This window comes from Pseudomonas capeferrum, from assembly GCF_000731675.1.
Taxonomy (GTDB): domain Bacteria; phylum Pseudomonadota; class Gammaproteobacteria; order Pseudomonadales; family Pseudomonadaceae; genus Aquipseudomonas; species Aquipseudomonas capeferrum.
This window is the reverse complement of record NZ_JMIT01000001.1, coordinates 332,998-448,340: the sequence shown is the minus strand read 5'-3', so window position 1 is coordinate 448,340 and position 115,343 is coordinate 332,998. Positions and strand designations below refer to the sequence as shown.

The window sequence follows — 115,343 nt, the reverse complement described above, 5'->3', positions numbered from 1 at the left end:
AACAATTTCGGCTCCACCATCAACGCCTACGACCTCACCCTCGACCCGACCCTGAAAAACCCGGGCGACCTGCTTGGCCTGGCCGGGCGCAACCCCGCAGGCGGCAACGGCGCCTGGATCGGCCAACCCGGCGTGCCGCAGCTGTCCAGCTATTACGGCTGGCTCAACCTGCCGGCCATGTACCCGGCGGGGCACGGCCTGTACGCCGAATCGGTGGCGCCCTACACCGCCGACAGCACCTGGACCACCAAGACCCTGTTCAGCCAGCACAACCTGCGCCTGGGCGAGCGCGTGGGGTTGAATGTGGGGGCCAGCCGCAGCTGGATCGATGCCCGCATCGAAAACCCCTTCGTGCTCGCTGGCGGCAACCCGCGCAAGGACTCGGACAACTACCGGCTGTTCTCGGTACAGGTAAGCCCCTACTTCAAGCCCACCGACAACAGCACCCTGTACTACACCTTCGACCGCTCGCTGGCCGTCAATACCGGCTTCTTCACCAATGGCCTGGGCTGGGGCAGTGGCACCGGGGCCAACCAGCTCAACCCGCTGGCGTTCGAGAGCCTGAGCGTGCTGCACGAAGTAGGGTTGAAGGTGGAGGCCGTGCCCGACCAGCTGTTCTTCACCCTGGCCGCCTACAAGCAGGCGCGCGACCAGGCGCCGGACAGCAACAACAATATCGCCCGGCTGATCGTCAAAGGCTGGGAAGCGACCCTGCGTTACCAGGACGAGCACCTGCGCGGGGGCCTCAACCTCAGCCGCATCAGTGCCTACAACGAGTTCACCAGCCAGGCCGGGTTTGCCTCGGCCGGTTTCGTCGCCGACAACGGCACCGTGTTCGGCGACAACAACAGCCTCAACCAGCGCCCGTCCGGCAAGTTCGATGCGGTGCAGATCCCCGAGTACAACGCCGGCGGCTATGTCGACTACCGCTTCGATTCCGGCTTCGGCGTGGAGCTTTCCGGCTGGTGGACCAGCAGTTGGTACCTGAACCTGAGCAAGACGGTGAAGGTGCCCGACGAATACAACCTCGACCTTGCCGTGTACTACCGCCAGCCCCAATGGGGCGTCACGGTGCGCATGCTCAACGTTACCGACGAGCTGAATTTCGTCAGTGGCCTGGCAGGTTCGACCAACACCTTCCTGCAACCGATGCCCGGGCGCACCTTGCTGGCCCAGGTCGATTACCAATTCTGACCCCATCCTCACCGTAAAAGGCTTAAGCCATGTCCATTGAATTCGTCGGTATGATCTTCCCCCGCCAGTGGTCCGAGACGCGCGGCGTACGCTCACCCGACTTCGACCTGCCGTTCATCCGCCACCATGCCCGCGCCCATGAGCAGGCCGGTTTCGACCGCGTGCTGATCGCCAGCGGCCCCGGTAGCGCCGACAGCCTGCAGATTGCCGCCTATGCGGCCGCGCACACCGAACGCCTAGGCTTCATGATCGCCCACCGCCCGGCGCTCACCGCGCCGACGGTGGCTGCGCGGGCATTCGCCACCCTCGACCACACCACCGGCGGCGGGCGCATCCGCTTGCACGCGATCACCGGCATCACCGCCGAGCCGCAGGAAGGTGACACCCTGCTGGACAAGACCGAGCGCTACCGGCGTGCCGACGAGTACCTGGAGATTGTCCGGCGCACCTGGACGGCCGAGGAGCCGTTCGACTTCGAAGGCCGCTTCTTCAACATCCAAGGGGCCTTCTCGCCGGTCAAGCCGCTGCAGCAGCCGCATATCCCGATCTCCTTCGGTGGCTCGTCCGATATCGCTTACCAGATCGCCGTCAAACATGCGGACCTGTATGCCCTGTGGGGTGAACCGCTGGCCGGTGTGGCCGAGCAGATCGCCAAGCTCAAGGCTGCAGCGAGTGCCGCAGGCGTGGCGGCACCCCGGGTGAGTTTGTCGGTGCGGTTGATTCTGGGGGCCACAGAGGAGCTGGCCTGGCAGCGTGCCGAGCAGATCCTCGCGCAGATCAAGGCCAACCCGCAGTTTGCAGCGGACAGCCCATGGCAGAAGCGCATCAAGGGCACCGGCTCCGAGCGGCTGCTTGCCGCCGCCGCCCGCGCTGACCGGCATGACCGGGCGTTGTGGATGCCGACGGCGACGGCGGTGGGGGCTTATGGTGATACCACGGCGCTGGTGGGCACGCCCGAAACGGTGGCGCAGGCCTTGCTGGATTATGTTGATCTAGGCGTGAGTACGTTTCTCAACCGTGGGTATGACCCGCTGTATGACACGGTGGATTACGGGCGCTGGGTGATCCCGGCGGTACGCGAGGAAGTGCGCCGGCGCCAGGCTCGATTCGCCGGGTAACTGCAGTTTCCAGGGTGCTGTGGGAAAGGGGCGCACAGCGCCCCCAACGGTCACAACGAAAACGGATAACTCACGATCAACCGCGTCTGGTCGAAGTCACCACTGAAGCTGCGCCGGTTGCTGGCGTTGTTCAACCGAATGTTGAGGTTCTTCAAGGTGCCACTCTGGAAGGTGTAGTTCACCTCGGTGTCACGCTCCCACTCCTTGCCATTGCTGCCCGCCCCCGTGGTGGCATTCTCGCCGTGCCCATAGCGCACCATCGCCAACAACCCTGGCACGCCCATCGCGGCAAAGTTGTAGTCATAACGCACCTGCCAGGATCGCTCGTCGGCGTTGCTGAAGTTGCCATTGAACATATCGTTGCCCAAGGTCCGGCCACTGCTGCCATACACCGACATCCACTGGCTGTCGCCGCTGACCTTCTGCAACCCAAGGTACACCGTGTGCCCGCTGTGCGAAGCCGACACCAAGCCATACGCCGTGCGGCTCTGGATATCGCCAATGCGCGCCTGACCGTCTTCCTTGTCGATGAAATAACCCAGGTTGGCCGCCAGCGTCCAGTTACCCAGCGGCTGCGTGTGCAGCAGGTTGAAGTAGCTTTGCTGGTAGATGTCTTCGAGCTGCGAATGCCAGGCACCGACCAGCGTGCGCTGCTGGTTGAAACGGTACTCGGCACCGGCGTAATTGAAGCCGTCAGCCATCACCCCCGGCGCCGCCCAGGCCGACAAGTCCTGCATGTTGGACGAGTTGCGCAGGCTCACCTCACGGTACTGGCCAGCCTGCAGGCTCAGGCCTTCTATCTCGCGCGAGTCGAGCATCGCCCCGCGAAAGGTCTGCGGCAGCAAGCGGCCATCGTCGTAGCGCAACAGCGGGATGTCGGGCATCAGCTCGCCCACCTTCAGCTCAGTTGCCGAAATGCGCAGCTTGGCCGCCAGCCCAGCCCGCCCATAGTTGTCTGCCGCACGCCCGTCATCGTGCACCGGCAGCAACTCGGAGCCACTGGCATCGCGGCTGCTGTCCAGCTTCATGCCGAACAGGGCAATGCCATCCAGGCCGACGCCGACCAGGCCAGGGGTATAGCCGGAGGTGAACTTCAGAATGAAGCCCTGGGCCCACTCGTCGACCTTGCTCTTGGCCGCACCCGAATCGCGAAAATCCCGGTTGAAGTAGTAGTTGCGCAGCGTCAGCCCAGCCTTGGCATCTTCGAAGAAGCCGCCCTCCTCGGCCCAGGCAGGCAGGCTCAGGCCTGACACCAGCGAAACGGCAACGGCCGTACGGGCCAGGGTGCAAGACGTGTCGATCATTATTATTGTTCTCCGCTTTTCATGGACGCAGCCGGCCCCTGCGGGCGGCTCGGCGCCCGTCATCGGGTGGCTGCTGGGGTGCCCGGCCGGGCCGGGCAGCACTCAGGGGTTCAGTGCATCAGAAGGGGTACGCGCGCGGCGTGTGCTGCACGCTGACCCAGTGATCGCGGGTGAACTCGTCGATCGCCCAGTCACCGTTGAAGCGCCCGAGCCCCGAGTTTTTCTCGCCACCGAACGGCGCATTGGCCTCATCGTTCACCGGGATATCGTTGATGTGCGTCATGCCCGCACGCACCTGGCGCGCAAAGCGCACGGCACGCTCCAGGTTGCGGCTGAACACCGCGCTGGAAAGCCCGAACTCGCTGGCGTTGGCCAGCGCCAAGGCATGGGCTTCATCGCGCGCACGCAACAGGCCGACCAGGGGGCCGAAGATTTCATTGCGGGCCAGGTCCATGTCGACCGTGACTTCGCCATACACATGCGGCGCCAGCAGGTTGCCGGTCACCCCACCCTCGTACAACGGCTCGGCGCCCTCAGCCCGGGCCAGGCTGATTTTCTCTTGCAGGCCCTGCAGTTGCCGGGCGTTGATCACCGGGCCGATCACCGTTGCCGGCAAATTCGGGTCCCCCACCACCAACGCTTTGACGCGTGCGACGAAGCGCTCGGCAAACGCGTCGTAAAGGCTGTCATCGATAATGATCCGGTTCACCGCCATGCAGATCTGCCCCTGATGCAGGAACTTACCGAACACGGCAGCGTTCACCGCCTGGTCGAGATCGGCATCGTCCAGCACCACAAACGGGCTATTGCCGCCCAGCTCCAGCGCAACATGCTTGAGGTGCTGGCCACCGCTGGCGATACGGCCGATGCCGCGCCCCACCGGGGTGGAACCGGTAAAGGTGATCAACGAGGGCAGCTCATGCTCGACAAAGGCATCGCCGATTTCACTGCCTGCACCGACCACCACGCTGAGTACGCCCGCCGGCAGCCCGGCTTCTTCGAAGATGCGCGCCAGCAGCAAACCGCCGCACACCGGCGTATCGCTGGCGGGCTTGACCACCACGGCATTGCCCAGCGCCAGGGCGGGGGCAATCGAGCGTTGGGTCAGGTGCAAAGGGAAGTTCCACGGGCTGATGACCCCGACCACGCCCAAGGCGCTGCGGTACACGCGGCTTTCCTTGCCCGGCACGTTGGAGTCGACGATACGCCCGTGCACCCGCGATGGAAACGACGCAGCCTCCAGCGCAATCGCCCGCGCCGCGCCCCATTCCAGTTGCGCCTTGAGCCGGGTGCTGCCGGACTCGCGAATGATCCACTCGACAATTTCTTCGCGGCGACGTTCAAACACCGCCACCACCTCATGCAGCACCGCCGCCCGCGCCGCTGGCCCCAGGCCCGCCCATTGCGGCTGGGCCTGGGCGGCAGCGCGGTAGGCCGCATCGAGGTCATCACGGTTGGCCTGTGGAATCTGCAGCAACAAGGCGTCGTCGAACGGGTTGTGCACGTTCAGGGTCTTGCCGGCAGCGCCGGCGCGCCATTGGCCGGCAATCGGCTGCAGGTGAAGGTCACGGTAACGCGGGCAGGTATCAGACATGAAAGGCTCCTTGGTCAAAACGTAGGTTTGTTGGCCGCTTCCGGCGCGTCGGCCGGTTGCGGTGCACGCACGTGGATGCAGACGATGGCCAGCGCACCGATCACCCCCGGCAAGGCGAAAGCCAGGAAGTTCTGCTGCAACGGCAACTGCATGGACAGCAGGCTGCCACCGAGCATCGGCCCTGCAATCGCACCCAGGCGGCCGATGCCGGCGGCCCAGCCGACGCCGGTGGAGCGGATGTGCGCGGGGTAGGCAATCGAGGCATAGGCGTGGATGACTGCCAGGGTGCCGATGGTGGTGGCCCCGGCAACCAGCAACAGCAGGTTCAGCAGCACAGGGCCAGGCTGCAGGCCCAATGCCGCCAGCGACAGGGCGGCCAGCACGAAGAACAGCGCCAGGGTGCGCTGCACCCCAAGCCGGTCGGCCAGCCAGCCGCCGAACAGCGCGCCCAGCGTGGCGCCGATGTTCAGCGTCACCAGAAACGCAAGGCTCGAGCCCAGCGGATAGCCCCCCTGCGCCATCAACTTGGGCAGCCAAGTGTTGAGGCCGTAGCTCATCAGCATGCACATGGCGAAGGCCACCCACAGCAGCAAGGTTGCCAATGCCTGGCCCTTGCCGAACAACTGCGCCACGCGCGCCGTGCGCACCGGCTGGCCGGCGCCCTGCAGGCGCAGCTCGGTGCCTGGGCGGAACGTCGGGTCGACCTTGACCAGCAGCCGATCAAGCTCGTCACGGCGGCCCTTGAGCTCAAGAAACGCCGCCGACTCAGGCAAGTACCGCAGCATGAACGGCACCGCCAGCACTGGCAGCACGGCCACGTAGAACACCGCCTGCCAGCCCCACTGCGGGATCACCACGATCGCCAGCAGGGCCGACAGCACCGCACCCACCGAGTAGAAGCTGGACATTATCGTGATCATGGTGCTGCGCCGCCCCTGGGGGGCGAATTCGCTGATCAGGTTCACTGCGCTCGGCACCAGCGCCCCCAGCGCCAACCCCGTCACCAGGCGGCATGCACCGAGCTGCAGCGGGGTGCTCGCATGCCCGGTCATGAAGGCGGCGCAACTGGCCAGCAAGGTGGTCAGGATAATCAGCTTGCGCCGCCCGTAACGGTCAGCCAGCGGCGCCAGCAAGGTGCCGCCGAACAACATGCCGAACAGTGCACAACTGCCCAGGGTGCCGGCTTCGATTGCACTGAGTTGCCACTCTTGCATCAGGCGCGGCACCACCGAGCCGTAGATCACCATGTCATAGCCGTCGAACAGCATGATGAAACAGCCCCACAGCAGTATCAGCAGGTGGGTGCGATTAAAGGGTGCAGCATCGATCACTTCACTGACGGAAGTCGTCTTCATAGCCACCTCGGTTTTTTATTGTTGTTGTGTTTCGCGCCACGCGCGGCGGTTGCCCGATGCTTCAGGGAGCAATGGTCTGGGTCGGTACCTCGATCAGCACGGGGCGGTTACCCGCCAGGGCCGCGCTGAACGCACGGGCGAACTCGGCGCCGGTTTGCGCCTGCACAGCCTGTACGCCGTACCCCTGGGCGATGGCGCAAAAGTCCAGGCCTGGCACGTCCAACCCTGGCGCATCGCTCACGTTCAGCACATCGGCGAACCAGCGCAGCGCCCCATAAGTGCCGTTCTTCAGAATGATGAACACTACCGGGATGTTGTACTGCGCAGCCGTCCACAGCGCGGTGATGCCGTAGTTCGCCGAGCCGTCGCCGATGATGCCGATGACGCGCCGCTCGGGGGATGCCAGCTGCACGCCGACCGCCGCTGGCAGGCCGAAACCCAAGCCCCCTGCGGCCGGGAAGAAGTAGCTGCCCGGCTCACGCATTGCAATACGCCGCCAGAAGGCACCGACCGTGGAGGTGGACTCCTTGACGTAGATCGCGTTGGCGGGGGCCAGGCGGTCGATCAGCTCAAAGACCGTTTCCGGGTGCAGCAGCCCGCCGTCGTCGGCCACCGGCTCCGGCTGCGGCAAGGCCACCGGCATGGGCCGCTCGCTCGGCGTCACCCCCGCCACCAGGGCTTCAAGTGTCAGCGCGATATCCGCGACCAGGGCATCACCCATCGGAGCGCGCGCGGCCTCGCCAGGGTCGCAGGTCAGGTGCAGCAGCTGGCAGTCGGCAGGCAGGTAGTCGCCCGGTGCATATTGGTGATAGCGAAACACCGGTGCCCCCACCACCAGGATGAGGTCGTGCTCCGCCAGGCAGCGGCTGATGCCCGCGATCGAGGCCGGCAGTACTCCACGGAAACACGCATGCCGCGTCGGGAACGGGCAACGTGAGGCCGACGGCGCCACCCAGGCGGTCATGCGCAGCTTTTCCGCCAGTTGCACCGCCAGGCCGTTGGCCCCGCAGCCATCGACATCCGGCCCCAGTACCAGCACGGGGTTGCGCGCCGCCGACAAGCGCTCGCACAGCCCCTGCACCTGTGCCGGCGAAGCCAGCCCGGCACTGGCCACCTGTCGACGGGCCAGATGCTCGACGCCCTTCGGTGCTTCGCAGGCCCAGTCGTCATAAGGGATCGATACATACACAGGGCCGCGTGGCGGCAGGCTGGCAGCATGGATCGCCTGGCTGAGGGCACGCGGCACATCCTGCGCCGAGGCCGGTTCGTGGCTCCACTTGACCAGCGGCTTGGGCAACTGCGCCGCGTCCACATTGGCCAGCATGGCCTCCACGCCGATCATGCTGCGTACCTGCTGGCCGGCGGTGATCACCAGCGGGCTGTGGGAGTACCAGGCGTTGGTCAGTGCGCCCATGCCATTGCCGGTGCCGGCCGCGGCATGCAGGTTGACGAACGTCGGCTGGCCGCTGGCAAGCGCATAGCCGTCGGCCATGCCCACTACCGCCCCTTCATGCAGGCCCAGGACATAGCGAAAGTCTTCTGGGAAGCCCTTGAGAAACGGCAGCTCGTTGGAGCCAGGGTTACCAAAGATGGTGGTCAGGCCATGCTGGCGGAGGATGTCGTAGGCGGCGCTGTGAACAGTTTTCATAAAGACCCTTGCAGCTCGTTTTTAGAATTTGGGTTACTTTTGCAGCCGCTACCAAATTGATCAAATCGATACTATCTTTGGCAAAAATAAAACTGATCTATATGACCATGCACGACGCGAGTGCCCATGAGCCACATTGACCTGAACCTGATCCGCACCTTCGTCACCCTTTACGAAGCCCGCAGCGTCACCCTCGCTGCCGAGCGTTTGTTCGTCACCCAGCCTTCGGTGAGCTATGGCCTGGCGCGCCTGCGCGAGCTGTTCGACGACGCCCTGTTCAGCCGCACCCGTGACGGCATCCAGCCGACGTTCGTTGCCGACCAGCTGTACGCGACGCTGCGCGACGCACTGACGCGCATCGAAAGCGCCGTGCAGAGCACCCGCCAGTTCGACCCTGCCAGCACCGAGCGCAGGTTTCGCATCGCCCTCTCCGACCTTGGCGAAATGGGCTTTTTGCCGCTGATTCTGGCGCGCCTGAACCGCGAGGCACCGCAGGCCGAGGTCGAAGTGCTGCCCTTGCAGGTCGACCAGGTGGGCGACTGGCTGGCCAGTGGCAAGATCGACGCTGCGATTTGCCGCCCACCCGTGCCCGGCACCCGCAGCCAGGTGCTGATGCACGAGCGCTACGTCTGCCTGCTGAGCAGCGCCCACCCGCGCATCGGCGACAGCCTCAGCCTTGAGCAGTTCGTTGCCGAGCGCCACATCACCGTCACCCGCACCACCGGCCACGGCAGCGTCGAGGATGTGCTGAACAGCATGCAGGTGCAGCGCCGCATCAGCCTGCACGTGCCGCACTTCTCGGTGCTGCCCAAGATCATCCCCGGCACCGACCTGCTGGCGGTATTGCCAGCCCAGATCGCCAGGCTGTTCATGCAGGACGGCGGCTTGAAGATGCTTGAGTTGCCCTTCCAGGTGGCCGCGTTCGATGTCTCGCTGAACTGGCACCCCAACAGCGACAACTCTGCCGCCCTGCAATGGTTTTGCGCGACGGTCGCCGAGGCGATCATCGATGGCCAGGCCTAGGCGTCGACCATGGCGGGCTGCGCCGGCCTTGCCGCTGGCCTGAGCAACAGCAGGCAACCTGCGGCCAGTACGAAGACAATGGCGAACACCCCGTACAGGTGCAGCGGTTGCCAGCCACCATCGAGCAACACGCCGGCCACGGTCGGCGACAGGATGGCGCCGATCCGGCCGATGCCGATGCCCCAGCCCACCCCGGTGGCGCGCACTGAAGCGTCATAAACCACCGGCGACAGGGCATACAGCCCCGCCACGCAGCCGTTGGAGAACAGCCCGATCAGCAGCCCCAACGCCAGCGCTGCGCTGACCGATGAACCGCTCGCCACGAACAGCACCAGCAGCCCGGCGGTGATCAGCATGAACATCGACAACACGCGGCTCAGTGGCCAGCGCGACGACAAGCCACCAATCAGCGCCGCCCCGAGGATGCCGCCAACGCTCAGCAGCACCCCGCCGGTGATGCCCTGCTGCGCCGACAGGCCTGCGGCAACCAGCAGTTTTGGCGTCCAGCTCATGACGAAATAGAACCCGAACATCACCAGGAAGAACAGCAACCAGATCACCAGGGTGGTGCGGCGCATGTCGGGTGTCAGCAACTGCCTGAACCCGGTGGCAGCGCCTGGCACCTTGAGCTGTGGCGCCGGCAATGCTGACAGTGCCGGCTGCCCCAGTTTGGCCGCCAGGCGGTTGACCCGCGCCAGGGCATTACGCGGGCGACGCGCCAACAAGAAGTCCAGCGATTCCGGCAGCCACAACAGCACCAGGGGGATCACCAGCACGGTGACGATGCCACCGAACAGAAACACCGAGCGCCAGCCCCAATGGCCCAGCAACCATACCGCCAGCAAGCCGCCAAGCGTGGCGCCCAAGGCATAACCGGTGGACTGCAGGCTCACCGCCAGGCCGCGCCAGCGTTTGCTGGCATATTCGCTGGCAATCACATTGCTGCTCGCCAGAATGCCGCCAATGCCAAGCCCGGTCAGGCCGCGCAGCAGCGCCAGTTGCAACGGGCTCTGGCTCAAGGCCGAGAGCAGCATGCCAATACCGGAGAGCGCAAGGCAAAACAGTATCAGCGGGCGCCGGCCGAAACGGTCGGCCCACGGCGCGATGAACAGCGACCCGGCCGCCATGCCGAACAGGCCGGCGCTGAGCAACAGGCCCACCTGCGCCCCGCTCAGGCCCCACTCTGCAGAAACCGAAGCCGCCGTGAAGGCCATCACCAGCACATCGAAGCCATCGATCATGTTCAGCACGATGCAGATACCAATGGCCAGGCACTGGAATCGGCCCATCGGGTCATTGTCCAGACGCTGCTTGAGGTCGGTGTTCATGGGGTCACCTGCCGGCCGATGCTGACCACAGACGAGAGAGAAGACGTGCACACGCAAGGCGAGCAGCAGAAACCGTGACGGTTCCACGCCCGTGATAAGCCATTCATGACTGGACCCTTCTTGTAATTGTTGTCGCGCACGGCCGGAGGGCTCTGGCCGTCGTCAGGCGCTAATCAACCAGATAATGGATCCATAGACAATATGGTGAATTTTGGCTAAACCACCACACGGCACAGAAATTGGCAGTCACCCAAAAATATCTATTATTTTTACCAGTATTTTCAATTACTTATGAATTTAGCAATTTTTAGTTTTTCCGTTCGTTTACCGCACACCTGTTTTTATGGATCCACAAAGTACCTTTCTGCGAGCCATTCATCACGCCAACGAGCGCAGCCATGAACAAATCTTCATGTTGCCCGTAAGCACCCTGATCACGGGGGCCAACGGCCGATCGCCAGCCCCCGCCAACGCCTGCCTGCCTTGAGGGAAAAGGACGCGTTGCGTAGCATCGCCGGCCCTGGGGCCGCTGCCCGGCCACACCGCTACCCCTCAGAGTTCCCCATGCCCCAACCCATCCCCCTCAAGGACCACGAAAAGGAAAAGCACCTGGTCAATCGCCGGCTACTGGCCTGCGCTGCCCTGGTCTTCAGCCTGGTCGCCGTCCTGGTGGGCCGCCTCTATGTGCTTCAGGTCGTGCAGCATGACCAGCAAAGCGCCGTGTCGGAAAACAACCGCGTGCACGTGCTGCCCATCGCCCCCGAGCGCGGCCTGATCTACGACCGCAACGGCGTGGTGCTGGCAGACAACAAACCCAGTTTCGACCTGACCATGACCCGTGAACGGGCAGGCGATTCGGCCAAAGTGCTCGATACCCTGGCGCAGGTCTTGAGCCTGACCGAGGATGACCGTAAACAGTTTGACAAGGACCTGCGCCGCGGCCGCAAACCGTTCGAGCCGGTCACCCTGCTGGTCGGCTTGAACGAAGAACAGATCGCCCTGATTGCGGTCAACCAGTTCCGCCTGCCAGGCCTTGATGTAGAGCCGCAGTTCATCCGCGAATACCCCCTGGCCGAGCATTTCGCCCATTCGGTGGGGTATGTCGGGCGCATCAACGAAAGAGAAGCCAAGACCCTCGACAGCACCGAGTACCGGGGCACCCAGTCGATCGGCAAGACCGGCATCGAGCACTTTTACGAAAGCCAGCTGCACGGCCAGGTGGGCTACGAAGAAGTCGAGACCAACGCCCAGGGCCGGGTCATGCGTGTGCTCAACCACAAGGCACCGACCCCCGGCAAGGACATCACCCTGAGCCTGGATGCCCACCTGCAACTGGCCGCCGAAAAAGCCCTGGGCGATCGACGCGGCTCGGTAGTGGTACTGGACCCGGCCAACGGCGACGTGCTGGCGATGGTCAGCAACCCAAGCTTCGACCCCAACCTGTTCGTCAAGGGCATCAGCTTCAAGCAGTACGCCGCCCTGCGCGACTCGATCGACCGCCCGCTGTTCAACCGCGTATTGCGCGGCCTGTATGCGCCGGGTTCGACGGTAAAACCGGAAGTGGCCATCGCCGGCCTCGACAGCGGCGTGATCACACCTGGCAGCCGGGTATTCGACCCGGGCTACTACGAACTGCCCAACTACGCGCACAAGTACCGCAACTGGAACCGCAGCGGCGACGGCTGGGTGGACATGTACACCGCGATCATGCGGTCCAACGACACCTACTTCTATGACCTGGCGCACAAGCTGGGGATCGAGCGCCTGCACGATTACATGGCCGAGTTCGGCCTGGGGCAGAAGGTGTCGCTGGACATGTTCGAAGAAGCGTCCGGGCTGATGCCGTCCGCCGAGTGGAAGCGTGCCACACGGCGCCAGGCCTGGTTCCCCGGCGAGACGTTGATTTTGGGTATCGGCCAGGGCTACATGCAGGTCACCCCGCTGCAGTTGGCCCAGGCCACCAGCCTGCTGGCGAGCAAGGGCGTGTGGCACCGCCCGCACCTGGCCATGACCGTGGGCGGCGAGACGCCGGTCGACCCCAACCCCATGCCCGACATCGTGCTGCACGACAAGCACGCCTGGGACCAGGTCAGCCAGGGCATGCAGATGGTCATGCACGACCCACGCGGCATCGCCCGCGCTTCGGCAGCCGGCGCCCAGTACCGCATCGCCGGCAAGAGCGGCACGGCGCAGGTGGTGGCGATCAAGCAGGGCGAGCGCTACAACCGCAACAAGACCCTGGAGCGGCACCGCGACAACGCCCTGTTCGTCGGCTTTGCACCGGCTGATCACCCGAGTGTGGTGGTGGCGGTGATGATCGAGAATGGTGAAGCGGGCGGGCGCGTGGCGGGGCCTGTGGTGCGTGAGGTGATGGATGCCTACCTGCTGGATGAGCAGGGGCATCTGAAACCGGAGTATGCGGGGAATGTGGCGAGCAAGGCGGTGCCACATAGTTAGAGGGGGTTGTCGCGCAACATCACACGAACCCGGCTGATTGCGATTGGGGAATTGATGGTGAACAAGCGGCGTGACCAGGCGCAGCAGGCGCTGGATAACCGGGTGGTGCGGCTGTCGATCTGAGAGGTGCGTTGCCAGTACCCGCGAAGAGGCCAGTACTGGCAACTCAAAATCTACGTGCGGTCACCTCCATGATCGTCTCCGACATCATGATCGGGACCGTCGTCCGCGCCGTGCCCTACACCGTGGGCCTCTCCCACATTGTGGTTGGCCTCATGGTTGGCACCATCATCGGCCCCGTTACGTCCGCTGTCACCCCGACCTGAGCTGGCATGTCCGCCGCCGTCGCCACTGTGTCCGCTGCCACTGCCGCCATGGCCACCGCCACCGCCGCCACTGCCGCCGCCACCACCGTGACCACCGCCACCGCCGTGGCCTCCACCTCCACCTCCGCCGCCATGGCCACCACCACCGCCACCATGACCGCCACCTCCACCGCCGCCATCCTTCGCATACGCACTGGACGCACCGCCCATGGAGTCAGGCACCAAAACTGCCGACGCTGACAAAACCGCGCCGATCGCCAAAGCCAACAAGTATTTCTTGAGCATGATGTGCCTCCGCTTGGAGTAGCACGGGGTTGCACAGGGCACCCCATGAGTTCCGGCACCCCGTGGGGCGACCTGCAACCAGTGCGGCCTTCCATCTGCAGCGAGTGAACGAGGTCCTTCAGGGCCAGCTGGCCAGTTATTGCAAAATGTTTCTTACGTCCTGAGCGTAGTCATGCCGCCCGGCTTGTCGCCGACCAGTCATCCGAATGGCGCCTAAACGGTCGCTGTGCGCGGCATCAGGTCGTACGGGTGCTTCCAACCGGGTGTGCCCTTGATACGCGCTTTCCAGGCCTCGATATGGGTGAATTCGGCCAGCGCGATACCGGTGTCTTCAGGCATGAACACATACCCCGCCAGCGATAGGTCGGCGATGGTCAACCGCCCGCCGACCATGAAGGGGGTTTTGGCCAAGTGCGCATCGACGATGCGATAGGCCGCCGTGGCGCGGTCACGCAAGAACTTGGTCACCTCCGTTTCGCCCATCTTTTTCAGGCAGTAGATGAACCGCAGCGCCGCGTAGTAGCTGGTGAACTTGTGGTTGTCGAACAGCATCCAGCGCCAGATTTCACGTTTCTCGTCCTCATCGCGCGGGCCAAACTGGCCGGTCTGTTCGGCCAGGTATTCGAGGATCAGCGCGGATTGGGTGAGCGACTTGCCAGCGTGCTCCAACACCGGCACCTCGCCCTGCTCGTTCACGTCATCGCGCCAGGATTGCTCGCGGGTCTGGCCGTTGAAGAAGTCGACGAACACCGGCTGCCAGGCCTGGCCGGTGAGTTCAAGCATGAGGGCGACTTTGTAGGCATTACCGGATTCTGCGAAGCAGTGAAGTTTGTATTCGGACATGGCAGACCTTCAGTTTCCTTTGAATGATCGTTGGCTGCTGGGGGCCGTTGCATGGGCCAATCACCGGCCAACCGAGCAAATCACGAGCAACTCGCAAAGGTCAATTCAAAACCTCCCACGACCCGTCACTCCCGTTATATGCCCGCCGCGTGCGTCGTGCGACAGTGAGGAAAACAACACGGATAAACCCCATGTACAGAAACACCTCTACCCCTGCGGACGACAACGGTTGCGGCTGGTTCCACCTCAGCCCCCGGCGCCAGCCCTGCGCCGCGCATCGGGGGCGGAGCGAAGCGCGCTGGGTGGTGCTCGGTGCCGGCTTCACCGGCCTTGCGGCAGCACGGCAACTGGCGCTGCATCACCCCGACGACGAGATCATCCTGGTGGAAGCCCAGGAAGTCGGCTTCGGCGCCTCGGGGCGCAATTCGGGCTTTGCCATCGACCTGCCCCACGACATCGGTGCGCCTGACTACATCGGTGAGCTGGCCACTGCGCGAATGAACCTCAAGTTGAACCTGCGCGCGCAGTCGATACTGCACAAGCTGATCGGCCAACACGGCATCGACTGCCAGTTACGCCCGGACGGCAAGTACCAGGCCGCCGTCGAAGACAAGGGCTTGGCCGTACTGGAAGCCTACCGCAGCGGCCTGGAAAAACTCGGCCAGCCCTACCAGATGATCGATGCCCATGACCTGCCGGCACACCTCGGCACGTCGTTCTACCGCAAGGCGCTGTACACGCCCGGCACCCAGTTGCTGCAGCCGGCCGCCCTGGCCAAAGGCCTGGCGCAAAGCCTGCCCGGCAACGTGACGCTGTACGAACACACCACCATCACCCGCCTTGAACAGGGCTCGCGCATCACCCTCAAGCACGCCCACGGCGAAATCGTTGCCGACCAATTGCTGCTGACCAACAACGCCTTCGCCTCATACTTCGGCTTTTTGCCGGGCCGGCTGCTGCCGATCTTCACCTACGCCAGCATGACCCGCCCCCTGAGCGAAGACGAACAGGCACGCCTGGGCGGCAAGGCAAGCTGGGGCATCATCCCCGCCGACCCGTTCGGCAGCACCCTGCGGCGCACCCCGGACCAGCGCCTGCTGGTGCGCAACAGCTTCAGCTTCAACGCCGACGGCCGTGCCAATCAGCGCCACTTGCAGCGGGCCGTTCGGCAGCACCGGGCGTCGTTCGAACGGCGCTTCCCGATGCTCTTGGGTACGCCGTTCGAGTTCACCTGGGGCGGCGCGATGTGCCTGTCGCGCAACCACCTGTCGCACTTCGGCACACTGGCACCCAATGTCCATGCCGCGCTGTGCTGCAACGGCCTGGGGATTACCCGGGGCACCGCTACCGGTACCTTGCTGGCCGATTGGCTGAGCGGTGAACGCGACGAACTGATCGACTTCCTGCTGAGCTCGGCGGGGCCTAACCGCAACCCACCGGAGCCGCTGCTGAGCATGGGCGTGAACCTGAACCTGCACTGGGGCCAGCGCCGTGCCGGCCTGGAAAGCTGACAAGGAGGCATCATGCATAGTCTGGGTATTCTCGGGGTCGGCGAGCTGACCGAAAAAGTGGTGATGGGCCTGCGCAGCAGTGGTTTCGACGGCGCGATCCTGCTGTCGCCACGCAACGCCCAGCGCGCCGAAGCGCTGGCCCACACGCAAGGTTGCCAGGTACTGCCGAGCAACCAGGCGGTGGTCGATCAGGCCGAGCTGGTGATGCTGGGCGTGCGCCCGGCAGCGCTGGCACAACTCGCCAGCGAGGTGCGCCTGCGCCCCGGGCAACGCTTGCTGTCGTTGGCGGCGGGTGTGGGCCTGGCACAGTTGCAAGCGGCCTTCCCTGCGGCCCACTGCGTGCGCGTGATGCTGTCTTACGCGGCGCAACACAATCAGGCCACCGTGGTGGTCTGCCCGCCGGACGTGCCTACCGAGCAGGGCCTGGGCGCGCTGGGCAACCTGGTGGTGCTGCAGGATGAAGCCGCGTTCGAGCTGGCCACGGTTGCCGCGTGCATGAACGGCTGGTTCTACTTCCTGTTGCACGATTTGCAGCAATGGCTGACCGACAAGGGTCTGCCGGCTGCCGAAGCGCGTGCTCTGGTGCTGGGCAACCTGCACGACTGTGTGACCAGTGCCCAGCGTCAGCCCGAGCACACGCTGAAGGCGTTGGGGCAGGCGATTGCCACGCCAGGCACCTTTACCGCCGATGGGCTGGCGGTACTGATGCATCAGCCAGTGAGTGCCAGCTGGGGCGCGGCCTGCGAGGTGGTGCTGGATGGGCTGTTGACGCGGTCCAGGTAACGTCCTCTTACGTACCGTCCGCTTGCCCGGCCAGTGCAACCTTGGGTGGCAGCTGCAACAAGCCACGCGGCAAGCGGAAGCCTTTGAAAGGCTGTTGGGTAATCGGGTTGAAGGCTTTTTCAGCATTCAGCCGATAGCGCATCACGCCGTCTCCGGTCCTGAAGCTCAGGTCCACGCTGGTTGCGGTGCGCCCATTGAGCGAGCCGCGGCTAAGCAAGCGGAACATCGACCAAGGCCCGCGGTACTCCAGGCTGCTGCTATTGCCGTTCTGCCGGAGCAACGTAAGGTTGCTGCGCACTTTGCGCCCCAGGGTATTGGGCCAGACAACCCCGCTGATCTGGCTTGGACCATGGGTGTAAGCAATCAACTGGCCATCCAGGTCCAGCAGACTGGTACGCTGATTGGCGCTGAGCCCCAACGGCTCGATGCTGAATTGCACACTCAGGTTGCCGCGCTGGTCGAAGAAGGTCTCGCGGATGCGGTCTGCCAGCGCCAACTGTTCGATCACGTCGCTGCGGATCAAGGACTGCCCCTGACCTGACTGCAGGGCTTCGAGGTTGTCGTTCAGGAACACCTTCAGGTACTGATCATTGAACTGTTGCAGGCGACCCTTCGGCCCAAAGAACGCCTCGAAGTCTTCCAGAGAGGCATCGGGCGCTTTCACCACGAAGGGGTAGCGCCCCGCCAGGCGTTGCTGGAAGAAGCTGTACACTTCAACGTCCCAGCGTCGCTCCAGTTCACGCAACGCTTCCACGTTCAACACCCGCGCGGTTTGATCCGCGACTTTTCTTACCTGGAAGTTGAGGGGTTCCGGCAACCCCGTCGCAACACGCTGCAAGGTACCGATCGGGTCGTGCCCCGTCATCGAGAAGCGCTGATGCACCGCTTGCAGGGCTGCCTTACCTCGGTCGGGGCTGTCCTGCACCGCCTTGGCATAGTCGTGGACGGCGGCAATGGCGGCGAGCGTTTCATCGTAGTAACTCGGTTTATCGCCTGTTGCCTGCAACATGGCACTGAGGCCCGCGAATGCCCGCTGAATCGCTAACGTCTGTTGTTGCGCGGGTGGGCGACTTGCAGGCTGCAGCGCAGCAGCCTCACTCGGCGCTTCAATGCCTGCTGCCGAGGACAGCGACGTGTTTTCGCGCACGGTATCCAGCAGCCGCTGCAGCGGCGCCGCAGGCCCCGTCAGCTGTTGCAGGATCACGACAGCATGATCCAGGTCGCGAAAGTCAGCCACCGCAAACGCATTCAGGGCACGCCGCCAGCTATCGATGTAGTCGGTGCTGTACAGATTGCGCAAGCGTTCGCTCAGCGCCTCCCGGTCGGCGTCCGAATAGTCAAGTTGAGCGCGTTCGCCGAGGGCCCACTGGTCGATCATCGCCATCTCGGCGAACCGCTGGCTGCGCGGTTCAAAATACGCCGTGTAGCCTTTGGCGGTCAGCATGGGGGCCAGCAGAAGGTTATCCTCCCGTCCGGCCCCTGCAGACGGTTGGTAAACCACATCGAACGCCGGGCCCACCTGGTGACGCAGGTCCAAGCCGATGTGTAGCTGCTCCTGGGCCTGTTGCTTGAGGCCTGCATACACCCGCTGTGGCAACGGCACCTTGCGCAATGCCTGCTGCACTTCACTGACCCGCTGGCGGAACTGCGGCAGATCTGCATCGGCATACGCCAAGGCATATTCTAGGTGCTGCATGAGGTCGCGCTGCAGCTGCCCCTGGCCTGGAAACGCCTGTTGCCACTGCCGTGCCATCCACTCCTCGACCCATTCAGGCCGGCGGCTCTTGCGGTCTTCGAGCATACGGTAAACCCTGAGCGCCGCCATTTGCTGCTCACTGCCGGGGGGCGCCGCGTTCATGGCATCGATCACTCCGCTGGCCAAGGCCGGCAAGAAGCGCTTGGAGAGCAAGCTCAGGTAGGCTTCGTCCACCCGGGGCCCGATGGCGCGGCCCTGATACAGGCCCAAATCCGCCACACCAGGCCACGCAGCACGGTAATCGCCAAACACCGATACCGCATCACGGATCTGGTCCAGTGGCTCCAGCAAATTGCGGCCGGTCGGGTCCAGGCGCTGATCCACTTCGTGATGGCTGTACTCCCGGCTCTTGGCAAGCACCCCGGCGGCCTTGGTGCCATTGATATCGAAGTAGCGTTGCCAACTGGCAATGGCGATGCAGAACGCAAGCAGGCCTACGCCAGACCCCACCCACAGCAATTGGCGCTTGCTGCGAGCCACCTTGACATTGTCCCCGGCAAGGCCGGCCTCCTGGTAGATCACCCGCGCAAAAGCCCGTTGGACGAAGTAGACCAGCGCCTTGCCTGGCGCCTTACCTTCACGCAAGGGAAGCTTCGTTTTATAGGGCTGAGCCGCTTCTCGGATGAATGCATTACGCATTTCGCCTTGCTGCGTGACGGATGACCAATACACACCACGGACCAAGGCCGGGGTGGTGAAACGGTCACTCGCCAAGGCCTCGCGTAGAAACCCTAGCAATATCGGCCGCAGCCCGATCAACTGCGCATGCAAGGAAAACAGCCGTGCGCGCAGGGGTGCACTGCCCACTGAATCGATACGGTCCACGACCTGCTCGAACAGCTGGCAAATCAAGCGATCGTAGTGTTCAGCGTATTCGTCCAGCCAGGCGTCGAATGCTTCGACCGCATCCAGCTTGAACGTGAACCCCAGCATGTTTGCGCGGCTGGCCGCTGAGAGCTTGCTGTAGAAAGGATCAAAACCATCGAGCAGATCGAATTTGCTGAGCACCACATACAGTGGCAAGCGCGAACCCAGCTGACTGCTTACCTCGTGCAAGCGTGTGCGCAACACATGGGCCAATGCCGTGCGTTGCTCAGGTGACCCATGCAACAGCCCGGGCAGGTCGACAACCAGCAACAAGCCATTGAGCGCTCTCTGGCTTCTATTGCGCAGCAACCAGCCCAACAGATGGCTCCACAACTTGCCCTGGGTGCCTTCAGATACCGCGGGCTCACTGTTCGGCGAGCTTGCCAGCGCGCCCTGACTGATGAAGGCGCCGGGTGGGTCGATGATCACTGCATCATTGCTGATCCACCACCCCACCGGGTAAGCAAGCGTTTCGGCCTGCCGGCCGCGTGCCTGGGCCTTGTCGATACGCGTCAGGGAAAAACTCTGATCGGTGCAATCGATGAAGCTGCTCTTGCCGGCATGCTCATCACCCAGTACCAGATACCACGGCAACCGATACAAAGCCCGTCGACCGCCTGCATTGTCCAGAAACCGCGCAAGGCCCTGGTTCAACGCCTTCTCTTGGGCGTGGACGAAGGGCAGCGCAGGGTCCGACTCGGCAGCCATTGCCAGAGCCTGCTCAGCTTGCAGGCGGCGAAAGCGCGCACGCAGTATGACCAGCCAGCACACCAAGGGCACCAGCACGAGCACCAGGCTCGCCAGACTTCGATGGGCCACGCTCGCCAGTGGCTGTTGTTCACGCCATGTCCAGTGCGGGCCAAGCCACCAGATGGCAACCAACATCAGCGCAGCGCCAATAGCCAACAGCAGCGGCAGTGCCAGGCCAATGCGCGTAGCCACCGGCAAGCCCCAGCGTTTGAGTTGCTTCCATAGTTGATTCATGAGGGCTCTTGGTCCTTGTTCTGGTTGGCCAACGCTGGGGCTGTGGCGTATTGCTGGAGCCGCTGGAACACCTCAGGCTCCCAGGCGTCGGCGGTGGTTTGCTGCATCGTGCGGGCCACACCGGCGCACAGGTCCTGGGCCAGCCAGGACACGCCCCGCGCCGCCAGCAAGTCAGCAGCAATCACGGTGGTATGGCAGCGATCACGAGGGGCACGAAAATCCGCCTGCAGCGCTTGCAAGCGGAGCAGAACCGGCTCTACGCCGCCGCTTTCCAGTTGGCTGACCAACTCCTCGCGCAAGCCGCTGAACTCATGAGTGGGGGCACCCTGCTCGCCCTGCCCCTGACCGCCCTTGAGCCAAGCCAGGCATTGGTCATCGACAAACACCCTGCCGTCGCTGAAGCCCAACTGCTGCAGGGCGGGCATACGCTGTACGAACCGCGCCGTAGTCGCGCGGATCGCCTCAGCGACCTCGCCCATCGCCAGCCGCGAAGCGGTAGTCGCGGCCAGAAAACTGCCGCGAATCCAGAAGGGGCATGCCGCCACACTCTTTTCGATCCGCTGCAGCAACCCCGGGTCAATCACCGTGCCGGCGATAGCGTCTTCGTAGGCCCCTGCTATATCCAACGGAACCGCCATCAGTTCCGTACGGTTGCCGCCCTGCCTGGCTTGGGGTGCTGCCTGGAGGTGCGCCCACAAGCCAAAACGACGTAACTGATAGCCGGTCGGGTCGTACGGGTCCTGTTGATTGATGAGCTCGGCCATGGTCAACACGGACCGCCGTGTCTCTCGCTCGTTGCCCATTGATACACGTGGCATGGGTGTGGCGATGACCTCGGCCAGCGGCGCAACATCAATGCTTGCCGCAGGCGCCTTGGGTGCAGCAGGCTCGCCGACGCCGTCGGCAACCGCCGTGTGTTTACTAAGCAAGCGCTGCAGTTCGCCCAGCAGGCCCGCGTCCAGTTGGGCGATGCCCTGCTGCTGTTGCAGGCACGTCAACGCTTGCTGCGCCGCCGCCGCAAGCGCCGGCGTATAGGTGAAGCGGTCAAGGCGCGGCAACGCTTCGATCAAGCGGTTGAGCATCAAGGCCGCCAGCTTGCGTTTGCCCAGGAAACCTTTAGGGCCGGGCTTTGGATGAGCGGGTTCCCAGTAGTGTTCGACCATGCCGGCCAACAACGCCAACGTGTAGCCCCAGCGCTCCCAGCAGCCACTGCGCAACCACGCAACACTGAGGTGAGAGACGATGCGCAGGTGCTTGCATTGCTGGCTCAGGTAAAGCCGGGACGCCTCTTCAATGTAAACCCAGTCGATCGAGGCTTCCTGCAGCCCGCCCAGCTTGACCATCTCCTGGTCAATGGCCTGGTAGGTTTCGTCCTCCACATCGAACAGCCCAGCAGGGACCGCCGGATCAATCGGTGCAAGCAACCCAGTGATGTGCTGCGCAGGCACTTGCGCTACCACCGGCATGTGCTTCGCACCTGGCGGATCAAAGGGTCCAGACCTTGCGCATCAAAAATCAGCCCATCGACTTCGTTGTGATCACTCACAACTTCGATGCGCTGCGCCCCTATCAGCTGCTTGATCTGCTCGATCGCCGGCAAACCTCGCCCCGCGTCGAGCACTTGCCCGTTCTCCATCACCTGCCAGCGCGTCGCATTCGTAGACCCGCCTTCCCCCTTCAGGCGCACAGTCACCCAGCTGGCGCCGATGGGCTGCCTGGCAATCAACTGCAGGCGGGAGATGTTCTGTATGCAACTGATGGCCAGATAGGAAGGGTCATCGCCTGAGGCAATGGCGGGGGCCGAAATGACCCATTCAGGTGCGCGTTCACTGCCCTCGCTTTGGCTGCCAATGCGAAACGTCAGGTCATCTGCCGTACGTGTGGCCTCATTTGCCATCACCCGTAACACGCTGGTTGCCTCCAGCTCCGGTGCTGACCACTGTTTTTTCGCCTTGTGCGCAGGTGTGCCGGCCGCCTGGTCGAAACAGGCCAACCGCTCGATGTTAGACACGATCGCGGGGCAGTCCTGAATAGGGCTTGCCAGCACCGGCTGCAGGAAAAACACCAACGAAAGACCGGCGCCATAGGCACAGCGCATATTCATTCCCCTCCACTCTCTGCAAATATTCTTATGACCACGGCCACTTGTTAAATGTAAAAACTTCGCAAGCGCACACACGCACACCACCAACTAAATCGAAGTGATCACGAGCCTAGTACACAGTACCAACCGCACACAAACAAATATTTTCTTACACTTTCTCACTCGACCAAAAGACACACCTGCATGCATGTTTTTATAAAGAGCGCATCAACCGCCGCGAAAAATAACAATATGTAGGAAGCCTCCTACACAACAACTAATAACATTAAACACATGATAAACATTGCCTTGCATGGACCCATAAAAAAACAATCAAGGAGTTGAGTTTCGATGTCAAAAAACACAGGTTCCGTTGCGCCTAAAGAGCGCATAAACATCAAGTATGTTCCTGCCACCGGTGACGAACAGGCCGAAGTAGAGCTGCCCCACAAGATGCTCGTCCTGGGCGATTTCGGCTTGGATGACAGCCGGGCGCTAGAAGACCGCGCGGTCATGCGCATTGATAAACACAGCTTCAACAACGTCCTGAGCGACGCCGATGTGCGCTTGGACATGTCAGTGCCCTCCCTGCTCAGCACCGCCCCCGACGCCGAGCTGGCGGTCAGCCTGCAGTTCAAGTCCATCCATGACTTCGGGCCGGACCAGATCGCTCGACAGGTACCCGAACTGAACAAACTGTTGGAGCTGCGCGAGGCGCTGGTCGCCCTGAAGGGCCCGCTGGGCAACGTGCCGACATTCCGCAAGCAACTGCAACACCTGTTGAGCAATGAGCAGACCCGCAAGCAGCTCGCCAAAGAACTGGACCTGGTGCTTGAGGCGCCGAAAGAAGACTGAGACAACGGAGCGAACCCATGCCAAAGCAAAACAGCACTACTGTCGCCGTTGATACCCCTGCAGAAACATTGAGCCCTACCACGCTGCTCGACCAGATCATGGCGCAAACCAAACTGGTGCCTGCGCAAGAGGGCTATCAGGTCGCCCGGCAGGGTGTATCTGCCTTTATTGCCGACATCCTCAAAAACCATGACCCAGAGCAACTTATCAATAAGCACCGCGTCGACCAGATGATTGCGGAACTGGACCGGGTGCTCAGCAAGCAGATGGACGCCATCGTGCATCAGCCCGCGTTCCAGCAGCTTGAGTCTTCATGGCGCGGCCTGAAACTTCTGGTCGACCGCACGGACTTCCGCGAAAACATCAAGCTCGAAGTGTTGCATGTCAGCAAAGCCGATTTGCTCGATGACTTCGAACATGCGGCTGATATCACATCCAGCGGCATGTACAAACACGTTTACACCGCCGGTTACGGCCAATTCGGTGGCGAACCGGTTGCGGCCATGGTGAGTGACTATAACTTCGGCCCGTCCTCACCGGACATCAAACTGCTGAGCTACATGGCCTCGGTGGGCGCCATGGCGCATGCGCCCTTTCTCGCAGCGCCGTCCCCCGAATTCTTTAACTTGAGCAGTTTCGAAGAGCTGCCCAATCTCAAGGAAATCAAAGACATTTTTGCAGGGCCTCGGCATGCCAAGTGGCGGGCTTTCCGTGAAAGCGAGGACGCCCGTCACGTGGCCCTGACCGGGCCGCGGTTCATGCTTCGCTCCGTCTACCACCATCAGGACCAGCCGATCAGCAGCTTCAACTACGACGAGAACATCGACGGCCGGCATGATAACTATCTCTGGGGCAGTTCCGCGTTCCTGCTGGCCAGTTGCATCAACGACAGCTTTGCCCGCTACCGCTGGTGCCCGAATATCATCGGCCCACAGTCGGGTGGCGCCGTCGAAGACCTGCCGGTTCATTTGTACGAATCCTTGGGCCAGTTGCAGGCCAAGATCCCGACCGAAGTGCTGATCTCCGATCGCAAGGAATTCGAGCTGGCTGAAGAAGGCTTCATCGCCCTGACCATGCGCAAAGACAGCGATAACGCGGCGTTCTTCTCCGCCAACTCGGTGCAGAAACCCAAGCACTTCCCGAAAACCGCTGAGGGCTTGCAGGCCCAGACCAACTACAAGCTTGGCACCCAGTTGCCCTACCTGTTCATCGTCAACCGGCTTGCCCACTACATCAAGGTGCTGCAGCGCGAACAGATCGGCAGCTGGAAGGAACGGCGGGACCTTGAATCCGAGCTCAACAAATGGATCAAGCAATACGTCGCCGACCAGGAAAACCCTTCCGCCGATGTTCGCAGCCGCCGCCCGCTGCGTGCAGCCAGGGTTGAAGTCTCGGACGTTACCGGTGACCCGGGTTGGTACCAGGTTTCACTCGCCGTGCGCCCACACTTCAAATACATGGGTGCCAACTTCGAGATCTCCCTGGTCGGGCGGCTCGACACGCAATGAGTGGTCTTTTCAGCCGTTTGAAGGTGGATCAGTCAGTTAGCCGCGAACCCTCCCTGCAGGAGAACGCTTCCCAGAAGTTCGCCGCCATCAAGTGCCACCTGGAAACGTTGCTCAACGCTCGCCAGGGTTGCTCACAAAGCAGCCCTGAGCTGGGCCTGCGTGACTTCAACGGGCACGACGTCAGCAGTGGCGACCTCCTGAAGCAAGTGGGCGCAGACATCCGCCGCACCCTTCAGCGCTTTGAGCCGCGTGTGCACGTGCGAACGCTCAAGGCCATGCCCGATTGTCATGCCCCGCTGGAACTGCATTTCAGGCTGGACTGCCTCGTGCAGGTCAACAACCACACGGAGCAGCTGCAGCTGGAGCTGCTGGTCAACGGCCACACCCGCCACACCCGCGTGAGGTGAACCATGTCACTCAAGGATCGATTCAGCGAAGAGTTGCGTTACCTGCATGAATTGGGGAACGACTTCGCGCAGGACAACCCACAGCTTGCCCGGCTGCTCGGCAAGGGTGGCAGCGACCCGGATGTCGAACGCCTGATGGAAGCCTTTGCGTTCCTCACGGCCAAACTGCGGCTCAAGCTGGAAGACGATCTGCCGGAGCTGACGCACCCGATGCTGCAGCTACTCTGGCCCAATTACCTGCGGCCTCTGCCAAGCGCCACGATCATTCAGTTTACGCCGCGCAAGCAGTCGCTCAGCCAGTCGCATCGTATCCCACGGGGTTCACGGCTCTTTTCCAAACCCGTGGACGGAGTGCCCTGCGAGTTTCGCACCTGCACGGCGGTGGACATCCATCCATTCGAGATCGACGCGGTGGGTGCAACCCAGACACTGGACAGTTCGGTGGTTCGGCTCGACTTGCGAACCTTGGTCGAGCGCCCATTGAACACCCTGGGCTGCGCGAGCCTTGAGTTTCATCTGAGCGGTGATATCCAGACTGCCCGCACGCTGTACCTGTGGATCGCTCAATACCTCAAGCATGTAGCAGTGACAGTCAATGGCGAGGTCCGCCGGCTGCCGGCCGACAGCATCGTCTTCCCCGGCTTCAATCCAGACGAAGCGCTGCTGCCTTACCCACAGAACGTCTTCGACGGCTACCGAATTCTGCAGGAGTACTTCATATTTCCCGAGCGTTTCCACTTCTTCAACGTAACCGGGCTGGAGAAGGTCTGGCCCGACCAGGCGACTCAGCAGGTCGTCCTCGAATTTCACTTCACCCGCCAGTTACCTGATTCACTGCGTGTCGACAGCACCGACTTCAGCCTGTTCTGCACCCCTGCGGTAAACCTGTTCAGCCACAGCGCAGAGCCTATCGACCTGTCCAGCCGGCACGCCCAGGTCGAGCTTATGCCCCGAGGCGAGCAGCCGCACGCCTATGAAATCTTCAGTGTCGATCAGGTCATCAGCACCCGCACCACGACCGACGGCAGCACCGGCCAGCACCTGCGAACCTTCCGCCCGTTCGAGTCGTTCGCCCATGAAATCGAGCATGTGCAAGGTCGCACCGCGCTGTACTACCGCTACAGCATCGAAGACTCATTGCGGGGCGATAGCGTCACGCACCGCATCGCATTTGTACGTGCCGACGCCAATGCCTACATCGGCGAGCTGGAAACTGCGTCCATCGACCTGACCTGTACTAACCGCGACCTGCCGCTGGCGTTAACCGTCGACGACATCAATGTGACTTCCGAGGTCACGCCGCCCTTGGCCACCTACACCAACCTCTGTCCTCCCACCCGCCCCTACCGGCCGGTACTGGACGGCCAGTTGCAGTGGGCCCTGATTTCCAACATGTCGCTCAACTACCTGTCGCTGCTCTCGGCCGAGCCGCTGAAAGCGGTCATCAACGCCTATGACTTCGCTGCCCTGCATGACATTCAGCAAACCCGCACCACCCGCAAACGCCTCGATGGCATCCGCGATGTTCAAACAGAACCCCTGGATTGGCTGATCAAGGGCCAGCCCATTCGCGGCTTGCGCACACGGCTGAAGCTGGATCAAAGCGCATTCCTCTGCGAAGGCGACCTGTACCTGTTCGGTTGCGTGCTCGCACACTTTTTTGCCCTGTACGCCAGCATCAACTCCTTCCACCAACTGGAAGTGATCAACACCACCAATAACGAGCACTACACATGGCCCATCCAGACCGGCAAACAACCGCTGATCTAGCCGACAAGCTGCTCGCCGAGGCGCACCAGTACAACTTCTTCCAGTTGCTGGAACGCCTGCACGGCTTGCACGGGGATGACCTGGAACCGCGTTGGCCAGCCCCCACCGTACGCCGGCGCGTGCGGCTTGCCAGCGACCCGCGGCTGACCTTTCCCGTGTCCGACGTGTACAAGGCCGAACGCATGCCTGGAGCAGAAGATCGCTACCGCGTGTGCACCACGTTCATGGGGCTGCACGGCACAGACTCGCCCTTGCCAACCTATTACCTGGAAGAAGTGTCGTACGAGCATGCCCACGGCATCGGTGTGCGGCCAGCCTTCTTCGACTTCTTCAACCACTACCTGCTGAGCCTGTTGCACCGCATCTGGCGCAAGTACCGCTATTACATCCGCTTCCAGCCGGGCGCGACCGATGGCTTCTCGCAGTACATTTTTGCCCTGCTCGGCTTGAACGACAAACAGCTGCGCGGCGACACCCCGCTACCCTGGAGCCGGCTGCTCAGTTTCGCCGGGGTCATCGCCAGCCGCAGCCGTGCACCGGGCACGGTCGCCGGCATCATTGCCCACTGTTTCGACTTGAAGCAGGTGCACATCCGCGAGTTCGAAACACGCTCCGTCCCTACCATGGCCACGCAACGGGTGAGCCTTGGCCGCAGCAACGGCGAACTGGGCAGCTCGTTCATGGTCGGTAGCCGCACGCGAACCCGCAGCAGCAAGTTCACCATCGTGATCAGCGAGCTTGATCAGGAACAGTTGCGTGACCTGTTGCCCAGCGGCATCAACTTCAATCGCTTGCGTGCTCTGATCGACTTCCTATTGCGTGATGGTCTGGCCTACGACCTGGAACTGCGCCTGAAGCAGAACGCATTGTCGCCCTTCTGCCTGCACCCTACCAAAGGCGCCTACTTGGGCTGGACCAGCTTTGTCGATGATCGCCACGGCCAGATCAGCCCTGTCGTGCGATTCCGGGGGCGCTCATGAGCACATTGACCTTGAGCATCACCAACCTTGATCAGTTGCAACACAACGTCACTGGGCGACACCAGTTCGATTGCACAGGCGGCACCATCGGCAGCGCCAGCGCCACTTGGCGGATCAACGATCGGGAGCAGACCGTTGCACCGATTCACTGCGAGATTCGCTGGATCGAGGGCAGCTTCTGCGTCATTGACCGCTGTCAGCGGACCTACCTGAACGACAGCCACGACAGCTTGGGAGCGCTCGCCCCCAGACGACTGCTGGAGGGTGACCAACTGCGCGTTGGCGCCTATCGACTACAGGTTCAACTTGCGCAGGCCGATGCACGCTCTCTGGAGGACCTGTTCAGTCCTGAACAGCGAACCCTTGATCACTGGCTAGTAGAGGTTCCAGCCAACGCCCGGCAACCCACTTCAAGCGCCACGCAGGTTGTCGCAGACATCTGCTCGGCCTTCGCGCCAGGTATCGGCAACGATCCCTTGGCGGCACTGAACACAGTGACAGGACCTGCCCAGGAAGACCCGCTGGAACAGCTGATTGCAGGAGAACGCCCATGATGCGTCATTCATTCGTGGTCGTTCTACTGACGGCACTGATCGGACTCTCGGGCTGCACTGCTCTGAGCAAAATCGGCCAAGTGATCAAGGATCCCTCGGTGCCCGTCGGGGCGACCAAAGAGCATCCCACCCAAGTCGCGTTCAGCATCAACGCCAGCCCGACGCTCAACGGCAACCCTCACAGCGTCGAAGTGCCAGTTGAGCAGCCTGGCGTTCTGGAACCCAGTCCCTACGCCGTCAGCTTAAGCGCTGGCGACCCTTACGCTTTGACCGAGAAAGTCGGGACGCTGCTCGAATACCTCCAGGAACAGTTCCCGGCAATGTCGCCCGTCGCAATGCCAGTGGACGAGGACACTGAGCTGGCGCGTTCGCCCATAGAGGAAAGTACGCCCGGCCGCTACGAAGACCCGACCGTGGTGTTGACCCTACCCCATACCACCACTGTAGCCAGCGAGCCTGTCGCTACGCCCATGGCCATCAAGATCCTGCAGCTGCGCGACGACTCCCTGCTGCGCAACAGCGTCTACGCACTGCTGGACAAGGACCCGGCGAAGGCGCTGCGCAGCACCTACATCCGCGATGACGACTACCTGCTGCGGCCTGGCCAGTTCAAGTTCATCCCCTTTGCGCCCATCGAGCCCGAAACGCGCTTCGTTGCGGTGATCGCCGACTACCGCAACCAGGAAAACGCCACCTGGAGCCAGGTGCTGCGCATACCGCCGCGCGGCCACCAGATCATCCTGTCGGTGTTGCTCAACGACACGCAGGTCCTGCTCAAGGAAGAAGACTGATGGCACCCAGTCCTTCTCACTTACTCACGCTGACACGGAGCGCTCATGAGTTCACGTAATCCCGTTTTGTGGCCTGAAGGCCTGTTCGTCAAACCGCAGCATTTCCAACAAGCAGCCAGAGCCAGCGAAGCGGCCCTGCACCAACGCCTCGGTAGCCTGAATGCCGCCTTTTACGGTTTCAGCGAACTGCAGTTGAATGACGAGTACCTGAGCCTGGGCAAGATCGCCATCACCCGTGCGCGGGGCATCATGCCGGACGGCACGGTGTTTGATATTCCTGCTGACCTGCCGCCCCCTCCACCGCTGGAAATCGAGGACGACGGCGCCAAAGACAGCGAGATTTTCCTGTGCCTGCCGCTGCGTACCGAGGGTGGCCGCGAGGTGAGCTGGCCCGACAATGCCGCCAACTTCCGTTACCGCGCACACGCAGAGGAAATCAAGGACACTCACAGCGCCGACGGCGACCTGGTGCAGGTTGACTTGGCAGTGGCCAACCTGCAGCTCAAACGCAAGGCTGACGATAGCAGCGCTTACACACGGCTGGCCATGGCACGCATATTGGAGCGCCGCCCCGATGGCAGCTTGCAGCTGGACGAAGGGTTTTATCCCACCAGTGTTTCGGTGCATGCCGTGCCGGCGCTGCAACGCCTCCTGGAGGAGATCACCAACTCCCTGCGCGAACGGGCACGCAACCTAGCAGCCCGTATCGGCGCCTCAGGGCAATCCGGCATCGCGGACATCCGCGACTTCAACCTGCTGCAAGCCATGAACCGCTGGTGGCCGTGCTTCCAGCACCTGGCCAGGCAGGGGCAAACGCACCCCGAGCAGCTTTATCTGTGCATGAGTCAAGCCTGTGGCGAGTTCGTGACGTTTACCGACGAAAGCCGGCTGCCGCAGGAATACCCTGCCTATCACCACACAGCGTTGCGCACGTCGTTCAAGCCGTTGGAAGACACCCTGCGCCGGGCACTGAGCACGGTCCTGCAACCCCGCGCCGTTTCGCTGCCACTGGAGACGCTGGAGTACGGGGTGATGACGACCACACTGGAAGACCGTCGCCTGATCGACCAAGCCGATTTCATCCTGGCCGTGCGCGCCAATCTGCCACCGAAAACGTTGCGCCAGATGTTCGTGCAGAAGGCCAAAGTCGTTTCGCTGGAATCGTTGAACGAGGTCGTGCCGCTGCAACTGCCGGGTATTCCACTGGTGCCGCTGCCCGTGGCACCACGGGACCTGCCTTTCCATGCAGGCTTCATCTACTTCGAGCTGGACCGTCGCGACCCGACCTGGGCAGGCATGAAGACCTCCAATGGCTTCGGTATCCATGTTGCGGGTGAATTCCCTGGGCTTGAGCTGCAGTTCTGGGCAATCAGGAGTGAATGACGTGACAGACAACAACCCCACTGATGCTGCACAGATTGAAAGTAAAAAACTGCAGACGATGCTGGAGGAGTCATTGTCCGGCGACTCACCCGCAGAAGCTGAAGGTTCCGAACAAAAACCCAAACCAGATCCTGTGTATGCAGGTTACGCAGCCGACCCAGACTTCCAACTGCGAGGCGGCTTCGCAAACCTGATGCTGGACGCTGCCGCGCCCTTGTTCGGCCTGGTCATGCGTCTGCGCACTTTGGATGAACTACCCAACATCCGGGACGTGCACCGACAGGTGCGCAATCAGGTTGAGAACATCAGGGAAGAGATGCGTCAGCACGGCTATGAGCACACGCAGCTGCTGGCCTACTCATACGCTTTGTGTCTGTACATCGATGAAGCGGTCATGGAAACACCCTGGGGCCAGACCAGCTGCTGGAGCCAGGAACCGCTGCTCAGCATCTTCCACGACGACACCTGGGGTGGGGAGAAGATCTTCACCGTGCTCTCGCGCCTGATGCAGGAGCCCGAACGCTACCCGGACGTGCTTGAGTTCATGTACTTCGCGCTGTGCCTGGGCTTGAAGGGCAAGTACGCCATCGCGCCGAAAGGCGAAGAGTCACTGAATGGGCTTATTCACCAGCTTCACGGGATCATTCGCGAACTGCGCGGCCCCGTGCCGGAATCGGTCGGCGATCCCTACACCAACGTGGCCCCGCGCAATTTCCGCATGACCCGGCAATGGCCGTGGTGGAGCCCGCTGGTGATTTCCGCCCTCGCCATGGCGGTGGCCTACGGCATCTACAGCTACCGCCTGCACCTGATTACCACCGAGGTGCTGGAGTCGCTCAACGGCATTTTGCAGCAGTAAACAGCCGGCAACCGATGCAATTGAATTCAACGAATTGACGAGGCATTTGCTTCGTTGACAAGCCCATCGTTCCCGATGGCCACGCCACTCCGAGTGCGCGTGATTTATCCACATGGACGCAGGAGAGACTGCCATGCCAACACCCGCTTACATCAAGATCACTGGAGAGAAACAAGGCAACATTACCGCAGGCGCATTCACTGCGGACTCCGTTGGTAATGTTTACCAACAAGGCCATGAAGATGAAATCCTTGTGCAGGAAATCAATCATGAGGTCACTACGCCTACTGATCCACAAAGCGGCCAACCCAGCGGTCAGCGCGTACACAAGCCGTTCAAGTTCACCAGTTCGCTCAACAAAGCCACGCCACTGATGTATCAAGCGCTGGCCAACGGCGAAATGCTGCCGACCGTCGAAGTCAATTGGTACCGCACCTCGACGGAAGGCAAACAAGAGCACTTTTTCACGACAAAGCTTGAGGATGCAACCATCGTTAGCATCAATACCGTCCTGCCCCACGCTCAAGACAAGGAGAACGAAAACTATACGCAGCTGATCGAGGTGGCACTGGCCTACAGGAAGATCATGTGGGAACACGGTGTAGCCGGTACCGCTGGCTCGGATGACTGGCGCGCACCAGCCGCCTGACAGTTGCGAATGCTCCGGGCGGGTTTACCTGCCCGGACTTTGTGTCACCTCAGACGGCGGACAAGGACTTCTCATGCCTAGCCAATCTGACTTGCGTTACAGCTTCCAACCCCTGGTTGGCCAAGCTGAATTCGAAGTGGTGTCATTCGAACTCCGTGAGGGGATCAGCATGCCCTTCGAATTGGAGCTGACACTGATCAGCTTCGAAAATGATATCGACTTCGGTCATCTGCTCGACAAGCCCGTGCTGTTCACCATCTGGGATGGCGAACGCCCAGTGCGTTACGTGCACGGTCTGGTCAGTCGTTTCAGCCAGGCGGAAAGTGGCTTCTACCGCACCTACTACCACGCGCTGGTCGAGCCACAGCTGGCCCGTGCCGGCCTGCGCTCGAACTGGCGCATCTTCCAGCAGAAGACCGTGCCGCAGATTCTTGAGCTGATGCTCAAGCGACAAGGCATCAACCAGTACGAACTGCGCGCCAGCATGGACCATCAGGTCCGCGAGTTCTGCGTCCAGGCCGGTGAGACGGACCTGGCGTTCATCGCCCGCCTGGCTGCTGAAGAAGGCTTCGTCTACCGCTTTGCGCACAGTGAAAAGCTGCACAAGCTGATCATTACCGATCGGCTGCAATCATTCGGGCTGATCAGCCATGGGACCATCAAGGGCGAGGAGGAAGACGAGGGCTTCTTTGATGGCGACGAGCCTGTAGACCCAAATAGCGTGCTCTACCAAGCCAACAGCGGTGGCGATCAAGCCAAACCCTGCCTTCGCCGCTTGCGCTACAGCGAGCAGGTGCGTACCGCTCGCCAGGTTCAACGCGACTACACCTTTACCAACCCGGCCTACCGCCAAGAGCACAGAGCCGCCGGCCCCTTTCTGGAGCATCAGTCCAAAGAGTACGAGCGTTTCGACTATCCCGGCCGTTACAAACGCGATGCGGTCGGCAAGCCGTTCACCGAAAACCGTATCACCGCGCTCCGCCATGATGTCCGTATTGCCGAGGTCCAAGGTGACGATGTTCGCCTGCAACCAGGCCTGAGCTTCACTCTGGCAGGCCACCCACGTGATGACCTCAACGCGCATTGGCGGGTGAACACGGTTACCCACAAAGGCAAACAGTTCACCAGCCTGCAGGAAGAAGCCGCCGGCGCAGATGTAAGCACGCGCTACGAGCAGACTGCCGTGCTGGTGCCCGGCCGGGCCGAATGGCGCCCTGCCCCATTGGCAAAACCACGCGTTGACGGCCCGCACATGGCAACCGTGGTCGGTCCGAAGGGAGAAGAGATCTATTGCGATGAGTGGGGCCGGGTCAAGGTCAGCTTTCCCTGGGACCGTGAAAGCCAGAACAACGAGTTCAGCTCTTGCTGGGTGAGGGTTTCACAAGCCTGGGCCGGCGGCAGCTGGGGCGCGATGGCGATCCCGCGGATCGGCCAGGACGTGATCATCCAGTACGTCAGCGGTGACCCCGATCAGCCGATGATCACCGGCCGTACCTACTGCGGTGACCAACTGCCGCCCTACGACCTGCCCGACCACAAGACCCGGATGACCATCAAGAGCCAGACCCACAAGGGTGATGGCTTCAACGAGTTGCGTTTCGAGGATGAGCTGGGCAAGGAAGAAGTGTTCGTCCACGCCCAGAAGGACCAGAACACCCAGGTCAACAACAACCAGTCTCTCACCGTCGGTGTTGATCGGACCCAGAGCATTGGCCAGGACGAGTCCATTGCCATCGGCCGCAATCGCCTGCGCGTGGTGAAAGCCAATGACACCTTGAAAGTCGGCGGCGGCAAAAACGACCTCATCGCCGGCGACTACGAGATCGAAGCAGGCAACACCCTGCGCCTCAAGTGCGGCAAGACACTGATCGAGATGCAGGCCAACGGCACGCTCAATATCACCTGCGAGACCTTCAACCTCACCGGGCAACAGACCGGACAGATCAACACGCCCGCAGCGAAGCTCGACCTCAACCCTGACGGGGGAGTGGCAGGTGCCACAGCGGATGGACGCGATAGCAGTGCACTGAAAGCCGATGTGGATGGGCACTTCAAGTAGCTGCTTGCACTTGCCCGTACGTAAAGACCTCCTGAAAGGACTCCCACAATGACGGAATACCTGACTCACGACCTGATCCTCAATCTAGGCGAGGAAGCACCTGAAGACCTGACGCTCAACATCCTGCGCTTTCGTGCCCGAGACACCACATTGGTGATGGCCCGCAGCCCTGTCGCCAATGACAAAACGTTGGACGAGGCCATCGACGACCAGCTACGAATACTGCGTGAAAAGTCCAAGGCAATAGCCATCACGCCTGCAAAGATCGCGCATTTGGGTACTGATGAACACCCGATTGAAGCTCGCGAGATGGCCATTGAATTAATGGTGGGTGACAAGACTCAGTTCCAGCTCCAAGTAGCCTGCCTGATCCCAGGTCAGCACCGCCTGTTAGTGCTGAATTACAGCAAGCCAGGCCCACTGAGCACCGATGACATTGAGCACTGGCGCGCAATAAAGCAAAAGCTTCGATTCAACTAAGGCCCTCGCCTGCGCAAACGACATCTAACCCATCGCTTGGAGCTAACACCCCATGGCGCAGATCGTTCACGCCGCCCGCATGGGCGACGAAATACTTCATCCCTCCCTGCTTGCCGAAGTGGTCAGTGCGGTCGCCGAGGCGGTCATCTATGCTGCCGCTACCGCAGCAGCCGCTGCCGCAATAAGCCTGGCTGTGTTGGGCACTGTCGCCACTGCCGGCACAGGAGGCATCGTCATCGGTATCGTCGCAGGGGCGGCGATCGGTGCGTTGAGCACTCTCTCCGTTGATGACAACCAATCTATCGGCGATGCCATCTCCAGTTTTTGCGACGATCTAGGTAACAGCGTGCAAGGACCCACGCCCTTCGGAAAGATCGAGAGCGGATCAGATAAGGTATTGATCAACAGTAAGCCCGCTGCGCGGGCTGCTGGAATCACTGGGCCACCTGGCGGAGGAGCGGCCGATGCCGAGCAGGTCGAACCCACAATTCTGGAGAACGTGGGTTCCATGGCCATGGCAGCGGTGCCGTACCTAGTCCCGTTTGTGGGTTTAGGCATGGCGATCCGCGATATCTTCTATCCACCCGTCACCACCCGAAAGGACGCTGGCGCGCAAGACAGAAGCAAGGATCAGATCTCCTGCAGTCGCCACCCGCCCATGCCCGAAACCTATATTGCACAAGGGTCGGACAAGGTCTTCATCGACAGTCAACCTGCAGCGCGCTCGGGTGACAAAACCACCTGTGATGCCAAGATCGATGTAAACGCAAATGTCTCACCGAATGTGCGCATTGGTGGCGGCACAGCAACGGTACGGGATATTCGCAATGGCAAGAGCAAGATTGCGATGTTTACGGGGATCATCGCAGGCATAATCATTTCACGACGATTTGGGCGTATTAAAGGCTGCAAGGCTGGCAACCCTGTTGCTGTAGCCACGGGCAGCAAATTCCAGGGCGGTCCCGAAGACACTGACTTCAGCCTCCCTGGCCTGCTCAGTATCGAATGGGCTCGCCGCTACGATAGCAGGGACACTCGCAATGGCGGCTTGTTTGGCAAGGGCTGGAGCGTTCCTTATGAGGTGGAACTTGTCCGAGTCCCCCATCCTGAGGGTGGCGAGCTGTTGGTCTACATCGATGATGAAGGTAATCGGCTGGAACTAGGCCGCATGAAGGCCGGCGATGCCTTTGTCAGTGTCCTGGATGGCTTGGCTTTCTTCCAGCTGGAGGATGGCCAAACAGTTGTCGAGGACATTTACGAGGGGCGCTACAAAGTCTTTGATATCGACCCTCACCAGCCCAGCCGTTCAAGACTCATCAGGCTGGGCGACCGCAATCTCAACTACGTTGATGTGCTTTACGACAAACAAGGTCGCCTGCAAGCGCTCTATGACAAGTACGGCCAAACGGTTGTCCAGCTTCACTATGAGGCTGCGCATACAAATCGTGTATCCAAGGTCTCGCGGATCTTCCTGTCGAACAACGGTGCCCCCGCTATCGAGCGGAACGAGCTACTGGTCAGCTACAGCTATACCGACAGAGGGCAGCTGCAGGAAGTCCAGGATGCGACAGGTCAGGTGGTGCGCCGCTTCAGCTATACCGAAGAGGGCTATCTGAAGCGCCACCAATTGGCTAGCGGCGCCGTTCGCGAGTACGAGTGGGAGTGCTACACCATTCCTGAAAAACGCCCTTTGCCTGTAAGAGCAGATGGCACACCCTATCGCCTGCCACCTTTGCTTGAGCCACAACCTGACCACGAATGGCGGGTCGTTCGCCACTGGGGTAGCGATGGTGAGGAATACAGGTTCAAGTACAACCTCGAAGAAGGCGAAACCCTCGTAACAGACGGACTGGGACGCACGGACCGTTATCTCTGGGGCCCACTGTACGACGTTTACAAGCATGTCGACGCACTGGGGAACTGCTGGCAAGCAGAGATCATCGCTGGGCAGTTGATCAAACGAACTGATCCACAGGGCGGCGAGTGGCAATACAGCTATGACGATATCGGCCGTCTGATCGAAACGCGCGATCCCCTTGGGCGAAGCGAACGCATCAGCTATCTGCGCCACTGGGCGCTACCCGTTCAGGTCACCGACGGAGCCGGGCGTACCCGACGCTACGGATACGATGCTCATGGCAATCTGCTATGGGAGCAGGATCCACTGGGCCGCAGCACCCACTATCAATACAACCCGGAAGGTCGCGTTACCCGCGTCACCGATGCCCTCGAAAAAGCCAAGCACCTAAGTTGGAACACCCGTGGCCAGTTGCTCAGCTATCGCGACTGCAGCAACAACCAGACGCTTTACCACTACGACTTGCAGGGTCGCTTGAGCGAAAGCATTAACGCGCGCGGTGAGCACACCCGCTTCCGATATGACGCTCGTGGCTACCTGATAGAAAGCGAAAGGCCCGATGGTCGTATTGACCGCTACGAAGTCGATACTGCTGGCCAGTTGACGCGCTACATCGACCCTGCGCAAAAAAACCTGCAATTTCGCTACGACCTCAGTGGGCGCATGGTCGAGCGCCTGGACGCCATGGGTCATAGCGTCAGATTTCGCTATGACGCCTATGGCCGACTGCTACACCTCACCAACGAAAACGACGAATCATATCGCTTTGGCTGGGACAAGCTTGACCGCCTGATTGCGCAGGAAGACCTGGATGGCAGTGGTCGCATTTATGAATACGACGTGTTGGATGGGGTCACCAGCCTTACTCACGTACCCTCTCCCCATGAACAAGCACCATTGTCCGAGAACGCCCCAGCAACGCGGACAACGCCGATTCGCCAAGATTTCGAACGCGATGCAGTCGGCCGCCTGCTGAGCAAGCGCACCGAGGATGGCATCACCGACTACAGCTACGACACCGCCGACAATCTGTTGTCCATCACCTTCACCAATAATCAGGGTGAAAAACAGCAGCTTGAATACACCTACGACCCCGCAGGGCAACTGTTGAGCGAAACTAACAGCGCCGGGCTGTTGCAGTACCGCTACGACGAGTTGGGCAACCTGCAGACGCTCACCCTCCCCGATCAACGCAATCTCAATTACCTCTACTACGGCAGTGGGCACCTGCACCAGATCAACCTGGACGGCCGGGTCATCAGCGACTTTGAGCGTGATGCCGTGCATGACGAAGTCATGCGCACCCAAGGCAACCTGATCACACGCACACGCTATGACAAAAGCGGGCGCTTGAGTGGCAAGGCAATCCACTATCGAGATGCCGCCGCTGAAGTCCTACCACTATTGGACAAGACCTATCGATATGACGCAGGCGACAACCTCATCGCCGAAGTGCTGACTCAGACCCAGCGCAAAGGCATGTCCAGCGCTGCAAACGATGAACATGCCGACCTCGAAAAAATAATTGGCCGATTCCACAGCCTGCCCCACACAGGCAGAAGCTATTCGGGCAGCAATCGATATGGCTACGATCCCAACGAACAACTTCAAACCGTCCAGCACTACCGTCCCGATTGGCAGGCTTCACAGGTAGAGGATTTCAAGTACGACAAGGCCGGTAATCTGTTTGACGGGCCCAAGCTCAATGGATTCATCAAGCACAACCGTGTACTGGTTTACCAGGACAAGCGCTACCGCTACGACCGCTTTGGCCGCTTGTGCGAGAAGCGAATCGGTAGCCATCGGGTTCAGCGCTTCGAGTATGACGCCGAACGGAGGCTGGTGTGCGTAGAGCAGGAGCGGTATGGTGAGATAGAGCGCATTGTGTTCGGCTACGACCCGCTGGGACGACGGATCAGCAAGGCGATCTACAAGCCAGGCGAAGCCGAGCCGATATACCGGACGCTGTTTCACTGGCAGGGATTGCGCTTGCTGCAGGAAGTTCAGAGCGGGCTGCCCAGCCTGTATGTCTATACGAGCCCGAACAGCTATGATCCGCTGGCACGGATAGACGGGAAACCGGGTCAGGAAGACATACAGTATTTCCACACCAATCTGGCCGGACTGCCCGAACAGTTGACGGATCAACACGGTCATACACTCTGGTGCAGCAATTATCACGGCTGGGGCACCACACGGGATGAGTGGCGTACTCAACGGCAAGAGCGTGAGCAGAACTTACGGCACCAAGGACAGTATCTCGACCAAGAGACGGAGCTACACTACAACACATTTAGATATTACGATCCTGACATAGGTTGTTTCATTCAAATTGATCCGATAGGGCTAAACGGCGGATTAAACCTTTACCAGTACGCACCGAATCCGCTGAACTGGATCGACCCGCTGGGTCTTACTAAATGTTCGCCTGGGAAAGATGATAGTGCTCACAACGATGACAGTGCTCACAACGCAGCGGACTACCAGAAGCTTAAAGATTATTATACTCAGCATGAAAAATATGGTTCTGGCGGCGTAAGAGAATTACAGAATGGCCGTTACCGTTTTTATGACGAAATTAAACCGTCTCGAAATCCAGGCGAAATGAAAGGTGCCAGATTAGTTAGAGAATGGGATCCTTCTACCGGCAATAAACGTACATGGTATGAAACAATAGACCATACTGGAAATATAAGAAGCGTGGCTCCAAAGCCCGTTACCCATGAAAAGAACCATCATATATTTGATATTGATGGTAGTTACAAAGGAAGGAGATAGCACTTTGAGCACTCAACTTCAACGTATTGATATAATTCATAAAATATCAGACATATTAGCAGGTAACGCAAAGAGAGACGATGTTTCCGAATGGGCATTTAATATATTTGATGATGACTCATTAAGACTGGAAGATCCCGTAGTTTTAAAATATCTAAAATTGCTAGGAGCTGTTGATTTACCTTCTTCAGATCGAGATTTTTTATATACGGATGATGATCTTCGCCACTGGATAACTGAAATCGAGAGTCAATAATAAAAGCCGGAAGCGATCTCTACGATTCTTCCGGCTTTTTACCTTCAGCCGCTGACCTGAGCCAGCAACGTCGGTCGCGGTAGGAATGGCAGTCACCTGCCACCCCCCGCACAGATCCGTACGTGCAGAATTACCGCATACGGCTCCTGCCTTGGGTTTTGACGCCGAAGCGGGTTATGGGATAAAGATGCATTGTTAGCTCACGCGGATACGGGATGAACAGCCTTGCCAGCGCAGTCATGCGCTCCCAATTCAGTCGGTGTCGCTGACTCCTTCATTTGAGGGCCTACCTCCATGCTCCGATAACTTCACGGCGAAAAGCATCCAGCCGTTTTGTATTACCGGGCACATGGTAGTAATTGCAGTAACCCGTGAACAGTCGATTCAGCCACTTTCCGATCACGGGAACCGGTTCGTGCCTACGCTTATGCAGTTGTCTGCGTATCTCTTTGAGTGTTGCTCTCATACGCTTGGCGATGGTCTCCCGCCCGACCTCGAACATCCCATTCTTGGCTTGACTACAGAAATGCGTGAACCCGAGGAAGTCGAATGTTTCTGGTTTTCCTTCCCCACGCCTCTTGCGATCTTCCACCGCGAACCAGCCAAACCGCAGCAAACGTGTTTTCTCTGGATGTAGCGTCAAGTTGAATTGAGCGAGTCGAACGTCCAATGCACGGCGAAAACTCCATGCATCTTCACGCTTTTCAAACCCGATTACACTGTCGTCTGCATACCGCACGGCAATCATCTGCCCCCCTGCAGTACGCTCGCGCCATTGCCTGACCCATAAGTCCATCACGTAGTGCAGGTAGATATTGGCCAATAACGGTGAAATGGGCGCACCTCGTGGTGTGCCCTGCTTCGCAGAAATTCGCTTCCCGTTTTCGAGAACACTTGTGCGCAGCCATCGTGCTATCAGTGCTCACTCTCGTCTATCCGCAATTCGGTGTTGCAGGAAACACATCATCCACTCGTGATCAATGGTGTCAAAGAACGCACGAATATCCACGTCCAATATCCACTGAACTCGACGACCAGGGCGAAACCCATACGAGAGTCCAAGGAAGCTCTGCTCATAGATGGCGTTGAGCACTTGTACGACGGCGGCTTGGACGATCTTGTCCTCCAACACCGTTACGCCCAGCGGACGCTCGCTGCCATCTGCCTTTGGGATAAATACCCGCCGAACAGGTTTGGCTCGATAGCGGCCACTGTGCACGTTGTCATGCAAAGCTTTCAGCTTCTCCTGAAGATCTTGCTCGTAATCTCGCCACGATATTCCGTCTACACCACAGGCCGAGTCTCGCTTGAGAGTATAAAAACTCTCGCGCAACAGCTCGACCGTTACGTGGTGCAGCAGGTTCGTGAACTTGACTCGGTAATCCCGCCGAGCTGCTTGACGTACAGCGAGCAACCCTGACAACACACTTGTCCGGCTCTGCGTCCGAGATGCGGAAGTCTGTTCACTGTTCCCCTTGGCTAACTCCCTTTCCTCCATCACCTCCGCCGGGACAAGCCCGTTGTTCGGCAACTTCTCAGGTACTACGGAGTTATCCGACTTCTCGCTCGCGTAGGCGGCAGGCTTTTGGCTTGTGGCCTTTCCTGCCCCGTCTGGACTGTCACGACCAGACACGAGCGAGATCTCCCAGCTTCCGTGAAGTTGACTTCCCAGCATGCTCAGGGTCTACGACCGCGCAGGGCGTGAAACATGACTTGCGATTATCGTCATGCACACTGTGGCCTTCCGCTTCGCATAACAGTGTCGGCGCCATGGACTCATGATTTCGCGGATCAATGGCTGGCCTGCTGGTTTCCCCTGCCAACGCTTCGCCGTATACCTCACGGTGCACAACGTATGGCTCGGGGTCGAGGTGTTTCGCCATAACTTCTCTCGTAGGGACTTTCACCCTTTATCACCTGCCGGCTTGGCTGGCGCACTAAGCGCTCCATGAACCCCACATTCAAAGCGCCTACTTGATCCCTGATGCTGTGCTCCCGATTTTTTCTGGAGCTCGCCCACATGATGCGACCTGACGCCAAAGTCGAAAAAGTGTACCTCTACCCCAAGCCCGGGCTCGCTCGATCAGCGCCTTCTTGAACGCCGCAGAGGCCTCTTCGATGGCTTCTGCAGTCATCAGCGTGTCGGGTAATTGATCAAGCAGTTCCTTCGGGAGCTTCGGCAGCTCACGCGCCGGTTGGCGCTCAGATTTCTTTTTGGTTGGCATACCTGCACCTCTTCCTCATCTTATGCCCGAACACAAAATTTCTGACACCCCCGGCCAGTGAGGCCTGTGGCATTTGCGCGCGACCGCCTTGTTTATACGACACGATATTAAGGCGGGCGCCAATGCCCCCCAGGAACGAAACAAATGTAGGAGCGAGCTTCGCTCGCGATGCGCCGCGCGGGCGGCGCTCGATTTCACAGGCGCAAAAGCCCTCAAGCCCCCCCAAACTCACGCTAAATCCCCCCTAATACCCCGTCATCTCCAGATACCCCCGCCCCCCCACACGCCCCTGCAAGCGCACCGGCCCTTCCCAATATGCAAACCGTGTCCGCATCCACGCACGCGGTTCCACGGCATCAGCCCGCACATCAACCCCATACTCCACCACCCGCACCCGCCAACGCGTCGGTACCGCCCTCCCGTCCTCCTGCCGATTCCAGGCCAACGCCTCCAACTGAATCTGATCCCCCCGCAGCGCCACCACCTCCCCCTGCGGGCTGACCCACGTCCCCGCCCGGTACGGCAATCCCCCGGTGTCGCGCACCTGGAACAGCATCAGCTTCGCACCACTGTCCAGGTGCAGTGAAAACCAGTCCCACCCCGTCTGCCCGGCAGCCAGCGGCTGGCTGCTCCATTCCCGGTCAAGCCAGGCCTGGCCGGTCACCGCAATGCACTGGCCATCACGCTCTACCTCACCACTGACCCGATAAAACGGCTGACTGTAGTAATACGAAGCTTGCCCCTTGCCCGACTTTTCGCTGTAGCCCTGGCTGCCATGCAACACCAGCGGCCTGTCACTGCGCAGGCTCAGGTCGTAGCGAAAGCCTTCACCAGCTGCCTTCATCTGCAACCCCGCGATACCCTCGTGCCCCTGCAATGACCAGTCATTGATCCAAGCCCGGAACGGCTCGGCCACCACGCCTGCCTGGCCGACACCGCCGCGCGCCAAGGTCTCGCCAGAACGATGCCCACCTGGCCCGGTCAGGGCCGCGTGCCCCATCCACAGGTTTGGGCTGTTCCAGTCGCGGGTCTCGGCCCCTGGGCGCAGCGCCGAACGGAACAGCGTCCACTGCGCCCCCCAGTCACGGCCCTGGCTATCCTTGAGGTTCGCGGTGACGTACCACCACTCGATGCGAAAACCATCGTGGGCCCCGTGATCACGCGGGAACACCAAGGGGTGATCACGCGTCACCTGGCTGAACCCGCTAACCTGCTGCCCCAGCCCAGCAAAGCTCTCGGGCGCAGGCTCATCACACCCGCACAGCAACAGGCACAACAGCACAGACGCGCTACTTTTCATCGGCAAACTGCCTCAACAAATCGCTTGGCTGGCGCCGCGCCAGTTGCCACAACGGCCAGGCGCTGGCCAGCAGGCTGGTCAGGATGCCCAGCACGGCCAGTTGCATCAGTTGCGCAGGGAAGACATACAGCGGCAATCGCCAGCCGAACGCCTGCACGTTCACCACCGCCACCAGGCACCACGCCAGCAAAACCCCTACCGGGATCGCCAGCAGCACGGTGAGGCTGCTCAGCATCAGCGTCTGGCCCAAGCTCAGCCAGACCAGTTGCCTGCGGCGCACCCCCAGCGCCCAAAGCGGCGCCAGCTGGCCCAAGCGGCTCTGGCCCAGGGTCAGCAGGTTGATGAACATGGCCACGCCAGCAACACCCAGCGTGAGGCTGTTGAGGGCAGCGGTGGCGGCGAAGGTGCGGTTGAACACGTCAGTCGACCAACCCTTCAAGCGCGACTGCTCGACCACGCGGCTGTCGTCCAGGGCAAAACGCTGCTGCAGCGCGGCCTTGAGGGCCGGCACGTTCGCGGGGGCGCTATCCAGGCTCAGGCCGGTCAGCGTTGCCTGCGGCCAGTGCTTGCGCAGCCAGTCGGCATTGACCAGCACATGCCCCTTGGGGTTGCCGTAATCGGCATACACCCCCACCACCGTCATGGGCGGCGCGCCATCGGTTGCCAGTGCCAGGGTATCGCCCACGCCCAGGCCGAGGCGGCGGGCCAACTGCTCGCTGAGCATTACTCCCTTGCCCTGTGCCAATTGCTGCCAGGCCTGCGCGTGCTGCTCCAGCAAGGGCCAGCGGCTGCGGTAGGCCGGGTGGTCGACACCCCCCTGCACCTGCACCGGCCAACCCTGCAGGCGCGTTTCCACACGCCAGCCTGGCAGTACCACCTTGGCCGCAGGTTGCTGCTGGAGCCATTGGTACATCTGCTCACCTTGCGCAGTATCCCGGGGCGTCACGTAGAGATCGGCGGCCAAGCGCAGGTCAAGCCAGCCAACAAAGGTCTTGCGAAAGCCCTCGGTCATGCTGCCCACGCCAACACTGGCGGCCAGCGCAAGCAGCAAGGCCATCAACGCCAGGCTCAACGCGGGCAACTGTTGGCGGCTATCGGCGATGAACCACTGCGACAGGGGCCGACGGCGCCCGCGCGCGGCCCAGGCCAATACACCGTCTAGCAAGGCTGGCAACACCAGTGCCGAAGCCAGCAGCAGTGCCGCCACCGTGACAAATGCACTGACCAGGCCCTGGCCCAGTTGCCAACCGCCCAGCATCACCAGCAGCAAAAACACCGCCAGCCAGCGCTGGCGCCTCAACCAACGGCCTTGTGCCAGCCGCCAGGCCTGGGGTTGCGCAAGCGCCAGCAACGGCAGGCGGGCGGCCTGCAGCACACTGCCGACCCCGGCCAGCAGCGCCCCCAGCACACTCACCAGCACCCCCGCCAACCACCACCACGCTGGCAGGTGCAACGCTGCGCCAACTTGAGCGCCATACAGGCCACGCAAGCTGGCTGCGAAGTCCGGCAGCAGCAGCGCCGCCAGCCCATAGCCGCTGGCCACCCCGGCCAGACCACCCAACACGGCGAACAGCCCCAGCTCCAAGGCCAACCCAAACAACAGGCTGTGCAAGCTGACGCCACAGGCACGCAGGCTTCTGATCAGGTTGCGGCGTTGCTCCAGTGCCAGGCCAATGGCGGCATGCGCGATAAACAGCCCGACCACGAACGCCAACAGGCCGAGGGCCGTCAGGTTCAGGTGAAAGCTTTCGGTCAGCCGCTGCAAGCCACCGTCGTCACTGGGGGGTTGCAGTTCGAGCTGCGCGGCAATATCTGCAGGCAGTGGCTCGACAGGCCCCGTCAGCAACAGCCGCGACAGCCGCCCAGGCGCCTGCAGCAAGGCTTGGGCATGGCCGATGTCGACCACGATCACGCCTGGCGCCAGCTCCGGCTTGAGCACAAAAGGCGGCAGCACCTGCCCCTCACTGCTCACGGCCTGGTCGGTAACGGCCTTGCCCAACTGGCGCAAGGTATCCGGCCCTACCCAGGCTTGCCCCGGCGTACCGATAAAGGCCTGCAGATCGAAGTCTGCCGCCCGCACACCGGCAACGGCGGTGGTCGATGGCAGGCTCAGCGGCTCGATGCCCACCAGCCGAACACTCACGGGCTGCTCCCCGGCAAACCGCAACCGCCCTTCCAGCACCGGGGCAACCGGCCAGCCCAACTGGCGCAATTGCAGGTACAGCGCCTGATCGAACCGCTCCCCCTCACGCGGCACCAACTGCGCTTGCAGCGGCCCCGCCAACACCGCACTGGCGCGCGCATAGTCGCTGCGCGCCTGGGTGTTGAGCGCCTGGACACCGGTCCATAGCGCAGTGGCCAGCCACAAGCCGGTAAAAATGCTGAAGCACTGCACGCGATGACGCTGCCAATGGCTCAACAGCGCCCGCAAGGTGAGCATCAGCGGGTTCATGGGCCGTGCTCGTCGCGCACACGGCCAGCTTGCAAGTAGCAGCAATGCGCCAACCGCGCTGCCAGGCGCTGGCTGTGGGTCACCATCAAGACACTGCTGCCGGCCTCGGCCACCAGTTGCAGGAACAGGCCCAGCACCTCGTCGCTGCTGGCTTCGTCCAGGCTGCCGGTGGGCTCGTCGGCCAGCACCCATGCGGGGCGAGCCGCCAGGGCGCGGCCGATGGCAACCCGCTGCTGCTGGCCGCCGGACAACTGCTCGGGGTAACGCGTCAACAGCTCGGCCAGGCCCAGACGCGCAGCCAGGTACCCCAGCCAAGGCCGATCATGCCGGCCGGCAAGCCGTGCCTGAAAAGCAAGGTTCGCCCCCACATCCAGGCTGCTGATCAGGTTGTACTGCTGAAACACCAGGCCGATGCCTTCGCGTCGCCAGCGCGCCAGGGACGATTCCGAGCGGCTATCGAGCGGTTCACCGTCAATCAGGATGCGCCCACTGTCGGCACGGTCCAGCCCGGCAATCAGGTGCAGCAACGTGCTCTTGCCACTGCCGGACTCCCCCATCAGCGCCAGGCTGCTGCCGCGCGCCAGGCACAGGTCGATGCCCTGCAGCACCGGCAGCGGGCCTTGGGGCGTGATGAACGACTTGTGCAGTTGCTCGACCACCAGCATCGGGAGTGTTCCTCGTGGCGCCACCTCGCAAGCGGTGGCTGAGTGCCCCCTTAGGAATAGCACAGCCAGGCACTACAACAGCCAGGCAACGAGCTAATGGATCCATAAAAAACAAGCCAAGCCCATCAAGGTTCGATAATCGCCCAAAAGACGGCGAATTACGGACTTATTAATTTGACCAAACCATCAGGCGCCCTGTTTAATGGATCCATTAAATAAAAACAATCGCTACTCCGGAGAGCCTCATGTACCCGAGAAACACTTGGTATGTCGCCTGCACCCCTGACGAAATCGCCGACAAGCCGTTGGGCCGGCAAATCTGCGGGGAAAAGATCGTGTTCTACAGAGGCCACGAGAACCGGGTGGCGGCGGTGGAAGATTTTTGCCCGCACCGCGGCGCGCCACTGTCGTTGGGCTATGTCGAAAACGGCAACCTGGTGTGTGGCTACCACGGTTTGGTAATGGGCTGCGACGGCAAGACTGTCGAGATGCCAGGCCAACGGGTCAGGGGCTTCCCCTGCAACAAGACTTTCGCCGTGGTCGAGCGCTATGGCTTCATCTGGGTCTGGCCGGGCGACCAGGCACAGGCAGACCCAAGCCTGATCCCCCATCTGGAATGGGCGGTAAACGATGACTGGGCCTATGGCGGCGGGTTGTTCCACATCGGCTGCGACTACCGCCTGATGATCGACAACCTCATGGACCTGACCCATGAAACCTACGTGCACGCCTCCAGCATCGGCCAGAAGGAAATCGATGAAGCACCGCCCGTGACCACCGTCACCGGCGATGAAGTGGTGACTGCACGGCACATGGAAAACATCATGGCACCGCCGTTCTGGCGCATGGCCCTGCGCGGCAACGGGCTGGCCGACGATGTACCGGTGGACCGCTGGCAGATCTGCCGCTTCACCCCGCCCAGCCATGTGCTGATCGAAGTCGGCGTGGCCCACGCGGGCAAAGGTGGCTATCACGCCGACGCGCAGCACAAGGCATCCAGCATCGTGGTCGACTTCATCACCCCCGAAACCGACACCTCGATCTGGTACTTCTGGGGCATGGCCCGCAACTTCGCTGCGCAGGACCAAGCGCTGACTGCAAACATCCGCGAGGGCCAGGGCAAGATCTTCAGTGAAGACCTGGAAATGCTCGAACGCCAGCAGCAGAACCTGCTCGCCTACCCCCAGCGCAACCTGCTCAAGCTCAACATCGATGCCGGTGGCGTGCAGTCGCGCAAGATCCTCGAGCGCCTGATCGCCAACGAGCGCATGCCCCAAGCCGAACTGATCGCGACCAGCGCAAGCCCAGCCTGACGAGGAACGGACATGATCGATGCCGTAGTGGTTTCCCGTAACGACGAAGCACAAGACATCTGCAGCTTCGAACTGGCCGCCGTCGATGGCAGCCTGCTGCCGCCCTTCAGCGCCGGGGCACACATTGATGTGCACCTGCCTGAAGGGCAGGTTCGCCAGTACTCGCTGTGCAACCACCCCGAAGAACGCCACCGCTACCTGATCGGCGTGCTCAAAGACCCCGCCTCACGCGGCGGTTCGCGCAGCTTGCACGAGCAGATCCACAACGGCGCCCGCCTGCGTATCAGCGCACCGCGCAACCTGTTCCCACTGGCCCAGGGCGCCCGCCGCAGCCTGTTGTTCGCAGGCGGTATCGGCATCACCCCGATCCTGTGCATGGCTGAGCAGCTGGCCGCCAGCGGCGCGGATTTCGAACTGCATTACTGCGCCCGCTCCAGCGAACGCGCAGCCTTCATCGAGCGTATGCGCGGCGCCGCCTTTGCCGATCGCCTGTTCGTGCATTTCGACGAGCAACCCGAGACCGCGCTGGACATCGCCCAGGTGTTGGCCAACCCGCAAGCCGATGTGCACCTGTATGTGTGCGGCCCGGGCGGGTTCATGCAGCACGTGCTGGAAAGCGCCAAGGCGCAGGGCTGGCAGGAGGCGTGCCTGCACCGCGAATACTTTGCCGCCGCGCCGGTCGATACCCAGGGCGATGGCAGCTTCTCGGTCCAGCTGAACAGCACCGGCCAGGTGTTCGAGGTGCCCGCCGACCAGAGCGTGGTGCACGTGCTTGAACAGCACGGCATCGCCATCGCCATGTCATGCGAGCAAGGCATCTGCGGCACCTGCCTGACACGCGTCCTGTCCGGCACGCCCGAGCATCGCGACCTGTTCCTCACGGAGCAGGAGCAGGCCCTGAACGATCAGTTCACGCCCTGCTGCTCGCGGTCGAAAACCCCGCTGCTGGTGCTTGACCTCTGAGGGGCCTCACGCCGAGGGCAGGATGACCTTCATGCGCGCGTCGGCCGTTGCCGCGCCGAAGGTCTCGGCATAACGCAAGGTGGCATTGGCGTGCTCGCGCATGATGGCTTCGGCGCGGGCACCCTGCCTGCTGACCAGGGCATCGAACACCGAATGGTGCTGCATGTGGGCGTAGTTGAAGCGCCGGTATTCACGCGCCAGGTCATGGCGGTCCACTGCCAGGGCGGTGACCGAGGCGAACGGCAGGTGGTCATTGCGCGCCAGGGCATCGGCGATCGCCGGGTTGTGGCTGGCTTCGACGATCACCTGGTGGAAGCGCATGTTGAGGTCATGGTAGGCCTGCAGGTCCTCTTCGGTGACGAAGCCTTTGCCGAACAGCTGGTCGCCTTCGACCAGGCAGCGCTGCAGCGCCTCTTGTGCTTCGTGCGACAGGCCACGCTCTGCCGCCTGGCGGGCGGCCAGGCCTTCGAGCACACCGCGAACCTCGACTGCGCCGGCGATGTCGTCTGCGCTGACCGAACGCACCTGAAACCCACGCCCGCCAAAGCGCACCAGCAAACCTTCCTGCTCAAGGGTGCGGAATGCCATGCGCACCGGCATGCGCGAAACACCGAAGCGTTCGGCGGTGGGGATTTCCATCAGACGCTCGCCGGCGGCCAGCTCGCCGGAGGCGATCATCTTGCGTAGCGTAACCAGCACCAATTGACCGGGCTTGCTCATCCAGGCAGTTTCCAGAGACGTGGGCGGCCATCTTAGCGTAATGGGAAAGCTTGTGGACCGCCTGGGGTGTGGCTGAGGGCGCAGAGGTGCTCGCCTTGATGCATTGGGTGGTTTTGAGATCGAGCGCCGCCCGCGCGGCGCTTCGCGGCGCAAGGCCGCTCCCACATTTGTTTCGGGCCAGTGAGTCCTGTTATATAGGCGCGCGCCCCCTTGTCTGTACGACGCTATATCGAGGCGGGCGCCAAGGGGCCGCGCGCCAATGCTTCAGACATAACTGGCCCGAAACAAATGTGGGAGCGGCCTTGCGCCGCGAAGCGCCGCGCGGGCGGCGCTCGATCTCACAGGCGCCAAAAGCACCAAGCCATGCCCCTACCCCCCCAAATGCAACCGAGGCGAATGCGCCACCAACGTTCGGGTGTAATCATCAACCGGCCACCCAAGCACCTGCTCCACAGACCCCTCCTCCACCACCCGCCCCCGCCGCAACACCAGCACCCGATCAGCAATCGCCCGCACCACCCCAAGGTCATGGGTCACAAACAACACCGCCAGCCCCTCCCCCTGCAACCCCCGCAGCAACGCCAGAATCGATGCCTGCACAGACACATCCAGCGCCGAGGTGATCTCATCGCAAACCAACAACCGCGGCTCGCAGATCAGCGCACGGGCAATCGCCACGCGCTGCCGCTCGCCACCCGACAAACTCTGCGGGTACAGGCCTGCCACACGCGCCGGCAGCGACACCCGCGCCAGCACCGCCTCGACCCGGCGATGCGCCTCATCACCGCGTACACCAAAAAAATGCGCCAACGGCGCGCTGAGGGTTTGCGCGATCGTCTGGCATGGGTTCAAGGCCCGGTAAGGGTTCTGAAACACATACTGTATCTGGTGACGCAGCCGCGCATCACGCTGACGCGCCGAAAACGCCAACGGCTCGCCGCCATAGCGTAGTTGGCCCTGCACGTTCTCGCCCAACCCGGCGATGGCCCTGGCCAGGCTGGTCTTGCCCGAACCGGACTCGCCCACCAGCGCCAGGCACTCGCCTGGCGCCACCTGCAAAGACACATCGAACAGCACCTGGCGGTCGTACGCCACATCCAGCCCCTGGACCTCCAGCAACACACCTTCACCCGGCGCCGTGACCGACTCGACAGCGACGTCGCCACGGGGCAATACCTCACGGTGCGGCACCAGGCAGGCGACCTGATGACCCGCGTCGAGCGCCGACAGCGAAGGTTCTATCACCGCACACTCGGCACGCCGCCGGGCACAGCGCGGGGCGAAGGCACAGCCCGCAGGCCGCTGCCCCGGTGCCGGTGCGTGCCCGGCGATGGCTTGCAGCGGCTGACGCCGGGCAATGTCAGGGATCGCCGCGAGCAAGGCGCGGGTGTAGGGGTGCGCCGGGGCGCTGAACAACCTCTCGCGGCCCGTCACTTCAACCAGCCGGCCGGCATACATCACCATCACCCGGTCGACCAGGTCACGGACCACGGCCAGGTCGTGGGTCACGTACAGCGCCGCCACACCATGGCCTCGGCACAGGCGCTTGAGGGTGTCCAGCACATGCGCCTGGGTGCTGACGTCCAGCGCCGTGGTGGGCTCGTCGAGCACGATCAGCCTCGGCCGCAGCACAAACGCCAGTGCCAGCATCACCCGCTGCTGCTGCCCACCGGACAACTGGTGGGGGAAACGCCGCAGGAAGGCCGCATCATCCGGCAAGCCGACATCGACCAGGGTCTCCTGGATACGCTGCTGCACTGCATCGCCCGGCAATTTCGGCAAATGCGCCAGCACGGTTTCGCGCAGCAATGCGCCAATGCGCAGGGCCGGGTTCAGCGCGGTGGCCGGGTCCTGGGCGACGTAGCCGACCAACCCGCCGCGCGCCAGGCGCAGGGCCTCGCCCTCGAGTTCGAGCACCGCCTGCCCGGCCACCGCAATGTGCCCACCGGTAATCCGCGCACCCTGCCGCGCATGGCGCAACAAGGCGGTGGCCAGGGTGGTCTTGCCCGAACCGGACTCGCCCACCAGCCCAACGATTTCACCCGCTGCCAGGCTGAACGAGACATCGGCCAGCACATCCACCTGCCCGGCCAGCTCCACCCGCAGGTCACTGACCTGCAACACGTCGCTGGCAATCTTCACCGCCGCCGTCATGGCTGCTTCTCCCCGATACGTGCACTGACCCGGCCGATACCCTCGGCCAGGATATTGGTGCCATAGGCGAACACGGCAATCAGCAGTGCCGGCGCCAGCACCGCCAAGGGCTGGACCAGCAGGCCGGCCTGGTTCTCGTTGATCATCAGGCCCCAATCGGCCGCAGGCGGCGCTACGCCGTAGCCCAGGAAGCTCAAGCCCGAGAGCATGCCCACCGCCCAGGTCAACATGTTGCCGAAGTGCACCAGCAGCGGCGTAAGAATGTTCGGCAGGATTTCGTTGAACAGGATGCGCCAGCGGGAGTAGCCCATCATCTGCGCGGCCTCGACAAACTCCTGGCCTGCCACCGCCACCGCACTGCCACGCGCAAGGCGGATGACCCCGGGGGTGAAGGCGATGGCCACGGTCAGCACAATCAGCCACGGTGCACGGCCAAGCATCGACACGATCAGCAGCACCAGGATCAGGTCCGGGAAGGCCAACGAGACATCCGCCGCCCAGCTGATCGCCTGGTCCAGCCGACGGCGCGAGAACCCGGCCAACAGGCCAAGGCTACCCCCGACCAGCAACGCCAGGGTGGCCGCCGCCACCGACATCCACAGCACCGACACGCCGCCGCTGAGCAGGCGTGACAGCAAGTCGTGGCCAAGAAAATCATGCCCCAACGGCGCACCGGCAGTCGGCGGGCCATACACCGGCCCGACCATGGCCGTGGGGGCATGGGGCGCGAGCCAGGGGCCAAGTACAGCCACCAGCACCACCCACGAGGTAATCACGGCGCCGCGCCGCACCTGCGGGTCGGCCAGCCAGCGTGCGTCAGTCATGAGTAGCCTCCTGGGCAGGTGTGCTGCGTGCGCGCCGCCACCAGGGGCGGATGCCGCGCCGGTTACGGCGGATCATCTTGACCCGGCGCGCGGTGCGCAATTTGGGGGTGAGCAGAACGGTGAGCAGATCCGCCAGCAGGTTGATCAGCACCACGGCCAGGGTGATGACCAGCACCACGCCCTGGATCATCGGCAAGTCGCGCATCTGGATCGCCGCATTGAGGGCGGTGCCGATACCGGGGTAGCTGAAGATCACCTCGGCCAGCAGCGCGCCGCCTACCAGCGTGCGCAGGGTCAGCGCCACGCCCTGGATCGCCGGGGTCAGGGCGTTGGGCAAGGTATGGCGCCAGACGATAAGCCGCTCCGGTATGCCGCGCAGGCGGGCGGCAACCACATAATCGGACTCCAGCGCCTCGATCATCGAGGCACGCACCATCCGCGTCAGGTACGGCAGCGCCGACAAACTCAGGGCAACCACCGGCAGCACCAGCGACGGCAGCTGCCGCCACAGGGGCAGTTGCGGGTCAAGGATCGACACCGCCGGTAGCCAACCCATGCCAGGCATGGAAAACAGCAGCACCAGGCCGACGGCCAGCAGAAAGCTCGGCGTGGCCTTCAACAGGATCAATGCCGACAAGCCCCAGCGGTCCAGCGGACGATCACGCCGCAAGGCCAGGCTCACGCCGAGGGTGAGTGCCAGCGGCACCACCAGCGCCAGCACGCCGGCCAGCAGTGCCAAGGTATGACCAAGACGACCGAACAGCAGCTGCGCCACGGGCACCTGTGAGTCCAGCGAAATACCCAGGTCACCGCGCAGCGCCGCGCCCATCCAACGCAGGTACTGGACCAGGATCGGCTGATCGAGGCCCAGTTGCTGCTGCAAGGTCAGGATGCTTTGCAGCGGCGCATCGGGGCCAAGAATGACCCGCGCCGGGTCCGAGGGCAGCGCCTGGGTGGCGATGAACACCACCAGGCTGATGACCCACGCGGTCAGCAGGCCGTAGCCCAGACGGCCTATGAACCAGGCCAGCCAGGCCGGCGTACGTGGGGAACGGTGAGCGTGATCAGGCATGGTTCAACCAGAGTTCATCGAAGCGCCAGGAGGCGAAAGTGGTCTGTTCCGGGGCAAGCCCACCCACCTTGGCGGACGCCGCATCGAGCACGTCGGAAAAGCCCCAGATCAACAGGCCGCCGCGTTCGTGCTGGATCACCTGGGCCTCGTGCACCAGCGCTTTACGCCGCTCAAGATCCGGTTGGGCCAGGGCCTGGTGGAACAGTTCGGTAAAGCGAGGGTCATGGAAGTTGCTGCGGTTGTAGATGGCCTGCGGGGCATCGTTGTGCAACGCCGAGGCGAGGAAGCCGCGGGCCGGCGTCGACCCCGGCGACAGCTGCCACTGCTCGCGCTGCGGGCCGTTGAATACCGAGCCATCGACCTGGTTGACCTTGACCTGAACGCCCGCCTTCTGTACTTGCTGGGCAAACACCAGGGCGGCATTCACGCCGGGGCCTGGCGTGGTGGTCAGCTCGACGCGCAAGTCGTCCTGCCCGGCCTGGCGCAGCAGCGAACGGGCCTGATCGAGGTCGTAGGGGCGCTGGGCGAGCGCATGGTTGTAGGTCGGGTCGTGGGGCGAATACAGGTCGTTGGCGATGCGGCCGAAGCCATTGAGCCCGCGCGCTACCAGTTCCTGGCGGTCGGCGAGCAGGCGGAACGCCTGGCGCACGCGCACATCCTGGAAGGGTGCCTTGGCCAGGTTCAGGTTGAAGCCGGTGAACGACGTGCTGGGCGAGGCGTACAGGCGCAGGCGCGGGTCGGCCTTGAGCAAGGCGCTGTGCTCGGCCTGCACCCCGCTGGCCACGTCCAATTGCCCGGCACGCAAGGCGGCGGCCCGCGAGACCTGGTCCTTGAATTCGATGATTTCCAGCTCATCGGCATAGGGGCGGTTGGGCTTGTAGTAGTTTTCGAAGCGGGTGTAGAGCGAGCGCTGCCCGGGGATGAAGCTTTTCAGCTTGTAAGGCCCCGCCCCGACCGGGTTGGTCACTGGGTGGTAGTCGGTGGGCACGATGCCGCCGAAGCTGATCAGCGTTTCATCCAGCGGGTAGAAACTCTGCCCGTGTTTGAAGCGGATCTCGAGGGTGCGGGGGTCGACTTTGCGCAGCGCCTGACGGTCGATGGCACCGACCAGCCCGGCAAACGGCGACGCCAACTGCGGGTCGGTCAGGCGCAGGATCGAGAACAGCATGTCGTCGGCCGTGATGCTCTTGCCATGGTGAAACTCCAGCCCCGGCTTGATGCGGATTATCCAGGCGCTGGCATCGGCATTCGGTTCGGCGAATTCGGCCAGGGCCAGGCGCGTGCTGACATCCGGGTTCCATTCCCAGAACTTGGCGTACAGCGCCCAGCCGCGGATGATCCCGCCGCCCACCGGTTTGTGAGCATCGAGGTTGCCGGCCTGGTCACCGTCGATGATGCCCACGCGCAAACGCCCACCGTGCACCGGCGTGGCCGCCAATGCGGCGGCGCCAGCCGTTGCCGCAGGCGCGCCGCCGTCGCAGCCGCTGAGCAGCCCGCCACCGAGCAGCAAGCCTCCCCCCACGGCCAGGCTGTTGCCGAGAAACACCCGGCGCGAAAACAGCTCACTCATCACCCTCTCCTTACGCCGGTTGCGCCACAGTCGGTTTGGCCTGGGCGCCGAGGCGCGGCACTTCGAAACCATGGTCCAGGTCGAGCAGCGGGAACAGCAGGTCTGCCACCCGGTGGGCTTCGTCGATCAGCGGGAAGCCCGACAGGATGAACGCCGAGGTGCCCTGGGCTTCGTATTCGCGGATCCGCGCGGCCACCTGTTCGGCGCTGCCAACCAGGTAGGTGCCGGCAGCCGGGCCCAGCAGGTTGAAACCGAACAGGCTGGGGCCCAGCCAGACGTTGGGGTGGATTTCCAGCTCACGGGCGGTGGGCAGGCGCCCGGCGCGAATGCTGTCAAGGTTGCGCTGGATGCGCGGGTCGTCGCTGACATAGCTGTCCAGGGTCTGCCCCGCCGGCAGCTGGCGCTCGATGGCCGCCCGGGCGGTGGCCAGCGAGGTGCGCTGCAGCAGCCGCTCGGCATGGGCCCAGGCTTCTTCTTCGGTCTCGCGCACGATGATTTGCAGGCGCGTGCCATAGGTCAGCTCGCGGCCGATTTTTGCGGCTTCTGCCGCCACCCGGCGGAACTTGTCGCCGAGTTTTTGCGGGGTATCGGCGAAGCTCAGGTAGACGTCGAGCAACTGCACCGAATGGGCTACGCCCGGCGCTGAAGTGCCTGCGCCCCACAGCGGGATGCCGGGTTTCTGCCTAGGGGGGTGCCAGCCGCCCAGCGGGTGGCTGGCCGCCGCTGGCGCACGTGGCGAGAGCTTGACGTAGCGCCCGTGGTAGCCCGCGGTTTCACCGGCGTAGAAGCCCTGGAACGCGCGCCAGTATTCCAGGCTGAAGTCGTAGCGTTCATCGTGCGGGTAATGTACGCCCAGTGTGGCCAGGCCTGCGTCGTTGCCATTGACCACATTGAACAGCAGGCGGCCGTTGGAGAACTGGTCGAAAGTGAGTGCCCACTTGGCCAGTACCGCAGGTGACAGTTCGCCTGGGTGCTGGGCGACCAGGAAGCGCAGCCGCGATGTGGCATCGATCAGGGCGGCCGACACCGCGAGGCTTTCGTTGGGGCTGGAGCCGAGCAGCGAGCCGTAGAAGCCCAGGCGATCAGCCGCGATGGCCAGTTGCTTGAGGTGCTCGAAATCGGTGTTCCAGCGGCCTTCTGGCTCCCAGGGATAGGGGCCGTCGGGGGTGGTGAGGTACCAGAGAATTTTTACTGCCATGGGGCTGTTCCTTGAGCGGGTGAGTAGGCCTTGGGGGGCTGCTATGCAGCCCCAGCTATCGCATCAGCTACGCCGATCGATGCCTGGCACCAGCCCCAGTTCGGTTGCGCGCTCATACAACCCACTCATCTTCCACTGCTGGGTCAGCACCCCAGGGCCATAGGGCCGCGAGCCGCCCAGTGCATCAGCCAGCAACTGAATCTGCGCGCCCTCCTCCAGCAACAAGATGAACTCGGCCGTTGCCCGCAGCCCCTGCTTGCCCCACACGGTGGAGCCGCCGTTGGCTTCCAGAATGGCCAGGTTGAACGGGTTTTCGGCAATCTTGTCGAGGATGAAGTCCACCTCGGCCTGACGCCGGTCGATGTACACCGGCAACTCCCTGGCCAGCTGATAGCGCTGCACCGGCACATAGTGGAACGGCAAGGTGCGGTGGGTCTGGGCCCAGGCGCCGAGGTAAGGGCTGTGCACATGCGAGACCGTGGTGATGTCAGGGTGCGTGTGGAACAGTTTGGTGTAGCGGCCCAGGCCGCCTTTGCCCTTGCCGACGATGACGTTGCCAGAGAAGTCGGTCACGGTGGCCTGCAGCGGCTTGCGGTGGTTCCAGGGGCCGCCGTAGTTCACCGACACCAGCAGCTCTTCACCGGGCACGCGCTCGATGAAACCGACCGTGCCATTGGCGGTGATGGTGTTGGTCTCGCGGAACACGGTAAACGCAGCTTCGGCTTCAGCCACCACCTGGTCGATGAAGGCTTGCAGTTCGGCAGTGACGGGGCGTTCGTTGATCAGTACGGTCATGTTCAATCTCCGGGTGCTAGTGCAAGGTCAGGCGCGGCGCTGGGCCAGCAGTTCATGGGCAGCTTGCAGGGGCCGTGGGTCGACCCAGTCGGCGAGGCTGAAATCGGCTTCCAGGAAGCCATGCAGGTACAGAAAGTCTTTTTGCCTGCCGAGGAAGGCCAGGCGTTGCTCGGACAGGTCCGGCGCCAAGGTGGTGTGGAAGGCCCCGCGGTAGGCGTCGGCCACACCCTGGCTACCGGCGCGGGTTTCGTCTTCGAGGAAGCGGTTCAGTGCCTCGCGGTTGCCCCCGGCCCACTCGGCAGCGCGCAAGGTCTGGGCGAGGAAGCGCGCGACCAGGTCGAAATGGTTGTCGAGCAGGCTCTGGTGCACGGTGATCGGCCTGGGCGTACCGTTGTTGATGCGGTGGCGCGGGTCGGGCAGCAGGTCGAGGTCGACGCCCACCACCAGGCCCAGGCGCCGCGCCGCATCGGCAGCTGCCGCGCCCTTCACGTAGACGGCGTCGACTTCGCCGCGCACCAGGTAATCAAGGCCAGACCACAGGCGCTGCAGGCCCAGTTGCGGGGTAGCGGCGCTCGCCTGGTCGAGCAGCGCCACCTCCACCAGTTGCACGTCATCCAGCTGCAGGCCGGCCGAGGCCAGGGCGCCTTTGTAGCCCTGCAGGCTCATGGCGCGGGCAATGCTGCCGGGGCGGCTGTCGCCCCAGGCTGGCAGGGCCAGGCGCTTGCCGCGCAGGTCGGCGGCGCTGCGGATGCCTGCGTCGGGGCGCACCAGGATGGTCTGCCATTCTTCGATCCAGGTCAGGCCGATCAGCCGGCTTGGCGAACCGGCGGCACGGGCGGCCAGTGCCGGCACGTTACCGCCTTCGCGAAACAGCCCTGGCAGCTGGTGATCGTAATGGTGGTGGCCGAGCTGACGGGCCTCTTGCAGGGTCGAGACCGGCAAACCGTCACGGGCGAACTCTTCGTCCAGCCAGCCAAGCTTGTAGGCAATGCCCGAGGCGGTGGGCACAGGGCAGCGGGTGAACCAGATGCGGTCCAGGGCGGTAGGGTCGTCGGTTTGCGTTGCGGCAGTAGCACGTGTCATGGGGTGGCTCCTTGGGCGTCGTGAAAGCCCCATTGCAGCGTGCGTGCCAACCGCTGGAGGCCTTGATTTACGCGGAACTCGTAGTCGCTCGCAGGCCCTGGCTGCTGGGCACGGAGCAGGATTGCGGGCGGGCTGCTGCCAGACCAGCAGGGGCACTGCTGCTGGGGCAGCAAAAGCTGGCGAGGGCCACGTGGAATGGGGCCTGGCGAGGGGTGGCAAAGATATTGCTCAAGGGCATTTGACCGCGGTGTCGCCATCCGCAGGTAAACCGCCTTCACAGAGGCCGTGCACGCCCTGTGGGGGCGGTTTACCCGCGCAGCAGGCGCACTGGCCCCTCAAGCAAACCGAGACCTTTCCATGAGCGCCATAGAACCCAGCCCCACCCACCGCTTGACCAGCGAGGCCGAAGCCATCGCTGCTGCCCGCGAGGTCGCCGCACAGATCGCGGTACTCGCCGCCGACCCGGCCAACAACGGCCAACTGCCGCGCCGCCAGGCCGAACTGCTGTCCAGCAGCGGCCTCACCGCCATTGGCGTACCGGCCGAGTTCGGCGGCCTGGGTGCCTCGGTGCAAACCCTCGTCGAAACCGTGCGCCTGATCTCCATTGCCGATGGCGGCGTCGGCCAGTTGCTGCAGATTCACAACGTGATGCTGCGCGGTATTTTCACCGGCTACGCCAGCGAAGTACGTGACCGCCTGATCGCCGACGTGGTGGCCGGCAAGCGCTTTGGCAATGCCCTGGCCGAGGTCGGCGGCAAGAACAAGTTCGCCCTCAAGACCCGCGTCGAGCGCCGCGCCGATGGCAAGCTGGTGCTCAATGGCAGCAAGTTCTACTCCACCGGTTCTTACCTCGCCGACTGGATTTCGCTGACCGCCGCCAGCGAGGACGGCGGCGTTGGTGTCCTGCTGCACCGCGACACTCCCGGGCTGACCCTGGTCGACGACTGGCAGGCCTTCGGCCAGCAGAACTCGGTGAGCGGCACGGTGAACTTCGACGAAATCGTGCTCGACGAGCGCTACCTGTCGCGGCGCAGCGGCCCGATGAAGCGCACCGGCCTGACCTTCCCGCAGATTCTCCACGCGGCCATCGACACCGGCATCGCGGCCGGCGCGCTGCAGGCGGGCGTCGACTACCTGCGCGAGCATGCGCGGGCCTGGGTGGAAAGTGGCGTCGAGCGCGCCAGCGACGAGCCGCATGTCATTCGCCAGATAGGCGAGTACGCGGTGGCCCTGCGCGGGGCCGAGTCAGTGCTGCGTGATGCTGCGCGGGTGTTCGACGCGCATGAGCGTGACCCGGAGGACAAGGCCCTGCAGGACGAGCTGATTCTCTCGGTGGCGACTGCCCGTGCGCATTCCGATGGCGCGTCGCTGAAGATCGCCAGCGACCTGTTTTCGCTGCTGGGGGCCAGTGCTTCGTTGAGCAAGTGGAACCTTGACCGATTCTGGCGAAACGCGCGGGTGCATACCACCCATGACCCGATTCGCTGGCGGCTGCATAACGTGGGTAACTATTACCTCAATGGTGCCGATCCGGGGGAGTACACCGCTGTGCTCAATGCCAAGGAAGCGCAGGGCGCGACGCGCCGTTGAGCTTTTGAACCCGGGGGGGCGCTTTGCGCCCCCATCGCGACGCAAGGCCGCTCCTACAGGGGCCGTGTCGCTTTTGATCGAGCCTTTTCATGAACCATCCGCTTCTTCGTGCCTTGGCCATTTATCGTGAAATGCCCTGGCGCTTTGCGCTTGTCACCACGTTGTACATCGCTGGCAACCTTGGCCTGGTCTGGCAGCAATGGCTGATCGGCCACGCCGTGGACGATGTCAGCGCCGGCCGTGCCGTGGTGCGCCTGGCTGATGGCGGCCTGGACGCCGCCGTGGCCTGGCACTGGCTGTGGCTGCTGCTGGCCATCGCGCTGGGCCGTGGCCTGCTGCAGTACGCGGCAGCGGTGCTGTCGCTGGTGCTCAGCCAGGCCCTGCTGACGCGCCTGCGTGAACGTATCCTGACCCAGGTGCAGCGCCTGCACCTGGGCTACCACTGGCGCCACGGCATGGGTGAGTTGGTAACCCGCACCACCCGCGACGCCGACAAGGTGCGTGATGCGCTGATCACCTTCTGGCGGCAGATCATCGAAACACCCCTGGTGGTGATGGCGGCCGTGGGGCTGCTGAGTGGGTACGACCCGCTGCTCGGCCTGGTGCCACTGTTGCTGACCGGGGCCGGGCTGTGGCTGTTCGTCGTGCAGACCGATCGCCTGGTCAGCCTTGACCGAGCGGTAGGCGCCGCCTACGACCAGGTCAGCCAGGACCTGGCCGAAGGCATCGGTGGTGTACGGGTGATCAAGGCATTCGGTCTGGAGGGCCAGCGCATCGAGCGTTTCGCCAGCCAAGTGAACGTGTTCACCGGCCACGCACGGGCAGCCCTGGCCTACGCCAGCTCGCGCATTCCGCTGCCACAGGCGGTGGTGGCACTGGGGCATGTGTGGATCCTGGTGTACGGCGCCCATTGTGTGGCAGCGGGTACGCTGGGCATCGGCGAGCTGGTCACCTCGCTGCTGGTGGCCACCACGCTGGTGTTCCGTATCGAAGGCATCGGCCGGGTCATGCAGACCTTCGCCGACGCCCGTGCCAGTGCCGAACGTATCTGGCAGTTGCTGGACGAGCGCCCGGCGATCGTCGGCGGCCAAGCCACCCTGCCCCCGGGGCCGCTGGGGCTGAAACTGGCCCAGGTACGGGTCGGTGCGCCAGCGGGTGAGCGCGACATCCTGCATGACTGTTCGCTGACCCTGCAGCCCGGCGAGGTGGTGGCACTGGTCGGCGCCACGGGCACCGGCAAGAGCCTGCTGGCCAGCCTGCTGCCGCGCCTGGCCGACGTGCAGGGCGGCGCTGTGCTGGTCGGCAGTGACGCTGCAGGTTGGCACGATGTGCGTGAGCTCGACCTGGCCGCCTTGCGGCGGCGCGTGCAGGTACTGCCTCAAGAAAGCTTTCTGTTCTCCGACAGCCTGGCCGCCAACCTGCGCCTGGCGGCCCCGCAAGCCAGCCCTGTACAACTGCGCGAAGGGCTGCGCCTGGCGGCGGCAGAGGACGTACTCGAACGCCTGCCCCACGGCCTCGACACCCCGCTGGGCGACCGCGGCGTGACCCTCTCCGGCGGCCAGCGCCAGCGCCTGTGCCTGGCCCGGGCACTGCTCGGCGCGCCCGACATCCTCTGCCTGGACGACGCCACCAGCGCGCTGGACGCCCTGGGCGAGCGCCAGGTGCTGCACAACATCCGCCGCCTGCGCGGCAGCACAGGCCAGGGGCCGACCTTGCTGCTGATCACTAGCCGCCTTTCGACCCTGCTGTTGGCCGACCGCGTGCTGATGCTGGAAAACGGCCACATCAGCGCCAGTGGCAGCCATGCCGAGCTGAGCGCGAACAATGCCCACTACCGCGACCTGCTGGGGATCGACCATGACTGATACGCGCAACAAGCCCCCCAGCGACATCGAGATCGAACAACATCTGGCGCGCCAGGCCTTGGACCGTGGCATGTTGCACCGCCTGCTACCACTGCTGCGGCCGATTCGCCGGCAGATCCTGGTAGTGATCGGCATCGAACTGCTGCTGGTGTTCACGGTGTTTCTGCGGCCCTGGTTCGTGCGCGAGCTGCTCGACAAGGGCCTGGTACCCAGCGCCGATCACTGGTTGCTGGACGAACGCCTGGTGCTGTGGCTGGGCTTGGGTCTGGCGGCCAGCTGGCTGGGGCGCTTCCTGCTGGCGGGGGTGTCGCAGTTCATTGCCGGGCGGGCGGCGATCCGCGTGCTCAACGACCTGCGGGTGAAGGTATTCGCCCATGTGCAGGCGCTGTCGGTGAGCTACTTCGACCAGACGCGCGCCGGGCGCATCATCTCGCGCGCCGATCGTGATGTGGATGCTCTGGAGCCGCTGCTGGTGCAAGGCCCGCCGGAGCTGCTCGGTGCCCTGCTGCGCTGCGGCCTGGCAGCGGTGATGCTGTGGCGTATCGAGCCAAGCTTCTTCTACAGCCTGGCCGCCACGGTGCCGCTGCTGGCCCTGGCTACCTGGCGTTTCAAACGGGTTTCGCAACGCAACTGGGCCAAGGTCGCCGAACAGCGCAGCCGTTTCACCGCCCACTTGGTCGAGAGCGTGAGCGGGGTGCGGTTGATTCAGCAGTGCGGCCAGGAACAGACCAACCAGGCGCGCTACCGGCGCCTGCTGGAGGACTTCAACCAGGCACTGATACACGGCAGCCTGCGCGCCGGCTGGTTTGCGCCGTTCACCGCACTGCTGAGCACGGCCGGCATGGCGGTGTTGCTGCTGGTCGGCGGCCATGGCCTGGCCGAAGGCAAGGTCAGCGTCGGCCAGGTGGCCGAGAGCCTGTTCTATGTGTTCCTGTTCCTGGGGCCGCTGCAAGAGCTGTCGGACCTGTTCGAACGCTATGCCACCGGCAGTGCCTCGGCGCAGCGGATCTTCCTGCTGCTGGACACCCGGCCACAGGTCCTTGACCCACCCTCGCCCCGCCCGCTGGCCAGGGCACGCGGCCAGGTGGACTTCGAACACGTGGGTTTTGCCTATGCGCCGAACAGCCCGCGCCCGGTGATCGACGGGCTCGACCTGCATATCCGCGCCGGCGAAGTCCTGGCCATCGTCGGCCCGTCCGGGCATGGCAAGAGCACCCTGGTGCAGTTGCTGACGCGGTTCTACGAGGTGCAAAGCGGCGCCGTGAAACTGGACGGCATCGACTTGCGCGAACTGGCCCAGCATGACCTGCGTCGCAACGTCGGTGTGGTATTGCAGGACAACGTGCTGTTCAGCGGCAGCATCCTCGACAACCTGCGCCTTGCCGCCCCCGGTGCCGACGCTGCACGGCTGGTAGCGGCAGCCCGCGAGCTGGGGGCCGACGAGGTGCTCGAACGGCTGCCCCAGGGTTACCACACCGAAGTCGGCCCGCTGGGCGCGCACCTCAGCCACGGCCAGCGCCAGCTGGTGTGCCTGGTGCGCGCCTACCTGGCCGACCCGGCGGTGCTGGTGCTGGACGAAGCCACTTCAGCGGTGGATGTGCATACCGAACGGCGCATCCAGCAAGCCCTGCGCCGGCTGTGCCAGGGCCGCACAGCGATCATCATTGCCCATCGGTTGGCGACCATCCGCGATGCCGACCGTATTGCCGTGGTCCGGCATGGGCAGGTGGTGGAGCACGGCGTGCATGCTGAGCTGATGGAGCGTGGGGGGGCTTATGCGGCGCTGTATGAGGCGTATTTGCGCAGTGCCGGGGAGGTTGTTGCAGGGGCGCTGGTGTGATGTAGCGGCTGGCATGCCTTGAATTTCGTAGCGCCTGTGAGATCGAGCGCCGCCCGCGCGGCGCTTCGCGGCGCAAGGCCGCTCCCACATTTGTTTCAGGCCAGTTATGCCTGAAGCATTGGCGCGCGGCCCCTTGGCGCCCGCCTCGATATAGCGTCGTACAGACAAGGGGGCGCGCGCCTATATAACAGGACTCACTGGCCCGAAACAAATGTGGGAGCGGCCTTGCGCCGCGAAGCGCCGCGCGGGCGGCGCTCGATCTCCCAGGCGCTAAAAATCCAAAGCCATGCGACCTGGCTTCCCCATGACCTCAAATGCCCCTGCACTTCGCAGGCTCTCTCATGCTGCTCCCCCAGCATCCACTGCTTACCGATTGCTGCCACAGCAGCACCCGGCCCTCTGCCCTCTGCGCAAACCCCTGCCCCATAAGGCTGCCGCCGTGCATGGCACAGCGGTTGCACCTGCCTATCCATCCGCACAACCGCCCCCTTCAGGAGCCCCCATGACCACCGAATTCTTCTGGCGCCTGCCCTTGGGCACCGATGGCCCGCAGTTGTCCACCGACCGCCATAACCGCGGCAACCCCCACCACCGCCCCGGCAACATCGCCCCCGGTCGCCTGCCCAATGGCGACAGCGATGGTTTCACCTACATCGACTACATCGCCCAGGTGGCCAAGGCCGCTGAACTGGCGGGCTTCGAGGGGGCCTTGCTGCCCACCGGCCCCGAGCCGTGGATCGCCGCCGCCGCGCTGGCCCGCGAAACCCGCCGCATACGCTTTCTGATCGCGTTCCAGGCCACCTGGACCCTCCCCGCCTATGCCGCGCAACAGGCCGCCATCCTGCAGAACCTGAGCGGCGGCAGGCTGGACTGGAACATCATCACCGGCGGCAACCCGGCCAGCCAGCGGGCCAACGGCGACTTCCTCGAACACGACCTGCGCTACAAGCGCACCGGCGAATTCCTCGATGTGATCCAGGGCCTGTGGCAGCAGGACACGTTCTCCTACGAAGGCGACATCTATCGCCTGGAACACGGCAGCCTGCCAGCGGGCCTGCAACACGAACGCAAGCCGGGTGTGTACTTCTCCGGGTTTTCCGATGCCGCGCTGGAGGTGGCTGCACGCCACGCCGATGTGTACCTGAACTGGGCCGAGCCGATCGACAAGCTCAAACCCCATATCGAGCGGGTCAGCGAGCTGGCCGACAAACAAGGGCGCACGGTGCGCTTCGGCCTGCGCGTCGACCTGTTCGCCCGCGAGACCGAAGAGCAGGCCTGGCGTGAACTGCGCCAGCAGTTCGAGCGCCTGGAAGGCAAGGCCAGCGCCTCTGCCAAGGGCTTCGTCAGCGGCTCCGACTCGGTCGGCGGCGCGCGCCAGGCGGCCTACCACCAACACCTGCAAGGGTTCGACGAGTTGGTCCTGGCACGCAACCTGTGGGCCGGTTTCGCCAAGGCCAAACCCGGCCCGACCGTGGGCCTGGTGGGTAGCCACCAGCACATCGCCGAGCGCCTGGCCGAATACCGTGATGCCGGTTTCAGCACCTTCATCCTGGCCGCCAACCCGCACCTGGAAGAGGCCTTGCGCATTGGCCAGGAAGTGCTGCCGCTGGTACAGCAGGCTGCGGCCACCACCCCCTTGAAGGCCAACGCCTGAAGCCGACCGGAGCAAGCACATGAGCAACCCCCTCGACACCCTGTGGTATACCCGCTGCCCAGTACCCACCGGCCTGGGCATCGCCGTGCAGCAAGGCTGGCTGCAGGACGACCTGGCCAGCCTCGGCACCCAGGTGCAGTCGCTGCGCGAGGCCGACCAGCAGGCGGTGCGCGAATCGCACTTCGACCACAGCCTGCGCAACTCGGTGCGCCACGGTGGCAGCATTCCGGCGATCTGGGCCCGTGCCCAAGGGCGGGACACACGCGTGATCGGGCTGTCCTGGGCCGATGAGGCGCAGTTGATCCTGACCCGCCCAGACAGTGGCATCCACACGGTCAAAGACCTCAAGGGGCGCCGCTTCGGCCTGCCCGACTGGGCCTCGGCGCAGATCGACTTCACCCGCGCCCAGGCCTTGCGTGGGCTGGAAAACGCCCTGAAGCTCGAAGGCCTGCAAGTGGGCGACGTGGCGTTGGTCAACTACCACTACGACGGCACCTTCAGCGACCGCCCGGTGCGCAATGTGGCCGGTACACCGGTATCCAGCAGCCAAAGCGAAGGCCGCAACCTGGAGCTGGCCGGGCTGCTGCGCGGCGAGGTCGATGCCATCTTCCTCAAGGGCGCCAGCGCCGTGCAACTGGCCCATGCCTTTGCCTTGCACACGGTGATCGACACCGGCAGCCACCCCGACCCGCTGATCCGCAGCAACAACGGCACGCCGCGTACCTTGGCGGTGGACAGCCACCTGCTGGCGCAGCACCCGCAGGTGGTGCGCACCTTGCTGTCGTCAGTACTGCGCGCCGAGCGCTGGGCCCATCAGCACCCCGACGAAACCCGCCGCTACCTGGCCCGGGAAACCAACAGCAGCGAATACTGGGTCACGGTCGCTTACGGCGCCGATGCCCACTTGCGCCTGAGCACCCGGCTGGAGGAGCAGGCCATCGACGCCCTGCAAGATTTTGTCGAATTTCTCAAACGCTGGCGCTTCATCCCGAACCGTTTCGAGGTACGCGACTGGATCGACCGCCAACCGCTGGACCACTTGCTGGCACCCACCCCCCTGGACAGGAAGCCCATTACCCCATGACCAAGCCACTGGAAACTCTCTGGTACACCCACAGCCCTGTGCCCACCGGGCTCGGCATTGCCGTGCAATCCGGGCGCCTGGCCGAAGCTTTTGCGCCGTTCGGCACCAACATCCAGTCGTTACGCGAGTCCAGCGAACGGGAGGTGCGCGAAGCCCACTACGACCATCACCTGCAGAACTCCGTGCGCCACGGTGGCAACATCCCGGCGATCTGGGCCTATGCCAGCGGGGTCGAAACCCGGGTGCTGGGGCTGTCGTGGAGCGACGAGGTGCAGCTGATTCTGACCACCGAAGAAAGCGGTGTGCGCAGTATCCGCGACCTGAAAAACCGCCGCTTCGGCCTGCCCAAGTGGGCCAACGTGCAGATCGACTTCACCCGCGCGCAGGCCCTGCGCGGGCTGGAGAACGCGCTCAAGCTCGAAGGCCTGAGCGTGGCTGATGTCGAACGGGTCGACTACCCCTACGGCGGCACCTACAGCGACGATGCCAAGCAGCACCTGTACGGCGCCGAAGTGAGCCTGGACACCAGCCGCTTCAGCCGGCGCAACAATGAGCTGATCGGCCTGCTGCGCGGCGACATCGACGCGATCTTCCTCAAGGGCGCCCACGCGGTACACCTGGCCCACGAGTTCGGCCTGCGGGTGGTGGTCGACACCGGCAGCCACCCCGACCCGTTGATCCGCAGCAACAACGGTACGCCGCGCACCTTGACCGTGGACAGGCACCTGCTGGAAGAGCACTTCGATGCCAGCCGCACACTGGTCGACACCGTGCTGCGCACCGAGCAGTGGGCCTGGGCCAACCCGGAGGAGACCCGGCGTTTTCTGGCGCGCGAACTGAACACCAGCGAGTACTGGGTAGCGGCAGCTTACGGTGATGATGCCCACCGGCGCTTGCGCACGACGCTGGATGGGCGTTCGATCGACGCGTTGCAGGACTTTACCGAGTTCTTGTTCAGGTGGGGGTTCATACCGCGCCGGTTCGACGTGCGCGAATGGATCGACTTCAGGGTATTGGAGAGTGTGATCGGCTCGACTTCGCGGTTGGCGGTGTGATTGCAGGGGGGCCGCTTGGCTGCCCCAGCATTCCTGATGAGCAGCTGCTGCCCCAGCAGCACCCGCCAAGCACCCCACTGCTGCCAGATCGGCAACAACCTACAAATCAAATCAAATAACCTATATAAATCAATAATTTATCAACCTGGCACAGTCCCTGCTCTAGCTCTCCCCAACAACGCTTTACATACGGGGAGATTCACCATGCACCAGCGCCATCCACTAGCCCGCCAGATCAGCCTTGCACTGCTGCTGGCCAGCACCGGCGGCCAAGCCGTCGCCGCCGGCGAAGACACCAAGGCCGAGCCAGCCCTGGAAACCGTCACCGTCACCGCCCAGCATCGCGAGCAGACCCTGCAGGAAGTGCCCGTCGCCGTGTCGGCGATCAAGGGCACCAGCATCACCGCCGATGGCGTGCGCTCGATGGGCGACATCACCACCTTCGTGCCCAACGCCTCGGCCAAGAACCCCGACGGCGATGGCCGCCCGCGCTGGTACATCCGCGGCCTGGGCACCGGTGATACCGGTGCGGCGACGGTCTTCCCGGTGGGCATCTACGCCGACGACGTCTACCTCAATGCACCGATCGCCGGGGGCGGCCCCCTGTTCGACCTTGAACGCATCGAGATCCTGCGCGGGCCGCAGGGCACCTTGTATGGCAAGAACACCACCGCCGGTGCGGTCAATGTCATCTCGAAAAAGCCGGCCTTCGACACCGACGGCTACGGTACCGTCGGCTTCGGCAGCAAGAACGAGCGCATCGTCACCGGTGCCATCGGTGGCGCGCTGGTGGACGAAAAGCTGGCCGGGCGGGTATCGCTGTATTCCGAAGAACGCGATGGCTTCCAGAACAACGATTTCGACGGCAACACCTATGGCGACGTGAACAAAAAGGCGATCCGCCTGCAGTTCCTGGCCCAGCTCAACCCCAACCTGGACGCCCTGCTCAAGCTGCACAGCCGCCAGTTCAAGGGCGACGGCAGCAACGGCTCGCTGCCGGTGGGCCGTTATTACAACGTCGGCTACGAGCGCCCCAATGGCCGCGATATCGCGCTCAACGTCAACGAGGACTACCGCCTCGACCACGACGGCGCGTCGTTGACCTTCAACTGGTACCTGGGCGATTACACCCTGACCTCGATCAGTGCCTACGACTACATCCGCAACCGCTCCACCAGCGACGCCGACTACACCCCCTATGAAGTCAACGGCGCGGCAATCACCGACAACAGCTACCGCCAGTGGTCCCAGGAGCTGCGCCTGGCATCGCCGGAAGACCGCCCGCTGCACTGGCTGGCGGGCGCCCACTACTTCCATGAAGACCTGGACAGCTCGGCCCAGCGCATCGTCACCCCAGGCCCGACGCCCAACGGCACCGGCTCGAACCAGGTTGGCACCACTGCGTTGCGCGACCTGGGCTATGACCACCGCACCGACAGCTACGCGCTGTTCGGCAACCTGACCTACGACTTCACCGATGATTTCAGCGTCACCGGCGGCCTGCGCTGGACCCAGGAGAAGAAGGACATCGACCTGGACCTGGTGCAACTGACCCGCGCCACGGCCAACGGCCCGCTGATCCCGCTGGGCGGCGTGGGCAGCAACGGCAACCGCCAGGAAGACAAGACCTGGGAAGCCTGGACCTACGACCTGACCCCCGAGTACCGCATCAACGACAACCTGCGGGTGTTCTTCCGCTACGCCCATGGCTTCCGCTCCGGCGGCTTCAACACCGGGCTGTCGACCAGCCTTGCGCAGTTGACCACGGTCGACCCGGAAGAACTGGATGCCTACGAGCTTGGCCTGAAGTCCGAGTGGTTCGACCGCCGCCTGACGGTCAACGCCAACGTCTTCTACTACGACTACTCGGACATCCAGGTGAACCTGCTGACGGTCAACAATGGTGTACTCACCACCGCCTTGACCAACGGTGCCAAAGGTACGGTCAAAGGTGCCGAGCTTGAGATCGAAGGCCAACCGACCGACCGCCTGCACCTGCGCGCGGCGGTGTCGTTCCTCGACACCGAGTACACCGACTTCAAGAACACCAACCCCACCACGGGCGCGGTGACCGGTGACTACAGCGGCAACAGTTTCGTGCGCTCGCCACGCAACGTGGTGTCGCTGGGTGCCGACTACACCATACCGCTTCAGGTCGGCGGCAAGCTGGTGGCCGGCGGCGACGTGAGTTTCCGCGACAAGGAATACTTCCTCGCCGACCGCCAGAGCAGTGCCGACGAGACCCTCAGCCAGCCGCACTACACCCTGGCCAACGCCCGCCTGACCTGGTTCAGCCCTGATGACAAGTTGAGCGTGAGCGGCTTCGTCAACAACCTCACCGACCGCCGCTACCAGGTGCATGGCCGGCCCAACGGCACTGCCGGGCAGTACGTGATCACCTACGGCGACCCGCGCACGGTCGGGCTGAGTGTCACCAGCCGGTTCTGATTTTTCTCACAAAGGGGCCGCTGCGCGGCCCATCGCGACGCAAGGCAACAACGCCTACTAAGGATTATCCCCATGCCCCACTACACCCCCTTGGCCAGCGCCATCGCCCTGGCCATCGGCAGCCTTGCCGTGCCCGCATTCGCCGCCGAACCCGCCGCCAACCTCGACACCGTGGTCGTGGTCGGCACCCACCGCAGCGACGTCACTGCCCTGCAGAGCGCCGCGCCGGTCGACGTCCTCAGCGGCGAGAAACTGCAGGAAACCGGCGCCAGCGACCTGTCTGCCGCGCTCACCGCCTTATCACCGTCGTTCAGCTTCCCGCAGTCGCCACAGGGCGCATTCGCCGGTTCCATCGCCCAGGGCGCCTCGTTGCGCGGCCTGGCCTCCGACCAGGTGCTGGTACTGGTCAACGGCAAACGCCGCCACACCAGCGCCAACGTCACCCGTCAGGGCCTGGTCAACGCCCGCGGTGCCGCAGCGGTGGACCTCAGCCTGATCCCGCTGTCAGCCATCGAACGGGTGGAGATCCTGCGCGATGGCGCTGCTGCCCAGTATGGTTCGGACGCCATCGCCGGGGTGATCAACATCGTGCTCAAGGCGCGCGATGAAGGCGGCAACGCCGGCTACCGCTTCGGCGGCTACAACAAGGGCGACGGCCTGCAGCACAAGCTCAGCGGCTGGAAAGGCTTTGCCCTGCCCAACGACGGCTTCCTGACCCTGGCCTTCGACGCCGGCAGCCAGGACCCGGCCAGCGATACCCGTGACGACAACCGCTTGTTCTACCCCGGCTCGACCAGCATCGACACCCCGCGCGAGCAGAACAACCGCTACCGCAACTGGCGCTGGGGCTCGGGCAACGTTTCCGACCAGTACAACTTCACCGCCAACGCCGAGATGGGCCTCACCGAGGGCCTCAGCGCCTACGGCTTCGCCACCTACGCGCACAAGAACACCGATGCCGAGAACTTCTTCGACCCGCCCACCACCCTGCGCAACAACTATGGCAGCGTGGCCCTGACGCGCTACCCCGACGGCCGTCTGCCGGTGACCCGTTATGGCCTGGAAGACTACGCCGTCACCGGCGGCCTGCGCTTCGAAGACGAAACCCTGGGCCACTTCGACCTGGCGCTGAACTACGGCAATAACCGCGTCGACTCTACCGACCGCGACGCGATCAACCCCAGCTGGGGCAACGCCAGCCCATCGACGATCTACACCGGCCGCCGCGAGGCCGACCAGACCAACCTGACCCTGGACTGGACCCGCGACTTCGCCAACGACTGGCTGTTCAAGCCGCTGACCGTTTCGGCAGGGCTGGCCTGGCGCCAGGAAAACTACGACCTGACGGCAGGTGATGCAGCCGGCTGGTCCAACGGGCCGCTGTTCAACACCCTGGACCCAGTCTCTGGCCGACGGATTCCGGGCTATTACTCAGGCATCACCCAGGTCGATGCCGTGTCGCTCGACCGCCGGGTGATCGGTGCCTACTTCGATGTCGAAGCCCAGCTGACCGAGAAATTCCAGGCTGGCGTCGCGGTGCGCAGCGAGCATTATTCGGACTTTGGCGACACCACCAACGGCAAGCTGTCGCTGCGCTACGATTTCACCCCGCAAATCGCCGCACGGGCCAGCGCCAGCACCGGCTACCGCGCACCGTCGCTGGTGCAGAGCGGGCTGTCGTCGTTCAGTGTGCAGGTGGTCGAGCAGCCGCCGGGCAGTGGCAACTGGGTCGAGGTGCAACAACGCACCCTGCGCGCCGACAGCCCGGAGGCAGCGCTGCTGGGCGGCAAGTCGCTCAAGCCCGAGGAGTCGACCAACTTCTCCGTAGGCTTGGTCTGGCGCCCGCTGCCGAATGCCTCGGTCACGCTCGATGCCTACCGCATCGACATCGACAACCGCATCACCCTGTCCGACCAGTTGCCGGCCTCGGTGGTCGGCCCGATCTTCGCGGGTACGCCCTACGCCAACATCCAGAGCGCAGCGTTCTACAGCAACATCGCCGACACCCGCACCGACGGGTTCGAACTGGCCGGCCACTACCAACTGGACGTGGGCCGCTGGGGGCGCCTGGACTTCAATGGCGGCTATGCACGCAACAATACCCGCATCACCGGGCTGGACGATGTTGGCAGCATCCCCGGCAACCAGATCATCGGCCGCAACACCCAGGGCCTGATCGAGGACGGTACGCCCAAAGACAAGCTGACCTTGAGCGCCAACTGGCTGTACGACGGCTGGAGCGTCACCGTGGCGCAGCGACGCTATGGCGAGTGGCAGAGCCGCAACGCCGCCAACCCGACGCTGGACCAGACCTTCGGCGCGCAATGGGTGACCGACCTGGATGTGTCGTACCGCTTTGACCTGGGCCTGACCTTGTCGGCGGGCGCGATCAACCTGTTCGACAGCCACCCGGACAAGCTGGAAGGCGCGCAGCTGTATGGGGTGCCGAAGTATTCCATCACCAGCCCCGAGGGCGCGCAGGGGGCGTTCTACTACACAAGCGTCAGTTACGACTTCTGATCCTTGTGGGCGCGGGTTCACCCGCGAAGACCCCATGTTGCTGGCAGCCTGCTGCTGGAGCAGCAGCCCTGTGCTGCTCCAGCATCACCCCTTCCTCAGCCGCCGTATTTCCGGGCCCCGGCCGCCTGGCACAGCTCTTGCGATAGCCCTTTCCATCGTCTGCTCCCCCCAAGGCCTGCCATGCGCTTGCTCTCGCTCCTCTCCTGGTTGATTTCCCCCGTGGCCCTGCTCGCCCTCTGGGCCCTGCTGGCCAACGCCGGGCTGTTCCCTGCCAACCTGCTTATCCCGCCGCTGGAGGTCTGGCACAGCTTCACCGACCTGCTGGCCACCGGCGAACTGCAGGAGCACCTCACTGGCAGCCTCTCGCGCCTGGCCTTGGGCTTTGTCGTCGGTGCGCTGGCGGGCCTGGCATTCGGCACCGCCCTGGCCTTGTCAAAAACCGTGGAGGCCTACTGCGCGCCGCTGTTTCACACCCTCCGGCAAATCCCCAGCATCGCCCTGATCCCGATGTTCGTGCTGCTGTTCGGCGTCGATGAAACCTTCAAGATCGTCATCGTCGCCAAGACCGCGTTCTTCCCCGTGGCCCTGGCCACCTGTGAAGGGGTGCGCGCCATCCCGCGCAGCCACTTTGAAGTCGCAGCGGTGTACCGCCTGCGCTGGACCACGCTGGTCGGCCTTATCGCCCTGCCCGCTGCCGTGCCCGCGATCGTCACCGGCGTGCGCGTGGCCCTGACCCGCGCCTGGGTGGTGCTGGTGGCGTGCGAGCTGCTGGCTGCAGACAGTGGGATGGGGCAGATGATCGAAATGGGCCGGCAGATGCTGCGTATCGATGTGGTGATGGTCGGGGTGGTGATCACCGGGGTGATTGGTTTTACCCTGGACTTCGGCCTGCGTCGCGTCGAGCGACGGTTTACCCGCTGGCAGAGCCGCTAAGGAGTTGCTGATGAACCTGAAGAGTCTTCGTGGCCTGGTGCTGCCATTGCTGCTGCTCGGTGCGTGGGAGTATGCCTCGCGCCAGGACGCCGCTGGCGCCTATGCCTTTGTGCCGCTGGCCCAGGTGGGTGCGGCCTGGGTCGAGGTGCTGGGCAGCGGCGAGCTGCTGGTCAACCTGTGGGCGAGCCTGCTGCGCACCTGCACAGGCCTGGCGCTGGGCATTGTCGGTGGCATCGGCTTGGGGGCGCTGATGGCCCTGTCGGCACCGGCCAACCGCCTGATCGCGCCGCTGTTCCACGCCCTGCGCCAGGTACCGATGCTGGGCTGGATCCCGTTGATCGCCTTGTGCTTTGGCAACGGCGAAAGTGCCAAGCTGCTCATCGTCAGCCTGGCGGCGTTGTACCCGATGGTGCTCAACACCTTCGAAAGCCTGCGCCAGGTCGAGGGCCAGCACCGCGAAGCGGCCCGGGTGCTGATGCTCAGCCGCGCACAGCAGTTGCGCCTGATCCTGTTGCCCGCCGCCTTGCCGGGCATCGCCGCCGGCGTCTTGCAGGCGCTGGCGTTCGCCTGGGTGACCTCGGTGGGCAGCGAGCTGTTCCTGTCCTCGGGGGCAGGCCTTGGCAGCCTGATGATGAACGCCGAGGCCGGCGCACGCATGGAGATCATTGTGGTCTGCGTGCTGTGCATCGGCCTGTGCGGCTACCTGATGTCCTGGCTCTGCACCCTCCTCTCCCGCCGCCTGCTGCGCTGGCGCCCGACCCGTTGAAAGGCCCGATCATGAACGCCATCGCCCACGCTTTACCCACCACCGCCACCCACGGCGCACTGAGCATTCGCGGCCTGAGCAAAAGCTACGCTCTCAAGGGCAAGCCGATGCAGGTGCTCAAGGACATCGAGCTGAACATCCAGCCCGGCGAATTCGTCAGCATTGTCGGCGCCAGTGGCTGTGGCAAGTCCACCTTGCTGCGGCTGATCGTCGGCCTCGACCAAGCCTACCAGGGGCAGATCCTGCTCGACCAGCAGCCCGTCCATGGGCCGGGCCTGGAACGCGGCATCGTGTTCCAGGACCACCGCCTGTTCCCGTGGATGACCCTGCAGCAGAACATCGCCCTGGCCTTGAAGAACCACACCATGCCGGCGACACACAAGGACCGCCTGGTAGCTGAGCATATCGCCCTGGTAGGCCTGAGCGGCTACGAACAGGCCTACCCGCACCAGCTATCCGGCGGCATGGCCCAGCGCGCGGCCATTGCCCGGGCGCTGGTGAACAAACCCAAGGTGCTGCTGCTGGACGAGCCGCTGGGCGCCCTGGATGCCCTGACCCGGGTAAGGTTGCAGCAGGAGTTGCAACGCATCTGGGTGCAGGAGCGCTGCACCGTGATCATGGTCACCCATGACATCGAGGAAGCGCTGTACCTGGGCGACCGGGTGATCGTGATGGATGCCCACCCGGGCAGAATCCGCGAAGACCTGCGCATCGACCTGCCGCACCCGCGCGAACGTGACAGTACCGTGTTGCAGGCTTACAAGCAGCGGCTGCTGGGTGAGCTGGTGGGGCATTGAGCTGCATTCGAGCGTGCCTGTGCTACTGTGCTGCGACACCCTCAAGGAGCCCGCCACATGGACGTACGCTGCACCTCGATCGAGGACGTTCGCTCGCGCATCGATCACATCGACCAGAACCTGGTCGCACTGCTTGCCCAACGTGGCCAACTGGTCGCCCAGGCGGCGACTTTTAAGAAGACCCGCGACGATGTGCGCGCACCGGCGCGGGTCGAGCAGGTGATTGCCAAAGTGCGTGCCATTGCCGGTGATACCGGGGCATCGCCCGACGTGGTGGAACGGGTGTACCGGGCGATGATTGCGGCGTTCATCGATGAAGAGCTGAGACTGCATGCCGCGTTAGACCGGGAGTGAGTTGGGGCCGCTTTGCGGCCCATCGCGACGCAAGGCCGCTCCTACAGGAATATGCGATCTCTTGTAGGAGCGGCCTTGCGTCGCGATGGGCTGCGAAGCAGCCCCAATGTCAAGCCTGGAGGGCATCCCTTGCCCTCACCTTTGCGACTCACCCCGCCAGCACGAAGTCCGCTGCCGTCACAGTCGTGGCATCGGCAACCCCTACCAGGCGAATCGAGTCGGTAGCGCCAATGCTGACCAGCGTATCGGCACCGACATCGGCGATGGTGACGTTGCCCGCGAAGGTCGCCGCAGTGATGTTGAACGCGGAGATATCCAGCAAGTCCTGCCCGCCCACCAGGTTGGCATCGAAGTTGATGATCAGGTCGGCGCCAGACCCCGCACCGAACTGGAAGGTATCGTTGCCATCGCTGGCGATCATCGTGTCATCACCCGCGCCGCCGTTGACCCTGTCATCGCCAATCGCGCCGTTGAGGAAGTCGCTGCCGCTACCACCTGACAAGATGTCGTTGCCATCATCACCGAACAGCGTGTCGTTGCCCGCCCCACCGCTCAGGATGTCATTGCCCAGGCCACCATCGAGGCTGTCGTTGTCGTCCTCGCCGTTCAGGGTATCGTTGCCAACGCCACCGAGCAGTTGGTCGTTACCTGCGCCACCGTTGAGGGTGTCATTACCTGAACCACCGGTGATGACGTTGTCCAGGCCGTTACCGGTACCCGTGAAGTTGGCGGCGCCGAAGTAGGTCAGGTTTTCCAGGTTGCTGCCCAGCGTGTAGCTGGTGATCGTCGTGCGTACGAGGTCCGTGCCGCCGCCTGCCAGTTCTACCAGCACATCCGCGGCGGTATCGACCACATAGCTGTCGTTACCGGCGCCACCCACCAGTTGGTCGATACCTGCACCACCGTTGAGGAAGTCGTTGCCGGCCCCGCCGAGGATGGTGTTGGCAGCGGTATTACCCACGCCCACGAAGTTGCCGGTGCCGGTAAAGCTGAGGTTCTCGAGGTTGGCGCCGAGTGTGTAGCTTGCCAGGCTGGTCTGCACCAGGTCGGTACCCCCTCCAGCTGCCTCGGTAACGATGTCACCGGTGTTGTCGACCAAGAAGGTGTCGTTGCCGAGACCGCCAATCAGGGTGTCTGCACCGAGCCCACCGTTGAGCACATCATTGCCCGAGCCGCTGGTGATGACGTTGTTCAGCGCGTTACCGACCCCCGTGAAGCTGGCGGCGCCGAAGTAGGTCAGGTTCTCCAGGTTGCCGCCCAGCGTGTAGCTGGTGATCGTCGTGCGTATGACGTCCGTGCCGCCGCCTACCAGTTCCACGACCACGTCCCCGGCATTGTCGATCACATAGCTGTCGTTACCGGTGCCGCCCACCAGTTGGTCGATACCCGCCCCCCCATTGAGGAAGTCATTGCCGGCGCCGCCGACGATGGTATTGGCCACGCCATTACCCACCCCCACGAAGTTGCCTGTGCCGGTAAAGCTCAGGTTCTCGAGGGTGGCCGCGAGCGTGTAGCTCGCCAGGCTGGTTCGCACCAGGTCGGTACCCCCGCCCAACGCTTCAGTGACGATGTCTGCGGCATTGTCGACGACAAAGGTGTCGTCACCGGCACCGCCAATCAGGGTATCTGCACCGAGCCCACCGTTAAGTGTGTCGTTGCCAGCGTTGCCGGTAAGTGTGTCATTACCTGAACCACCGGTGATGACGTTGTCCAGGCTGTTGCCGGTGCCGACGAAGTTGGCGGCGCCGAAGTAGGTCAGATTCTCCAGGTTGCTGCCCAGCGTGTAGCTGGTGATCGTCGTGCGTACAAGGTCGGTGCCACCGTCTGCCAGTTCCACCAGCACGTCCGCAGCCGTATCGACCACATAGCTGTCGTTACCGGCACCGCCCACCAACTGGTCGATACCCGCGCCACCGTTGAGGAAGTCGTTACCCGCCCCGCCAATGATGGTGTTGGCCAGGGTATTACCCACACCCACGAAGTTGCCGGTGCCGATAAAGCTCAGGTTCTCCAGGTTGGCGCCGAGCGTGTAGCTTGCCAGGCTGGTCTGCACCAGGTCGGTGCCCCCGCCAACTGCCTCGGTGACAGTGTCACCGGTGTTGTCGACGACAAAGGTGTCATTACCGGCGCCGCCATTCATGGCATCCGCACCGAGCCCACCGTCGAGAATGTCGTTGCCATCACCGCCGAACAACTGATCGTTGCCGGCCAGGCCGTTGAGCGTGTCGTTGCCGCCCAGCCCAGAGAGCACGTCATTGGCCGAGGTACCGGTCAAGGTGTCGGCACCCGGTGTGCCCAGTAGCTCCACTCCTATCAGTCGCGGCACCACCGCCGTCGCCGCAGAGCTCACCGATTCAAGGGTGCCGAAGCCGTCGGTGTAGCGTACGACCACGCGCAGTTGAAGATCGGCCTGCGCCGCGCCTGGGGTGAAGGTAGCAGCCGTCGCACCGAGGATGTCGGTAAACGTCGTACCCGTGCCTTGCTGCCACTGGAAGCTGAACGTTCCCAGCCCGTCCACGTCGGCAATACCTGCGGTAAGCGCGCTCAGTACCTGCCCCTGATCCGGCGTAGTGTCACTGATCAGGACCGCACCGGTCGGTGCATCATTGGCGTTGGCCACCGGGTCGAGGATGTCGGAGGCAATGCTTTCTTGCACGCCGAAGTCATCCACGTAGCTGACCACCACCCGCATGTTCTGCCCCACCTGCGCCTGGGTCAGGACGAAGGTGCTGCCGATGGCGCCCGCGATGTTGACCCAACCGACACCGCGGTTCGACTGCCACTGGAAGCTGAACTGCGGATTGCTCAGGCCGTCGGCGTCGACGATGGTCGCCGGGTCGGCCGTCAGTGTTTGGTTCTGCACCAGCAGCCCGGTCACGGCCGGCCCGGCGCTCGGTGCGCTGTTCGGCGCGGAGTCGACGATCTCCAGAGTGCCCTTGGCATCCTGATACACCGCCCGCACCCGAATGCTCAACCCCGCCACATCGTCCGTCACCCGATAGGTACTGCCGATCGCCCGCGATGCTTCGCCTGCGGCGACGAAGGTGATGTCCTCATAGACACCCGAGCCCGGCAGTTGCTCGACCTGCCAGTAGTAGGCCACAGGCCCGTTGACCGCACCCGTCTGGTTGGCCGCACTGACGTTGTCGGCATCGTGCACCGCCAAGTCAGAGACACGCAGCAACTGGCCGGCAACCGGTGTGTCCTCACGCCCGCCCGTGGCATCGTCAAGGATCGCCAGGTGGCCCGATGGGTCGGCGTTGACGGCCGTGCCGACGCCAGAGGCAATGGCGCGGTCAGAGAACTGCAGCCGCTCGATGCCGGTCAGCCGATCGACACCATCACGCCCCGCCACCAGGTCGGTGACGATGACCGCATTGCCATCGACCACGACGCTGTAGTCGGTCGCAACCCCCGAGAACAAGGCGGTGTCATAGTTGTCGGTACCGCTGACAATCTCCCGGGTGATCACCAGCTGGCCCGGGTTGTAAGTACCGTTGAGCATCAGCGGCACCATCGGCTCCATGCTGTCGAACGTGGCGATTTCCGGGCCGGTGCCATCGCTGTTGGCGCGCACGCTGATGCGCACGTTGAGCCACTTGTCACCGTCGAGGATGTCATCGCCGCCGCGCCCTTCAAGCAGGTCGCTGCCGCTGCCGCCAAGGATGATGTTGCCGCCGTCGTAGAAGGTCGCACCGGCAGCCAGCAGGTCGGCCAGGCCGTTGATCAGGTTGATGTTGGTCAGCACGCTGCCGGTGGCACCGGCGGTGGGCAGCGAGGCGGCATCTTCATTGTCGCCACGCAGGAAGTCACCGTGCGCCGAACCCGACAGGCCTTCCATGATGTCGAAGCGTACCAGTGCCGAAGCACCCGAGCCCGGCACCGGCGGCACATCGAAGAAGCGGTCGGTGTAGTCGATGGTCACGCCTTGGGCGAGGCCCTTGAAGGTCGCCCAGTCGTAGCCCGAGCCGCCGATATAGCGGTCACCGAAACCGAGGCTGCCGACCATGATGTCGTCGCCCCCTTCGCCGTTGAACTTGTCGTTCTCGTTGCCGCCGATGAACACATCGTTACCGATCACCGGGTCGTTGCCGAGCGGGTCGAAGTTGTCGCCAGGCGCACCGTCCGAGGTGCCCTTCTCGATCCAGTCGTCACCTTCGTTGCCCATGTCCTGTTCGTTGGCCTTGCTACCCAGGATGAAGTCGTTGCCCTGGCCGCCAATGGCTTCGGAGGCGTCTTCACCGGTGACGATGAAGTCGTTGCCAAAACCACCGATGATCAGGTTGATGCCATTACCGCCGTGCAGCACGTCGTTGCCGTCGCCGCCCTGGATATTGTCGTCGCCGCCCACGTCGCTGATGATGTCGTCACCGGCACCGCCGCGCAGCTGGTCGTTGCCGTTGCCGCCTTCGATGCGGTCATTGCCGGCATCGCCCCAGACCGTGTCGTCGCCACCGCCAGAGACGAGTATGTCATCGCCGTTGCTGCCGCCCAGCACGATGTGCTCTTCACCGGCGTAGCGGATGTAGTTGGTGTCGGGCCCTGCAGTCAGCGGGTTGTCGCGGAACACCACCTGCTGGCCGTTATCGCCCAGCGGGTCGGCATTGCCCAGGCCATCGTTGAACTGCTTGCTGCGGTCCACTTCGAGGTAGAACGCCGGGTCCGAGAACACCAGGCCCGGCAAGTGGGTGGCCGACGTGTTGGCCATGATCAGCTTGGCGAACGAGTTGCTTTCCAGCTCGGCATTCATCGACAGGCCAGAGGTGCGCTCCAGGTAGTAGAAGCGGTCGCCGTCCTGGAGTTTTTCCATCTGGTTTTCGAACACGAAGTTGAAGGTCGAGCCGAGCATGCCGCCGAAGGGTGCTTTCGCTTCGGCCAGGCCACCGATCCACAGGTCGATGGCATCGACCCCGGTCACTGTCACAGCCCTCAGGTCATCGGCAGTGCCCAGCACACCATCCTTGCCGGGCAGTGTCACGTTGGCCCAGGCCCCAGTGCCGTTGAGGAAGTCCAGGCGGTCCGCCGGCGCTCCGTCGCCTCCGAACACCAGCGCCATGGCTGCCGCGCGCTTGTCCACCAGGGTGGTTGCACCGGTGATGGTGCTGTGCGTGCCGTAGGCGGCAATGAAGTTGATCAACGACTCCGCATGCTTGAGGTGCTGCACCAAATCGACCCAACTGGTGTACGGCTTGAGTTGGGTATCGCCGGTTTGCTCGTAGATGTCGCGGCGCACGGCGTTGAGCGAAGGAATCCCCACATCGCGGCCACGGGCGATGTTGATCGCCGGCAGGTCGAGCGGCAGGCCCAGCAGGTTGTTGCGCAGCGCCTCGGTGACGAACTCGTCAATTTCGTTACCGGCCTGGCGCGTCACCCCGCGCACGATGGCACTGGTCGCATCCTCTGGCGTGACCCCACTGGCGGCGTACGCCAATGGGTTGAGGAACGCGGCGATCAGGCCCAGTTGCTGCTCGGGGTTGGCACTGGCCGGGTCCTTGACCACGTTGAAGTCGATATCGTAACGGTCGACGGTCTCGGTCAACATCGAGTGGCCGAAGCGGTACACGGTGTGCGCGAACTCGGCAACGATCGAGGCGTCGAGGTCGACGTCATACACCTGGGTCGGGGCGAAGAACAGGTCGACGCGAGGCTGGATGGTGCGCGCGAACTCCTCGAACACCAGGTGCTGATACTGCATCTCGGTGCCGAACTTGGCCGCCTGGAACAACCGCTCGCCATTCCACACCAGCGCATCGATCTCGGCCTGGCTGGCAGGCAGTGCGGTCACCGGGTTGAGCAGCCACTCGTTGAGGAAGGCCACGTCGCCGGCATCGAGCACGGTGTCCATGGTTTGCGCCACCAGCCGGTTGTGCTCGGCGTGGAAGATCGCGTGCACGGCGGTCAGGCCGATGTTTTCGTTGACCCGGCCATCGCCCGCGATGTAATGCGCATCCAGCAGCTCGTTGTCGTAGGCCAGGTTGGCGCCTGTCTGCGGGTTGACCGGCACGGCGTTGCCCACCAGGGCATCGCCATCGGGCGCCAGCACGCCAGCGTTGAACACCGGTACGGCATTGTGGGCGATGTCGGCGAGGAACTCGTGGCCCGTGCGCACGGCATTGGTCAGGTCGATCGGCGCCAGCGGGTTGCCTTCGACCAGCACGTCATCCGCCGTGCCGCCCAGCCCATCGGCGCCCTTCATCACCACCATCGGGTAGCCATTGGGCCCTTTGACGAAGTTGCCATAGGCATCAGTTGCCAACAGCGGAACATTCCCGACGTCGGCATCGGTGAGGTGAATGCCGAGCAGGTCGTTAGCCTGCGCCTTGACCACCTTCCAGGTCGCCATGCCGCCAATTTCGCTGTCGTCCGCACTGCCGAACTTGCCATCGGTACCGAGGTCACGGTTGGTGATCAGCCGGCCAGTGGCGACGGGGCCCTGGTCGGTCATCTGGTAGCCGCGCAGGAATACCTGATGCGAGGGATGCGAGCTGTAGGTCTGGTTCTGGTCAACGAACGGCGTGGTGGTGTTGGTGTGCTCGCGGATATCGTCGGCGGTGCCGAGAAGACCATCTGGCCCTGGCTGGTTGGTGGCGCGGGTCAGCACCATGAAATTGGTGTTGCCACCAGGCACGTAGAGCGGGTCATCCGGTTGCAATGGAATAAACACCGTGCCTGATCCCCCCTTGGTTAGCAGGTCCAGACCGTGGTCGAAGAACTGCCCGAAGAAAGTCATCCAGGCATTGAACGGTGCAGACAGCCCAGCATCCGCCGTGGTGTTTTCGAACAGGTAGACATCGCGATCGTCAGTGGTACCGAACTGGCCATCCATGCCAGGGCTGGCGACCACCCGTACGCCATCCTTGAGCACGTCGTCGTTACCCGGCGTGCCGAAGTTGAGCACACCGTCCGCGCCTGGGTCGTAGGCCGTGGCATAAGCTGCCGGGTTGTTCGAGGTCTGGTCGACGATCAGGTTGCTGATGGTACGCGGCTGCGAGTCGAACACCGCTCCGCTGGTCTGCTGATAGGAAGACCCGGGAATGGCCGGCGAGCCAGGGCCGAAGAAGCCGGCCGGCGCGCCTTCGGCCGGGTTGAACACCGGGTCTGTCAGCCGTGGGAAGACGTTGTCGGCAGCACCGAACTGGGTGTTGTTGATACCGTTGAGGTTCATCAGGTTGTTGTTCGAGCCGTCGACCGTCCGCAGACCCATGGCCGCCCGGATGTTAGGTATCAGCGAGAGGATATCCTGCCCGGCAGCATCGGCCTCGGCAATCTTGATCTGGGCCAGTATGAAGTTCAGGTCGGAGCGGACCATGTGCAGACCCTCTCCCCCTTCGCTGGCATCGACCACCGGCGTTGGTGCAGTTGGTACCACGGGCGCGCCCGCTTCGACTACGGCAGTGGGCTGCGAGAACAGCACTTCGGTGGTGCCGTGGGCATCCTGGTAGATCGCCTTGACCCGCAGCGACAACCCGGCCAGGTCCGGCGAGACCTTGAACGCGGTGCCATCGGCGCTCTGGAACGCCAGGTCGCCGGCCGGCAACAGGATGATGTCTTCGAACACACCGCTGCCCGGGTCGGCCTCGAACTGCCAGTAGTAGGACACCGACGTGTTGTTGAGCAGCCCTTGTGGGTTGGTCGGTGAAATGTTGTCGCCATCCAGCACCCCGGCCATGCTCACGGTCAGCATGTCGCCCACGGTGATCGCGCCGGCATTGCTGTCGGTGATGGTCGGGCTGCCGGTAGGCTGAGCGTTCACGCCCGCCACCAGCACGCGCTGGCCGTCGGAGAATTGCAGGCGCTCGATATGCAGCAGAGTGTCGGTGCCGTCATTGCCGACGGTATCGGTTACCGTCCACACATCGTCCGCCACATCGGCCGTGCCGCGGGTGTTCTGGGTGACCACGTAGTCGGCCTGAAGCCCGGAAAACACCGCGGTATCGAAGGCTGCACCACCGGTCGAGCTGCCCGGCAGAATTTCCCGCACGGCCTTGAGCTGGCCGGGGTTGTAAGTACGGTCGAGCATGAACGGGATCATGTCGACCATGCTGTCGAAGCTGGCGATTTCCGGCCCGGTGTGGTTGACGTCGTCGGCGGCGTACACCGCGATCCGCACGTTGATCCACTTGTCACCGTCGATCAGGTCATCGCCCCCACGGCCCTCGATCAGGTCGCTGCCGTTGCCGCCCAGGATGATGTTGCCGGTGGCAAAGCCGGTGGTCGGTAAACCTGCATCGGCGAGGAATTGCTCCAGCCCGCGAATCAATGCCACGTTGGTCAGCGCACTGCCCGTGGCTCCGCCGTGGTTGAGGATGGTGACTGCATCGACGTCGTCACCTTTGAGCACGTCGCCGAACCTGGAACCGGACAACCCTTCGACTTCGGCAAAGCGGTCGAGGATCGAGGCCGGCGAGGCGCCGACCGGGTTGAACACCCCGGCGTTCTGGTTCGGCGCGTTCCCATGCGGCTGCGCCAGTGCGGCCAGGCTCAGGTCGACGGTCACGCCGACCTGGTCATTCTTGTAGGTGACCCAGTCGAAGCCGGACATGCCGTCCATCTTGTCCTGGGCATCGCTGCCGACAAAGATGTCATCACCGCCTTCGCCGATCATCTCGTCGAAGCCACCGCCGCCGACGAAGATGTCGTTGCCGATCACTTCATCACCCAGCAGTGGCGCGAAGTTGTCGCCGGGCGCACCGTCCTGGGTGCCCTTCTCGATCCAGTCATCGCCCTCGTTGCCGGTGGGTGGCAGGTTGGTCTTGGCGCCGAGGATGAAGTCGTCGCCCTGGCCGCCGAAGGTGGTGCTGATGTCTTCGGTGGTGATGATGAAGTCCTGGCCGTCGCCGCCCAGGATCAGGTTGCCGGCAACGCCCATGCTGCCGGCGACGATCACGTCGTTGCCGGCGTTGCCTTCCAGGCGGTTGTCGCCAAACGAATCGGTGATGATGTCATCGCCCGCGCCGCCCAGCACCGCATCGTTGCCTGCGCCGCCTTCGAGGCGGTCATTGCCGCCGTCGCCGTAGAGCGTGTCATCACCTTCGCTGGAAATGATGATGTCATTGCCTGCAGTACCCCCCAGCACCACATGATCCAGGCCGGTGTAGTGCAGGTAGTTGCTGTCGGCGCCCACGGTATCGGGGTTGTCGCGGATCACCAGGGGCACGATTTCCTGGCCGTAGATCATGATGCCGCCAGTCGGGTCGGCCTTGCCGTCGGCACCCAGCCCGGTGAACTGGTTGGCCTGGTTCACTTCGAGGGTGAAGGTGGGCGTCAGGAACACGGTGTTGGACAGGTGGGTGACATCGGAGTTGAGCATGATCAGCTTGGCGAAAGAGTTGTTTTCAAGCTCCGTGCCGAAGTTGGTGCCCGCCATGCGCGACAGGTAGTAGAACCGGTCGCCGTTCTGCAGCGCCTCCATCTGGGTTTCGAAGATGAAGTTGAAGCTCGACCCGAGCATGCCGCCGAACGGCATCTTCTGCTCGGCCAGGCCACCGACCCAGAAGTCGATGGTGTCAACGCCGGTGATGGTCACCCCGGTCACGTCGTCTGCAGTGCCCAGTACCCCGTCCTTGCCGGCCAGGGTCACGTTGGCCCAGGCACCGGTGCCGTTGAGGAAGTCGAGGCGGTCGGTCGGCGCACCCTCGCCCCCGAACACCAGGGCCATGGCGGCGGCGCGTTTGTCTTCCATGGTGGTCGCCCCGGTGATCGAGGCATGGGTACCGTAGGCGGCGATGAAGTTGACCAGCGATGCGGGGTGCTTGAGGTGGTCGGCAAAGTCGACCCAGCTGATGTAGGCCTTGAGCTGGCTGTCGCCGGTCGCGGCCCAGAACTCACGGCGGGCCTCGTTCAGGGTGGGGATGCCGGTATCGCGCCCGCGTGCCAGGTTCAGTGCCGGCAGGTCGAGCGGCAGGCCCAGCAGGTTGTTGCGCAGCGCTTCGGTGACGAACTCGTCGATCTCGTTGCCGACCTGGCGCGTCACGCCACGAATGATCGCCCCTGCCGCTTCATCCGCAGTCGCCCCGCTGCCGGCGAACGCCAATGGGTTGAGGAAGGCGGCGATCAGGCCAAGCTGCTGATCGGGGTTGTTGGGGTCGGTGAGGATCGGGTTGAACTCAGGGTCCAGGCGGTCGACGGTTTCGGTCAGCATCGAGTGGCCGAAGCGGTACACCACGTGGGCGAACTCGGCGAGGATGGCCGGGTTGATCGAGGTGTCATAGCCATTGGGCGCCAGAAATTCGTCGATCTGCGGCTGAATGGTGCGTGCGAACTCCTCGAACACCAGGTGTTGGTACTGCATCTCGGTGCCGACCTTGGCAGCCTGGAACAGGCGTTCGCCATCCCACACCAAGGCCGCGATAGCGCCGGGTGTGGTCGGTATCGCGGCAACGTCATCCACCAGCCACTCGTTGAGGAAGGCCAGGTCGCCCGCGGCAAGGATGGTGTCCTTGGACTGCTGGACCAGGCGGTTGTGCTCGGAGTGGAACACGTGGTGCACGGCGGTCAGGCCGATGTTCTCGTTCACCCGGCCGTCACCAGCGATGTAGTGGGCGTCGAGCAGTTCGTTGTCATAGGTCAGGTTGTTGCCACCTGCACCCACCGGCTGCGCATTGCCCACGTCGCTGTCGGCGTCGGCCTGCAGCACGCCGCCGACCACCACCGGCGCGGCGTTGTGGGCGATGTCGTCGAGGAAGGCATGCCCGGTGCTCACGGCGTTGGCCAGGCTGATGGGCGCGGCGCGATTGCCTTCGACCAACTGGGTCACGTCATCGGCAGTCCCGGCAATACCGTCGGCGCCGTTGCTGATGCGCATCACCACCTGCGGCATGCCGTTGGGCCCCCGCAGGAAGTTGCCATAGGCATCGGTCGCCAGCAGCGGCACGTTATGCACGTCGGCATCGGTCAGGTTGATACCGAGCACGTCGCGGGCCTGGGCCTTGACCACGGCCCAGGTGGCCATGCCGCCACTCTCGCCATCGCCGTCGTCGGCCGTGCCGAATATGCCGTCGGCGCCCAGGTCACGGTTGGTGATCAGGCGCCCGGTGGCAATCGGGTCGCCGGCGGCGTTGAGCATGTACTCGCGCAGGAACACCTGGTGCGAGGGGTGCGAGCTGTAGGTCTGGCTCTGGTCGACGAAGGGCGAGGTGGTATTGGGCTGGCTGTCGTCGGCCGTGCCGACCACGCCATCGGCGCCGGCCGTGCGCACGGCACGTGACAGCACCATGAAGTTGGTCGGGCTGTTGGGCACGAACAACGGGTCATCGGGCTGCAGCGGGATGAACACGATGTCGGTGGCGCTTTTGGTCACCAGGTCCAGGCCATGATCGAAGAACTGGCCAAAGAAGGTCATCCAGGCGTTGAAGCCGGCGGTCAGGCCCGCGTCTGCCGACTGGTTGGGGATGAAAAACACAGGCTTGTCGTCGGCGGTGCCGAACACGCCATCCAGGCCGGGGCTGATCACCGGCGCGGCGCCACCGTTGGCCTCAACCGCTGCGGGGTTGTTCGCGGTCTGGTCGACGATCAGGTTGCTGATGGTGCGGGGCTGGCTGTCGACCACCGTGCCGGTGCCGGCGTAGGCCGCACGGTAGGCGGGGTCGAGCAGGCGCAGGAAGGCGTTGTCGGCAGCGCCGAACTCGCTTTGCCCGGTCACCAGGTTGTTGAAGCTGCCGTCCACGGTGCGCAAGCCGAACGGCACCTGGCTATTGGGCAGCAGATCGATGAGGTTGGCGCCCTTGGCGTGGGCTTCGGCGATAAAGATCTGCTTGAGGATGAACTCCAGGTCCGACTTGCTGAAATTGGCCATTTCAATTGCCCTCGATGTATCGAAGAAACAAGCGGGGCAACAGGGTCCTTCCCGCGCCCAGTCGTTTGACGTGCGCAGTGCGTGGTTCGGTTTTCCGGGGATGTACAGGCGATGACTTCTGGTCAAACGCGATCCCTGTAGGTACGGCCTTGCCGGTAACCATTCAGGGCCCGAATAACCAAGACTAAAGTCGTAGAGTCAAACCTTGTCAATAAGCCGCCGTAAAAATGACCCTCGATGATAATGCGTTGCAACTCGCTGTTTTTACGTGACTTATGAGAAGTTCAATGCATTTATAGAGCAAAATGATATTACAAGACATTTCTCTGCAACCTACGCTGCTGCTTGTGGGAGCAACGCAGCGTTTTCGGACAACCCGCCTATAGAGCGACCCGCCTGCGAGCCGATCAGAAGCCACAGCTAGAGCTGTCCGGGACGCCGCAACGGCCTCCGGTTTTGTGAAGAGGGAGGCCCCAGATGCACAAGCAGCCGCGCACCCGTTCCGAATTGGCCGAGGCGCTTTTTCGCCTGCGCCGCAGCTTCTACGCCCTGGCAGGCTTCAGCGGCGTGATAAACGTCATGATGTTGACGCCAGCCGTGTACATGCTCCAGGTCTATGACCGCGCCCTGGTCAGCCGCAATATCACCACGTTAACGATGCTGACCCTGCTGGTGGTGGGGCTGTTCCTGCTGATGTCCGCCCTGGAAATGATCCGCACCCGGGTGTTGATCCGGGTAGGCAATTGCCTGGACATGGACCTCAACCAACGCATCTTCAGCGCCGCCTTCGAGCGCAACCTGAACCGCGCCGGGGGCAACCCGGCCCAGGCCCTGCAAGACCTCGCGCAGGTCCGCCAGTTTCTGACCGGCAATGGCCTGTTCGCCTTCTTCGATGCGCCGTGGACGCCGATCTACCTGCTGGTCTGCTACCTGATCCACCCGCTGCTCGGGCTGGTCACGATGATCGGCTCGATGATCCTCGCGGGCCTGGCGTACCTCACCGAAAAGGCCACGCACAAACCGCTGGCCGAGGCCAACCACGCGGCACTGTCCTCCGCCAACTACGCCAACAACAACCTGCGCAACGCCGAAGTCATCGAGGCCATGGGCATGCTGCCGTCGATCAGCAAGCGCTGGTACCAGAGCCACCTGCGCATCCTGCAGATGCAGACCCTGGCCTCCGACCGTGCAGCCCTGATCAGCAGTACCGGGCGCTTTGTGCGCATTACCCTGCAATCGCTGATTCTCGGCACCGGCGCGCTGCTGGCAATCGAAGGCAAGATCACCCCGGGCATGATGATCGCCTGTTCGATCCTCACCGGCCGCGCGCTGGGGCCGGTTGAACAGGTGATCGCCTCCTGGAAGCAACTGCTCGGCTGCCGCACGGCCTGGGGCCGGCTCAACGAGTTGCTGCAGGACTACCCACGCCGGCCACCGAGCATGTCGCTGCAACGGCCGGTGGGCATGCTCGCCGTGGAGAATGTGTTCGCCGGCGCCCCCGGCACCAACACCACCATTCTGCGTGGGGTCAGTTTCAGCCTGGCGCCGGGCGAAAGCTTGGGCGTCATCGGCCCCTCCGCCTCGGGCAAGTCCACCCTCGCCCGCCTGCTGGTTGGCGTCTGGCCGACCCAAGCCGGCAAGGTGCGCCTGGACGGCGCCGACATTTTCAACTGGAACAAAAGCGAACTCGGCCCCTGGCTCGGCTACCTGCCGCAGGACGTGGAGCTGTTCGAAGGCACCATCGCCGACAACATCGCGCGGTTTGCCGAGGTGGACAGCGAGGCGGTCATCCGCGCCGCCAAGAGCACCGGTGTGCACGAAATGATCCTGCGTTTCCCGCAGGGTTACGACACCCGCCTGAGTACCGATGGCAGCCCACTGTCCGGTGGCCAGAAGCAGCGTATTGCCCTGGCCCGTGCGTTGTACGGCGAACCCAACCTGGTGGTGCTGGATGAACCCAACGCCAACCTCGACGACGTCGGTGAAAAGGCCCTGGTCGATGCCCTGGCTGAACTCAAGGCGCGTGGCGCCACGGTGATACTGGTTTCTCATCGGCCCAACGTGCTGTGCGCCGTCGACAAAGTGCTGATGCTGCGTGACGGCGGCGTGCAGATGCTGGGCACGCGCGACGAAGTCTTCGCTGCGCTGCGTAAAGCCAGCGTGATACCGGCGGGCACAGCGGCGCCGCTGGCGTCGGTAAAAGTACGGGAGTGACCGATCATGCACATGAGCCAACCTACCGAGTTGATCCCCGCCGAGGCGAAAAACCTGATCGACCTGGATGCCGGCAAACCGGCGCGCTGGGGTGTATGGCTGGTCGTTGCCGGCTTCGGCGGCTTCCTGCTGTGGTCGTGCCTGGCGCCGCTGGATGCCGGCGTGGTCGCCACCGGCACGGTCAAGGTCACCAGCAACCGCAAGGCGGTGCAGCACTTGAGTGGCGGCACCGTGGAGGCGATCCTGGTGCGCGAAGGCGAAGTGGTGAAAAAGGGCCAGGAACTGGTGCGCCTCGATGCCCTGCGCGCCGTCGCCGAACAAGGCGCAGTTAGCGCCCAGTACATTGTCAGCAAGACCGTGGAAAACCGCCTGGAAGCCGAGCGCGACAGCCGCGACACGGTGAACTTCGACCCGGCCTTGCTCACGCGTTTCGGCACTGACCCGCGCCTGCTGGCCGCCATGGACTTGCAGCAACGCTTGCTCGATACCCGCCGCGCCGGCCTGGCTGGCGAAATCAGCATCCTCGAAGAGAACTTGGCGGCATCGGCCGTGCAGCTCAAGGGCCTGCAGCAGGTGTATGGCGCCCGCGCCTCGCAGATCAACTTCCTCGGCCAGGAACTGCAAGGCACCCGCGTGCTGGCGGCCGAAGGGTATGTGCCACGCAACCGCCTGCTGGAACTTGAACGCAGCAACGCCGACCTGTCCGCCGGCCAGGCCGAGAACCTCAACAATATCGCCCGGGTGCGCAGCCAGACCACCGAGATCAAGCTGCGCATTCTGCAGCGCCAGCACGACTACCTGAAAGAGGTCGAATCGCAACTGACCGACACCGCCAAGGAAAACACCACGCTGGCCGACCGCCTGCGGGCGCTGGACTACGAAGTGACCCACACGGTGATCCGCTCGCCCATCGACGGCATGGTCCAGGCGCTGGGCATCGCCACGGTGGGCGGGGTGATCCAGCCCGGCGCCAAGCTGATGGAAGTGGTCCCGCTGGACGAGCCGTTGCAGGTCGACGCGATGATCCCGGTTCAGGCCATCGACAAGATGGTCCCAGGCCTTGCCGTGGACATCGCCTTCCCGGCCTTCAACCACGCCCAGACACCGAACATTCCTGGCCGGGTGAAGACCATCTCTGCCGACCGCCTGCTTGATGAAGAGAGCAAGCAACCCTTCTACCTGGCCCAGGTGGACGTCTCGCCCGCCGGCATGAGCCTGTTGGGCAGCAACCACATACGGCCCGGCATGCCCGCCACCGTCACCATCAAGACCGGTGAGCGCAACCTGCTCAGTTACCTGCTCAAGCCAATGCTCGAACGCGTGGACAGTGCTTTCAAGGAGCAATGAAATGAACCGACACTGCCTGTTGTTGTGCCTGTTGGGGTTGTCCTTGCCGGCCAGTGCCATGGACCTGAAACAAGCCTGGGACCTGTTGCAATACCAAGGCCCTGTCTACCGCGCCGCCGAGCATGAAAAACAAGCCGGCATGGAGAACCGGGCCATTGGCCAAGCCGGCCTGCTGCCGCAGATCAATGCCACGGCCTACTACAACAAGGTCAATGGCACCCAGCACCAGAACAGCCTCGAGAACGATCTGGACTACGACTCCAAGGGCGCCAGCGTGCGCCTGCGCCAGCCGCTGTTCAACAAGCAGAAAATGGCTGAATACCGCCAGGGCGAGCAGCGTGCCGACTACAGCGTCGCGGTGTTCGACGCCAAGAGCCAGGATGCTGCGGTGCGCCTGGCCGACAGCTACTTCGATGTACTTCTGGCCAGCGAAACCATCACCCTGGCCAAGGCCAAGCTGAACGCCTTCGAAGAGCAGCTTGCCTCGGCCAAGCGGCGGATGGAGCTGGGCGCCGGTACGGTGACCGACATCGACGAATCGGTCGCCCGTCGCGACCTGGCCGAGGCCGACCTGATCGAGGCGCAAGACAACCTGGTCAACGCCCGCCGCACGCTTGAGGAATACATCGGTGAAACCCCGGCATCGCTGACCACCCTGCAGCCGGGCTTCAGCACCCCGCCACTGCTACCGGGCAACCTGCAGGACTGGCTGGTCAAGGCCCAGGCCGACAGCCCGCTGATTCACGCACGCCGGCACAGCTATGAGCTTGCCGAAGAAGAGGTCAACCGGGCCAGGGCCGGGCATTGGCCGACGCTGGACTTTGTGGCGGGCTACACCGCAGGTAGCAGCCAGTCGATTTCAGAGCTGAATCAGCGCAACCAGTACAACTCGATCGGGCTGGAACTGAACATCCCGCTGTACAGCGGCGGCAGCACCAGCGCGCTGACCCGTCAGGCCAGCGCCAACAGCTCGAAAGCACTGGACGAACTCGACGCCACCCGTCAGGAAGTCATCTCGGGCACCACCCGTGAGTACCGCGGCGTGCAGAGTGGGGCCATGCGTATCCAGGCGCTGGAAAAGGCCGTGGCGTCCAACGAACGCTCGCTGACCTCGACGCGCAAGGGCTTCAAGGAGGGTGGTACCAGCACCAATTCGGATGTGCTCAACGCTGAAGAACTGCTGTTCGACGCGCGTCATGACCTGTTCGAGGCCAAGCTGAACTACCTGATGTCGCGCCTGCGCCTGGCGTCATCGGTGGGCAGCCTGGGGGATGATGATATCGAGCTGGTCAACGACTACCTGGGGCCGGAACTGATGGTCAGTAAGTGATGGCGGCTAGGTGCCTGTCTTGGGTTTGGAGGTGGGGCGCAGATCGAGCGCCGCCCGCGCGGCGCATCGCGACGCAAGGCCGCTCCTACATTTGTTTCGGGCCAGTGAGGCCAGTGGCATTTGCGCGCGACCGCCTTGTTTGTACGACGCGATATTGAGGGGGCACCAAGGGGCCGCGCGCCAATGCCCCAGGAATAATTGGCCCGAAACAAATGTAGGAGCGGCCTTGCGTCGCGATGCGCCGCGCGGGCGGCGCTCGATCTGATAGGCGCTGAAAATGCCAAGCCAGGCACCTGGTGGCCCCGCATACAGTCTCAAGGCATCCACAACCCCCCTTAAAAAAGCCACGGCCATTCTGGCCTCAGTCGCCCGTGCGGCACGGGTCCTGGGTAAGTAACTTTGATTGGTATTTCTGAAACACCACATTAGCGTCAGCGCGCAAATCAAGTTCAATGTCTCGGCCAGCGTGTAGCCCCCAAGGGGCCGCGATGGCGGCCTATGCTTGAACCAACCCACTGCTGCGGACACCCTCATGCCCAACCCCGAAGATACCGTGCTGCACAGCTGGCAGCACAACGCCCAAGCCTGGATCGACGCGGTGCGCAGCGGCGCCATCGAGAGCCGCCGCCAGGTTACCGACCAGGCCATCCTGCTGGCCATTCTGGGCCGCCAACCCGAGCGCGTGCTGGACCTTGGCTGTGGTGAAGGCTGGTTGCTGCGGGCACTTGCCGACCGCGGCATCGAGGCGGCCGGGGTGGATGGCGATCAGACTCTGGTGGCCGCGGCACGCGCGGCAGGGTCCGCGCAGGTGCACCTTGCCAGCTACGCCCAGCTAGCCGAGGGCGACGTCAACGTTGGCCGTGACTATGACCTGATCTGTGCCAATTTCGCGCTGCTGCACCAGGACATCATTGCACTGCTGGCAGCACTGAAGGGCTTGCTGGCACCCGGTGGTGCTCTGGTGATCCAGACATTGCACCCCTGGAGCGTGGCAGCGGGCGATTATCAGGATGGCTGGCGGGAAGAGTCGTTCGCAGGGTTTGCCGGGGCCTGGCGGCCGATGCCGTGGTATTTCCGCACGCTGGCCAGTTGGCTCAATGCATTGGACATGGCCGGGCTGCGCCTGGTCAGCCTGCAGGAGCCGCAGCACCCGCAAAGTGCGGTGCCGCAGGCGCTGCTGATGGTGGCCGAGGGGCGTTGAGCCTACGCCGAAGGATCTTCGACGAGTGCAGACACACGCCCCTGCTGACTCAATGAAACATGAGTTCTGAGGCAGTTACAGGACCGGCTTGCGCGCCACCCCGCTGCGGGCCTTGGCCATCGCCGCCAGGCGCACGGCGACGTTGGCTGCGCCATACCCGGCATAGCCACCCTTGCGCTGGATGATCTCGAAGAAGAAACGCTCCTCGAACGGTTCGGTGTAGACGTGGAACAGCTCGCCACCCTGGGCATCACGGTCGTACAGCACGTTGTAGTACGCCAATTCGCTGAGGAACTCGTCGTCGAAGTCGAAACGCGCTGCCAGGTCGTCGTAGTAATTGAGCGGAATCTCCAACAGCGGTACACCGGCCAGCTTGGCGCGCGCTACTTCACGGAAGATGTCGTCACAATCGAAGGCGATGTGATGCACACCCGAGCCGCGATAGCTGGACAGTGCATGGGCAATGGCCGTGTTGCGGTTCTCGGAGATGTTCAGTGGCAGGCGCAGGGTGCCGCACTGGCTGCGCAGGGCACGGCTCTTGACCAGGCCGTAAGGGTCCGGCAGCACCACTTCGTCGTCGGCAGCGAAATCGAACAGGCTCTTGTAGAACAGTACCCAGCTGTCCAGCGACTCGGCCGGCAGCGCCAGCGCCATGTGGTCGATACGGCGCAGGCCACCGCTGGCATTGGCGGTTTTGTCCAGGCTGAAGTCGGTGTCGTACAACGTCTGGCCAGCGCTGCCCGGCTCTACCAGGTACAACAGGCTGCCATCGGGTGCCCGCACGGCAGGCACTTCACATTCATTGGGGCCGACCAGGCCGCGGAACGGCTGGCCACGGAAGGCGGTGGCGCGCTTCAGCGCAGCCTGCTGGTCCTTGACCCGCAACGCCGTGGCGCACAACGAAGGCCCGTGCGCCTCGAAGAAGTTGTGGCCGAACGAGTAGGGTTCGGCATTGAGGACGATGTTGATGTCGCCCTGGCGCAGCAGCTGCACGGCCTTGCTGCGGTGTTTGCCGGCATCGGCAAAGCCCAGGCGTTTCAGCCAGCTGCTCAGGCGTGCGCCCACCGCCTCGTCGACGGCGAACTCGAGGAATTCCACGCCGTCGTAGGCGCTGGCCGCAGGCGGGGTAAACAGCACGCCCGGCTCCACCGCCACGGCCTCCTGCTCCAGGCGCAGGCGGGTCTGCTCTTCGAGGTACAGCAGCGAGCGCAAGCCGTCGGCGGCGTTCTGCCGAGGCGGCGCGGCGCGGAAGCCGTCGTTGAAGATTTCCAGTGACAGCGGGCCGCGATAGCCGGTGGTAAGGATTGGGGCGAGGAAGCCGGCCAGGTCCATTTCGCCCTGCCCCGGGAAGCAGCGGAAATGCCGGCTCCACTCCAGCACATCCATGGCCAGGATCGGAGCGTCGGCCATCTGCACGAAGAAGATCTTGTCGCCAGGGATGTCGCGGATCGCGCTGGGGTCGCCCTTGAGCGACAAGGTATGGAAGCTGTCGAGAATCACCCCGAGGGCCGGGTGGTCGGCTTGGCGCACCAGGTTCCAGACCTGCTGGTAGGTATTGACGTGGCGGCCCCAGGCCAAGGCTTCATAACCGATGCGCAGGCCCCGCTGGCCGGCATGCTCGGCCAACAGGCGCAGGTCGTCCACCAACAGCTGTTCGTCGCCCAGGGCGTCGGCCTGAACGTTGCTGCACACCAGCACCAGGTCGGTACCCAGTTCCTGCATCAGGTCGAACTTGCGCTCGGCGCGGTCGACGTTCTTCTGCAGGCGCTCGCGGCGGCAGCCTTCAAAATCACGGAACGGCTGGAACAAGGTGATGGCGATGCCCAGGTCGGCGCACATCTGGCGAACCTGGCGCGGGCTGCCAGCGTAGTAAAGCAGGTCGTTCTCGAATATCTCGACGCCGTCGAAGCCGGCGGCGGCGATGGCTTCGAGCTTTTCCGGCAGGGTGCCGCTCAAGGACACGGTGGCAATCGAACGCTGCATGGCGGGATTTCCTTGTTGTTAGGGGACGACGGCGCAGGAAACCTACTGTGACAGTACCTGGCACGATCGATTATTCGCAGGTAAAGTCGCCTCATCAATCCCTTTGTACGGAATGGTTAGTTTTGTGTTCGATTACCGAACAAAACCCGATTTCGCGAATTGCTACACCGCCAACCCGTGGTCAACATGAAACCAGACGCAGGCACACCGACCGATGCCCTTTGCCAAGACGGTCGTTCGGCAGAACCTGCGCTGACAAGCCCAACGTCACAACATAATAAGTTCAATAAAACCGGGTACCGACCTATGAACACTGCTCTGGCCTTGCGTTCCGCACCTGTCTCCTGGCTGTCTGTCACGGCCTTGGCGCGGAATACCCCCGCACTTCACGTTTGACCCCACTCCCGAGATAACCCCACGTTCGCCATGCGCCGTGCGGGAACCAACAAGAACAACGGAGACAACGATGGCTCACTCCAGCTCTCAAGCCAAGAAAGCGACCGCCAGTGGATGGATAGGCTCGGCACTCGAGTACTACGACTTCTTCATCTATGCCCAGGCTGCGGCCCTGATCTTCCCGCAGATCTTCTTCCCCAATACCGACCCCAAGATGGCGATCATCGCCTCGCTGGCTACCTACGGTGTCGGCTACCTGGCCCGCCCGGTCGGGGCCTTTGTGCTCGGCCACTGGGGTGATACCCGCGGGCGCAAGAACGTCCTGCTGCTGTGCATGTTCCTGATGGGCCTGTCGACCATGGCTGTGGGCCTGCTGCCCACCTACCACGACATCGGCATCCTCGCCCCCGTCTTGCTGGTGGTGCTGCGCCTGATCCAGGGCTTTGCCGTGGCCGGCGAGATTTCCGGGGCCAGTTCGATGATCATGGAGCATGCGCCATTCGGCCGACGTGGCTACTACGCCAGTTTCACCCTGCAAGGCGTGCAAGCCGGCCAGGTTCTGGCGGCGGCGGTATTCCTGCCACTGGCCTACTTCATGCCCAGCGAAGCCTTCAATGACTGGGGCTGGCGCATTCCGTTCCTGATGAGCGCCGTGGTGCTGATCGCCGGCTTCATCATCCGTAAGGAAGTGCACGAGACGCCTGCGTTCGTGAAGGAAGAGAAGCAGGACAAAGTCGCCAAGTCGCCGGTCAGCGAGGCCTTCCGCCATAGCTGGAAACACATGGTGCTGGTGATGTTCATGGCACTGATGAACGTGATTCCGGTGGTCGCCACCATCTTCGGCGCGGCCTACGCGGTGCAGCCGGCCTATGGCATCGGCTTCGACAAGAGCGTGTACCTGTGGATCCCGGTGGTCGGCAATATCGTTGCGGTGCTGGTGATTCCTTTTGTCGGCAACCTTTCCGACAAGATCGGCCGGCGCCCGACCATGATCGCCGGGTGCCTGGGCTCAGGCCTGCTGGCCTTCGTCTACCTGTATGCGATCAGCATCCAGAACGTGCCGCTGGCCTTCGCCGCCTCGATCGTGATGTGGGGCATGGTCTACCAGGGCTACAACGCGGTGTTCCCAAGCTTCTACCCCGAGCTGTTCCACACCCGTTACCGTGTTTCGGCCATGGCCATTGCGCAGAACATCGGCACCATGCTGACCGCCATGTTGCCCGCGCTGTTCGCCATCGTGGCACCGCCAGGCTCGGACAACATTCCGCTGGTGGTCGGGAGCATGGCGTTCTTCATCACCTGCATCTGCGCCCTGGCGGCGTACATTGCACCGGAAACCCACCGTATGGCGATGGAAGACCTGGGCAATCCGCAGGCCAAGCCGATGGACAAAGAAGCGTATGAGGCCAGCCGTAAAGGTAGCCTCCAGACCGTAAGCCACTGATAGACCGTAGGGGGCCGCTTTTGCGGCCCCCTGCATTTTCAGCCCTTGACCACTGCCTGCAGCCCCCGCCACAGTTTCTCGACATGCTCACGCTCGGTAGGCAGCGCCCCCACCGACACCCGCACCATCCACCGGCCATTCAAGGTTGCCGGCGTCACATAGGCATCCCCAGACGTATTGAGCCGCTCGGCCCAGCCGCGGGTATGCGCATCCAACGCCTCCCCTTCCAGCCCCGCCGGCCGATGCTGGATGCACAACGTCTGCAATTGCACCGGCGCCAGCAGTTCCCAGCCCGGCGTCGCCTCGACCTGCTCGGCAAGCCACTGGGCATTCTCCAGATCACGCCGCAAGCGTGCCTGCAGCGCTTCGACACCCTCACTGCGCAACATGAACCACAGTTTCAGCGCACGGAACCGGCGCCCCAGCGGGATGCCCCAGTCGCGCAGGTTCTTCACCTCGTCATCCACCGCCGACTGCAAATAGCTGGGGTTGGTGCTCATCACGCGGATCAGGTGCTGCGGGTCGCGCACGTAGTAGATCGAACAGTCGAAGGCCACGCCCAGCCACTTGTGCGCATTGACCACCACCGAGTCGGCCAGCTCGATGCCATCCCACATCCAGCGGCACTCCGGCAGGATCATCGCCGAGCCGGCCATGGCCGAGTCGACATGCAGCCACAGGCCATGGGCCTGGGTGATTTCACCGATCGGGCGAAGCGGGTCGAGTGCCGTGGTGGTAGTGGTGCCGGTGGTCGCAACCACCGCACACGGCTGGTTACCCGCCGCCAGGTCCTGCTCGATGGCTGCTTGCAGGGCAGCCGGCTGCAGGGCGAAGCGCTCGTCGGTGGGGATCAGGCGAATGTTGTCACGGCCAAAACCTGCCAGCAGTGCGGCCTTGTCCACCGAACTGTGGGCGTGAGCGCTGACGTAGACGATCAGCGGCTTGGCCTGGGCCTGCAGGCCGCCACGCACCAACGCGTAACCGCTGGCACGTTCGCGGGCGCAGATCAGCGCCACCAGGGTACTGGTCGAGGCGGTGTCCTGGATCACCCCGCTCCATTGCCCTGACAGGCCCAGCAGCTGGCGCAGCCAGTCAAGGGTGGTTTCTTCCAGTTCGCTCAAGGCCGGGCTGGACTGCCACGACAGGCCCAGTACGCCCAGGCCGGTGCTGAGAAAATCACCCAGCACTGACGACAACGTGCCGTTGGAGGGGAAGTAGCCGTAGAAATCCGGGTGCTGCCAATGGGACAGGCCTGGCATGACCAGTTTGTTGACGTCGTCGAGAATCGCCTCGAACGGTTCGCCCTGCTGCGGGGCACATGCTGGCAGGGCTGCCTTCAGGTAGCCGGGCTCGACCTGGGCCATCACCGGGCGGTCGCCCACGGTTTGGCGGTAGTCGGCGATCAGGTCGATCAGTTGGTGGCCGTACAGGCGGAATTGTTCGGGGGTCACGGGCGGTCTCCTTTGGGCAGTTTGCTGCCTTTCAGTCTAAGTGCCGCCTGCCCCCCAATGAACCCCGCTTCGCGCATACCTCCTATGGCGTTGGCGCATGCCCACCGTGCACGCCGAACTGCGACTGGCGCCACAATTCGAACACCCGGTTGCGCAACCAGCGGTGCTCGGCCGAGGCCTGCAGGCGCTGGTGCCAGACCACCCAGTAGCGCTGGCTGTGGTCGATAAAGCCCAGGGGCCGCCAGGCCAGGTCATGCAGGCGGCACAGTTGCCGGGCAATGTGCTCGGGCACCGTCGCCACCGCCTGGCTGTTGCCGATCACCTGCACCGTGGCGGAGAAAAACGGCACTTCCAGGCTGACCCGCCGCTGCAGGCCCTGGGCGCGCAAGTGGCGGTCGATGAAGCTGTCCTTGTCGCCACCACCGGAGATACGCACATGCTTGTGCGCCAGGTAGTCCGCCTGGCTGAGCGTGTGATGGGCTGTCAGCGGGTGATCGCGGCGCATCAGGCAGACGGCGCGGTCCTCACCGAGCAAGCGACCATGCAGGTTGGCGGGCGACTCGTCGAACAAGGTGGTGGCCAGGTCGATTTCGCCGCTGGCCAGCAAGGCATACTGGCCGGCTTGCCAGGTGCGGTATTCGAGGCTGACGCCGGGAGCTTCGTGCTCCAGCGCCGCCACCAGCAACGGCAGCATGTGCTCGGCGACGTAGTCGGAGGCCGCCAGGCAGAAGCGCCGTTCGCAACGGGCCGGGTCGAACACGGCCGGTTGGCGCAGGGCCTGGAGTTCTTCGAGTACCTGGCGCAGGGGTTCGACCAACGCTTCGGCATATTCGCTGAGCACGTAGCCACGGCCTTGGCGCACCAGCAGCGGGTCGTCGAAGGCTTCGCGCAGGTGGGCCAGTTGGCGGCTCAGGGCCGATTGGCTGACGCCCAGGCGCTCGGCGGCGTGGCTGAGGTTTTTCAGCTGCAGCAGGTGGTCGAGGGTACGCAGGTGGGCGAGGCTGAGGGAGGCGAAAGTTGGGTTCATGGGTGTTCGTCTCCGGGCCGCAGGCGAGGGCTGCGCCCTCGTTTCGCGACACAAGGCCGCTCCTACAGGTACAGCGCTGTACCAGTAGGAGCGGACTTGCGTCGCGAAAGGGCCGCCAAGCGGCCCCAGAGGCACAAATCAGTCAGTCAGGCCGACATAGACGTTCTGCACGTCATCGTTCTCGTCGATCGCCTCGAGGAACGCCTCGACCTCGGCCAACGCCTCAGCGCTCAGGCTGGCAGCACTCACCGGGTTCTTCGGCGTGTAGCCGATCTTTGCCGAGACCACGGTAAAGCCATGCTCCGGCAGGGCCTTCTGCACAGCGTCCAGGTCGGTGGTGTCGGTGATGAACAGGGTCGAACCCTCTTCTTCGCCTTCCTCGAAGTCCTGGGCACCGGCTTCGATGGCGGCCATTTCCGGGTCGGCATCGCCGTTCGGGGTGGCTTCGATCAGGCCGACGTGGTTGAAGTCCCAGGCCACCGAGCCGCTTGCACCCAGCTGGCCCTTGCGGAACAGCACACGCACCTGCGCGACGGTACGGTTGATGTTGTCGGTCAGGCACTCGACGATCAGCGGCACCTGGTGCGGTGCGAAGCCTTCGTAGCTCACCGCATGGTACTGCACGGCATCACCGTCCAGGCCAGCACCTTTGCGGATTGCCCGATCCAGAGTCTCGCGGGTCATCGAGGCCTTCTTGGCCTGCACGATGGCCAGGCGCAGGCGCGGGTTCATGTCGGGATCGGCGCCCGATTTGGCAGCGATCTGAATCTCTTTTGACAGCTTGCCCATGACCTTGCCTTTGGCATTGGCCGCTGTTTCTCTATGTTTGGCTTTCCACTGTGCGCCCATGTCGACTCTCTTGTTTCAACGGCCAGTTCAGGAAGCGACCGGCCAAAAAGTGGGTGCAGTTTATACGCCCTCGGGCCTGTGATCGACAAAAAATCTTATGCTTTGTCGGCCTTGCCGGCCGCCGCCGCGAAACGCGCCAGGCGCACATCCAGGTGCCGTGGCCGTTGCCCGCGGTCCTCGGCGCGCTCCTTGCGACGGATGGCATTGCGCACCATCAGCGAGCCCAGGTAGCGAATCGGCTCGGGCGGGAACAACCCCAGCGGGCCGTTGACCAGCGGCGAACGTGACCACGGGTTGTCCAACCCCAACGCCAGCGACGAGAGGATCTGCCCGCCCATGTGGCACGGCCCGACGCCGCTGCCGGAATAACCAAAGCCGTAGAACACATTGCCCTGCCCGTCCAGCCGGCCGAAGAACGGCAGCCCGGTCACCGAGCGGTCCGACGGGCCGTTCCAGCTGGCCGCCAGCGGCACCTCGGCCAGGGCCGGAAAGAACGCGCCCAGGCTTTCGCGCAGCAGCGGCCGGTACGGCGAAGGCTGGTCGAACACCGGCAGCATGCGCCCGCCATAGGCGAAGGTATTGCCGCCCTTGCCGAGCATCAGCCGGCCATCGGAGGTGTTGTGGTAGTAATGCACGAAGATCCGCGAGTCGAGCACGCTGACGCCGTTGTTCAAGCCAATTTCGCGCAGCAGGTCGGGGCACGGCTCGGTGATCACCATGTCGCTGGAGACGATGGCCACGCTGCGCTCGAACTGCGGGAAGGCCCGCGCCATCCAGGCATTGAGGCCCAGCACCACGCGGTCGGCGCGCACCGTCCCGTGGGCGGTACGCACCTGCACTGGCGCGCCGTGTTCCAGGCTGGCCATGGCCGTGCCTTCATGGATGCGCACCCCGCGCTGCAAGGCCACACGGCGCAGGCCACGCACCAGCCGCCCAGGCTGCACGGTGGCGGCCGCCGGGGAGAACCAGCCTTCCAGGTGCCGCGCCGAACCGGCCAGGCGCTGCACAGCCTCCAGCGGCAGGCGTTCGAATGAGTTGATGCCCTGCTGCGCCAGCGCCGCGATCACCGCATCGGTCGCGCCCACCTGGGCCTGGTTGGTGGCGGTGTACAAGGTGCCGTCGAGGCGGTAGTCGCAGTCGATGCCATTGGCCGCGCAGAACGCACCAATGGCCGCGATACTGCGCTCCGACTCGCGCACCAGGCGCACCGCCTCGGCCGTGCCGAACAAGCGTTCGAGGGTGAAGTACTTGGCCGACCAGGAAAGCGCGCAACCGCCGTTGCGCCCACTGGCACCTGCGCCGCAGATGTCTGCTTCGATCAGCATCACGTCCAGCGCCGGCGCCGCCTCCTTGAGCATCAGTGCAGTCCAGAGGCCGGTGTAGCCCCCGCCAACGATGCATACGTCGCAACGCGCGTCGCCTTGCAGCGGCGGGCATAGCGCATCCTGCTCCGAATCCAGGGCCTGTTGCAGCCAGAAGGGTCTCATTCGCTCGCTTTCCTTTAGGTACGCAGTGGCTTGATCGCCATGCTGGTGTTGGGTGCCACGTCATTGGCTTCGGCCAGGCTGGCAGGGCGGCTGTTCCAGTGCGGCAACAGCACCAGGGCCGAGAACAGTGCGCAACCGGCGAACACGATGAACACCGTGACGCTGTCGAAGTAACCGGGCAGCAGGCCGCCAAGCACCGCCCCCACCGAGCCGCAACCATTGACGAAGCCCGCGGCAGTGGCACCGGCCTTGGCCGTACCGAAGTCGATGGCAGCCGCGCCGCTGATCATCGAATCCGGCCCGTACAGGGTCAGGCCCATGACAAACAGCAGGCCCACCACCATGACGACGCTGCCGCTGTGCATGGCCGCCATGAACGCCGCCAGGGTCACCGTCAACAGCAGCAAGCTGATCACGCAGGCCGGCATGCGCCGCGCGCCGAACAGTTTGTCGGAGGCCAGGCCAATCATGATCGGCCCCAACAGCCCAGCCAGCTCGAAGGCGGTCGGGATAATCGCCGCGCCGACCTTGCCCACCGATGGCATCTGCTCGAAGACGATTACCGGCCCCCACAGCAAGATGGCGTAGCGCGCCGGTTTGAGCAGAAAGTAGGCCAGGCCCAGGGTCAGTACCGTGCGGTTGCGCATGATCTCGCGCAGTGGCGCCCAGACGCTGCACAGGTTGGCGCCCGGCGCCATGCTTTGCGGCTCGGGTTCGACGGCGGGCAAGCCGACGTCTTCAGGTTTGTTGCGCTGCAGGAAGAAGAACAGCACGGCCACCAGCGCGACCACGGCGGCACTGGAGTAAAACGCTGCGTGCCAGGTACCGACCAGGGTGTAGGCCCACCAGCCAGCAAACGGCGAGGCCACCAGGCCGCCGAAGGCATAGCACGAGCTCCACAGGCCCAGCACCCGGCCGCGCTGCGCGGCGGGGAAGAAACTGCCGATGTTCTTGCACAAGCCGGCCCAGCCGGTGGACTGCGCCAAGCCCTGGATCAACATGCAGGTGGCGAAGATCGGGAAGGTCGCGTAGCTGCCCATCACCACGGCCGCCGCCGCCGAAATCAGTAAACCGCCGAGCACCACCACGCGGGGGCCGAAGCGGTCGGCAAGCATGCCCCAGGTGAACTGGCCCACCGCATAGGCAGCCAGGTAGATGGCATCGAGGTTGGCCATGGCGGCCTTGTCGAGCATGAAGCTTGGGTCTTCGGCGATACCCAGCTTGGCCACCGAGAAGGCCTTGCGGGTGAAGTAGAAGGCGGCATAAGCCAGCCAGGTAATTGCGAAAATCTGCATACGCCAGCGTTTGAACGTGGCTAGGGAATGGTTCATGTGAGTCTGACCTCTTGCTCAAGTGTGCCGGCAGAATGTGAAGAAACGCCTGTCTTGTTCTTGTGTTGCGCACAGCGATGACGGTGGCCCGTCATCGGGTCAGATGGCGCTGCAAGAGCACCATGGCCCGGCTGGCGCTTGTGGCACCAGCGTTGGGCTGAGAGCTATGGAAACAGCTGGTGACTGATAAATAAAATCGATTTATTGTATTTCACACATAAGCTCAGCTTGTTACTGGAGTCGTCATGTCGGTCTCACACGCTCAACTCAAGGCCTTCCACGCGGTGGCGGTTCACGGCAGCTTTACCCGTGCGGCGCAAAAGCTGTTTCTTACCCAGCCGGCAGTCTCCGACCAGGTGCGCAAGCTCGAAGAGCGCTTTGGCGTGCTGCTGTTTCACCGCAACAAGCGCTCGGTGCAATTGACCGACCTGGGCGAGCGCCTGCTGGGCATCAGCCAACGCCTGTTCGCCTGCGAAGCCGAAGCCCTTGAGCTGCTGCAGGACTCGCGCGCCCTGCACACCGGCAGCCTGGTGCTGGCGGTGGATGCACCGGTGCATGTGCTGCCGCAGATCGCCCGGTTCTGCCAGCGCTACCCGGGTATCCAGGTGAAGATCGAGACCGGCAACACCGATGAGTCGCTGGCCCGGCTGTTCAGCTACCAGGCCGACCTGGCACTGCTGGGGCGGGATGTCGACGATGAGCGCCTGCATTGCCTGCCACTGCGCCGCGACCCGATGGTGGCGTTCGTTTCCCATCACCACCCGTGGGCCAGCCGCGGCTCGATCAGCCTGGCGGACCTGGATGACACACCGCTGGTGCTGCGCGAGCCTGGGTCGGTGACGCGACAGACGCTGGAGGAAGAGATGCAGCGGGCCGGCTTGCGGATTCGGCCGGCGATCCAGGTAGAGGGCCGGGAAGCGGCACGTGAAGCGGTGGTGGTGGGGATTGGCGTGGGGGTGGTGTCGGCGGCGGAGTTTGGCGCCGATGCGCGCGTGTGTGCGTTGCCGATCGTCGATTGCCAGCGGCACTTGACCGAGACGCTGGTGTGCCTGAGCGAGCAGCGTACACGGCGGGTGGTGGCGACGTTCTTGCAAATGGTGCAGGAAGGGTTGTAAATCCGCTCCATCGCTTCCCGCTAACGCAAAGCTCGCGTCACCCTACCGCCTGGATAACTGCCAATGCTCTTTCGCCTGACCGCCGACACGCTGGTGCTGCTGCACCTGGCCTTCATCCTGCTGGTGCTGTTCGGCGGCCTGCTGGTGCTGCGTTGGCGCCCTGCCCTGCTGCTGCACATTCCAGCCCTGGCCTGGGGCCTGGCGGTGGAATACCTGCACCTGGGTTGCCCGCTGACCAGCTGGGAAAACCGCATGCGCAGCGCCGCTGGCGATGCGGGCTACCAGGGCGGCTTCGTCGAGCATTACATCTGGCCGCTCATCTACCCCGCCGGCCTGACACCACAGACCCAGTTGCTGCTGGGCACCGTGGTGTTGCTGCTCAATGTCGGCATTTACGGTTACGTGCTTTGGCGCTGGCGCCGCCCTACCGGGTAGCGATCACGAACAACCGCGGGAACGGCAGCAATACCTTGCCGTCGGTGGACGGCGGGTAGTCGCGCTGCATCGCCTGCAGGTACATCTGCAGGAAGCCTGCCTGCTCGTGCTCGTCCAGCCTGGCCAGGTAAGGCCGCAACGCCGAGCCCTTGAACCACTCCACCACGGCTTCGGCGCCACCCTCCAAGGGGTGATGGTAAGTGGTACGCCACACATCCACCCGCGTGCACAGTGGGCTGAGCAAGTCGTAATAGAACGCCGCATTGTGCCTGGGCGGCAGTTGGTAGTCGGCAAACTTGGCGGCCCACGGGCCTTGGCTGGCGATCTCGCGCAATTGCCGGTGCGCCGGCTCGTCGAGGTTGTCTGGGGTCTGCACCGCCAGGCTGCCGCCCTCGCTCAACTGGCTGACCAGGTGCGGGTACAGCGAAGCATGGTTGGGCACCCATTGCAGCGAGGCATTGGCCAGGATCAGGTCCTGTGCTTGCGGCGCGGTCCATTTGCCAATGTCGGCAATGGCGCAGCGTACCCGGGGCACACACAACCGTTTGCGCTCACGGGCCTTGTCGATCATGTCGGGGTCGCTGTCCAGCGCCATTACCTGGGCATCGGGGTAACGCTGCAGCAGCACTTCGGTGGAGTTGCCCGGGCCGCAGCCCAGGTCCGTGGCATGACGCACCGGGTGTGGCGGCACGGCAGTCAGCAGGTCGCGTACGGCGCGGGTGCGCTCATTTTCGAAGAGGGAATACTGGGTGGCGGACCAGGCCATGTGCGGCTCCTTTGGGCGGGCAATGCGCTGAGCATAAGCCATGTGCTGCCTGTTAGGGGTTCCTCGCAGGCCGGAACTGACTGCCTATGCTTGAAGTCAGTCCTTACATGCGCATGCCTATGAAAACATACCTGGCCCTGGCCATCCTGACCCTGATCGCTGCCGCCGCCCTGCTCGGCTCACCCTGGATGAACCAGCGCTTCCACATGCCTGACCGGCATGCGAGTGAAAAAAGCCAGGCCCTGAACGCAAAAACGGCCGGGTCCCCAAGGGAGCCGGCCGTTTCGAACAGCGACTAAGGCTTAGTGGCGCTTGGCGCTGCGGATCTGATGCACGACGCCCATGGCCACCACGACCGCCGCAGCGATGCCGGTGGAGATCACCAGGATCTGGTAGTCAGGCATGAACGCCATGGTCACCAGGGCGGCCACGATGAACGCGATCACCAGGTAGGTCAGCCACGGGAACAGCCACATCTTCAGGCGAACTTCCTTGCCTTCGGCGATCAGCTTGCGGCGCATGCGCAGTTGCGAGAAGGCGATCACCAGGTACACCAGCAACGCGATCATGCCGGTGGTGTTCATCAGGGTGTCCAGCACGTCTTTCGGGCGCAGGGTCTCGCTGAAGTTGATCAGCGCACACACTACCGCCACGGCGCACGAACCCATGATCGCGTACACCGGTACGCCGGTGCCGGCGCGGGTGATCTTGAAGAACGACGGCGCATCGCCACGCTGGGACAGCGAGAACAGCATGCGCGAGGCGGTGTAGTGACCGGAGATCAGGCAGCTGCTGACCGAGGTCAGGACCACGAAGTTCATCAGCAACTCGGCATACGGCACGCCCAGCAGCTCCAGGGTACGGCGGTAGGCGCCATAGCCCGAGACGCCCAGGTGCGGGTCGTTCCACGGTACCAGGCAGACGATCAGGAAGATCGAGCCGACGTAGAACAGGCACACACGCCATACCACCGAGTTGGTGGCCTTGACGATCTGTGCGGCCGGGTCCTTGGCTTCGGATGCCGCAATGGTCACGATCTCGGCACCGAGGAAGGCGAACATCACCCCAAGCAAGGCACCAATCACCGTGGTGATGCCGTTAGGCATGAAGCCTTCTGCGGTCAGCTGGCTGATGCCGCGCACTTCACCAAACTGCCAGACGTTCATCACGGCGGCGGTGCACACCACCAGGAAGCAGACGATGGCGATCACCTTGATCAAGGCGAACCAGAACTCGAACTCACCGTAGTGCTTGACGTTGAAGAAGTTGACGGTGATCAGCAGCAGGGTCGTGGCCAGCACGAACACGTTGACACTGACGTCAGGGAAGAAGCCGTGCAGGATCTTGCCCGCCACGTAGGCTTCCCACGCCATGAGGATTACCCAGTACCACCAGTACAGCCAACCGATGGTGAAACCGGCCCAGCGGCCAATGGCGCGGTCGGCGTAGGTGGAGAACGAGCCGGTGTCAGGCGAGGACGTCGCCATTTCGCCGAGCATGCGCATGATCAGCACCACCAGGATGCCGCCTGCCAGGTAGGCCAGGACAGCGGCCGGGCCGGCGCTGTGGATCACGCTGCCGGAACCGACGAACAAGGCGCCGCCGATAACCCCGGCGATCGACATCATCGTCAGGTGGCGCGACTTGAGGGAGGCACTGAGCTTGCTCTCGTGCCCGCCTTTCGCGGTGGTGGTTGTGGATGTTGCGTCCATCAGTTGTGTACCCCGTGCTTCTTTTTATCCAAGGAAAACTGTGAGGCCCCGATGGCTAGCGGCCTCACCTGTACATCAGTGCTAATGCGGGCAGGATGGTGTGAACAAACACACGCAGGCCATCCATGGCGGCCTGCTGACGCGCCCGAAGGTTTGCCCTTCGAGCGAACTGAACATGCTTTATGTGGCGATATCCGACACCTAATGTAAAAATGTCCGACGCAGAGAGCCATGCACAGTGGCATGAATCTCGCACTGCACTGTACAGGCCGCCCATGCAATACACCTTGCAGGCGCCTGGCGCCAAGCACCCTGAAGGCCCCCGAATGTTCGAATTACATCCAGACTCCCCAACCCCGCTGGTCAACCAGATCATCGATGGACTGCGCGAGCTGATCGACAACCAGACGCTCAAGCCTGGGGCCAAGGTCCCGTCTATCCGCGCCTTTGCCGCGACTTACTCGGTGAGTACCTTTACCGTGGTCGAGGCTTATGATCGTCTGGTCGCTCAGGGCCTGCTGGTAAGCCGGGGCAACGCGGGTTTTTTCATCAATCGCGCGGCCGGCGAGTTGCTGGAAAAACACAATGCCGAGGCCGACACCAGTCGACCAACGTTCAACTCTGAATGGTACCTGCAGCAGATCTTCGAGATCCGCCAACTGCCGTTCAAGCCCGGCTGCGGCTGGTTGCCCAATGACTGGATGTACGAAGACGGCCTGCGCCGCGGGTTGCGCCAGGTCGCCGGGAGCCCGCTGGAGCTGTCTGGCTATGGCGACCCCATGGGCCTGGCGGAACTGCGTGCGCTGACCGCGCAGAACCTGCAGCAGGAGCTGTCGATTGTCGCCAACCCGGCGCAACTGATGCTCACCCACGGCGCCAGCCAAGCCCTGGACCTGGCCGCGCGCACCCTGGTACGCCCAGGTGACGTGGTGCTGGTGGACGACCCCGGCTACCCCAACCTGATGAGCATCCTACGTACCCAGGGCGCGACGCTAATCGGCGTACCGCGCACGCCCAACGGCTACGACCTCAACCAGCTGGAACAACTGCTGGCGCACCACAGCCCGACGGCCTTCTTCACCCAGCCGCACCTGCACAGCCCGACCTGCTCACGCACCCCGCTGCCGCAGCTGCACCGTTTGCTGCAACTGGCCAGCCAGCATGGCTTCCGCCTGGTGGAGAACAACCTGTACGCCGACATGGTCTCCGAGCCGCAGCCATGCCTGGCCAGCCTCGACCACCTGCAGCAGGTGGTGTACGTGGGCAGTTACTCGAAGAGCATTTCGCCCAACGTGCGGGTTGGCTACATGATGGCCAACCCGGAGCTGATGCAGAAACTGGTACACCTGAAAATGCGCTCGGGCCTCACCACCTCGCAGGTGATGGAGCGCGTGGTGTATGCCGCGATCATCGACGGGCGCTGGCGCAAGCACCTCAAACGGCTGCGCCAGCGTTTGGCCGAGGCGCACCAGGAAGTGGGCCGGCACTTGCATCGGCTGGGTTTCGAGTTGTTCACCGAGTCGGACGAAGGGATGTACATCTGGACCCGGCATCCGGCGATTCCGGATAGCGCGGCGTTGCTGGACGATGCGCTGGAGCAAGGGATCATGCTTGGGCCTGGGCAGTTGTTCATGGTGGATGCCAAGGCGACGGGGTGGATGCGGTTCAATGTGGCGTTCAGTACCGACCCTGCGATGTGGGAGTTGTTGGAGAAGGTGCTGGTGAAGCATGTGCGGCGGGGTGGGGTTTAGTGGGTTTAGGGCTTGCCATGGCATTTGCAGCGCCTGGAAGATCGAGCGTCGCGCGGGCGGCGCTCGATCTCCCATGCGCTGAATTTGCCGTGGCGAACACCTGGCAGCCCTGACACCCACCCAAACCCTAACGCCAATCCACCCTATCCCCAAAAAACGCCTGCGCATTCGCCTCCAAACTCTCCAGGTGATACCCCCCCTCCTGCACTATCACACACGGCAAGCGCAGCGCCCGAACCCGCTCACCCAACGCCGCAAACCCATCGGTGGTCACCGCCACCTTGCTCTGCGGGTCCAGCTGGTAGATATCGAACCCCAACGACAACACCAGCACCTCGGCACCAAAGTCCTTCACCGCACTCAGCGCAATCTCAAGCTGATTCATGAAATCCGCCTCACTGGCCCCGTGCGCCATCGGCAGGTTGAGGTTGTAGCCCTCCCCCACACCCTCGCCGCGCTCGTCCGCGAACCCGGCCACCCCCGGGTAGAAGTTGGTCGGGTCACCGTGCACCGACACATACAGCACATCATTACGGTCGTAGAAAATCTCTTGAATCCCTTGCCCATGGTGCATGTCGGTATCGAGGATCGCCACGCGGCGATAACGGCCGCGCAAGGCCTGGGCCGCGACGGCGGCGTTGTTCAGGTAGCAGAAGCCGCCAGCCGCATCGAAACGCGCATGGTGCCCCGGTGGGCGGCACAGCGCATAGGCCGCAGGCTCACCCCCGAGAATGGCCTTGGCGGCGGCCACTGCGCTTTGCGCCGACCAGTAGGCCGAGCGCCAGGTGTTCTCACCCACGGGGCAACTGCCGTCGGCCAGGTAGCGGCCAGCCTGGGCGAGAATGCCGCGCAGGGCATTGGGCTCGCGCACGAAAATGTTGGACATGACCTCGTCGCCCCACTCCTCGGGCACTTCCTTCCAGCGTGCATGGGCTTCTTCGAGGAACGTCAGATAGGCCTCACCGTGTACCGCCTTGAGCGGGCCCAGGCCGGCATCTTCGGGCTGACGAATGTCGAAGCCAAGGTCCTTGGCCGCCTGCAACAGGCGCTGGGCACGCTCAGGGACTTCCTGCGGGGTACGCATGGCGCCGCGCGAGTAGTAGCTGCGCGGGTGGTGCAGCAGCTGTTCGGGGTGAAAGTAGCAACGCATCAGGCTTCTCCTTGTTCGACCCGGCCGGCACGGGCCAGCACGGCGTTGAGCAGTACATCGGCGCCCTGGCGGGCATCGTCGGGCAGCACGTCTTCAGCCTCGTTGTGGCTCAGGCCACCGACGCAGGGGATGAACACCATGGCTGTCGGGCAGTAACGGGCGAGCAGAATAGCGTCGTGGCCAGCGCCACTGACAATCGCCTGCTGGGCATAGCCCAGGCCGTCCACGGCCTGTTGCACGGCGGCCACACAAGCGGCGTCGAAGGGCGTCGCCGGGCTCATCCAATGGCGCTCGATGCGTACCTGCAGGCCACGCTGCGCGGCGATGGCCTGCAGTTTCAGACCAAGCTCTTGCTCCATCGCCTCAATGGCCTGGTCACGGTGGTGGCGCAAGTCGACGGTGAAGCGCAGTACACCTGGGATGGTGTTGCGCGAAGACTTGGCAATCGACAGCTCGCCCACCGTGGTCAGGCCTTGGGGGGCGAAATCGGCGGCCAGTTGCTCCACCGCCTGGATCATTCGTGCCGCGCCGTACAGGGCGTCCTTGCGCAGCGGCATCGGCGTGGTGCCGGCGTGGGCGGCCATGCCTTCGACCGTCACGTCGAGCCAGCGAATCGCCTGGCCACCACTGACCACACCAATGCATTTGGCGTTGTCTTCAAGGATCGGGCCTTGCTCGATATGCGCTTCAAAATAAGCATCGACCTTGCCGCCCAAGGGGCGCTGGCCGGCATACCCCGTGCGTTGCAGCTCATCGGCGACGCTGATGCCCGCAGCATCGCGAATAGCCAGCGCCTGCTGCAGGTCAAGGGTACCGGTGAACACTGCCGAGCCGAACATGGCCGGCGTGAAGCGTGCGCCTTCCTCGTTGGTCCACACGGCAATCTCCAGCGGCTTGCGAGTGCGGATGCCGAGGTCGTTGAGCCGGCGTACTACCTCAAGGCCCGCCAGCACACCGTACACACCATCGAAACGGCCGCCTTCGGGCTGGGTGTCGAGGTGGCTGCCCATCATCACCGGTGCAGCCTGCGCATCGGTGCCTGCGCGGCGGGCGAACAGGTTGCCGATGGCATCCACCGACAGGGTCAGGCCGGCCTCGCGGCACCAGTGGCTGAACAGTTCTCGGCCGGCCTTGTCTTCATCGCTCAGGGCCAGGCGGCAGCTGCCGCCACGGGCCGTGGCACCGACTTCGGCCATGGCCATCAGGCTCGCCCACAGGCGTTCGCCATTGCTTTTCAACATGTACAGGTACTCCAGATCGAATCGGGTGGATCAGGCCATTTCCAGCTGCTGACTACGGGTGTACTGGCGCGCCAAGGCCAGCACGCAGAGCAGCGAAATGGAGGCGATCAAGGTGTAGAACACCGCCATCGGCCACCACTGGCCGCTGAAGGTGCGGGCCAGCCAGGTGCCGATCAGCGGCGTCAGGCCCCCGGCAATTGCACCGCAGATCTGGTAGGCCAGGGAGATCGCGGTGTAGCGCACGCGGGTTTCGAACATGCCGCTGACGTAACCGGCGATCACCGCATAGAACGACGCCATGCAGGCCGCCGCCAGGGCGATGCCAAGCACGATCAACGGGCCCTGGCCCGAGCTGACCAGCACGAACATCGGATACGGCGAGGCCATCGCCAGCAGTGCGACCAGGGCCAGGAAGCGGGTAGCGCCGACTTTCTCGGACAACCAGGCGGCCAGCGGTTGCAGGCAAAACTGGATGACCGCCACGAAGAACAGGCATTCAAGGATCAGCGAGCGATCCAGGTGCAACTGTTGGGTGGTGTAGCTGATCATGAAGGTGTTGGTGAAGTAGACCCCGGCAATGCCCAGGGTATTGGCACCGATGCACAGCAGCAGCGGGCGCCAGGCGGTGCGCAGCACTTCGAACACCGGCGCCTGCTCCTTGCGGTGGGCCTTTTCGGCCTGCTCGCGGCTGGCGATGAATTCCGGCGATTCGTTGACCCCGAGGCGGATGGCCAGGCCCACCAGCAGCAACAGTGCGCTGGCCAGGAACGGCACACGCCAGCCCCAGCTCATCAGTTGGTCTTCCGGCAGCCGGGTTACGGCGCCAAAGGCCAGCAGCGAGAGGATCAGGCCCGCCGGGCTACCCAGCTGGGCAAACGAGGCAAAGAAGTTGCGTCGACCCTTCGGCGCGTGCTCACCCGCCATCAGCACCGCCCCGCCCCACTCCCCGCCCACGGCGATGCCCTGGACGATACGCAGCACAATCAGCAGCACCGGCGCGGTGGCGCCGATCTGCGCGTAGGTCGGCAGCAGGCCGATGCAGACGGTGACGATGCCCATCATCAGCAAGGTGATGACCAGCGACTTCTTGCGCCCGATGCGGTCGCCCACATGGCCGAAGATGACGCCGCCCAGCGGGCGGGCAAAGAAACCGACGGCAAAGGTGCCAAAGGCGGCCATGGTGCTGAACAGGCTGTCGTCGGAGGGGAAGAACAACGCACCGAACACCAGTGCAGCGGCGGTGGCGTAGATGTAGAAGTCGTACCACTCGATCATGGTGCCGATGAACGCGGCGGCGGCGGCACGGCGCGGCTGGGGCGAAGCGGTGGGCTTCATGCTGGGCTCCTTTGCTTGTTTTTCTGGCAGGAGTTATCGGAAATCACGGGGCGCTCTGGTGGCGCCTGGTCGATGCATGGCTGCGATTTATCGTCCCAGGGCTATGATTAGTCAATTTTCTATTTATTATTCGCACTATTAGCCACGCTTATCATTCGAGCCCGACCATGCCTGACCGCCTGCTCAACGACCGCCTCGACTGGAACCTGCTGCGCACCTTCCGGGTCATCGGCCAGGAGCTGTCCATCAGCCGCGCCGCCGCCCGCCTGCACCTTACCCAGCCGGCGGTGAGTCAGGCGCTCAAACGCCTGGAGGAGCAGCTTGGCCGGCAACTCATCGCCCGCCGCGGGCCGCGCTTCGTGCTGACCGAAATGGGCGAGCAGATGTTCTTGCTGGCTGGCGAGGTGTACGGGCAGATGTCGCAGATCGGCGGGCTGCTGGAGCAACCGGCTGACGAACTGGTGGGCAAAGTGCGCCTGCTGATCATCAGCCGCATCGTCAGCGAGCGCTTTGACGACTTTCTCGCCGACTTCCACCGCCAGCACCCCCGGGTAGAGCTGGAAATCGACGTGATGCGCAGCTCCGACATTGTCGCCGCCTTGCAGGAGAAGACCGCCACCGCAGGCCTGAGCCTCAACCGAAGGCCTCAACCGCGGCTGGAGCAGCGGCTGTTTCTGCGCCAGCGCTATGCGTTTTTCTGCGGCAAGCACCATGCCTTGTTCGGCCAGCTTGAGGGCGACCTGCAGCGTGAGAACTTCGTCAGTTTTACCAGCGACCAGATTGGCGGGATGCTCTCGCCGCTGACCATCTTCCGTGACCAGCAAGGGTTTTCCGGACGCATCGTGGCGTCCTCGCCCAGCCTTGAAGAGGTGCGCCGCCTGGTGATTGCTGGGTTCGGCATCGGCTGCCTGCCAGAACATGTGGTGGCGCCGGATGTGGCCGCCGGGCTGTTATGGAAGCTGCCGCCGCAGGAGGGGATCGCGGATGTGGATATACACCTGTTGTGGAACAGGGAGCAGCGGCTGAGTCGGGCGGAAGAGGTGTTTATCCAGGCGTTGCAACAGTGTTTGGAGATAGGGCATCTGTAGATTTGGGTTGGTTGATCATCCGCGCACTATGAAGCTGTGCTTGCGACGAACCTTCCTCTACCGCTTTTTGGATGACTTATAGCTCATCCAAAGACACCGATACGCCTTTTTCACCCAGTCGAGACTTTGCCAGTTCGCTTAGCTCGATATCTTCGAGCCGCTCCATCATGGCTTCATAAAGCTCAGCCGGCACCATGTACCCCATCACCCGATTGTGATTGAGCACGGCGATGGGCATCCCTGCGGCACCGGACATGACCGCAGTGGGGTTCTTTTTCAGTTCCGACACGCTTACCGCTACATCGGCGAAGATATTCTGCATATTTATCGACCTCAATTAAGACCTATATTTTGGTCAATGGCTCGGGCAATGACAAGCTATGGCCTGCTAAAAGTTTGGATCCCATCCTCGGGCAAGGTATGCTCTGCGAGATAGCCAAATGCCACCACCCAGGAGCGCCAAGCGCCTGGCATTCATGGACGAGCCTCCTTTGCCCAGCCACCCTACCCGCCACACCATCGCCCGCCAGTGGCAGTTGCTCAAGCTACTGCCAGGCCGCCACCCCGGCATGAGCTCCACGCAGTTGCAGGCTGCTCTGTCATCCGTGGGCCACAGCACCAGCAAGCGCACCGTCGAGCGCGACCTGGTCGAGCTGTCGGCGCTGTTCCCACTGCATTGCAACAGCAAAGGCATGCCCTACGGCTGGTACTGGCAACCTGGCTTGAGCCTGGGCGAGGCGCGGCACCTGCAACCGGATGCCCTCAGCCCGGTACGCCAGGTCGTGCTACGTGCCTGGGTCGACGATGCACTTGCCCGTCGTCTTGAACACCAGCCGCTGTCCTCAGACATGCAACTCACCCCGCAGCAGGACGGCGGCGCCTCGCTGCAAGCGACCGTCGACGACGGCCGGGCGTTGATGGGCTGGTTGCTTTCACAGGCAGGGTCGATACGCGTGCAGGGCCCGCAAGCGCTGCGCGAGGCCTTGCTGGAACAAATGCGCCAGAGCCTGGCGCTGCACGATGACTGTCAGTGATTGGGCACGTACGTCAGGACGGCAACACCGGCATGCGGCGGCGTGACAGGCAGGCGTAGGCCAACGCCAGCACGCCGAACCCCAGCCCCCCCAACAGCACCATCAGCTCACGGCTGTAGCGCGCCACCAGCGCGGGAAAACCGCTGAACTCGCGGTACACCTGCACATCGGCCACGCCGTCGGCGTGACGGATGCTGACGCCGCCCTGGCGGATCTGCGAGTAGTCCGCATCGAAGTACACCCACACCTTGCAGGCGCCACCCGGCTCAATGGCCGGTATTTCGACCACGGGCGTGGCGGCCTCGATGATGGTGTCGTTACCCGCGGCATCGCGCACTTGCACCAGGCCCTTGGCCGGCAGGCGGATGGTTACCTGGCGCACCGGCGCATCACCCATGTTGCGCAGGTCGATGAGCAGACCGGTGCGGTGGTCCACCAACCCCGCCTCGAACGGCTTAGCGAACAGTTGGGCATAAGGCGCCTGGGCCAGTTCGATCAACCGGTCGACCTGCTCATGGCTCAACTCGCCCTGGCCGATACTGTTGATGCGCCCTTGCAACTGCTCGTACTTCAGTAGCTCGCTGGCCTTGCTGATCCGCTCGCTGAACTGGCTCGGGTAAGTGAGGTAGGCATAGGTCAGGGAGGCTTCCAGGCGAGGGCGGCCTTTGATCACCACATAGGCCACCAGTATGACCATCAGGCCAATCAGCAGCGCTACGAGGCATTTCCCGACTTTGTCCCAGCTCAACACAAACTTCCTTCTGTCGTGGTACTGACGATTCAAGCGGCCCAAGGGTGCCAATTTCGTGGCGCCCAGGCAAGCATTCAACGCCCCAGTAGTACGGGCAGTGACGCTACCAGCATAGGCCTGATCACCGTATTCGCTTTGTCCTTGACCATGGTCATGCCGTGAACGAGGATCAGGCTTCCACAGACAAGGACGCAAACCATGTTACGGATACTGGGCAGAGCTTCT

Annotated in this window: 82 protein-coding genes and 3 pseudogenes (2 of these 85 only partly in view); 49 read left to right on the top strand and 36 right to left on the bottom strand. The window is 63.4% G+C overall.

The genetic code is table 11. The annotated features are described in order from the left end of the window. On the top strand, window positions 1–1,194 hold the 3' portion of the coding sequence (locus tag PC358_RS02210) for a TonB-dependent receptor (RefSeq protein ID WP_033697233.1). 1,383 nt of this gene lie to the left of the window's left edge; only the last 1,194 of its 2,577 coding nucleotides appear in the window; its start codon lies beyond the left edge, outside the window; the stop codon is at window positions 1,192–1,194. A gap of 29 nt (window positions 1,195–1,223) precedes the next feature. Then, window positions 1,224–2,312, top strand: coding sequence for an LLM class flavin-dependent oxidoreductase (locus tag PC358_RS02205; RefSeq protein WP_033697231.1), 1,089 nt, complete (start codon window positions 1,224–1,226; stop codon window positions 2,310–2,312). A 50-nt stretch (window positions 2,313–2,362) separates the two neighbouring features. Here the strand turns inward: PC358_RS02205 and PC358_RS02200 are convergent, their stop codons facing one another. The 4 genes from PC358_RS02200 to mdlC all read right to left on the bottom strand — a co-directional run bounded on the left by PC358_RS02200 (window position 2,363) and on the right by mdlC (window position 8,213). Beyond that, a complete protein-coding gene (locus PC358_RS02200; protein WP_033697229.1) occupies window positions 2,363–3,616 on the bottom strand; it encodes an OprD family porin in 1,254 nt (417 codons plus the stop codon). A gap of 118 nt (window positions 3,617–3,734) precedes the next feature. Next, complete coding sequence (locus PC358_RS02195; protein WP_033697227.1) at window positions 3,735–5,210, bottom strand: aldehyde dehydrogenase family protein; 1,476 nt, start codon at window positions 5,208–5,210, stop codon at window positions 3,735–3,737. A gap of 14 nt (window positions 5,211–5,224) precedes the next feature. Next, on the bottom strand, window positions 5,225–6,565 hold the full coding sequence (locus PC358_RS02190) for an MFS transporter (RefSeq protein ID WP_033697225.1): 1,341 nt from the start codon (window positions 6,563–6,565) through the stop codon (window positions 5,225–5,227). A 61-nt stretch (window positions 6,566–6,626) separates the two neighbouring features. Then, a complete protein-coding gene (gene mdlC, locus PC358_RS02185; protein ID WP_033697224.1) occupies window positions 6,627–8,213 on the bottom strand; it encodes a benzoylformate decarboxylase in 1,587 nt (528 codons plus the stop codon). Between the two features lie 126 nt (window positions 8,214–8,339). On the opposite strand from mdlC, the gene PC358_RS02180 reads away from it, so the two are divergent. Then, window positions 8,340–9,236 carry a LysR family transcriptional regulator gene (locus PC358_RS02180; protein WP_033697222.1) on the top strand — a complete coding sequence of 299 codons (897 nt, stop codon included), beginning with the start codon at window positions 8,340–8,342 and terminating at the stop codon, window positions 9,234–9,236. On the opposite strand, the gene PC358_RS02175 is transcribed toward PC358_RS02180, so the two are convergent. Next, window positions 9,233–10,564 (bottom strand): MFS transporter, encoded by a 1,332-nt coding sequence (locus PC358_RS02175; protein WP_033697219.1) that lies wholly within the window; start codon window positions 10,562–10,564, stop codon window positions 9,233–9,235. The genes PC358_RS02180 and PC358_RS02175 overlap by 4 nt on opposite strands. Before the next feature lie 564 nt (window positions 10,565–11,128). Between PC358_RS02175 and mrdA the strand changes: the two genes are divergently transcribed. From mrdA to PC358_RS28355, 4 genes and pseudogenes are all read left to right on the top strand, one after another. Then, a complete protein-coding gene (gene mrdA, locus PC358_RS02170) occupies window positions 11,129–13,021 on the top strand; it encodes a penicillin-binding protein 2 (RefSeq protein ID WP_033697218.1) in 1,893 nt (630 codons plus the stop codon). 3 nt (window positions 13,022–13,024) lie between these two features. After that, window positions 13,025–13,144, top strand: a pseudogene (locus tag PC358_RS26795) (sigma-54-dependent Fis family transcriptional regulator); the annotation flags it as partial. Window positions 13,145–13,212: 68 nt separating this feature from the next. Then, window positions 13,213–13,347 (top strand): hypothetical protein, encoded by a 135-nt coding sequence (locus PC358_RS28260; RefSeq protein WP_256577332.1) that lies wholly within the window; start codon window positions 13,213–13,215, stop codon window positions 13,345–13,347. Between the two features lie 6 nt (window positions 13,348–13,353). Continuing rightward, window positions 13,354–13,587, top strand: coding sequence for a hypothetical protein (locus PC358_RS28355; RefSeq protein ID WP_033697217.1), 234 nt, complete (start codon window positions 13,354–13,356; stop codon window positions 13,585–13,587). Window positions 13,588–13,845: 258 nt separating this feature from the next. On the opposite strand, the gene PC358_RS02160 is transcribed toward PC358_RS28355, so the two are convergent. Continuing rightward, window positions 13,846–14,475: a glutathione S-transferase family protein gene (locus PC358_RS02160; protein WP_033697216.1), complete on the bottom strand. Its 630-nt coding sequence runs from the start codon at window positions 14,473–14,475 to the stop codon at window positions 13,846–13,848. A gap of 191 nt (window positions 14,476–14,666) precedes the next feature. On the opposite strand from PC358_RS02160, the gene PC358_RS02155 reads away from it, so the two are divergent. Next, window positions 14,667–15,986, top strand: coding sequence for an NAD(P)/FAD-dependent oxidoreductase (locus PC358_RS02155; RefSeq protein WP_033697215.1), 1,320 nt, complete (start codon window positions 14,667–14,669; stop codon window positions 15,984–15,986). A gap of 12 nt (window positions 15,987–15,998) precedes the next feature. After that, window positions 15,999–16,769 carry an NAD(P)-binding domain-containing protein gene (locus PC358_RS02150; protein ID WP_033697213.1) on the top strand — a complete coding sequence of 257 codons (771 nt, stop codon included), beginning with the start codon at window positions 15,999–16,001 and terminating at the stop codon, window positions 16,767–16,769. A gap of 7 nt (window positions 16,770–16,776) precedes the next feature. Here PC358_RS02150 and tssM read toward each other — a convergent pair whose 3' ends face one another. The 3 genes from tssM to vasI are packed head-to-tail and all read right to left on the bottom strand — an operon-like array spanning window position 16,777 to window position 22,480. Beyond that, window positions 16,777–20,376, bottom strand: coding sequence for a type VI secretion system membrane subunit TssM (tssM, locus tag PC358_RS02145; RefSeq protein ID WP_033697211.1), 3,600 nt, complete (start codon window positions 20,374–20,376; stop codon window positions 16,777–16,779). After that, window positions 20,373–21,842, bottom strand: coding sequence for a type VI secretion system protein TssA (gene tssA / locus PC358_RS02140; RefSeq protein WP_033697209.1), 1,470 nt, complete (start codon window positions 21,840–21,842; stop codon window positions 20,373–20,375). The genes tssM and tssA overlap by 4 nt, the downstream gene beginning before the upstream one ends. Beyond that, entirely contained in the window at window positions 21,830–22,480 is a 651-nt protein-coding gene (gene vasI / locus PC358_RS02135) for a type VI secretion system-associated protein VasI (RefSeq protein ID WP_077068371.1), read from the bottom strand. Before vasI ends, tssA begins: the two co-directional genes overlap by 13 nt. 330 nt (window positions 22,481–22,810) lie before the next feature. Here vasI and tssB point away from each other — a divergent pair, with 330 nt between their 5' ends. From tssB to PC358_RS27655, 14 genes are all read left to right on the top strand, one after another. Continuing rightward, on the top strand, window positions 22,811–23,314 hold the full coding sequence (gene tssB, locus PC358_RS02130) for a type VI secretion system contractile sheath small subunit (RefSeq protein WP_033697208.1): 504 nt from the start codon (window positions 22,811–22,813) through the stop codon (window positions 23,312–23,314). A gap of 17 nt (window positions 23,315–23,331) precedes the next feature. Beyond that, on the top strand, window positions 23,332–24,822 hold the full coding sequence (gene tssC / locus PC358_RS02125; protein WP_033697206.1) for a type VI secretion system contractile sheath large subunit: 1,491 nt from the start codon (window positions 23,332–23,334) through the stop codon (window positions 24,820–24,822). After that, complete coding sequence (tssE, locus tag PC358_RS02120; RefSeq protein WP_033697204.1) at window positions 24,819–25,229, top strand: type VI secretion system baseplate subunit TssE; 411 nt, start codon at window positions 24,819–24,821, stop codon at window positions 25,227–25,229. The genes tssC and tssE overlap by 4 nt, the downstream gene beginning before the upstream one ends. Before the next feature lie 3 nt (window positions 25,230–25,232). Continuing rightward, the gene (gene tssF, locus PC358_RS02115) at window positions 25,233–26,999 is read left to right on the top strand and encodes a type VI secretion system baseplate subunit TssF (RefSeq protein ID WP_033697201.1); all 1,767 of its coding nucleotides are present in this window, start codon (window positions 25,233–25,235) and stop codon (window positions 26,997–26,999) included. Next, the gene (gene tssG, locus PC358_RS02110) at window positions 26,963–27,979 is read left to right on the top strand and encodes a type VI secretion system baseplate subunit TssG (protein WP_033697198.1); all 1,017 of its coding nucleotides are present in this window, start codon (window positions 26,963–26,965) and stop codon (window positions 27,977–27,979) included. The genes tssF and tssG overlap by 37 nt, the downstream gene beginning before the upstream one ends. Continuing rightward, window positions 27,976–28,533 (top strand): FHA domain-containing protein, encoded by a 558-nt coding sequence (locus tag PC358_RS02105; RefSeq protein ID WP_033697196.1) that lies wholly within the window; start codon window positions 27,976–27,978, stop codon window positions 28,531–28,533. The genes tssG and PC358_RS02105 overlap by 4 nt, the downstream gene beginning before the upstream one ends. Then, on the top strand, window positions 28,530–29,324 hold the full coding sequence (gene tssJ / locus PC358_RS02100; protein ID WP_033697195.1) for a type VI secretion system lipoprotein TssJ: 795 nt from the start codon (window positions 28,530–28,532) through the stop codon (window positions 29,322–29,324). The genes PC358_RS02105 and tssJ overlap by 4 nt, the downstream gene beginning before the upstream one ends. A gap of 45 nt (window positions 29,325–29,369) precedes the next feature. Further along, window positions 29,370–30,707, top strand: coding sequence for a type VI secretion system baseplate subunit TssK (gene tssK / locus PC358_RS02095; RefSeq protein WP_033697193.1), 1,338 nt, complete (start codon window positions 29,370–29,372; stop codon window positions 30,705–30,707). A gap of 1 nt (window position 30,708) precedes the next feature. Then, window positions 30,709–31,566, top strand: a complete 858-nt coding sequence (gene icmH, locus PC358_RS02090) for a type IVB secretion system protein IcmH/DotU (protein ID WP_033697191.1) — start codon at window positions 30,709–30,711, stop codon at window positions 31,564–31,566. A gap of 133 nt (window positions 31,567–31,699) precedes the next feature. Continuing rightward, window positions 31,700–32,215, top strand: coding sequence for an Hcp family type VI secretion system effector (locus PC358_RS02085; RefSeq protein WP_033697188.1), 516 nt, complete (start codon window positions 31,700–31,702; stop codon window positions 32,213–32,215). Between the two features lie 73 nt (window positions 32,216–32,288). Further along, on the top strand, window positions 32,289–34,274 hold the full coding sequence (locus PC358_RS02080) for a type VI secretion system Vgr family protein (protein WP_033697186.1): 1,986 nt from the start codon (window positions 32,289–32,291) through the stop codon (window positions 34,272–34,274). Between the two features lie 48 nt (window positions 34,275–34,322). Continuing rightward, window positions 34,323–34,754, top strand: a complete 432-nt coding sequence (locus PC358_RS02075) for a DcrB-related protein (protein ID WP_033697184.1) — start codon at window positions 34,323–34,325, stop codon at window positions 34,752–34,754. A 52-nt stretch (window positions 34,755–34,806) separates the two neighbouring features. Next, on the top strand, window positions 34,807–39,390 hold the full coding sequence (locus PC358_RS02070; RefSeq protein ID WP_081874700.1) for an RHS repeat-associated core domain-containing protein: 4,584 nt from the start codon (window positions 34,807–34,809) through the stop codon (window positions 39,388–39,390). A 4-nt stretch (window positions 39,391–39,394) separates the two neighbouring features. After that, window positions 39,395–39,646 carry a hypothetical protein gene (locus tag PC358_RS27655; RefSeq protein WP_077068370.1) on the top strand — a complete coding sequence of 84 codons (252 nt, stop codon included), beginning with the start codon at window positions 39,395–39,397 and terminating at the stop codon, window positions 39,644–39,646. Between the two features lie 286 nt (window positions 39,647–39,932). On the opposite strand, the pseudogene PC358_RS02065 reads toward PC358_RS27655, so the two are convergent. From PC358_RS02065 to PC358_RS02050, 5 genes and pseudogenes are all read right to left on the bottom strand, one after another. Beyond that, window positions 39,933–41,144: pseudogene (locus PC358_RS02065) on the bottom strand (reverse transcriptase domain-containing protein). A 574-nt stretch (window positions 41,145–41,718) separates the two neighbouring features. Further along, window positions 41,719–41,871 (bottom strand): annotated as a pseudogene (locus PC358_RS27540) (IS256 family transposase); the annotation flags it as partial. Window positions 41,872–42,115: 244 nt separating this feature from the next. Continuing rightward, complete coding sequence (locus tag PC358_RS02060; protein ID WP_033697182.1) at window positions 42,116–43,171, bottom strand: lipocalin-like domain-containing protein; 1,056 nt, start codon at window positions 43,169–43,171, stop codon at window positions 42,116–42,118. After that, window positions 43,161–45,623, bottom strand: a complete 2,463-nt coding sequence (locus tag PC358_RS02055; protein WP_033697179.1) for an ABC transporter permease — start codon at window positions 45,621–45,623, stop codon at window positions 43,161–43,163. Before PC358_RS02055 ends, PC358_RS02060 begins: the two co-directional genes overlap by 11 nt. Continuing rightward, window positions 45,620–46,288 (bottom strand): ABC transporter ATP-binding protein, encoded by a 669-nt coding sequence (locus tag PC358_RS02050; protein WP_033697177.1) that lies wholly within the window; start codon window positions 46,286–46,288, stop codon window positions 45,620–45,622. The genes PC358_RS02055 and PC358_RS02050 overlap by 4 nt, the downstream gene beginning before the upstream one ends. A 245-nt stretch (window positions 46,289–46,533) precedes the next feature. Between PC358_RS02050 and PC358_RS02045 the strand changes: the two genes are divergently transcribed. Then, a complete protein-coding gene (locus PC358_RS02045; RefSeq protein WP_033697176.1) occupies window positions 46,534–47,601 on the top strand; it encodes an aromatic ring-hydroxylating dioxygenase subunit alpha in 1,068 nt (355 codons plus the stop codon). A gap of 12 nt (window positions 47,602–47,613) precedes the next feature. Then, a complete protein-coding gene (locus PC358_RS02040) occupies window positions 47,614–48,564 on the top strand; it encodes a PDR/VanB family oxidoreductase (protein WP_033697174.1) in 951 nt (316 codons plus the stop codon). A 6-nt stretch (window positions 48,565–48,570) separates the two neighbouring features. Here the strand turns inward: PC358_RS02040 and PC358_RS02035 are convergent, their stop codons facing one another. From PC358_RS02035 to PC358_RS02000, 8 genes are all read right to left on the bottom strand, one after another. Then, complete coding sequence (locus tag PC358_RS02035; protein ID WP_033697173.1) at window positions 48,571–49,284, bottom strand: GntR family transcriptional regulator; 714 nt, start codon at window positions 49,282–49,284, stop codon at window positions 48,571–48,573. Window positions 49,285–49,653: 369 nt separating this feature from the next. Beyond that, window positions 49,654–51,438, bottom strand: coding sequence for a dipeptide ABC transporter ATP-binding protein (locus PC358_RS02030; protein ID WP_033697168.1), 1,785 nt, complete (start codon window positions 51,436–51,438; stop codon window positions 49,654–49,656). Then, window positions 51,435–52,262, bottom strand: a complete 828-nt coding sequence (locus PC358_RS02025; protein WP_033697166.1) for an ABC transporter permease — start codon at window positions 52,260–52,262, stop codon at window positions 51,435–51,437. The genes PC358_RS02030 and PC358_RS02025 overlap by 4 nt, the downstream gene beginning before the upstream one ends. Further along, the gene (locus tag PC358_RS02020; RefSeq protein ID WP_033697165.1) at window positions 52,255–53,334 is read right to left on the bottom strand and encodes an ABC transporter permease; all 1,080 of its coding nucleotides are present in this window, start codon (window positions 53,332–53,334) and stop codon (window positions 52,255–52,257) included. Before PC358_RS02020 ends, PC358_RS02025 begins: the two co-directional genes overlap by 8 nt. Then, entirely contained in the window at window positions 53,327–54,904 is a 1,578-nt protein-coding gene (locus PC358_RS02015) for an ABC transporter substrate-binding protein (protein ID WP_033697163.1), read from the bottom strand. The genes PC358_RS02020 and PC358_RS02015 overlap by 8 nt, the downstream gene beginning before the upstream one ends. A 10-nt stretch (window positions 54,905–54,914) precedes the next feature. Further along, window positions 54,915–56,102 (bottom strand): LLM class flavin-dependent oxidoreductase, encoded by a 1,188-nt coding sequence (locus PC358_RS02010; RefSeq protein ID WP_033697161.1) that lies wholly within the window; start codon window positions 56,100–56,102, stop codon window positions 54,915–54,917. 63 nt (window positions 56,103–56,165) lie between these two features. Continuing rightward, on the bottom strand, window positions 56,166–56,897 hold the full coding sequence (locus tag PC358_RS02005) for a class II aldolase/adducin family protein (RefSeq protein WP_033697159.1): 732 nt from the start codon (window positions 56,895–56,897) through the stop codon (window positions 56,166–56,168). Between the two features lie 27 nt (window positions 56,898–56,924). Then, a complete protein-coding gene (locus PC358_RS02000) occupies window positions 56,925–57,980 on the bottom strand; it encodes an ABC transporter substrate-binding protein (protein ID WP_033697157.1) in 1,056 nt (351 codons plus the stop codon). A 357-nt stretch (window positions 57,981–58,337) separates the two neighbouring features. Here PC358_RS02000 and PC358_RS01990 point away from each other — a divergent pair, with 357 nt between their 5' ends. From PC358_RS01990 to PC358_RS01935, 12 genes are all read left to right on the top strand, one after another. Beyond that, window positions 58,338–59,570 carry an acyl-CoA dehydrogenase family protein gene (locus PC358_RS01990; RefSeq protein ID WP_033697154.1) on the top strand — a complete coding sequence of 411 codons (1,233 nt, stop codon included), beginning with the start codon at window positions 58,338–58,340 and terminating at the stop codon, window positions 59,568–59,570. An 89-nt stretch (window positions 59,571–59,659) separates the two neighbouring features. Next, window positions 59,660–61,435: an ABC transporter ATP-binding protein gene (locus PC358_RS01985; protein ID WP_033697152.1), complete on the top strand. Its 1,776-nt coding sequence runs from the start codon at window positions 59,660–59,662 to the stop codon at window positions 61,433–61,435. Next, window positions 61,428–63,275 carry an ABC transporter ATP-binding protein gene (locus tag PC358_RS01980; protein ID WP_033697150.1) on the top strand — a complete coding sequence of 616 codons (1,848 nt, stop codon included), beginning with the start codon at window positions 61,428–61,430 and terminating at the stop codon, window positions 63,273–63,275. The genes PC358_RS01985 and PC358_RS01980 overlap by 8 nt, the downstream gene beginning before the upstream one ends. Window positions 63,276–63,777: 502 nt before the next feature. Beyond that, window positions 63,778–64,929, top strand: a complete 1,152-nt coding sequence (locus tag PC358_RS01975; protein WP_033697148.1) for an LLM class flavin-dependent oxidoreductase — start codon at window positions 63,778–63,780, stop codon at window positions 64,927–64,929. A 19-nt stretch (window positions 64,930–64,948) separates the two neighbouring features. Next, complete coding sequence (locus PC358_RS01970) at window positions 64,949–66,013, top strand: ABC transporter substrate-binding protein (protein ID WP_033697147.1); 1,065 nt, start codon at window positions 64,949–64,951, stop codon at window positions 66,011–66,013. Continuing rightward, a complete protein-coding gene (locus PC358_RS01965) occupies window positions 66,010–67,068 on the top strand; it encodes an ABC transporter substrate-binding protein (RefSeq protein WP_033697146.1) in 1,059 nt (352 codons plus the stop codon). The genes PC358_RS01970 and PC358_RS01965 overlap by 4 nt, the downstream gene beginning before the upstream one ends. Before the next feature lie 204 nt (window positions 67,069–67,272). After that, window positions 67,273–69,516: a TonB-dependent receptor gene (locus PC358_RS01960; RefSeq protein ID WP_033697144.1), complete on the top strand. Its 2,244-nt coding sequence runs from the start codon at window positions 67,273–67,275 to the stop codon at window positions 69,514–69,516. A gap of 72 nt (window positions 69,517–69,588) precedes the next feature. After that, on the top strand, window positions 69,589–72,036 hold the full coding sequence (locus PC358_RS01955) for a TonB-dependent receptor plug domain-containing protein (RefSeq protein WP_033697141.1): 2,448 nt from the start codon (window positions 69,589–69,591) through the stop codon (window positions 72,034–72,036). 180 nt (window positions 72,037–72,216) lie between these two features. Next, window positions 72,217–72,969: an ABC transporter permease gene (locus PC358_RS01950; protein ID WP_033697140.1), complete on the top strand. Its 753-nt coding sequence runs from the start codon at window positions 72,217–72,219 to the stop codon at window positions 72,967–72,969. 10 nt (window positions 72,970–72,979) lie between these two features. Next, on the top strand, window positions 72,980–73,735 hold the full coding sequence (locus PC358_RS01945) for an ABC transporter permease (protein WP_033697138.1): 756 nt from the start codon (window positions 72,980–72,982) through the stop codon (window positions 73,733–73,735). 11 nt (window positions 73,736–73,746) lie between these two features. Beyond that, window positions 73,747–74,532 (top strand): ABC transporter ATP-binding protein, encoded by a 786-nt coding sequence (locus PC358_RS01940; RefSeq protein ID WP_033697136.1) that lies wholly within the window; start codon window positions 73,747–73,749, stop codon window positions 74,530–74,532. A gap of 57 nt (window positions 74,533–74,589) precedes the next feature. Next, window positions 74,590–74,886 carry a chorismate mutase gene (locus tag PC358_RS01935; protein ID WP_033697134.1) on the top strand — a complete coding sequence of 99 codons (297 nt, stop codon included), beginning with the start codon at window positions 74,590–74,592 and terminating at the stop codon, window positions 74,884–74,886. 148 nt (window positions 74,887–75,034) lie between these two features. On the opposite strand, the gene PC358_RS01930 is transcribed toward PC358_RS01935, so the two are convergent. Next, complete coding sequence (locus tag PC358_RS01930) at window positions 75,035–86,680, bottom strand: peroxidase family protein (RefSeq protein WP_081874699.1); 11,646 nt, start codon at window positions 86,678–86,680, stop codon at window positions 75,035–75,037. Window positions 86,681–87,157: 477 nt separating this feature from the next. On the opposite strand from PC358_RS01930, the gene PC358_RS01925 reads away from it, so the two are divergent. From PC358_RS01925 to PC358_RS01910, 4 genes are all read left to right on the top strand, one after another. Then, window positions 87,158–88,894 (top strand): type I secretion system permease/ATPase, encoded by a 1,737-nt coding sequence (locus tag PC358_RS01925; protein ID WP_033697131.1) that lies wholly within the window; start codon window positions 87,158–87,160, stop codon window positions 88,892–88,894. Window positions 88,895–88,900: 6 nt separating this feature from the next. Then, on the top strand, window positions 88,901–90,241 hold the full coding sequence (locus PC358_RS01920; protein WP_050506031.1) for an HlyD family type I secretion periplasmic adaptor subunit: 1,341 nt from the start codon (window positions 88,901–88,903) through the stop codon (window positions 90,239–90,241). A 1-nt stretch (window position 90,242) separates the two neighbouring features. After that, the gene (locus PC358_RS01915; RefSeq protein ID WP_033697129.1) at window positions 90,243–91,571 is read left to right on the top strand and encodes a TolC family outer membrane protein; all 1,329 of its coding nucleotides are present in this window, start codon (window positions 90,243–90,245) and stop codon (window positions 91,569–91,571) included. Between the two features lie 532 nt (window positions 91,572–92,103). Further along, entirely contained in the window at window positions 92,104–92,772 is a 669-nt protein-coding gene (locus PC358_RS01910) for a class I SAM-dependent methyltransferase (protein ID WP_033697127.1), read from the top strand. Window positions 92,773–92,847: 75 nt separating this feature from the next. Here PC358_RS01910 and quiC read toward each other — a convergent pair whose 3' ends face one another. Then, window positions 92,848–94,755, bottom strand: a complete 1,908-nt coding sequence (gene quiC, locus PC358_RS01905; protein WP_033697125.1) for a 3-dehydroshikimate dehydratase QuiC — start codon at window positions 94,753–94,755, stop codon at window positions 92,848–92,850. Window positions 94,756–95,221: 466 nt separating this feature from the next. Here quiC and PC358_RS01900 point away from each other — a divergent pair, with 466 nt between their 5' ends. After that, window positions 95,222–96,595: an MFS transporter gene (locus tag PC358_RS01900; RefSeq protein WP_033697123.1), complete on the top strand. Its 1,374-nt coding sequence runs from the start codon at window positions 95,222–95,224 to the stop codon at window positions 96,593–96,595. Window positions 96,596–96,633: 38 nt separating this feature from the next. Here PC358_RS01900 and PC358_RS01895 read toward each other — a convergent pair whose 3' ends face one another. The 5 genes from PC358_RS01895 to PC358_RS01875 form a co-directional block, all read right to left on the bottom strand. Then, on the bottom strand, window positions 96,634–98,046 hold the full coding sequence (locus PC358_RS01895; protein ID WP_033697121.1) for a DOPA decarboxylase: 1,413 nt from the start codon (window positions 98,044–98,046) through the stop codon (window positions 96,634–96,636). An 82-nt stretch (window positions 98,047–98,128) separates the two neighbouring features. Further along, window positions 98,129–99,073 (bottom strand): LysR family transcriptional regulator, encoded by a 945-nt coding sequence (locus tag PC358_RS01890; RefSeq protein ID WP_033697119.1) that lies wholly within the window; start codon window positions 99,071–99,073, stop codon window positions 98,129–98,131. Between the two features lie 138 nt (window positions 99,074–99,211). Continuing rightward, the gene (locus PC358_RS01885) at window positions 99,212–99,922 is read right to left on the bottom strand and encodes a YebC/PmpR family DNA-binding transcriptional regulator (protein WP_033697117.1); all 711 of its coding nucleotides are present in this window, start codon (window positions 99,920–99,922) and stop codon (window positions 99,212–99,214) included. A gap of 95 nt (window positions 99,923–100,017) precedes the next feature. Beyond that, window positions 100,018–101,409, bottom strand: a complete 1,392-nt coding sequence (locus tag PC358_RS01880) for an FAD-dependent oxidoreductase (RefSeq protein WP_033697115.1) — start codon at window positions 101,407–101,409, stop codon at window positions 100,018–100,020. 14 nt (window positions 101,410–101,423) lie between these two features. Then, entirely contained in the window at window positions 101,424–102,740 is a 1,317-nt protein-coding gene (locus PC358_RS01875) for an MFS transporter (RefSeq protein WP_033697113.1), read from the bottom strand. A gap of 245 nt (window positions 102,741–102,985) precedes the next feature. On the opposite strand from PC358_RS01875, the gene PC358_RS01870 reads away from it, so the two are divergent. Together PC358_RS01870 and PC358_RS01865 are read left to right on the top strand one after the other, a co-directional pair. Beyond that, complete coding sequence (locus tag PC358_RS01870) at window positions 102,986–103,855, top strand: LysR substrate-binding domain-containing protein (RefSeq protein WP_033697112.1); 870 nt, start codon at window positions 102,986–102,988, stop codon at window positions 103,853–103,855. Window positions 103,856–103,918: 63 nt separating this feature from the next. Next, on the top strand, window positions 103,919–104,290 hold the full coding sequence (locus PC358_RS01865) for a DUF2784 domain-containing protein (RefSeq protein ID WP_033697110.1): 372 nt from the start codon (window positions 103,919–103,921) through the stop codon (window positions 104,288–104,290). Here the strand turns inward: PC358_RS01865 and tam are convergent. Further along, window positions 104,280–105,056 (bottom strand): trans-aconitate 2-methyltransferase, encoded by a 777-nt coding sequence (gene tam, locus PC358_RS01860; RefSeq protein WP_033697108.1) that lies wholly within the window; start codon window positions 105,054–105,056, stop codon window positions 104,280–104,282. The two genes, PC358_RS01865 and tam, sit on opposite strands and share 11 nt — an antisense overlap. 107 nt (window positions 105,057–105,163) lie before the next feature. On the opposite strand from tam, the gene PC358_RS01855 reads away from it, so the two are divergent. After that, a complete protein-coding gene (locus tag PC358_RS01855; protein ID WP_033699973.1) occupies window positions 105,164–105,355 on the top strand; it encodes a hypothetical protein in 192 nt (63 codons plus the stop codon). Window positions 105,356–105,358: 3 nt separating this feature from the next. On the opposite strand, the gene PC358_RS01850 is transcribed toward PC358_RS01855, so the two are convergent. After that, complete coding sequence (locus PC358_RS01850) at window positions 105,359–106,768, bottom strand: amino acid permease (protein WP_033697107.1); 1,410 nt, start codon at window positions 106,766–106,768, stop codon at window positions 105,359–105,361. A gap of 326 nt (window positions 106,769–107,094) precedes the next feature. Between PC358_RS01850 and PC358_RS01845 the strand changes: the two genes are divergently transcribed. Continuing rightward, on the top strand, window positions 107,095–108,519 hold the full coding sequence (locus PC358_RS01845; RefSeq protein WP_033699971.1) for an aminotransferase-like domain-containing protein: 1,425 nt from the start codon (window positions 107,095–107,097) through the stop codon (window positions 108,517–108,519). A 127-nt stretch (window positions 108,520–108,646) separates the two neighbouring features. On the opposite strand, the gene PC358_RS01840 is transcribed toward PC358_RS01845, so the two are convergent. The 3 genes from PC358_RS01840 to PC358_RS01830 are packed head-to-tail and all read right to left on the bottom strand — an operon-like array spanning window position 108,647 to window position 112,245. Next, entirely contained in the window at window positions 108,647–109,669 is a 1,023-nt protein-coding gene (locus tag PC358_RS01840) for a histone deacetylase family protein (RefSeq protein WP_033697106.1), read from the bottom strand. Beyond that, window positions 109,669–110,910 carry a Zn-dependent hydrolase gene (locus PC358_RS01835; protein ID WP_033697105.1) on the bottom strand — a complete coding sequence of 414 codons (1,242 nt, stop codon included), beginning with the start codon at window positions 110,908–110,910 and terminating at the stop codon, window positions 109,669–109,671. Before PC358_RS01835 ends, PC358_RS01840 begins: the two co-directional genes overlap by 1 nt. A gap of 30 nt (window positions 110,911–110,940) precedes the next feature. Then, window positions 110,941–112,245 carry an MFS transporter gene (locus tag PC358_RS01830; protein ID WP_033697104.1) on the bottom strand — a complete coding sequence of 435 codons (1,305 nt, stop codon included), beginning with the start codon at window positions 112,243–112,245 and terminating at the stop codon, window positions 110,941–110,943. Between the two features lie 167 nt (window positions 112,246–112,412). On the opposite strand from PC358_RS01830, the gene PC358_RS01825 reads away from it, so the two are divergent. Further along, complete coding sequence (locus PC358_RS01825) at window positions 112,413–113,333, top strand: LysR family transcriptional regulator (protein ID WP_033697102.1); 921 nt, start codon at window positions 112,413–112,415, stop codon at window positions 113,331–113,333. Between the two features lie 76 nt (window positions 113,334–113,409). Here the strand turns inward: PC358_RS01825 and PC358_RS01820 are convergent, their stop codons facing one another. Then, window positions 113,410–113,655, bottom strand: coding sequence for a type II toxin-antitoxin system Phd/YefM family antitoxin (locus tag PC358_RS01820; RefSeq protein ID WP_033697101.1), 246 nt, complete (start codon window positions 113,653–113,655; stop codon window positions 113,410–113,412). Window positions 113,656–113,824: 169 nt separating this feature from the next. Between PC358_RS01820 and PC358_RS01815 the strand changes: the two genes are divergently transcribed. After that, complete coding sequence (locus PC358_RS01815) at window positions 113,825–114,367, top strand: WCX domain-containing protein (RefSeq protein ID WP_033699969.1); 543 nt, start codon at window positions 113,825–113,827, stop codon at window positions 114,365–114,367. A 13-nt stretch (window positions 114,368–114,380) separates the two neighbouring features. On the opposite strand, the gene PC358_RS01810 is transcribed toward PC358_RS01815, so the two are convergent. Then, window positions 114,381–115,115: a hypothetical protein gene (locus PC358_RS01810; protein WP_033697100.1), complete on the bottom strand. Its 735-nt coding sequence runs from the start codon at window positions 115,113–115,115 to the stop codon at window positions 114,381–114,383. 201 nt (window positions 115,116–115,316) lie between these two features. On the opposite strand from PC358_RS01810, the gene PC358_RS01805 reads away from it, so the two are divergent. Beyond that, a protein-coding gene (locus PC358_RS01805) for a glutathione S-transferase family protein (protein ID WP_033697098.1) crosses the window boundary here: on the top strand, window positions 115,317–115,343 show its start. 597 nt of this gene lie beyond the right edge of the window; only the first 27 of its 624 coding nucleotides appear in the window; it begins with the start codon at window positions 115,317–115,319; the stop codon falls past the right edge of the window.

Coding starts and splice junctions, on each gene's coding strand:
- PC358_RS02205 (WP_033697231.1), top strand. CDS start 1,224: ATGTCCATTGAATTCGTCGGTATGATCTTCCCCCGCCAGTGGTCCGAG.
- PC358_RS02200 (WP_033697229.1), bottom strand. CDS start 3,616: ATGATCGACACGTCTTGCACCCTGGCCCGTACGGCCGTTGCCGTTTCG.
- PC358_RS02195 (WP_033697227.1), bottom strand. CDS start 5,210: ATGTCTGATACCTGCCCGCGTTACCGTGACCTTCACCTGCAGCCGATT.
- PC358_RS02190 (WP_033697225.1), bottom strand. CDS start 6,565: ATGAAGACGACTTCCGTCAGTGAAGTGATCGATGCTGCACCCTTTAAT.
- mdlC (WP_033697224.1), bottom strand. CDS start 8,213: ATGAAAACTGTTCACAGCGCCGCCTACGACATCCTCCGCCAGCATGGC.
- PC358_RS02180 (WP_033697222.1), top strand. CDS start 8,340: ATGAGCCACATTGACCTGAACCTGATCCGCACCTTCGTCACCCTTTAC.
- PC358_RS02175 (WP_033697219.1), bottom strand. CDS start 10,564: ATGAACACCGACCTCAAGCAGCGTCTGGACAATGACCCGATGGGCCGA.
- mrdA (WP_033697218.1), top strand. CDS start 11,129: ATGCCCCAACCCATCCCCCTCAAGGACCACGAAAAGGAAAAGCACCTG.
- PC358_RS28260 (WP_256577332.1), top strand. CDS start 13,213: ATGATCGTCTCCGACATCATGATCGGGACCGTCGTCCGCGCCGTGCCC.
- PC358_RS28355 (WP_033697217.1), top strand. CDS start 13,354: ATGTCCGCCGCCGTCGCCACTGTGTCCGCTGCCACTGCCGCCATGGCC.
- PC358_RS02160 (WP_033697216.1), bottom strand. CDS start 14,475: ATGTCCGAATACAAACTTCACTGCTTCGCAGAATCCGGTAATGCCTAC.
- PC358_RS02155 (WP_033697215.1), top strand. CDS start 14,667: ATGTACAGAAACACCTCTACCCCTGCGGACGACAACGGTTGCGGCTGG.
- PC358_RS02150 (WP_033697213.1), top strand. CDS start 15,999: ATGCATAGTCTGGGTATTCTCGGGGTCGGCGAGCTGACCGAAAAAGTG.
- tssM (WP_033697211.1), bottom strand. CDS start 20,376: ATGAATCAACTATGGAAGCAACTCAAACGCTGGGGCTTGCCGGTGGCT.
- tssA (WP_033697209.1), bottom strand. CDS start 21,842: ATGCCGGTGGTAGCGCAAGTGCCTGCGCAGCACATCACTGGGTTGCTT.
- vasI (WP_077068371.1), bottom strand. CDS start 22,480: ATGAATATGCGCTGTGCCTATGGCGCCGGTCTTTCGTTGGTGTTTTTC.
- tssB (WP_033697208.1), top strand. CDS start 22,811: ATGTCAAAAAACACAGGTTCCGTTGCGCCTAAAGAGCGCATAAACATC.
- tssC (WP_033697206.1), top strand. CDS start 23,332: ATGCCAAAGCAAAACAGCACTACTGTCGCCGTTGATACCCCTGCAGAA.
- tssE (WP_033697204.1), top strand. CDS start 24,819: ATGAGTGGTCTTTTCAGCCGTTTGAAGGTGGATCAGTCAGTTAGCCGC.
- tssF (WP_033697201.1), top strand. CDS start 25,233: ATGTCACTCAAGGATCGATTCAGCGAAGAGTTGCGTTACCTGCATGAA.
- tssG (WP_033697198.1), top strand. CDS start 26,963: ATGGCCCATCCAGACCGGCAAACAACCGCTGATCTAGCCGACAAGCTG.
- PC358_RS02105 (WP_033697196.1), top strand. CDS start 27,976: ATGAGCACATTGACCTTGAGCATCACCAACCTTGATCAGTTGCAACAC.
- tssJ (WP_033697195.1), top strand. CDS start 28,530: ATGATGCGTCATTCATTCGTGGTCGTTCTACTGACGGCACTGATCGGA.
- tssK (WP_033697193.1), top strand. CDS start 29,370: ATGAGTTCACGTAATCCCGTTTTGTGGCCTGAAGGCCTGTTCGTCAAA.
- PC358_RS02085 (WP_033697188.1), top strand. CDS start 31,700: ATGCCAACACCCGCTTACATCAAGATCACTGGAGAGAAACAAGGCAAC.
- PC358_RS02080 (WP_033697186.1), top strand. CDS start 32,289: ATGCCTAGCCAATCTGACTTGCGTTACAGCTTCCAACCCCTGGTTGGC.
- PC358_RS02075 (WP_033697184.1), top strand. CDS start 34,323: ATGACGGAATACCTGACTCACGACCTGATCCTCAATCTAGGCGAGGAA.
- PC358_RS02070 (WP_081874700.1), top strand. CDS start 34,807: ATGGCGCAGATCGTTCACGCCGCCCGCATGGGCGACGAAATACTTCAT.
- PC358_RS02060 (WP_033697182.1), bottom strand. CDS start 43,171: ATGAAAAGTAGCGCGTCTGTGCTGTTGTGCCTGTTGCTGTGCGGGTGT.
- PC358_RS02055 (WP_033697179.1), bottom strand. CDS start 45,623: ATGAACCCGCTGATGCTCACCTTGCGGGCGCTGTTGAGCCATTGGCAG.
- PC358_RS02050 (WP_033697177.1), bottom strand. CDS start 46,288: ATGCTGGTGGTCGAGCAACTGCACAAGTCGTTCATCACGCCCCAAGGC.
- PC358_RS02045 (WP_033697176.1), top strand. CDS start 46,534: ATGTACCCGAGAAACACTTGGTATGTCGCCTGCACCCCTGACGAAATC.
- PC358_RS02040 (WP_033697174.1), top strand. CDS start 47,614: ATGATCGATGCCGTAGTGGTTTCCCGTAACGACGAAGCACAAGACATC.
- PC358_RS02035 (WP_033697173.1), bottom strand. CDS start 49,284: ATGAGCAAGCCCGGTCAATTGGTGCTGGTTACGCTACGCAAGATGATC.
- PC358_RS02030 (WP_033697168.1), bottom strand. CDS start 51,438: ATGACGGCGGCGGTGAAGATTGCCAGCGACGTGTTGCAGGTCAGTGAC.
- PC358_RS02025 (WP_033697166.1), bottom strand. CDS start 52,262: ATGACTGACGCACGCTGGCTGGCCGACCCGCAGGTGCGGCGCGGCGCC.
- PC358_RS02020 (WP_033697165.1), bottom strand. CDS start 53,334: ATGCCTGATCACGCTCACCGTTCCCCACGTACGCCGGCCTGGCTGGCC.
- PC358_RS02015 (WP_033697163.1), bottom strand. CDS start 54,904: ATGAGTGAGCTGTTTTCGCGCCGGGTGTTTCTCGGCAACAGCCTGGCC.
- PC358_RS02010 (WP_033697161.1), bottom strand. CDS start 56,102: ATGGCAGTAAAAATTCTCTGGTACCTCACCACCCCCGACGGCCCCTAT.
- PC358_RS02005 (WP_033697159.1), bottom strand. CDS start 56,897: ATGACCGTACTGATCAACGAACGCCCCGTCACTGCCGAACTGCAAGCC.
- PC358_RS02000 (WP_033697157.1), bottom strand. CDS start 57,980: ATGACACGTGCTACTGCCGCAACGCAAACCGACGACCCTACCGCCCTG.
- PC358_RS01990 (WP_033697154.1), top strand. CDS start 58,338: ATGAGCGCCATAGAACCCAGCCCCACCCACCGCTTGACCAGCGAGGCC.
- PC358_RS01985 (WP_033697152.1), top strand. CDS start 59,660: ATGAACCATCCGCTTCTTCGTGCCTTGGCCATTTATCGTGAAATGCCC.
- PC358_RS01980 (WP_033697150.1), top strand. CDS start 61,428: ATGACTGATACGCGCAACAAGCCCCCCAGCGACATCGAGATCGAACAA.
- PC358_RS01975 (WP_033697148.1), top strand. CDS start 63,778: ATGACCACCGAATTCTTCTGGCGCCTGCCCTTGGGCACCGATGGCCCG.
- PC358_RS01970 (WP_033697147.1), top strand. CDS start 64,949: ATGAGCAACCCCCTCGACACCCTGTGGTATACCCGCTGCCCAGTACCC.
- PC358_RS01965 (WP_033697146.1), top strand. CDS start 66,010: ATGACCAAGCCACTGGAAACTCTCTGGTACACCCACAGCCCTGTGCCC.
- PC358_RS01960 (WP_033697144.1), top strand. CDS start 67,273: ATGCACCAGCGCCATCCACTAGCCCGCCAGATCAGCCTTGCACTGCTG.
- PC358_RS01955 (WP_033697141.1), top strand. CDS start 69,589: ATGCCCCACTACACCCCCTTGGCCAGCGCCATCGCCCTGGCCATCGGC.
- PC358_RS01950 (WP_033697140.1), top strand. CDS start 72,217: ATGCGCTTGCTCTCGCTCCTCTCCTGGTTGATTTCCCCCGTGGCCCTG.
- PC358_RS01945 (WP_033697138.1), top strand. CDS start 72,980: ATGAACCTGAAGAGTCTTCGTGGCCTGGTGCTGCCATTGCTGCTGCTC.
- PC358_RS01940 (WP_033697136.1), top strand. CDS start 73,747: ATGAACGCCATCGCCCACGCTTTACCCACCACCGCCACCCACGGCGCA.
- PC358_RS01935 (WP_033697134.1), top strand. CDS start 74,590: ATGGACGTACGCTGCACCTCGATCGAGGACGTTCGCTCGCGCATCGAT.
- PC358_RS01930 (WP_081874699.1), bottom strand. CDS start 86,680: ATGGCCAATTTCAGCAAGTCGGACCTGGAGTTCATCCTCAAGCAGATC.
- PC358_RS01925 (WP_033697131.1), top strand. CDS start 87,158: ATGCACAAGCAGCCGCGCACCCGTTCCGAATTGGCCGAGGCGCTTTTT.
- PC358_RS01920 (WP_050506031.1), top strand. CDS start 88,901: ATGCACATGAGCCAACCTACCGAGTTGATCCCCGCCGAGGCGAAAAAC.
- PC358_RS01915 (WP_033697129.1), top strand. CDS start 90,243: ATGAACCGACACTGCCTGTTGTTGTGCCTGTTGGGGTTGTCCTTGCCG.
- PC358_RS01910 (WP_033697127.1), top strand. CDS start 92,104: ATGCCCAACCCCGAAGATACCGTGCTGCACAGCTGGCAGCACAACGCC.
- quiC (WP_033697125.1), bottom strand. CDS start 94,755: ATGCAGCGTTCGATTGCCACCGTGTCCTTGAGCGGCACCCTGCCGGAA.
- PC358_RS01900 (WP_033697123.1), top strand. CDS start 95,222: ATGGCTCACTCCAGCTCTCAAGCCAAGAAAGCGACCGCCAGTGGATGG.
- PC358_RS01890 (WP_033697119.1), bottom strand. CDS start 99,073: ATGAACCCAACTTTCGCCTCCCTCAGCCTCGCCCACCTGCGTACCCTC.
- PC358_RS01885 (WP_033697117.1), bottom strand. CDS start 99,922: ATGGGCGCACAGTGGAAAGCCAAACATAGAGAAACAGCGGCCAATGCC.
- PC358_RS01880 (WP_033697115.1), bottom strand. CDS start 101,409: ATGAGACCCTTCTGGCTGCAACAGGCCCTGGATTCGGAGCAGGATGCG.
- PC358_RS01875 (WP_033697113.1), bottom strand. CDS start 102,740: ATGAACCATTCCCTAGCCACGTTCAAACGCTGGCGTATGCAGATTTTC.
- PC358_RS01870 (WP_033697112.1), top strand. CDS start 102,986: ATGTCGGTCTCACACGCTCAACTCAAGGCCTTCCACGCGGTGGCGGTT.
- PC358_RS01865 (WP_033697110.1), top strand. CDS start 103,919: ATGCTCTTTCGCCTGACCGCCGACACGCTGGTGCTGCTGCACCTGGCC.
- tam (WP_033697108.1), bottom strand. CDS start 105,056: ATGGCCTGGTCCGCCACCCAGTATTCCCTCTTCGAAAATGAGCGCACC.
- PC358_RS01855 (WP_033699973.1), top strand. CDS start 105,164: ATGCGCATGCCTATGAAAACATACCTGGCCCTGGCCATCCTGACCCTG.
- PC358_RS01850 (WP_033697107.1), bottom strand. CDS start 106,768: ATGGACGCAACATCCACAACCACCACCGCGAAAGGCGGGCACGAGAGC.
- PC358_RS01845 (WP_033699971.1), top strand. CDS start 107,095: ATGTTCGAATTACATCCAGACTCCCCAACCCCGCTGGTCAACCAGATC.
- PC358_RS01840 (WP_033697106.1), bottom strand. CDS start 109,669: ATGCGTTGCTACTTTCACCCCGAACAGCTGCTGCACCACCCGCGCAGC.
- PC358_RS01835 (WP_033697105.1), bottom strand. CDS start 110,910: ATGTTGAAAAGCAATGGCGAACGCCTGTGGGCGAGCCTGATGGCCATG.
- PC358_RS01830 (WP_033697104.1), bottom strand. CDS start 112,245: ATGAAGCCCACCGCTTCGCCCCAGCCGCGCCGTGCCGCCGCCGCCGCG.
- PC358_RS01825 (WP_033697102.1), top strand. CDS start 112,413: ATGCCTGACCGCCTGCTCAACGACCGCCTCGACTGGAACCTGCTGCGC.
- PC358_RS01820 (WP_033697101.1), bottom strand. CDS start 113,655: ATGCAGAATATCTTCGCCGATGTAGCGGTAAGCGTGTCGGAACTGAAA.